The following is an 85,768-nucleotide window of genomic DNA, read 5'->3' on the forward strand; positions in this document are numbered from 1 at the left end:
GCGGCGGGTCAGATCCGCTCGGCCAGCCGGCGGGCGGCGATCTGCAGCGCGTCCCAGACGGTTGCGAAGGGCGGGGCGTAGGAGAGGTCCATGCCCGCCAGGTCGTCGACGTCGAGACCGCCCCACAGGGCGGCCGCGGCGGCGTCGATCCGCTTGGCCGATCCCTCACCTCCGACGATCTGGACGCCGAGGAGCCGGCGGGTCTGCCGGTCCGCGATGACCTTGGTGGCGATGGGCGTCGCCTCGGGCATGTAGCCGCTCGCCGTCGTGCCCTCGGTGACGAGGGAGACGACGTCGTGGCCGTGGGTCGTCGCCTCGGCCGTCGAGAGGCCGGTGCGCGCGATCTCCAGGTGCACGGACCCGGCGACGAAGCGGGTGATCGCCGTGCCCAGCGCGCCGCCGAAGCGGCGGTCGCCACCGAGCAGGTTGTCGCCCACGATGCGGCCCAGCTTGTTGGCGTGGGTGCCGAGAGCGAGGAACGTCGGCCGGCCGCTCATCCGGTGCTCGACCTCGCAGCAGTCACCTGCCGCCCACACGCCGGGGGCGATGCGTCCGCCCGGATCGGGGAGATAGCCGCCGTGCGATCCGACCGCGAGCCCCGCCGCCCGACCGAGGGCGGTCGCGGGCTCGACGCCCAGGGCCGGGACGACCACGTCGGCCGTGAACCGCTCCCCCGCCGCGGTGACGACGGCCTCGACCCGGCCTTCGGTCGTCTCCAGCCGCTCGACGGTGGCACCGGTGCGCAGCTCGACGCCGGCCTCGACCAGCCCGACGCCGATCCGCCCGCCCAGGTCCTCGTCGAGGGAGCCCATCACCCTGCCCCGAGTGATCAGCGTGGTCGAGAAACCGCGCCGCAGCAGGGCTTCGGCCATCTCGATCCCGATGTAGCCGCCACCGACGACGACGGCACGCGGCGCCCGGTCGGTCACGCGGCGCGCGGTCGCGGCGAGCAGGTCGACCCAGAGCGCACCGTCGTCGAGGTTCTTGACCGCGTGGACGCCACCGACCGGTCCGTCGGGGCCGCACGCCCAGTCGGGGGGGATCGGTGACGCTCCGGTGGCGAGCACGAGGTCGTCGTACGACATGGTCGAGGAGACGCCGTCGACCTCATGGGTGACGGTGCGGTCCTCGACGTCGATCGCGGTGGCACGTGCCCCCAGGCGCAGGTCGACGCCGGCCGCGCGATGCTCCTCGGCGGTGCGCGCGACGAGCTCCTCGCCGCTCGCGACGTCGCCCGCGATCCAGTAGGGGATCCCGCAGGCGGAGTACGACGTGTGGTCGGTCGCCTCGATCACCGTCACCGCGACCTCGCGCCCCGCCGACCGTGCGGCCCGCAGCGCCTGGTGGGCGGCGCTCATCCCGGCCGCGTCACCACCGACGACGACGATCCGCTGCGAGACGCCGTCGGTCACGCCGTCGACACCGTCTCGCGGGACGCGCCGGTGTAGACGGGCAGGGCCTCGACGCCATAGACCGCCGACAGCTTGCGGAAGTCGAGCTCGGAGAGGTCCGCGGCCATGGCCAGGTCGGGGAAGCGCTCGGCCAGCATCCGCAGCGCGGTGCGCAGCTCCATCCGCGCGAGCTCGGCGCCGACGCAACGGTGCATGCCCCAGCCGAAGGCGAGGTGGCGCGTCGACGCGCGGGAGGGGTCGAAGACGCCGAGGGCGGCGTCCCCGGTGCCCAGCGCCGGGTCACGGTTGGCGGCGAGCAGCGAGACGCCGACCGCGTCGCCCTCCTTGATCTGCACCCCACCGACGACCACGTCGGTCTTGGCGAAGCGCAGGAAGGCCAGCTGCACGACACAGAGATGACGCAGCAGCTCCTCGACGACCTGGTCGACCTGCGCGGCCTCGCCGGAGCGCAGCATCTCGCCGGCCTTGGGCGTGCTCGCGATCAGGTAGGCCCCCAGCGCCAGCATCGAGGCGGAGGTCTCGTAGCCGCCGAGGAAGACGCCGTCGGCGATGCCGCCGAGGGTCACGTCGTCGAGCTCGTCGCCGTGCTCCTTCAGCAGGGCGCCGATCAGCCCGTCGCCCGGGTTGCCGCGCTGCTCGCGGACCGCGTTGATCAGGAACTCCCGCGTGTGCGCCGCGGCGCCGAACGCACCCGCGCCACCCTCGGTGAGGTCGAAGCGGGCGACACCCAGCTCGAGGAAGCGGCCCCGGTCGTCGACCGGCAGGCCGAGCAGGTCGCAGATCACGTCGAAAGGTACGGCGAAGGCGAACTGCTCGACCATGTCGACCGCCGCCCCGTCGCGACCCGCCTCCGCCATCGCATCCAGGCGCTCGGCCACGATCGCCTCGATGCCCGGCTGCAGCCGGGCGAGGCGGCGCATCGTGAACTCGGGCGTGAGATAGCGCCGCAGCGCCGTGTGCAGCGGCGGGTCGGTCATCCCGAGGCCGCCGATCTGCTCCTCGTCGGAGCGGCCCTCCTGGGAGACGAACTGACCGAGGTCGTTGGACCACACGTCGGCTCCGCCGGCCAGCACCTCCTTCGACTCCTCATAGCCGCTGACCAGCCACACACCCTTGCCGAACATGTCGGCGAGCTTGCGGACCGGCTCCTCGGCCTGGACGCGCATCATCTCCGGCAGCGGGTCGAGACCGTCGCGCTTGAGCGGCAGGGTCACCGAGTCGGGGAGGAAGCGGAGCTTGCGCAGGTCGATGCCGTTGCGCATGGTCCGGTTGAGGAGCCAGACGCCGAGGCGCTGCTTCACCGGGCCGGGCAGGGGGAGACGCATGGCCACATTCCACCAGAATCCGGCGTCATCTCCCCCACAGAGGCGCCACCGGGCCGCCGACGCCTTCGTCACACGGGGTTAACCGGCCGGCTCGGCCAGGCGGGCTAGGGTCGCGTCATGGCTGATGTGCGCGTGGACTGGAGCCGCTGGAAGGCGGTCCTCTTCGATCTCGACGGCGTCGTGACGCCGACGGCCGAGGTGCACATGCACGCCTGGGCCGAGATGTTCAACGCCTTCCTCGACGCCCAGGCCGCAGCCCTCCAGGACGTCGGGAGGGTCGGAGCCCCCGAGGGCGTCGACCTCGCGCCCTACACCGACCAGGACTACTTCGCCTACGTCGACGGCAAGCCGCGCTACGACGGCGTCCGCTCGTTCCTCGCCTCCCGCGGCATCGTGCTGCCGGAGGGGCTGCCCGACGACCCGCCGACCGCGGCGACGGTGTGCGGGCTCGGCAACCGCAAGAACGAGGTGTTCACCGCGATCCTCGGACGCGACGGCGTCGCGCCCTATCCGGGCTCGGTGGCGCTCATCGCCCAGCTGCACGCCGCCGGGACGCCGATGGCGGTCGTGTCGTCGTCGCGCAACGCGCCGGCGGTCGTGCAGGCGGCCGGGCTGGCGTCGTACTTCCCGCTGATCGTGCACGGCGGCCTGGCCGCCGAGCTGGGGCTGCCGGGCAAGCCGGCACCCGACACGTTCTCCTATGCCGCGACCCAGCTGGGCACGACCGACGCCGAGGCGGTGGTCCTCGAGGACGCGGTCAGCGGGGTCGCGGCAGGCCGCGCGGGCGCCTTCGGTCTGGTGGTCGGTGTCGACCGCGGTGCCGGGGCCGAGGCGCTCCTCGCCGCCGGTGCCGACCTCGTGGTCGGCGACCTCGCCGAGCTCGTCGACGCGGCGGGCGGTCACGAGTGAGCGCGCACGACGGGGCGGGACCCTCCCACCAGGCACCGCCCGCGACGGACCCGCTCGACCGGACGCGCTTCCCCGTCGACGAGTGGCGGCTCGTCGAGACCCGCTTCGACGCGGATGACCTCGGCACCACCGAGTCGCTCTTCTCCGTCGGCAACGGCTATCTCGGGCTGCGGGGCAACTACTCGGAGAGTCGCGACGCCCATCTGGACGGGACCTTCGTCAACGGCTTCCACGAGACCTGGCCGATCTCGCACGCCGAGGAGGCCTACGGCTTCGCCCGCATCGGCCAGACCATCGTCAACGTCCCGGACCCGAAGGTGATCCGGCTCTACGTGGACGACGAGCCGCTGCACGTCTCGGTCGCCGACCTGATCGAGTACGAGCGGGCGCTGGACTTCCGCACCGGCGTCCTGAGTCGCGACCTGCTGTGGCGCACACCCGGCGGCAAGCGGGTGCGGGTGCGCAGCAGCCGGATGGTTCCGCTCGCGCAGCGCCACCTGGCGGTGCTCACCTTCGAGGTCGAGCTGCTCGACGAGCGGGCGTCCTTGGCGATCTCCTCCCAGCTCATCAACCGGCAGGACGCTCACAACGAGGGTCCGCAGCAGGAGGCCGGGATCGGCGGTGGCTCGACGGACCCCCGCAAGGCCGAGTCGTTCGACCGCCGGGTGCTGGTCCCGGAGATCCACGACGCGGACGCGGGGTCCGGCCGGATCAAGCTGGGCTATCGCACGACCGAGAGCGGCATGCGGATCGGCGTGGTGGCCGACCACATCCTCGAGACCGACGCGCCCTGCACGACCACCGCGCAGTCCGAGGAGGACCTGGTCAAGGTCATCTACCGGATCGCGGCCGAGCCCGGTCAGCGGATCCGGCTGACCAAGCTGGTGTCCTTCCACACCGCCTCCCAGGTGCCGACGCGCGAGCTGATCGATCGCTGCGAGCGCACCCTCGACCGCACCCGCGAGGAGGGTGTCCACCGCCAGTTCGCCGCCCAGCGCGAGTGGCTCGACGAGTTCTGGCGCCGCTCCGACGTCGAGGTCGCCGGCCAGCCCGCGGTGCAGCAGGCCGTGCGGTGGAACCTCTTCGCGATCCTCCAGGCCTCCGCGCGTGCGGAGGGTCAGGGCATCGCGGCCAAGGGGGTGACCGGCTCAGGCTACGGCGGCCACTACTTCTGGGACACCGAGATCTACGTCCTGCCGTTCCTCACCTACACGCTGCCCTGGGCGGCACGCAACGCGCTGCGCTTCCGCTCGACGCTGCTCGACAACGCCCGTCACCGCGCCCGCGAGCTGTCGCAGAAGGGCGCGCTCTATCCGTGGCGGACGATCAACGGCCACGAGGCCTCCGCCTACTACGCGGCGGGCACGGCGCAGTATCACATCGACGCCGACATCTCCTATGCCCTGAGCCAGTACGTCGGAGCGACCGGCGACGAGGAGTTCCTCGCCCGCGAGGCGGTCGACATCTTCGTCGAGACCGCCCGCATGTGGGCCGATCTGGGCTTCTGGCGCGACGAGTCGCGGCGTACGTTCCACATCCACGGGGTGACCGGGCCCGACGAATACACGACGGTCGTCAACGACAACCTCTACACGAACGTGCTCGCGCGCTTCAACCTCCGTCGCGCCGCGCGCGCCGTGTGGGAGCTCGAGCGCGACGACCCCGAGTCCTACGCCGCCCTGGTGCGGCGGACCGGACTGGCGCCGGAGGAGCCCGACGAGTGGGCCGCGAGCGCACAGGGGATGCACATCCCCTTCGACGACTTCCTCGGCATCCACCCCCAGGACGCGCACTTCCTCGAGCGGGAGATGTGGGACCTGCGCAACACCCCGCTGGAGAAGCGCCCGCTGCTGCTCAACTACCACCCGCTGGTCATCTACCGCTTCCAGGTGCTCAAGCAGGCCGACGTCGTGCTGGCGCTCTATCTCCAGGGCGAGGAGTTCACCGACGAGCAGAAGAAGGCCGACTTCGACTACTACGACCCCATCACCACCGGCGACTCGACGCTGTCCGCGGTCAGCCAGGCCGTGCTCGCCGCCGAGGTCGGCTACCACGAGCTCGCGCTGCGCTACTTCCACGCCGCGCTCTACGTCGACCTCGCCGACCGCCACCACAACACCGCCGAGGGCGTCCACGTCGCCTCCACCGGCGGCGTGTGGAGCGGCCTGGTCGCCGGCTTCGGCGGCTTCCGCGACATCGGCTCGGGCGCCGGTGAGGAGCAGTGGCAGATCGACCCGAGGCTCCCGGCCTCGTGGGAGTCGCTGGTCTATCGGCTCACCCTCCACGGCACCCGGGTGCGGGTCGTCGTACGACAGGACGACCTGGAGCTGGTCATCGAGGACGGCGCCGGCCCGCTCTGCTTCTCGGTCCGCGGCAAGGTCGTCACGGTCACCCCCGACGCCCCCGTGAGCATCCCGCTCACCCACCAGGGCCCGCGCCTGGCCGGCGAACCGCCCTATCCCGCGGGGATCCAGCGCGCCGACGGCACGGTGATCTCCGCGATCGTCCCGAGCGGCGACTAAGCCGCCCCGGTCATCGAGGAGCGAGCGCCAGCGAGCGTCACGAGATGCCTGTAGTCATCTCGACAAGGTGACCACAGCGGTCTCGTGACGCCCGCTCGTCCCTCGCGTCCTCCTCGACCACCGGGCGGGCTATCTCTCGCCCCCGACCGGCACGAGGGCGATCGCGAGGACCGGCGCGAGGGCCGCGAGGGCGTACGTCGCGCCGTATCCCCACGCGGCGATGGCGAGGCCGGCCAGCGGCGGGACGGCCACGGCGGCCAGGTGCTGTGCGGTGTTCTGCAGGCCGAGGGCCCGACCCGACCAGAACGGTCCGGCCCGCTCGGCGACGGCGGTGAACGCGAGGCCGTTGTCGGCGACGGTGACGGCCGAGGCGAGGACGAGGAGCAGGACGGCGGACGCCGCGATCGCGTCCGAGCGGTCGGCCAGCGCGGCGGTGGCGCCGAGGAGTGCCATGGCGAGGGCGGCCAACCACGCCACGGAGCGCATCGGCCGCATCCGGCTCCCCACGCGGTCCGACCACCAGCCGGCCGCGATCCGGGCGCCGGCACCGGCCACCTGCGTGCCGGCGACGACGGCGCCGGCGACGCCGGGTGACCAGCCGAGGTCGGTGACCAGCCAGGTGAGCCCGAAGGTCCACACCAGGAACTGCGGGATCACCAGCAGCACCGAGGAGCCGTGGATGCGGGCGAGGTAGCGGTCGTCCCGGTAAGGGTTGGCGGCCGGCGCGGAGGCGTCGACGGCTGGTCGGGGCGGGTCGATCACGACGAGCGTCACGACGACCAGGCTGATCGCGGTCGCGATCGTCGGCACCCACAGCGCCGGGCCGATGCCGTGGTGGTGGGCGATGACGGCCACGGTGGCGGCCGCGAGCCCGACCCCCAGCGGCTGCCCGGTCTGGCGGATGCCCATCGCCAGGCCCCGGCGCTCGGGAGGGAACCAGCCGACGACCACCCGGCCTGATGCCGAGTTGGTCGCCGCGGAGCCGATGCCGGCCAGCGCCAGCAGCGCCGCCAGCAAGACCGGTGAGTCGGTGGTGGTCGCCAGAGCGCCACCCGCGGTGGCCAGCGCCAGCCCGCCGATCAGCGCGAAGCGCTCGCCGCGACGGTCGACCACCAGCCCCCAGAGCACCAGCGTGGTCATCATCCCGAGCATCGCGCCCGAGGTGACCAGCCCCGCCTCGGCGAGCGTCAGGCCGTGCCCGCCCTCGGCCAGCGGCCGGTGCAACTCGGGGATGAGGAACGACGGCGCCACGACCATCGCCGCCGTCGAGGCCTGGCCGCCGGTGCCGGCGGCCAGCATCGCCCAGCGGCGGGCAGCGCTGATGTGCCCGACCTCCGGCGTCGTTGCAGTCACCGCCCCAGTGAACGCCTCACCGCCCGGCCCGACACGCTGTGTCTCGCCCCGCGGCCTGTGAGAAATCAGTCAGCACCCCGGGTGGTCGAGGAGCCCGCGAGGGACGAGCGGGCGTCACGAGACCGCTGTGGTGACCTCGTCGAGGTCCGCACAGGCATCTCGTGACGCTCGCTGGCGCTCGCTCCTCGATGACCAGGGCTGGCGCTCAGAACGCGTAGTCGACGACCACGGGCGCGTGGTCGCTGAGCCGGACGCCGGCGTGCTCCCGGTCGACGACGGCCGACACCGCCGAGCGGGCCAGCGCGGGGGTGGCGAGGTGGTAGTCGATGCGCCAGCCGGCGTCCTTGGCGTAGGCCTGGCCGAGCCAGCTCCACCATGAATACGGGCCCTCGACGTCCGGGTGCAGACGGCGGACGACGTCGACCAGGGTGCGCGGCGAGAGCTGGGCGTCCAGCCACGCCCGCTCCTCGGGCAGGAAGCCCTCGACCTGGTTGCTGCGCCGCCAGTTGGCGACGTCGAGGCGCGAGTGGGCGACGTTGAGGTCGCCGGTCAGCAGGAACTCCCGGCCCCGCGCGGCCGCGGCCTTCCGTGCCGCGGCGAGGTAGCGGGCGAAGCCCGCCATGAATTCCATCTTGCGCTGGTACCTCGCCCCGCCGTCGGGCGCCTCCCGCATCCGCTTCGGGTCTTGGAGGTGGGCGGGCAGTCCGCCCTTGGGGAGATAGAGGCTCGCCACCGTCAGCGGTACGTCGGCCAGCTCGACCTCGACATAGCGGCCCTCGTCGACGTGGCGGCGCAGCGTCCGCGGCAGCGCCCGGTCGGGGTCCGGCACCGACCAGCTGCGCACGGCCGCCGCCGGCGAGCGGGTGAGCACGGCGACCCCGTTGCGTCCGGCGATGCTGCCGGCGTCGTAGGCGACCTGGTAGTCGCCGAACGCACCCTCGGGCAGCGCGTCCACCGGGCAGCGGACCTCCTGCAGCGTGACCACGTCGCAGCCGCGGGTCGCCAGCCAGTCGCCGAACCCGCGCCGGTGGGCGGCCCGGATGCCGTTGATGTTGGCGGTCGCGATGCGCAGCACCGGGCGAGGCTAGCGAGGCAGGCTCAGAGGAACTGCGTCGGGTCGAAGTCGTCGATCGGGATGATCCGGACCCGCGGCAGCCGCTCGTTGAACGCGAGCACGTCGTACTCCATGTCGAAGAGCTCGAGGCCGCGCGAGGTCAGCGACGTGAAGGCGCTGTTGCGGAACTCGGTGAAGCCGACCAGTCCGACGCGGCGACCGTCGAGGACCTGGTCGACCTGCTCGACGAAGTCGCCGTCGTTGCTGACCAGGACCACGTCGTCGTCGCGGCTCGCCAGCTCGGTGAGCGTGCGCTGGATGGCGATGTCGACGACCTTCTGGTTCGGCCCGCCCGACAGCGGGATCGGCCGGTAGCCGATCGCGATGAGGGCCTGGACGAACGACATCGGCAGCTCGGAGTTGGCCGCCAGGAAGAACAGGCCGTTGGTCGGCTGTCCCCACTGGCGCTCGACGAACTGCAGCAGCCGCTCCCAGCGGGGTCGCTCCTCGGGTCGCGGGCGACGGCCGAGGATCGACGTGCCGAGGGTGGCGTCGATGTTCTCGCCGTCGACGAGGACGTGGGTGGTGCGCGCGGTCTCGCCCATGGAGGCAGGCTACCGCCGTGGGAGGGTGAGGCCATGCGATCGCGGTACGTCGCCCTCGGCACGGTGCTGCTCGCGCTCGCCGGCTGCGGCGGCACGGGGCCGGGAGACCTGCCGCCGGCGCCCTCGGCCTCCCTGGTCACGCCGCCCCCGTCGACGGCCACGCCCATCACCCCGGCGACCACCCCGGCGACCACCCCGGCACCGGCGTCACCGAAGGCGCCCAGCCCTGCGGCGCGGTCCCGACTCGGCATCGACGCGTCCTACCACCAGGGCGACATCGACTGGGCGCAGGTGGCGGAGGCCGGCATCGAGTTCGCCTACCTCAAGGCGACCGAGGGCACCGGCTTCACCGACCCGCGGTTCGCCGAGCACCGCACGGCGGCGACCCGGACCGGCATCGACGTCGCCGGCTATCACTACTTCCAGCTGTGCTCCGACGGTCGCGCGCAGGCCGAGCACTTCCTCTCCGTGCTCGGCGCGGCGGAGCCGGCCATCCCGCCCGCGCTCGACCTCGAGCTGGCCGGCAGCTGCAGCACGCCGCCCCCCGCCGAGGACCTGCTGGCGCAGGTGCGCACCTTCCTCGACACGGTCGACCGCACGACCGGGACCCGCACGGTGGTCTACCTCTACCCGGAGTTCGAGGAGCGCTACGGCTTCGCCGACGACCTCGCCGAGCACCCGCAGTGGGTCCGCCGGCTCGGCGACCGGCCCCCGCGGCGCGCCTGGCAGATCTGGCAGTACGACGACGCCGGCACCGTCCCCGGCATCAACGGCGGTGTCGACCTCAACCGGACAGGCGGGAACAGTCGGACACCGCGGGACGTTCCACCCTCATGAGCACCATCGACCTGTCGGCCGGGAACTTCGAGCAGACCGTCCTCGACAACGAGATCGTCTTCGTCGACTTCTGGGCGTCCTGGTGCGGCCCGTGTCGCAACTTCGCGCCGATCTACGAGGCCGCGGCCGAGGAGCACGGCGACCTCGTCTTCGGCTCGGTCAACACCGAGGAGGAGCAGCAGCTCGCGGCCGCGGCTCAGGTGACCTCGATCCCCACCCTGATGGCCTTCAAGAAGGGCGCGCTCGTCTTCTCCCAGGCCGGTGCCCTGCCCGCGCCCGCGCTGGCGCAGGTGATCGCCGCCGTCCGTGACTTCGACGTCGACGCGGCCCAGGCGGCCGGCACCGACTGAGTCGGGGCTACTTCGGTGGCGCGAAGGACGTCAGCTGCGGCTTGGCGTAGGCCGAGCGCAGCCGCTCGTAGCGATAGCGGTTGTAGGCCATGGGCTCCAGGACGGCCCACTTCGGCAGGAGGCGCCGGGCGCCCCGGATGAGTGCGGTCCAGAGCCGGAACTCCCGCTGCTTGGCAGGCGTCCACTCGATCCCCAGGAGCTCGCGCATCCGCGGGTGGGCGGCCGCCTCGGCGCAGATCCGCGCCGGGCGGGACAGCGCGGGCGTCAGGAGCCGCCACGCCGGCGTGATCAGCAGGTGCAGCCACCGGGGGCCGATGAGCGTCGGCACCGGCATCTCGCCGAAGGACCGGTTGGCCCACTGCAGGAACTCGTTGTCGGCGAGGTGCTCGGCGGCCACCTGCTCGTAGTAGGCCTCCATCTCAGCGACGGTGCGCGGCACGCTGGAGGCATCGCTGGGCAGGTCCATCTCGCTCATCCAGCGAGCCGTGCGATAGACGACCTCGCGCTCCTCGGCGCTCAGGTGGGGGTACGTCGTCACGTAGCCCGTGTAGAAGACCAGCAGGCTGCTCGTGCCGACCCACTTCCACACGGCGGGGTTGAGCGCGCTGAAGCGCTCGCCGTCGAAGTGCCCGCGTCCCTTCCCCTTCACCTGGCCGTGCATCATCTTGAGCCGCTCGATGGTCGCCCGCCGGTCGGCGTCGTCGCCGAACAGCATCAGGGGCCCCCACAAGTAGCTCCTGATGCCGCGGTTGGTGAAGTTCTCCTCGAAACGGCCGGTCGCGTCGACGGCGGCTGCGACCTCCCGGTAGGCGACCTGGTCGAGGGCCAACCGACCGAAGAGTCCGAACGTGATCGGGGCGCCCATCCACCACCGGACGTCGGCGGCGAGCTCGTGGTGCGGCTGCGAGGGGTGCCAGGGGGCCACGGGTGCCACGGGGGCCGGAGCCACCGGGGCCGCCGGGGAGGCGGCCACCTCGTCCTGCAGGGGCGTCGTCGTCACGGGACTCTCCTTCGAGCTCTCAAACAGTCAACACATGTTGACAGATCCATGACACCAATCTGTTCACGGCCGTGTCAAGATGTGTGGGTGAGTTCAGCACCACGCAGGTACGGCGGCGTCAGCGCCGAGGAGCGCATCGCCGAGCGCCGCGGCCGCTTCCTGGAGGCGGGCCTGGAGCTCATGGGCAACCGGGGTGTGGCCGGCACGACCGTCCGCGGCCTCGCCGAGCACACCGGCCTCGCGGCCCGCTACTTCTACGAGAGCTTCGACGGCATCGAGGCGCTGCAGCTCGCCGTGTTCGAGGAGATCGCCGTGGAGGCGCTCACCCGGGCGCTGGCGGCGCTCGACGCCACGACCGGGGGCGCCGACACCGATCTCGCCCGCACCCACGCGGTCATCACCGAGATGGTCGACCTGATGCTCGAGGACCCGCGCAAGGGCCGGATCACCCTCATCGAGTCGGTGTCCTCGCCCGTGCTCGGCCCCCGGGTGCTGCAGGAGAGCCGGCGCTTCGCCGCCCTGCTCGCCACCACCGCCTCCGGCGGCGACCCGTCCGCGGTCGCCGACGAGCTCCCCGCACGACTGCGGGTCACGGCGCAGTTCCTCATCGGCGGTGTCGCGCACGCGCTGGGCGCCGTCCTCCACGGCGACCTGGAGACCGACCGCGAGGAGCTGGTCGACGTGCTCGTCGACCTCTTCCTCACCGTCGACCGCTCGCTCCGCTCACCGCGCGCCTGACGCGGCCGGTCCGGCGTACGGGCTGCGGGGGTCTCGAGACGGCCGTGGCCGGCCTCCTCGACCACCGGGGGCACGAACAGGACAAGGGCGCGCCGCCCGATCCGTGCACGGATCAGGTGACGCGCCCTTGCCTGTGGGTGGGAATCGATCAGGTCAGGCGGGGACGGCGAGCGACGAGGAACGCGCCCATGAGCACGAACCCGACACCGACCGGCAGCAGCCAGCCCAGCGGTCCACCGGTCGCCGGCAGGGCCTCGACGTCGCCGGGCTCACCCGGGTCGGTCGGGTCCGTCGGCTCCGGCTCCTCGAAGCCGCCGACACCGCACACGATGGTGCCCTGGATGTCCTCGGCGGTCTCGCCCTCGGCCGCGTAGCGGATCAGCGTCACCAGGGCGTCACCGAGGGTGAACGTGTGCGGGAAGCTGCCGTCGAAGTCGTTCTCCTCGGCGAACACCAGGTCGACCAGCGACAGGATGCCGTCGATGAAGGTCGGCTCGGCCTTGGCCTTGACCACGACCGGCTGGGCGACGCCGCCGTCGGCCGGGACCGTGCAGGCGACGATGGCGGCCGCCACCGGGCACGGCTCGGTGTTGGTCTCCTCCGGCGCCGGGATCGTGACCTCGGTCAGGTCGCCGGGGAACACGAAGCCGTCGTGGGCCGTCACGGTGACGCTGCCGTCGTCGTTGAGCACGGCGTCGTAGTTGCCCTCGGGCACCTCACCGAACGAGGCGTTGCCCGTGCCGCACAGGTCGTCGACGGGGATCTCGGGCACGTCGATCGGGTCGGGCTCACCCTCGTCGGGCAGGCACTCGGCGATGCTGATGTCCTTGGCCTGCTCGCCGTCCTCCGCGTAGCGGATGGCGACCGAGGAGTGCGCGTCGGCGAAGTACCACGGGAAGGTCACACCGTCCCAGGCGTGGTCGGGCTCGTCGGCAGGAAGCTCGTTGGTGCCGGCACCGATCGCGTTCTCGTTGACGATGATGATGTGGTCCAGCACGCCCGGCGGGGTGCTGACGTACTTGCAGACCACGACCTTGTCCTGGTCGTCGTCGCACTCCTCGGTGTTGGTCTCCTGCCGGGCGGGGAAGACGTAGTTCGGCGCGTCGGGACCCTCGAAGACGAAACCGTCGTTCGGGACGAGCGTGATCGGGCCCAGCGGGCCGTCGGAGTCCACGGTCCACTCGCCCGCGGGGACGTCGCCGTAGGCAGCGTTGCCGACACCACAGTCGTCGGTGAACGGGACGACCGGCGGGTCGATCACGACCGGGTCGGGCTCACCCTGGCCGCCGGTGCACTCGGCGAGCGGCACGTCCTTGGCCTGCTCACCCTGCTCCGCGAAGCGGATCGCGGTGGAGTCCTGGGCGTCGGCGAACTGCCACGGGAAGACCGGGTTGGCCGGGAAGTCCTTGATGGCGTTGACGCTCACGATGATGATGTGGTCGAGCTCGCCGCCCGGGGTGGTCACCCACTTGCAGACGACGACCTTGCTGTTGTCGGGCGCAGCGGCCGCAACGACGTCGGCCACCACCGCAGCGCCCTCGTCGGCACCGTCACCCACGGGGACGACGTCCTCGGGGATCTCCTGCGGCTCGACCGTCTCCTCGACGACGTCCTCGGGCTCCGCGGCCGGAGCGGGAGCCGGGGCGGGCGCGGGGGCCGGCTCGGGCTCGGGCTGCGGGGCCGGGGCGGGTGCCGGCTCGGGTGCGGGGGCCGGCGCGGGTGCCGGCTCAGGTGCGGGCGCGGGCTCGGCGGCCGGCGCGCCGGCGTCGTCCGGAGCGGCGTCGTCCGCGAAGCTCGGTGAAACGAAGGCGGTCAGCGCGAGGAGCGCGGTCGGAATGACCACCGCTGCCCGGGCGCGCGACCCGATGCGGCGCAGACGCCGCTGATTGCTCTGCATGTTGAATCCCCATATCCCACGTGATGGCGGTGGCGGGAGGAGCCACCGACTGTCCCTGCGTCCCGAGATCGCAGTTGTTGACCCCTGGGCCCGGGCACCGTCGGTGCCGCCTCCCAGGTGGTCCTGCGTCGATCGATGCGCGTCCCACACGCACACCGAGTCGTGGGAAATACGCTAGGTCCGATCGGACAGGCCTCATGACCAGATCGCACCGAAATTGGCCATATCCCGACCCTAGAAATCTGGGTCTTGACGTCGAGATACGTGAGTGCTACGTGGCGGCGGAACGGCTCGGGACGGTCTTGGTGCGTTGGTCCAAAAGGGGGTCAGCAGCTCTGTGTGGAGGCACGAGATCCGGGCCCGCGTGACCACGGACACTCGACGCATCGAGCGACACCGATCCGGCCAGGAGGCCCACCATGAGTGACCTGATGACCATGCTCCCCATCTACGCCTTCATGCTGATCCCGGTGTGGATCCCGGTCATCGCGATGACCTGCGGGGCTCTCGCGGACGCGCTGCGCGCCTCCCGCGACACCGCCCGCGGCCTGGCGCACGCCCACCCGACGCGCGTGGTCAGCGCCGGTCGTCCGGTCCCTGCGGGAGGAACTGCTCGGTGAGCTTCGGCCAGGCATGGTCGATGAGCTCCTCCATGTCCAGGTGGAGCGCCCGCTGGACGTAGGGCTTCGACAGCTCGGTGTCGAGCACCTTGAGCAGGAAGCGCCGCAGCTCGCCGTCGAGGCCTGCCATCTTGCGGAAGACCGCCCCACGCCGGGTGTCGGTCGACAGCTCCAGACCGATCTGGTCGACCGTCGGCGTCGTCAGCTCCATCCGCAGGCGCAGCGGCGCCTCGGTGTGCACGGTCAGCACGAGCGGCACCACCACCTCGGCCGTGAAGGTCAGCCGGTCCAGCGGCAGGTCCACGTGGAAGACCACGCTGACGGGGAGGTCGATGGCATAGGCGAGCAGCTCGCCCGGCAGCTCCACACCGGTCGTCGTGCCGAACGTGCCGACGACGCTCACGCTCGCGAAGGTCCGGCCCGGACCCGCCTTGATCGGGCCGAGCACGATCGTCTCGCCCAGCACCTGCTCGACCGTGCGCAGGATCCGGTCACGGTGCAGCACCCGTCGGATCCAGTTGTGGCCGAAGGCGCCGTAGCCGATCGGCTCACCGGCCGGCGGCGACGGCGGGGTCGCCGGCTCGTGCGCCAACGGCAGCCCCGTGACGAGTTGGGTCGCCTCCTCGACGGCCGCCTCGAGATCCGCGTCGTCGTACGACGGCAGCGTGGTCGGATCCACGTCCATCACCTGTCCCCCTCCAGCTGTGGCAGCGAAATCCCCGGCCAGACCGGGGAATTCTCACTCCATCCTCCCCTGTACCCAACCTCCGACCCGGCACCGGTGGGCGCGTGGCGCCGGTCCGACGCGATCGGGGGCCAGCCGCGACCATGCCGAACTCTCGGTCCGTTCGTGCGAGAATCGGGTCTCGCCGACGACAGGAGCTGACCGCATGACCGAGGTCGCCGCTGTCCGCTATCCCGCGCCGACGGTGATCCGCACGGCCGACGTGCTGGCCAAGGGCATGCTCGTCCTGCTGCTCCTGATGGTGGTCATCGATCCCGACGGCAGCAACCTGCGCAACAAGGCCGCCGAGGCCCGCGCCATCGGCTACCCGCTGCTGTCCTTCACGATCCCGATGATCTGGCTGCTGGCCTGGAAGGAGCGCTTCTCCTTCCCGTGGCTGCCGGACCTGATGATCACGGTCACCTGCTTCACCGACATCCTCGGCAACCGGATGGACCTCTATGACTCCATCTCCTGGTTCGACGACCTCATGCACTACGTCAACACCGGGCTGATCGCCGGTGCCGTCATCCTGCTCACCCTCCACCACAGCGCCAGCAGGATCCGGGTCGTCGAGCGGGCGCTCGCGGTCGGCGCGACGGCCGCCATCTCGTGGGAGATCCTCGAGTACGTCGCCTTCATCCACGGTCACGCCGAGCGCCAGTTCGCCTACGTCGACACCCTCAGCGACCTCGGCCTGGGCGTCCTCGGCTCGGTGACGGTGGCCCTCGTGATCCACGCGCTGTGGCAGCGCGGTCAACTGCGGGAGACCGCACCCCAGCTCGAGGGTGCGCTGCTGCGCTGACGCCGGCCGGCTCAGCCCTGCGCGATCTCGCTCTCCGCGATCCCGTCGGGGTCGGCGGTGACGGCGAGTGCGGCGGCCGCGGCGCTGATCGCGCGGGCGAGGTCGACGTCGACCGTCGTCAGCGACGAGGTCGCGTGGGTGGTCAGCCGGAGCTCGACGCGCCCGTAGCGCAGGTTGACGTCGGGGTGGTGGTCGACCGCATCAGCCAGCCGGCCGACCTCGTCGACGAGCCGCACCGCGGTCGCGAAGTCACCGGTGCGATAGAGCGCGAAGGCGGTCGTGCCGCGCACCCGCCAGTCCGCGACGCCGTCGGCGGACTCGAACTGTGCGGCCCCGATCTCCTCGTAGTGACGTCCCATGTCCTCGACCGTACGCCCCGGTGGGAGGATCCGGGCGTGGGCGAAGTGTTCGAGTGCGAGATCCAGGCGCGGCTGCGCGACGTCAACCTCGGCGGGCACGTCGACAACGTGGAGGCGCTGCGGGTGCTGGACGAGGCCCGCCTGCTGTTCCTGCGCTTCGCTCCCATCGCCGGGACCGACCGACCGGGCGTGCTCGGCGGGGTGGCGGCCGGCGTCGCCGAGCTGATGGGATCGCAGCGCGTCGACTACCGGTCCGAGATGCGGTTCGTGGCCTACCAGCCGTTCGTCGTGCGGATCTGGGTGAGCCACGTGGGCCGGTCCTCGTTCGCCGTCTCCTACGAGCTGCGCGTCCACCGTGACGAGCCACCGGCCATCGTCGCGGAGAGCTCGATGGTGCTGTGGGACACCGGGGCGGGCACCGCGTGGCCGATCTCCGAGGAGGTGCGCGACTGCCTGTCGTCGTACGCCGGGGAGCCGGTGGCGCTCAGGGAGCGTCCCGGCCGCTGAGGCCGGCCACCTGGAGGCCCACGGTCAGCTCCTGACCCAGCTCGATGCCGGCGGCCGTGCGCACCGCGACCTTGAGCGGCACCAGGTAGCGCCCGTCCTTGGGGAACAGGGCCGTGGTGAAGCGGGTGTCGCCGACCCGGACTTCGACAGCGACCTGGCCCCAGTACTCCAGGCCCCGGGCCGCCTCCTTGATGTCGTCGCTGACGTCGACGGGCACCTCGAGGAAGTAGAACGGCGCCGGGCCCCGCCACTCGACGACGGCGCCGGTGAAGGTGAAGTCCACCGGCTCACTCTCGCAGGATCCGGACGAGGGCGCGATGGCCCTTGCGCTCGGCGTGCTCCAGCGGGGTCACGCCGTCCGCGTCACCGATGCTCCGGTCCGCGCCCGCAGCGAGCAGGATCCGCACGACCTGCTGGTGGGCCGCGCCTCCGTCGCCGAGGATCACCGCCTCCAGCATCGCGGTCCAGCCGAGGTCGTTGACGTGGTCGAGGTCGACCCCGGTCTGGGCGACGCGGCGGACGTAGTCGACGTGACCACGCTCGCTGGCCGGGATCGGGGAGAGGCCGCCGTAGCGGTTCTCGACGGTCAGGTCGGGCTGCGCGGGCAGCAGCGCCTCCAGCATCGCGATGCTGCCGGTGACGCCGGTGACCAGCCACGGGGTGTCGTGCCGGTCGTCGAGGGCATCGGGGTCGGCGCCCAGGGCGACCAGCAGCCGCGCGACCTCGACGCGGTCGAAGGTGGCCGCCAGCAACAGGGGCGTACGGCGGTGCGCGTCCCGCGCCTCGAGGTCGGCTCCGGCGCGCAGCGCGACGGCGGCGGCATCGGCGTCGCCGCTCTCCGCCGCGTCGAGCAGCGCCCGGTCCGGGTCGGCGGGGTCGGCGCTCCGGTCGGCGGTCACGGTCTCCAGGATCCTCTCCAGCCGGTCGTGGCCGCGGGACCGCGCCATCTCCAGCGGGGTCAGCCCGGCGGACGGCGAGACGCGGTCGAGCTCGACGCCGCCGGCGGCCAGGACCCGCACCGTGTCGGCGTACGACACGGTGTCCTCACCCAGCCAGACGGCCTCGTGGATGGCCTGGTAGCCGATCCGGTTGACGTGGTCCTCGTCGATCCCCGCCCGCAGCAGCTCGCCGACGACCAGCGCGTGGCCGCGCTCGGCGGCGCGGATCAGGCCGGTGCCGTCCCAGCTGTCCTTGTCGTCCACCTTCGCGCCGTGCCGGAGGGTGAGCCGGAGCAGCTCCAGGTGTCCCTCGCTGGTGGCGACGAGGTAGGCCGACTGCTCGGTGTCGTCCTTGGCGTTGACGTCCGCGCCCTGGCCGATCAGCCTCCGGGCCCGCGCGACGTCGTCGGCCCAGGCGGCGTCGCGCAGACGCTGGTCGAGGGTGTCCTGGGGGACCTCGCGTGCCGGGGCGGGCGAGGCCGGGCCGGAGTCGGACGACGCGGGCTGCGACGTGGTCGGCTCGGCATCCGGTGACGGGTCGGAGGCGCCGCCCCCGCACGCGCCCACGAGCAGCGCGAGCGGGAGGGCAGCCACGACCGCGCGGGTCGAGTGCTTCATCGGGTCGGGTCGGTGACGACCTCGTAGGGGCCGGACGCGACGGGCTCGTCGAACTTGCTGTCGACGTAGAGCACCCGCCCACGCAGCACCTTCGCGGTGGTCAGCACGCGGTCGGCGGCGCTCGCCCGCTGGCCCAGCGTCACCAGGCGACGGCCGTCGTCGGACACCCGCAGGGTGGCGATCATCCGGCTGAAGTTGCGGACCACGGTGAGCTGGTTGCCGCGGCGGACCAGGCCGTCGGCGTTGACGAGGTCGGTGTCGGTCGCGATCTCGCTGACGGCGCCGGTACGGGCGTCGAAGCGCCACATCCGGCCGACATTGCCCTGCGCGACGACGAAGGCGCTGCGGTCGGCGGAGAGCACGATGCCGCCGAGGTTGAAGCCCTCGCGTCGCTCGATGGTGGCGGTCGCGTCCGCCCACAGCGTGGCCTGCCAGCCGTCGCGGCCCGGAGCCACGCGGAAGATCTGCGCGTCGTTGGAGTTGGTGAAGTAGGCCGCGCCGTCGCGGCCGATCGCCACGTCGTTGAGGAAGGCGTCGGCGGTGCCCGGCACGCGCAGGGCGGCGAGCAGCTCGCCGTCCTTGTCATAGACCCACAGGTCGGGGCGACCGGTGCCGATGCCGTTGGGACCTCCCGCGACGTAGACGCGGCCCTGCCGGTCCACGGTGATGCCGCGCGCTGTGTAGCGGCCGTCGGTGCCGTCGCCATCGAGCCACACCTCGGTCTGCGCCGTGTGGGCGGAGCCGCGGTGCACCTCGCCGCCGGTGACCTCGCTGACGTAGAACCGGCCGCGCCGCTCGTCGGCGCCGATGCCCTCGAACTTGGAGCCGACCGGGCTGTCGGCGTCGCCCTGGAGGACGTACGTCGCGGGCCGGCCCCACGCGTGAGCGCTCGCGGTCGTGCCGGCGAGGCCGGAGACGGCCGCAGCGGAGGCGGTCGTGGCGATGAGCAGGGAGCTGAGGATGCGGTGGTTGCGCTTCATGGCTCCACCCTGCGCCACGGGTCGGGGCCCGGACGTCGGGCAGCCGGCCAGGCCTCGATAGCCAATTGGATGATGCCGTCACCCGCCTCTCCTCCCTAGGCTGGCCGGGTCATGTCGCACCTCAGCTCGGCCGATCGCCGCCCCGGCGAGCGCGGCATCCTCGCGCCCGCCGCACGCCTGGACCGGTGGCTGCTGGCGGTGCTGGTGGTGCTGCTGGTCACCTGCGCGGTCCGCTACGTCGACCGGCACGGCCTGCACGCCGCCGGGATCGCCGTACTCATGGGCGCCCTGGCGCTGGGCCTGGCCTATGCGACCCGCGGCCTGCTGCGCGGGCGGCCGTGGTGGCCCACGGCCTGGGTGACGGCGATGGTCGTGCTGTGGGGGGCGTTGACCGCGGTCGCCCCGTCCTTCGCCTGGTGCGCCGTCCCGGTCGCCTTCGCGGTGCTGCAGGTGCTGCCCTTCACCTGGGCGGTGGCGACGGTCGTGGCGATGACGGTGCTGCTGACGGCCGCGTGGCAGCGGATCTCGGACGGCTTCGACCCGGTCCAGGTGGCCGGGCCGATCGGCGTCGCGCTGGTGACCGTGCTCGCCTACCGCGCGCTCGACGTGGAGTCCCGGGCCCGGCAGCACGCCCAGGCCGAGGTGGGTGCCCTGGCCGAGCGGACCCGCCTCTCGCGGGAGATCCACGACTCCGTGGGGCAGGGGCTGTCCAGCATCAACCTGCTGCTGCAGGCCGCCGAGCAGTCCTGGGACGCGCAGCCCGCCGCCGCTCGCGACCACGTGCGGACCGCCGCGGCGACAGCGCGCGAGGGCCTCGAGGAGGTCCGGCGCGTGGTGCGCGACCTGGCCCCGGTCGAGCTCTCCGACGACCGCACCGGCGAGGCGCTCGTCCAGGCCCTGCGCAAGGCCGCCGCGGAGGCAGTGCGGGTCTCGCCCGGTCTCGACGTGGCGGTGCGCGTGCACGGTGCCCCGGTCGCCGTACGGCCCGAGGTGGCGGCCGCCCTGGTCCGCACCACCCGCGGCGCCCTGGCCAACGTGAGCGAGCACGCCGCCGCGGCACGCGCCGCCGTCACCCTGACCTATCAGCCCGACGAGGTGACCCTCGACGTCCGTGACGACGGACGAGGCTTCGACCCGTCGGCCGCGGGCCCGTCGGGGACGCGCGGGCGCGGGCTGGCCGGGATCCGCGACCGGGCCGCCGGGCTCGGCGGTCGCACCGAGGTGGAGAGCGCGCCCGGGGAGGGGACGACCGTGTCGGTCTGCTTCCCGGTGCGCGGAGAGGACACGCCGTGATCCGGATCGTGCTGGTCGACGACCACCCCGTCGTCCGCGCCGGGCTGCGCGCGCTCGTCGACGGACAGGAGGACCTGTCGGTCGTGGGCGAGGCCGACGGACTCGACGCCGCGGTCGCCGTGGTGAGCGCCGACCAGCCCGACGTCGTCCTGATGGACCTCTCGCTCGGCGAGGGCAAGGCCGGCGGAGCCGCGGTGACGGCCGCGCTTCGCGACCTGCCCCGGCCGCCCGAGGTGCTGGTGCTGACGACCTACGACACCGAGTCCGACATCCTGCGCGCGCTGGAGGCGGGCGCCCGCGGCTACCTGCTCAAGGACGCGCCCCCGGAGGAGCTGTTCGCCGGCATCCGCGCCACCGCGCGGGGTGAGACCGTGCTGGCGCCCTCGGTCGCGGCGACCCTCGTGCGTCGTACGACGCCAGGGGCGACGACCATCACCGAGCGCGAGGTCGAGGTGCTCGAGCTGCTCTCGCGCGGACTCGGCAACAAGGAGATGGCGCGCGAGCTCTTCGTGTCCGAGGCGACCGTGAAGTCCCACCTGTCGCACATCTACACCAAGCTCGGCGTCGACACCCGTGCCGGCGCGGTCGCCGCCGCCATCGAGCAGCGGATCATCCGCACCTGACCGGCACCTCGACCAACGGCGGGGCTCAGCCCTTCGCCACCGCCGCGAGCACCTGGTCGAGCTTGACCTTGAGGTCGGGCACCTCGTCGAGCAGCACCAGCTTGTCGTTGAGGTCGTTGAGCAGGGTCTGCACCTGGCCGAGCACCTCACGCGTCTCGGCGAGGGTGGTGTCGACCGTGGTCAGCTTCCCGTCGACGTCGACCAGCGTCGTGTCGACGTTGCCGAGCGCGGCCTCGGCGTTCTTGAGCACCTTGTCGGTGCGCTTGAGGATGTCGGCGACGGGGTTGAGGCCCACGGTGTCTCCTGTGGTCGAAGGGACGGACGGACAGCAGCCTGTCAGGAGAGCCGGCCCAGGAGGGGCTCGGACTCGCGGAGACCGTCGTCGCTGGGCTCCTCGCCGCGACCGAAGACCTTGTCGTGCTGCTGCGCACGCCAGGCGAGATGCGCCTCCGCGGGCCGCTCGAAGCCGTAGCGCTCTCGTGCCTGCGCCGGAGTGAGGACCTCCCGGTTGAGCGGGGGTACGCCGGCGAACACCGGCGCCACCACCGGCACGGTGCTCGGCGACAGCTCCGCGAGGATCCGCAGCTGCAGTCGCCTGCTGAGCCCCAGGGCCGCGAACGTCCCGCGCAGGAGCGGCCACACGGCCGCGTCCTTCCACCGTGCCTGCGGCAGCTCGCCCATCTCGCGCATCCAGCCCGGCAACGTCGCGATCACGCCGGCCCGGAACACCGCGCCGACGACGCGCTGCGCCGGCCGCAGCACCCACGGGACGTCGTCGACGAGCTGACTGACGTCCATCAGGTGGTGCATCGCGCGGACGGCGATCGGCGAGCCGGAGAGCACCGGCCGCATCCGCTCGTAGTAGGCGTGCAGCTCCTCGCGGTTGCGCGGCACGTCCGCCGGGTCGCAGGTCTGCAGCTCGGCCGCCACCGCGCACTCGGCCCAGAACTGCTCCTCCTCGGCCACGCTCAGTCGTCCGGGGCCGAACATCTCGTAGGCCTTGAGCACCGAGTGCCAGCCGGTGACGAGGATCCACAGCTGGGAGTCGGGGTCGTTGGCGTCGTACCTCCCGCCGCCGTAGGGCTCGGTGCCGATCGCCTTGCTGTGGACCTTCACCAGCACGTCGGCCGCCTTCGTCGTGGTGCGGCTGTCGCCGAAGGCGACGAGTGCGAAGTAGCGGATGGTCCGGTCATAGCGGGTCTTCGGCCGTCGGTAGATGTCCTGGGTGTGGTCGACGGAGGCGACCAGGTTGGGGTCGAGCTCCTCGACGACGACGGCGCGACTGAAGCCGATGGTGAGGGACGTCGGATGCCCCCAGACCTTCCAGGCCACGGAGTCGGGGCCGAAGAAGCCGTGGTCCTCGTGCGGGGTGATCGCGGTGCGCTGGGCCATGGCACCAGAATGCTACAGTTGTGTAGTAATTGGAAGACCCACGCTTCCCCTCCTCCTCCCTAGGGTGGCGCCATGACCCCCGCGACCGGCAGGACGGCCAAGCGACGGCCGTACGCCGCGCGCGTCCCCCTGGCCCAGCGGCGCGAGCAGCTCCTCGACGCCGCGCTCACCGTCATCGACCGCGACGGCTACGACCGGCTCTCGATCGACGCCATCGCCCGCGAGGCGGGTGTGACCCGACCCGTCGTCTATGGCGCGTACGACGGCCTGGGCCCCCTGCTCGCGGCCCTGCTCGACCGGCAGCAGCAGCGCGCCCTCACCCAGCTCTACGCCGCCCTGCCGACCGGGCTCGGCGACGGCGACCTGGCGACCGTGATCGACGACGCCGCCCCCGCGCTGTGCCGCATGCTGCTCGACGACCCCCCGACCTGGCGCGCCATCATCGCGGCACCGGCCGACGTGCCGGAGACAGTGCGGGCCCGCGTCGAGGGCGACCGCGAAGGCGTGCGGCAGGTGATCGCCGGCCTGGTCGAGGCGAGCCGCCCCGGCGCCGACGCCGAGCTCCTCTCCCACGCGCTGCTCGCGGTGCTGGAGCAGTACGGGCGGCTGGTCCTTGCCGAGCCGGACCGCTTCACCGCCGAGCGGATGGCGGCGGCGATGCGGGCACTGCTCACCTGACGTCCCGCTGGTCGAGGAGCCCCGCGGGGGACGAGCGGGGCAGGCCACCCCCTCTAGGCTCCCGACATGATGATCCGACCGGCCGAGCTCGAGGCCTTCAAGGCCGGGACCATCGACCTGGCGTTCCGGCGCTGGGACCGGTCACGGGTCAAGGTCGGCACCCGGCTGCGCACCGCCGTCGGCGTGCTGGAGGTGCTGGCCGTCGACGAGGTCGCCGTGTCGTCACTGCGGGCCGAGGACGCCCGCCGGGCGGGGGCGGCCTCACTCACGGCGCTCCGGGAGGGGCTCGCCGTCCGCGCCGACCGGCCGGCCTTCCGGGTGCAGCTGCGCTGGGCGGGCGCCGATCCGCGCGAAGAGCTGCGCGCCACCCTGCCGTCCGCCGACGAGCTCGCCACCCTGGTGGCGGGCCTCGACCGGCTCGACGCCGCCTCTCCGATCGGCCCGTGGACCCGCGAGACGCTCCGCACGATCGACCGGCACCCCGAGGTGCGCGCCCCCGAGCTGGCCGACGGTGTGGGCCGGCCGACCGCGGAGTTCAAGCGGGACGTGCGCAAGCTCAAGGAGCGCGGGCTGACCGAGTCGCTCGCGATCGGCTACCGCCTCTCCCCGCGGGGCGAGGCGCTGCTCGACCACCTCGAGGGACCCCGGGAGCGGAGGCCCCGGCGGGAGGGCACGCCCCTGCCCCGCACCATCGGCGCCCCCGCCACCGGCGCCCTGCGCGTCGTCGACGTCCACACCCTCGAGGCCGTGGCCACCTGGCGGCGCAGCGACCTGGCCGCGCTGCACGGCGTCGGCCCCGTCGCGCTGGACCGGCTGGCCGCCGCGATGGCCGATCTCGGAATCGGTTTCGCAGCCGAGTGACCCCTCGGCCACACTGATCCCATGCTGGGCATCACCGACCTGTCGACGTACCTCGTCGGACTGGTGCTGATCATCCTGCTGCCCGGCCCGAACTCGCTCTACGTCCTTTCCGTCGCCGCCCGCCGTGGCACCGGCGACGGCTATCGGGCCGCGGCCGGCGTGTGGACGGGCGACACCGTGCTGATGGTGCTGTCCGCCGCCGGGGTCGCGTCACTGCTCAAGACCAACGACGTCGCCTTCTCCATCGTGAAGTACGCCGGGGCCGGCTATCTCGGCTTCCTGGCGATCACCATGCTGCGGGGCGCGTGGGCGCTGTGGCGCAGCCGGCGGAGCGTCGCGGAGGAGGTCGAGGACGCCGCGTCCGAGCACGGCGTCGCGTCGACACCCGGCGAGCGGCCCTATCGCCGCGCGCTCGTGATCAGCCTGCTCAACCCGAAGGCGATCCTCTTCTTCGTCGCCTTCTTCGTGCAGTTCGTCGACCCGGACTACAGCCGCCCCTGGCTGTCGTTCCTCGTCCTCGGCGTGCTCTGCCAGATCGCCAGCGTCGCCTACCTGAGCGCCCTGATCTTCGGCGGCACCCGCCTCGCCGACGCCTTCCGCCGCCGCAGGGGGCTCTCCGCGGCCGGGACGTCGACGGTCGGCGCGGTCTTCCTCGGCTTCGCGATCAAGCTGTCGCTGACCCAGGCCTGACCCGGCTCGGCGGCCGGTCCCGCATCACCAGGTGACGGCGTCGCAGGCGGCGGAGCGGTGCCCCTCGACCTGGAGGGTGGCGTGCTCGATCGCGTGCTCGTCGCGGAGCACGGCCTGGCCGGCGACGAGGGCAGCATCGGCGTCGGCGCCCTCGGCGAGCACCAGGTGGGCGGTGGCGACGTGCATGCCGGAGGTGAGCGTCCACACGTGCAGGTCGTGCACGTCGCAGACGCCGGGCACCGCGGCGAGCGCGCCGGTGACCGCGTCGATGTCGACCCCGACGGGGACGTGCTGGCCGAGGACCGCGAGCACCTCCCGTCCGAGCATCACCGCCCGCACCGCGACGAAGGCGCCGATGGCGAAGGCGACCGCGGTGTCCCACCAGCCGTCGCCGGTCGTGCTGACGAGGACACCGGCGACCAGGACCCCGACACTGCCCGCCGTGTCGGCGACGACCTCGAGATAGGCGCCCCTGACGTTGAGCGAGTCCTTGGCACCGGCGCGCAGGAGCAGCAGCGCGATCAGGTTGACCACCAGGCCGAGGCCGCCGACCAGCAGCATCGGACCGGCGTCGACGTGCGGCTCGGCCCCGATGCGCCGCACGGCCTCGAGGACGACGTACGCCGAGACACCCAGCATCAACAGGACGGCGAGTCCGGAGGCGAACACCTCGGCGCGATAGGAGCCATACGTACGACGCCCGGTGCTGTCCGCTCGGGTGGCGATCTTGGTGGCGACGAGCGCGGCGCCGAGTGCGACGACGTCGGCGGCCATGTGGCCGGCGTCCGAGATCAGCGCGAGGGAGCCGCTGAGGATGCCGGTGACGAGCTCGACCACGAAGAAGACCGCGATGAGCGCGAACGAGCACGCCAGCCGCCACCGGTGCCGGGCACCGGCGTGTGCCGGGGATGCCCCCTGGTGGCCGTGTCCGTGTCCGACACCCATGTCCGATCCGCCTCTCCGCGGCTTCCGGGCCGTGCCGGCCCGCCGGTCGCCACGCTACCGGCGCCCGGCGGCACCGCGGCGGTGACGATGACAACACCCGCCCGAGCCCCTCAGGGACGGCGTTTCGGTACCGATGAGACTCCGGAGGTGGGATCGTCGTACCTCAGCGGGCGATGCCCGACCGCGACCAGGAGACGAGATGGACCGGAACGCCGGCACGCCGCCGACGCAGCCGACGCGCCTGCACGGGCTCGTGGGGCGTGCCGGACTGCCCGGCTTGGTCGCGGGCACCCTGTCCCTCCTCGTCGTGCTGGCGATGCTGGGCTATCTGGCCCTGATCCTCCAGCCCCGGCTCGCCGATCTCCGGCAGGGCCAGCAGGCGGCCCGCGACAGCAATGTGGCGATGCTCGACCAGGAGACCGGCGTCCGGGGCTACCTCACCACCGGCGAGCAGGAGTTCCTGGAGCCCTATGAGGGCGGTCTGGCCACGGTCAAGGAGGTGGAGGACGACCTCGTCGAGTCGTTGCGCGCCCATCCCGACCTGGTGACCGCGGCGATCCACAGCATCACCACGGCCCACGAGTGGCAGACCCAGTGGGCCGTGCCGGCGGTCGGCACGGGCCCCGGTGGAACCGAGGCCGATCAGGACGGCGACGGCACCCTCGACGCCGCCGAGACTGCGGCGTTCCTGCAGACGGGCAAGGACCTCTTCGACGCCTACCGGGTGGAGGACGAGGCCCTGCGCGAGGACATCAAGGCCGAGATCCGCGACACCGAGGGCAATATCGTGGTGACACTGGTGGTCGGCGGCGGCATCCTGCTGGTCCTCGGGGTCGGCTCGATCGCCGGCCTGGTGCGGAGCCGACGGCGGCTGCAGCAACTCGTCGTCGCGCCCATCGACGACCTCACCGCCACCGTCGACCGGGTCCGTCGCGGCGACCTGACGTCGGCGACGACGCCGAACTCCGGCGTCGTGGAGATCGCCGCGCTGTCCGACGGCGTCTCGGCGATGACCGTGTCGCTGGCCGAGCGGGCCGAAGCGGCCGAGCGCCGCGAGCGGGAGCTGGCTCACCGTGGCGCGCGGCTCGAGCGGGTCCTCGAGCTCAGCCGCGACCTCAACGAGTCGCTGAGCCTGCGCTACACCACGCTGCGCCTGGTCAACGCCGTCCGCGACCTGGCCGGCGCCGCCCGCGCCGAGCTGTGGCTGCAGCGCGACGGCGGGCAGGAGCTGGTCCTCTTCGAGACCTCGGAGGACGCCGGACTGCGGCGCGGACCGCAGGGCGGCGACGGACCCGAGGTGGTCGAGTTCGGCGCCGGCCCGATCGGGCGGGCCGCCCGCTACGGCCGGGCGCTGCCGCTCGACGAGATGAGTACGTCGGACGGGGAGACCTCGAGCGGCGTCGCGATCCCGATGGTGGTGGGTGCCCGGGTCGTGGCGGTGGTCGCCATCGTCGGCAAGGACGAGGAGGCGCTCGACCTGAGCCTGCTGGACGGCCTGCTGCTGCAGGGCGCCTCGGCGATCCAGGCCGCCCAGCTGCACACCGAGGTCGAGGAGATGTCGCGCCGCGACGCCCTCACCGGTCTGGCCAACCGCCGCCAGTTCGACGCCGACCTGCTCAACGAGGTCGAGCGCGCCCACCGCTACGGCCGTCCGCTGGCGCTCGTGATGATCGACCTCGACCACTTCAAGCGGATCAACGACGTCTACGGTCACCGCCGCGGCGACGAGGTGCTCCAGGACGTCGCCGGCCTGATGACGACCGGCCTGCGCGAGATCGACCACTGCTACCGCTACGGCGGCGAGGAGCTGTGCGTCCTGATGCCCGAGTGTTCGGTCGAGGAGGCCCGCGAGGCCGCCGATCGGATCAGGGAGCGGGTCGCGACCAGCTTCCCCTGGGCGATCCAGTCACCGGTCACCCTCTCCGCCGGCGTCGCCGGCCTGCAGGAGGGCGTCGACCCGGCAGCCCTCGTCGGGACCGCCGACCAGGCGCTCTATGCCGCCAAGCACGCCGGCCGCAACCAGGTCCACGTCGCCGGCCCCTGAGCATCGTCCCGTGCGGATCTGTCGTGGATCTCGACCGGCGACGACCGAACTGCACGGGACGACGGGCTAGCTGTACCTAGGAGCGGAGCATCGGGACCAGGTAGCGGCGGGCGATGTCGGCGAGCTGGTCGCCGTCGTCGAGGTCGACGTGCGGGCTCGGCGTCATCAGCAGGGAGCCGGAGATACGGACCATCAGGTCGGCGACGACGTCGACGTCCACGTCGGCACCGACGTGGCCGGCGTCCTGCTCACGGCGCAGCTGACCGGCGAGGAACTGCGACACCATGACCATCGTGCGACCGCCCTCGCCGAGGATCGTCGGGACGACCAGCTGGGGATCGGCCGTCATCAGGCCGCGGATGAGCGGGTTGTTGCGGATGGCTGTCATCGAGCCGACGAACCCGACGGCGACCCGGTCCTCGACGGTGTGCGCGGAGGAGATCGCGGCGAGGAACTGGTTGAAGTAGGCGCGGAACTCGCGGAAGACGACCTGCTCGACCAGCGCCTCCTTGGACTCGAGGCGGCGATAGACCGTGATCCGCGAGAGTCCGGCGGCTCGGGCGACGTCCTCCATCGTGGTGCGGGCAAAGCCCTGGCGGGCGAAGAGGTCGCGGGCGGCGTCGAGCACCTCCGCGTGGGGGTCGTCCTCGGCAGGACCGGCCGCGGCCGTGAAGGCCCGCTCGATGAGCGAGGAGGGATCCTCGGCGGCCGACGTCATGACCCCATCCTCTCGCGTCGGCGGTCACGCCCGTGCACCGCGGGGGGTTGTGACCCGGACCACAGTCATGATACACAGATACACACAACGTATCTGCGTATCATCTGACGACCTAGGGGTCCACGAATGACGTCACTCAGCAGGCGCGGCATGCTCCTCGGGGGCAGTGCCCTGGGCGCGGTCGGAGCGATGGGCGTCGTCGCGCCCGAGGCCTGGAGCTGGTCGCCGACCGGCTCCGTCATCGGCACCGGCACGGGCGCCGACCCGCACTGGGTGTGGGACGCCAAGGCCGACCCGCTCGTCGCCTCGCTCTTCGAGCGCGGCGAGATCGACCGGGTCAACGAGCTCCTCGCCGGCTGGACCCACAACGACCAGCCGCTGCCGGCCGGTCTCCCCGAGGACCTCCGGGTGTTCCTGGAGGAGGAGCGGCAGCTCCCGTCGTGGGCCGACCAGACCAAGCTCAACCGCGTCTTCAGCTTCTATGAGCGCCGTGGGCTCTATCTTGGCGTCCTCTACGGGCTGGGCAGCGGGATGATGAGCACGGTCATCCCGCGCGAGGCCAAGGCGGTCTACTACTCCGCCGGCGGCGCGGACATGAAGGACCGCATCGCCAAGACCGCCAAGCTCGGCTATGACATCGGCGCGCAGAACGCCTTCGGCCCCGGCGGGCAGATGGTCGTGACCTGTCTCAAGACCCGCCTGACCCATGCCGCCGTACGCCACCTCCTGCCGGCATCGGGCCACTGGCGCGCCTCGGCGGAGGAGGAGCTGCCGATCAGCCAGGCCGACATCATGGTCACCTGGCACAGCCTGGCGACCTTCAGCATGAACAAGCTGACCGCGTGGAACGTGCCGATCTCCAGCTCCGACTCGGCCGCCTTCCTGCACCTGTGGCAGATCACGGCGCACATGCTCGGCGTCGACGACGAATACATCCCGGCCACGTGGAGCTCCGCCAACGCCCAGTCGCGGCAGGTGCTCGACCCGATCCTGGCGCCCACGCCCGAGGGCATCGAGCTGGCGCACATCCTGCTCAACCTCGCCAGCGAATACGACGGCGGGCTCACCAAGCCGATGCTGCAGTCGTTCACGCGCTACTGCCTCGGCGACCAGATCGCCAACTGGCTGCAGATCCCCCGGCAACCGACCGACGCGATGGTCAGCACCGGCTGGCCACCCTTCGTCGCGGCTCGCGAGGCCGGTCTGTGGTTCCCGTTCGTGCCGCAGGGCTACTGGTTGTTCGACGAGTTCATCCGTCTCGCCGTGCTGTTCTTCCTCGGCGAGGGCGAGACCGTCAACATCACCATCCCGACGGGCAACAACCCCAACTACGGCTGAGCCGGTCCGGCGTCGGTCAGCGGTCGGCGTCGGATCGCAGCAGTCGCGCCCACCCGAGCGCGAGCGCCGCGAGGGCCCACCCGGCCAGGATCATCCGCGCGTCCGCGGTGGAGTGGCCGGCCGGGCCCTCGCCGACCACGAGCTGGATGGCGCTGGTGCCGGGCAGCACGTCGGCGACCTGCTGGGCCCACGCGAAGGGGAAGTTGCCCAGCAGCAGGGGCAGGACGAGCATCAGCGCCAGGGCGGCGACCACCGCGCCCGCGGTGCTGCGCAGCAGCAGGCCGAGCCCGATCGCGAGGAGTGCACCGGAGGCGTCGACGTAGGCCACCGCCAGCAGGGTGTCTGTCCCCTCGTCGACCGAAAGGGCGAGCTGTCCCGCCATCGCATGGAGCACCACGCCGGCGAGGAGGGCGAGGGCGACGCCGAGCACGGTCGTCGTCACCGCCACCACACCGGTGCGCGCCGTGAGCAGGACGGCGCGGCGCGGCGTCCACTGCAGGGTCGGCACGATCCCTCCCGTGGCGTGATCGGCGGTGGTGCTGACGGCCGCCGTCGCCAACAGCACGAAGAGGCCCAGCAGCGCCATGATCTGCGCGCCCTCCCACACGGTCTCGCCGGGCCGGGTCTGGCCGACGCCGCGGGCGTCGTGGCCCGCCAGCAGGGCCATCGCGGTCGTGCCGAGCAGAGCGGCCGCGGCGAACAGCCACGTCGTGCGCACGGTCCACAGCCGCTGCCACTCCGCGCGCAGCGTCCGCGCCAGGACGGTCGGGCTGGACGGGGTGGTCGGGGTGGACGGGTCGGCAGGCGCGGCGGTGGTGCTCGGGCTGGTCACGAGGCGGCTCCTGCGGTGGCGGTGATGGTCGTGGTGCGGCCGGCGTACTCCGCCGCACCCTCGGTCAGTTGGACGTAGGCGCGCTCGAGCGACTGCTCGACGTCGCTGAGGTGGTGCACGGCGATGCCCAGCGCATGGGCGCGATCGCCGACCGCGGGGGCGGCGAGACCGGTCACCTCGAGCTCGTCGGGCCCCGATCGGGTCACGTCGTCGGCGTCCGCGGCGAGGGCGACGGAGAGCCGGTCGGGGTCGGGGGTGCGGACCCGCACCCGGGCGCCACCCAGGCCGCGCAGCATCTCCGCGACGGAGACGTCGGCGACCAGCCGGCCGCGGCCGATGACCACCACCTGGTCGGCCACCAGCTGCATCTCGCTCATCAGGTGGCTCGAGACCAGGACCGTGCGGCCCTCGTCGGCGAAGCCGCGCAACAGGTCCCTGATCCAGCGCACCCCGTCGACGTCGAGCCCGTTGACCGGCTCGTCGAAGACCAGCACCTCCGGATCGCCGAGGAGCGCCGCGGCGATCCCGAGCCGCTGGCGCATGCCCAGCGAGTAGCCCTTGATCCGCCGCTGCCCGGCAGCAGCCAGGCCGACCCGGTCCAGCACCTCGTCCACCCGGCGCCGGGGCAGCCCGTGGGTGGTGGCCGCGACCCGCAGGTGGCCACGCCCGGTGCGTCCCGGATGCATCGCGTCGGCGTCGAGCAGCGCGCCCACCACGTGCAGCGGCGCGGCCAGGCCCGCGCAGCGACGCCCCGCGACCAGGGCCTCGCCCGAGGTCGGCCGGTCCAGGCCCAGGACCATCCGCAGGGTGGTGGACTTCCCGGCGCCGTTGGGGCCGAGGAAGCCGGTCACCTTGCCCGGCTCGACGGTGAAGCTCAGGTCGTCGACCGCGCGGACGGCGCCGTAGTCCTTGGTCAGGTGGCTCACGGTGATCATCGGATCGCCTCCTCGCGGGGATCGGGGCAGACGACGTCGTCGCTGGCCGGGATGTCGGAGGCGGAGAGGTCGGCGCGGGCGCGCCCGAGGTTCCACTCCAGCCAGTCGTCGTCGGACAGATGGCGACCGAAGAGGGCGCACGCCCGCTCGATGGCCGGCAGGTCGTCGTACTCCGGGACGGCGTCCTCGGACAGCCCCTGCAGGTAGGTCCAGTCGACCTTGCCGTCGCTCTCGTAGCGGTCCAGGTTGTGCCGCGCGATCCAGGCGTCCGGGTTGATCGCCGCGATGCCGAGCACGGCGGCGACGCCGGTGAGGAGGGCGAAGCGGGCCAGCCAGCGGCCGTTGAGCGCGATCCCGCTGACGAGCACGGCGAGGACCAGCAGGCCCAGCCAGCCCTCGAAGACATCGACGAGCAGCCGCAGCCGGGTGAAGCCGTAGGCCTCCTGATAGAGCGCCATCCGGTGCAGCGCCGACGCGACCACGACGAGGGTGAGGACGCACAGCAGGCCGAGCGAGCCACGCAGCCAGGCCCGGTCGGCGGCCGTCTCGCGCGGCGCCTTGCGGGCGGCCGCCCAGATCACGACCAGGGTGAGCGCGGTGGCGACGGTCAGCTGCCCGAAGCCCTGGTGCACGTAGTCGGCATAGGTGAGGCCCGTGGTGCGCCGCAGGTAGTCGTGCCCGCCGAAGACGACGGTGGCCTGCGCGGTCAGGAAGGCGGCGAAGACCGCGATCACCACGCCCACGGGTGCGAGCCACTCATAGCGGCGGGTGACGGCCCGCCGCTCGCCGACGCGGTCGACGGTCGGGGGGTTGAGGGCGACGTACGCCGCCGCGAGCACGGCGCCCGCGACGAACACCGTCACGAAGATCCGCGCCACGAACAGGTCGGCGGTGAGGTCGGGCACGACGGCGTCGACCCACTCGGCGAGCAGGGCGTCGGCCGAGGCGAAGAGCAGGCCGAAGACGACGAGGCCGAGCACTGACCAGACGACCGTGCGCAGCAGCGCGGCGCCGTGACCGAGTCCGACCAGCCCGCTCAGCGTTCGGCCCAGCCAGGGCAGGCCGCGCAGGCCCGCCAGCGGCCAGGCGAGCGCGGACAGGACGAAGCCGGGCAGGGTGCGGCCGCGGGTCACGCCGACCACGCAGACCAGTCCGCCGGCCAGGACGCTGAGCACGGCGATCCACTCCGCGTCGCGCACCGTCGGCACGACGGCGAGCGCGGCGCACAGCGCCGCGCAGGCGAGGGTGAACGGGTCGCGGCGCTGGGGGCTCGCGGTCAGTACGACGGCGCCGCCGGCGAGCAGCACGAGGCTGGTGCCGAGGCCGAAGTCGCGGTCCGGGATGACGATCGCGGCCAGCAGCCCGACCGCGAGCGCACCGGCGAGCAGGCCGATCCGGGCGGGGACGTCGCGGCCGGCCCACAGGGCGTCGAAGACGTCGTCGAGCAGGGAGGGCGTGGACGGCGTGGTCACCGGGCGGGACTCGGCCGGGGCCGGGCTGACCGGGCTGACCGGGCTGGTGGGGGGTGGGGGTGGGGGTGGCACGGGCTCCTCCGAGGGGAGTGTCGAGGGGCGGGGCATCGAGGGGCGGGGGGACGCGAGGGGCAGCTCGACGCGCACGCGCGCGCCGGGGCCGGGGTCGGGGCCGGGGGCTGGGGCGGGGTCGACGAAGCTGATCCGGCCGCCGTGCAGGTCGGTGACCCAGCGGGCGATGGCGAGGCCGAGACCGGTCCCACCGCCGCCCTCGGTGGCCTGGAGGGTCCCGAAGGCCTCGAAGACCCGCTCGCGGTCGACCGGCGACACCCCCGGGCCCTGGTCGCTGACCTCCAGCCGAACGCCGTCGCCGACCCGCTCCGCGACCACGCGGACGACGCCGCCGGCGGGGCTGTGCCGCGAGGCGTTGTCGAGCAGGTTGGCGACCAGCTGGCCGAGTCGACCGGGGTCGGCGGACAGCGTCAGGTCGGAGGGTACGGCGACGTCGTACTCCACGGCGCGGCCGAGGGTCGCGACCTCGGCGACCGCCTCGGCCACCAGTCCGGCGAGCGCCACCGGCTCGGCGCGCAGCGGCGCCTTGCCGGCGTCCACGCGGGCGAGGTCGAGCAGGTCCTCGACCAGGGCGCTCATCCGCTCGGCCTGGCGCAGCACGGTCGCCAACGCGTCGGGGTCGGACGGTGCGACGCCGTCGACGAGGTTGTCGAGCACGGCGATCAGCCCGGCCAACGGGGTGCGCAGCTCGTGGGAGACGTTGGCGACCAGCTCGCGCCGCTGGCGGTCGACGTCGGCGAGGTCGCGGGCCATGGTGTTGAAGGCACGGGCCAGGTCGCCGACCTCGTCACGCGAGGTCTCGTCGACCCGGACGCCGTAGTCGCCGGTCGCCATCCGCCGGGCGGCTGCCGTCATCTGGCGCAGCGGTGAGGTCATCCCCACGGCCAGCAGCTGCGTGACCCCCAGCGCCAGCGCGATGGTGACGGGGATGCTCAGCCACGCGGCGACGCCGGCCGATGAACCAAGGCTGGCGATGCCGGCCGCGACGGCGGCGCTGATCGCGACGAGCAGGCCGAGCTTGACCTTGAGCGAGGTGACGACGGCGAGGGGCTGCGGCGGACCGGCAGGCTGGGTCGGGGTCGGGGTCGGGGGCGGGGTCGGGGTCGGGGTCGGGGTCGGCGGTGTCATCGCACGGCCTCGACGTCGAGGGCGTAGCCGACACCGTGCACGGTGCGGACCAGGTCGGCGCCGATCTTGGCGCGCAGGCCCTTCACGTGGCTGTCGACCGTCCGCGTGCCGGTCGCGCCCGGCCAGCCCCACACCTGCGCCATCAGCCGGTCGCGGCCGACGACGGCGCCGGGCTCGGCGGCCAGGCAGGCGAGCAGGTCGAACTCCGTCGGCGTCAGGTGCAGCTCCTCCCCGGCTCGCCAGACGCGGCGTCCGGCCTGGTCGATGCGCAGCTCGCCGAGCTCCAGCGGCCGCCGGCCCGCGAGCTCTCCGGCCCGCTCGACCCGGCGCAGCAGCGCGGAGATCCGGGCGACCAGCTCGCGCATCCGGAACGGCTTGGTGACGTAGTCGTCCGCGCCGACGCCGAGGCCGACCAGCACGTCGGCCTCCTCGGCCCGCGCGGTCAGCATGATCACCGGCACCGGGCGCTCGGCCTGGATCCGCCGACAGACCTCGTGGCCGTCGTAGCCCGGCAGCATGACGTCGAGCACCACGAGATCGGGCGCCTGCTCGCCGAAGACCGCGACGGCGCCGGGGCCGTCCCACGCCCGGACCACGTCGTAGCCCTCGGCGACGAGACGGTCGGAGAGGGCCTGGTTGATGACCGGGTCGTCCTCGACGACCAGCAGGCGGCGCCGCACGGGCTCAGGGCTCATGCCTCGAGGCTAGGAGGCAGAAGGGTCGGAAGTGGCGTAGGAGATGTGGAGGTTCGGTGGAGATCGCCGGCCCCTGTGCGTCGTCCCGTGCGGTTCTGTCGCCAATTCGACGGCGGGACGACCGAAGCGCACGGGACGACGCTCCGGTCAGGGCAGGGGGTGCTGCTCGCGCGGACGGAGGCCGACGACGGCGGCGAGGATCAGCGCACCGCCGACCAGGGCCGGCGCGGTGAGGCGCTCGTCGAGCAGGGCGGCGGCGAGCAGGGCCGCCGACAGCGGCTCGACCAGGGTGGCGACCGTGGCGGCCGAGCCCGAGGTCGTGCGCAGCCCGGCATAGAGCAGGCCATAGGACAGCGCCATCGTCGCGACTCCGAGATAGACCAGGAGCGTCCACGATCCGATGCCCTCGACCAGCACCGGATCGCCCGCCACGACCGCGACCACCAGGAAGGGCGCGAGCGCGACGGCGCCGACGCTCGTGGCGCAGGTGGTGAGCGCCAGCGGGTCGACACGCTGGGCGAGCGTGTGGCCGACCACCGTCGTCGCGGCGTACGTCGCCCCGGCCGCGACCGCGAGCGCCAGCCCCAGACCGGGTCGGTCGCCGGGGGCACCGGTCCCGTGACCGCCACTCGCGGCGATCAGCACGAGCCCGGCCAGGGCGGCGGCCAGGACGACGACCTCCCGGGCCGCGGGCCGCGTCCGCTCGACGAGGTGCTCCCAGCTGGCCGCGAGCAGCGGCGCCAGGCCAAGGGAGACCACGGTCGCGACGCTGACGCCGACCATCAGGACGGAAACGAAGTAGAGCCCCTGGTAGGCCGCGGTGCCGCAGCCGACGACAACGGCCAGCACCGGGTGCTCGCGCATCGTCGCGACCACCGAGCGCATCCGTCCGGCGACAGCCGCGAGCAGCAGCAACGCCGCCGCGCCCAGCGCCATCCGCCAGGCGCTCGCGGTCATCGCGCCGAGGCCGTCGCGCTCGTGGATCACCGTGACGACCAGGCCACCCGTCCCCCACAGCACGGCGGCCACGCAGACCTGGAGCAGTCCGATCCCGCTGCCGGTGACGCCCGCGCGGGGCATGGCGGGCCGGTCGGTCACCCGGTCACCGTAGCCAGTGCGTCGCGCAGCACCGCCGGCACCCGAGCCGGCGCCAGGCCTTCGACCAGCAGCAGGGCATAGCGCTCCTTGCGGCCACTCGTCGTGCCCCAGAAACGACGCAGCACGTCGACCTCGTCCCGCTCGCGGTGGAACGGCTGGCCGGTCAGGATCTCCCACTTCGGCAGGTCGCCCGCCGCCTCCACCACGGCGAGCGCGCCCCGGACCCCGCCGTGCGCGCGGACCAGCTCGTCCTCCAGGTCGCGGTCGCACGCGAAGCACGGCAGTGCGCGGTCCGGGAAGCGCGCCACCGTCCGCCGGACGTACGACGCCTCGCCGATGTCGTGCAGCAGCGCGACCCGCGCCGCCGGGTCGGTGCGAGGAAGGTGGTGGCCGAGGTTCGTGATCCCGCCCATCGGCCGGATCACGACACCGGTCGCCGCGAGGTCGACCCCGAGCACCGCGGCAGTTGCCTCGAGCGCGACCCGGTCGCTCTCGCCCTCGACGAGGAGCAGCCTCTCGGCGGCGGCGTTCACGTCATCGGCGCCGGCAGCAGGGACAGCTCGTGACCGTCGGGATCGACCAGCCAGGTCCCCTCCCACCGGGCGCCGAGGTCGAGCAGGCGGGCCAGCTCGGCGTCGTACTCCCCGGACGGGGCGTGCAGCTCGAACCGGACCGGGTTGAGGCCGTGCTTCGGGTCGTGGGGCGGGCCGCCCCAGGCGATCTTGGCGCCGCCCTCGGGATGCTGGATCGCGGTCTCCTCGTCCTGGTCCCAGACCAGCGGCCAGTCGAGCGCGGCGGCCCAGAAGAGCCCGCAGTCCCGGCTGCCGTCGCAGGACACCCCGCCGAGGAGGCCGCACCCGGCGAGGAAGCGGTTGCCGGGCGGCAGGACGCACAGCTCGTTGCCCTCGGGGTCGGCGAGGACGGCGTGACCCTCCTCCGGCGTCTGCCCGACATCGATGTGCCGCCCACCCGCCGCCAGTGCCCGCTCGATCGTTGCCGCCATCGCCTCGGCCGACTCGCTGGTCAGGTCGAAGTGCGCCTGGTTGCCGCCCCACTTCTCCTCCCGGCCGGGCAGGAAGCGGATCCGGAAGCGGGCCGGCGGTTCCGGCACCAGCTCGTGCCCCTCCGCGCGCCACCCGAGGACGTCGGCCCAGAAGGCCGTCAGGCGCCCCGGGTCGTGGGCGTCCATCGTGATCGCGTGGAGGGTGGCAGGCATGGTCCCTCGACGCTAGGTCGGTGGCGCGAGACCCGCAACGGGATTGGAAAACGCGCGGGTACCTAGCCGCCGTCGCGGACCCGCACCATTCCCGCCAGCGTGGCGACGAAGGCGGAGCCGTCGGGGGCGAGGGTGACGGCCGCGTAGTTGTTGTTGAAGAGGGTGCCGATGCCGGTGCGGACGGAGAAGGCGTGGCGTCCGGTGCGGGCGTCCATGGCGGTGAGGTACCAGGCGTTGACGCCCCACCAGCTCGACCGCTTCGTGTAGGCGTAGACGAGGCCCGTCGCCAGCGACATCTTCGCCACCGAGGTGGGGCCGGTGACCTCGTTGGTCCAGACGGTCTCGCAGGTCCGGGTCGCGGCGTCGACCTCCACCCGGGCGAAGCCGGTGGAGGTGGAGCGACCGAGGATCGTCGACTGCGGTCCGGCGTACCCGTGGTTGTTCTCGACGACCACGGCGTTGCGGTCGACGAGGACCAGCGAGTTCTCGGTGGCGCTCTCGTCGTCGGCGAACACGGGCGCGGAGCAGACGACGGAGCCGTCGGACTGGCGCAGGAAGACGACGTTCATCCGCGGGTCGGCGTTGTCGGTGATCGCGACCAGGCCGCCGGGCATCAGGGTCGGCGTCGTGCCGCTGCCCTGGCTGAGCTGGCCGGTCTTCACCTCGCTCCCCCGGTCGTACGCCGCCTCCCACACGATCCGCACGTCCCGGCCGACCGCGCGGAGCTTGACCAGTCGCTCCGTGGTGACGACGTAGACGCCGCCGTCGGAGCCGACCGAGATCGAGTTGGCGATCTCCTCACCGAGGTCGATCCCGGCGACCCGTTGGCGGTTGGCGATGCCGACCCGGCCGTCACGGGTGACCCACCAGGTGCCCTTGCCGGTCCAGTCGGCCATCAGCGCGATGAGGCAGTCCTCCTCGGGGATGGCGTCGCTGAGGTCGATCGCGGACTCGGTCAGCAGCGCCGGCTCGCCGTCTCCGTCGCTGGTGCGGACGGTGACGATCCGGCGGTCGGTGGTGGCGACGACGGCGCGGTCGTCGGCGTCGAGGTAGAAGTAGGAGCCGCCGCACAGGTTCTGCCACGGCTTGCGGCCGCGACCGTCGCCGCGCTCGGGGAGCTCGAGGGTCGCGGACAGGTGCATCGAGTCGGGGTCGATGACGTGCATGATCGCGCCGCGCAGGTTGCCGCACAGGGCGATCAGCCGCTCGTGGGAGTCGAAGGCGAGGGTGGCGCACTCCTTGACGCCGTACCACGCGGTGTCGACCTCGGGCTCGTCGCCGAGCGGCCCCGGCCCGGCGTAGGCGTCGCTCGACCAGCCGTCGTCGTGCATCGAGCTGGTCCCGTTGGGCGAGAGTCCGGGGTGCTGCGGGAGGTCGACGTCGACCGGTCGCGCGGTCGCGGGGCTGCCGCGGTAGGACGGGGTGACCAGGGCGCCGCCGCCGGGCGGGATCGGCAGCCAGCCGTCGGGCAGCAGCACCACCAGGCCGGTGAGCGCGAGGACGCTGCCGGCCCAGGCGAGCACGACCCGGCGGGTCGGCCGCAGCCACGACCGCACCTGCGGGAAGCCGAGCGCCACGAGGGCGAGGAGCAGCACCCACGGGCCGATCGCCCAGTAGGCGAGCGCCACGCCGACGAGCGCGGCCGTGCGTTGGAACCTCATCGCATCCTCCGGGTCGTCCGCGCTCAGCCCGGCTCAGGCCGAGCGCGGGGCATACATGATCACGGCGACGCCGACGAGGCAGACCAGCGCGCCGATCACGTCGTACCGGTCCGGGCGGAAGCCGTCCATCGCCATCCCCCACAGCAGGGAGCCGGCGACGAACACCCCGCCGTAGGCGGCGAGGATGCGGCCGAAGTGGGCGTCGGGCTGCAGGGTCGCGACGAACCCGTAGATCCCGAGCGCGATGACCCCGGCGCCGATCCACAGCCAGCCGCGGTGCTCGCGCACGCCCTGCCAGACCAGCCAGGCGCCGCCGATCTCCGCGATCGCGGCGGCGACGAAGAGCGCGATCGAGCGGGCGGTGTCCACGCCGCGCATTGTCGCAAGCCGGGTGGGGTTCGCGTGGCCGAACCCGCGGTGTCACCCTTGGTGATGTGAGTGAGATCGGTGCGCAGCTGGCGCAGTGGCTGGAGGAGCTGGACCTCGGCGGCCAGCTCGCGACGGCCGGGCTGCCCACCTTCCGGCGCGACTGCTCCGGCGTCGCGCGGTGGACCGACCCCGCGACCGGGCTCGCGATGAGCGACGAGCAGCTCGCCGAGCTCGACCGGATGCTGCGCGCCGAGGGCGACGACCCCGCCCACGCCGTACCGCTGCCGCTGGTGCAGCTGCGCCGCAAGGCGCAGGTCCGCGCCGCCCTGCTGGCCAGCGACCACCACACCTACGCCAGCCTCGCCGCGCTGCGCGGCGCCACCGAGAACGCCACCCGCTTCGCCGTGCACAAGGCGGCGGAGCGGCGCGCCCTCCTCGTCGTGCAGTACGACGGCACGACCCTCGTGCCCGCGTTCCAGCTGGACGCGGCCGGTGAGCTGCGGGCCGAGCTGGGTGCGGTGCTCGAGCCGCTGCTGGCTGCCTGTGGCACCGGCGGCACCGGCGGCACCGGCGGCATGGACACGTGGCAGGTGTGGGCGTGGCTGACCCAGCCGGCCGGGCTGCTCGGCGGCGCGGTGCCCGAGGCGGCCGCCCGCGACGACGAGGAGCTGCCGCTGGTGCGGCACGCGGCGGTGCGGCTGGCCGAGCGGGCGGCGGCGAGCGCCGGACCTGCGCCCGGCGTACCGGTGGCCCGGACGTCCCCGACCGAGGCGTTGTAGGCACCCTCCAACGGACCCCCGGCAATCTTGGCGCCTCCGACGCGGCGCCGCGTCGGCGAATTGCGGAACCCTACAAGGGTGACCCGATCGGTGCCTTCCTCCCCGGCCGCAGCCTCCCGCTCCGCCTTCCGGCGGATCGCGATCGTCAACCGCGGCGAGGCCGCGATGCGCCTGATCCACGCGGTGCGCGACCTCAACGCCGAGGGCAACGACGGCGCCGATCTCGTCACCATCGCGCTGCACACCGACGTCGAGCGGACGGCGATGTTCGTCCGCGAGGCCGACGAGACCCACCTGATCGGGCGGGCCGCGGACCGGCCCTACATCGACCTGGAGGTGCTGGAGCGGGCGCTGACCGAGACCCGCGCCGAGGCCGTGTGGGTCGGCTGGGGCTTCGTCGCGGAGGACCCGGCGTTCGCCGACCTGTGCGCCCGGCTCGGGATCACCTTCATCGGACCGAGCGCGGCCGCGATGCGCAAGCTCGGCGACAAGATCGGCTCGAAGCTCATCGCGGAGGAGGTCGGCGTCCCCGTCGCACCGTGGAGCCGCGGCGGCGTCGACACGCTCGACGAGGCGCTCGCGGCGGCCGAGGAGATCGGCTATCCGTTGATGCTCAAGGCGACCGCCGGCGGCGGCGGGCGCGGCATCCGCCGCGTCGACACCGCCGACGACCTCGCCGACGCCTACCAGCGCACCCGCGACGAGGCGGAGCGCGCCTTCGGCAGCGGCGTCGTCTTCCTCGAGCGGTTGGTGACCGGAGCCCGGCACGTCGAGGTTCAGGTCATCGCCGACGGCCAGGGCACGGCGTGGGCCGTGGGGGTCCGCGACTGCTCGGTCCAGCGGCGCAACCAGAAGGTCATCGAGGAGTCGGCCTCCCCGTTGCTCGACGCCGACCAGGTCGACGACCTCAAGGCGTCCGCGGAGCGTCTCGCCCTCGCGGTGGGCTACGCCGGTGCCGGCACCGTCGAGTTCCTCTACCACCCGGGCGAGCGCTCCTTCGCGTTCCTCGAGGTCAACACCCGGCTCCAGGTGGAGCACCCGATCACCGAGGTCACCACCGGACTCGACCTGGTCCGGCTGCAGATCAACGTCGCCCGCGGCGGCCGCCTCGAGGGCGAGCGGCCCGGCGAGATCGGGCACGCCGTCGAGGCGCGGCTCAACGCCGAGGACCCCGACCGCGACTTCGCGCCGTCGCCGGGTCGCATCCAGCGGCTGCGGCTGCCGGCCGGGCCCGGCATCCGGGTCGACACCGGCGTCGGCGAGGGCGACACCATTCCCGCCGACTTCGACTCGATGATCGCCAAGGTCATCGCGTCCGGCCGCACCCGCGACGAGGCGCTGGCCCGTCTGCGTCGCGCCATGGCCGAGACCACCGTCATCATCGAGGGGGGCGTCTCCAACAAGGGCTTCATCCTCGACCTGCTCGACCAGCCCGAAGTCGTCGGGCCGCAGTGGACCGGGGGTCCGGGGGCGGAGCCCCCGGTGGGGGGTACAGGGGGGCGCAGCCCCCATGTGTGGGCCGACACCGGGTGGATCGACCGGGTGCGCGGCGAGGGCCGGCTGGTCGCCCACGAGCACTCGGGCGTCGCGCTGGTCGTCGCGGCCATCGAGGCCTACGAGGAGCAGCAGCGCGTCGAGGTGCAGCGACTGCTCGAGACCGCCCACGGCGGCCGGCCGCAGGTCCAGCACGAGGTCGGCGGCACCATCGACCTCAAGCTCCGCGGCGCCTCCTTCAAGCTGGGCGTGCTGCAGGTCGGGCCGCAGCGCTTCCGGGTCACGCTCACGAGCGCCGGTGCCGCGGACACCGCCCAGACCGTCGACGCGGAGATCGTGCGGATCGACGCCGAGCGCAGCACCCTGCACGTCGGCGGCCGCCGCTTCCGCCTGGTCACCGCCTCCCACGGCCCCGTGCTCCTCGTCGAGGTCGACGGCGTCACCCACCGCGTCTCCCGCGACGAGGGCGGCGTGCTCCGCTCCCCCGCGCCCGCTCTGGTCGTCGCCACCCCGGTCCAGGTCGGTGACGAGGTCGAGGCCGGCGCCCCCGTGCTGGTGCTGGAGTCGATGAAGATGGAGACCGTGCTCGCGGCTCCGTTCGCGGCCCGCGTGCGGGAGCTGATGGTCATCACCGGCAGCCAGGTCGAGACGGGCGCCGCGCTGGTGCGCCTCGACCCGCTCGAGGACGCCGGCGAGGAGCCGGCGGTGCAGGAGGACCAGGCCGGTCCCGGCCTCGAGCTGCCCACGATCCTCGCCCCCGTTGATGCCGCCGATCGCGCGGCCCGCGGCCTGGCGGATCTCTCCGCCGTGCTGCTCGGCTACGACGTCGACGCCCGCGACGGCGGATCGGCCCTGCCGTCGTACGTCGCGGCTCGCGACGAGCTCGCCGCCGGCGGTGCCGCCGCCCGGGCCGCCGTGATCGCGGCCGAGCTCGACATGCTCGACGTGTTCGCCGACATGGCCGAGCTGAGCCGCAACCGTCCCGCGGGCGAGGAGCTGCACACCGGTCTGCGCGTGCACAGCTCGCGCGAGCACTTCCACACCTACCTGCGCAGCCTCGACGTCGAGCGCGACGGCCTGCCGGCCGAGTTCAGCGCCAAGCTGGCGCGGGTGCTGGCGCACTACGGCGTCGACGAGCTCGACCGCACGCCCGCGCTGGAGCAGGCCGTGCACCGGGTCTTCCTCGCCCAGCAGCGCACGGCCCCCGAGACCGAGCTGGTGACCGCGATCCTCGGTCGTTGGGCGGCCGACCTCGCGCCGTCCGAGGAGCTCGCCACGCGGGCGCGCGGTCTGCTGGAGCGGCTGGTCCGCGCGACCCAGCTGCGCTTCCCGGTGGTCGGCGACCTGGCCCGCAGCATCCGCTTCCGCTGGTTCGACCAGCCGGAGGTCGACCGGGAGCGGACCGCGGTCCTCGCCGGTGTGGCCGACGAGATCGCCGCCCTCGCAGCCGCGCCCGACGCTCCCGACCACGCCACCCGCGTCGAGCGTCTCTCGCTGATCCCCGAGACCATGGTGCGCTTCCTGTCCGACCGGCTGGAGCAGGGTGTCACCGATGCCCACGAGCCGATGCTGGAGGTGCTGATCCGCCGGCACTACCACGACTTCGGGCTGCGCGACGTCCGCACGTTCGCGGTCCAGGGACGCCCGGCCGTCGGCGCGACGTACACGCTGGACGAGAAGGACTCGGCGATCGTCAGCACCGTCGGCACCGTCGCCGAGCTGGCCGCCGGGACGCTCGACGAGCTCGTCGCCGGCCACCTGTCGACCCGTCCCGCCGGTCACGACGGCGTCGCCGACCTCTACCTCGCCTGGCCCGACCAGCCGACCTCGGACGACGACACCAGCGCCGAGCTGGCGCGCCTCCTCGGCGGACTGTCGTGGACCCAGGACGTGCGCCGCGTGGCGATCGCGACCTGCCCCGGCGGGGGCCGGCCGGTTGGCTACTTCGAGTTCCGCCCGACCCCGGCCACCGACGGCGGGCCGGCCGGCGTCGTCGAGGACCAGCTGGTCCGCGGCGTGCACCCGATGGTCGGACGTCGCCTCAACCTCTGGCGCCTGCAGGACTTCCACGTCACGCGCCTGCCCGCCACGGACGACGTGCTCCTCTTCGACTGCGTCGCCAGGGACAACCGCACCGACCGGCGCCTGGTCGCCGTCGCGCAGGTGCGCCAGCTGGTCGTCGTCCGTGACGAGGACGGCACCGTCGTCGGCGTCCCGCACGCCGAGCGCGCCATCGAGAACTGCCTGGAGTCGATCCGTCGCGCCCGGACCGCGATGGGCGCCGCCGGCAGCAAGCTGGACATGAACCACGTGTGGGTGCAGGTGTGGCCGGTCGTCGAGGCCGATCCCGCCCAGCTCACCGCGTTGCAGGGCAAGATCACGCCACTGTCCGACGGCGCGGGCATCGAGGAGGTCGTCGCCGGCGGCCGGATCGCCACCCCCGACGGCCCGGTGCCGGTGAGCTTCCGCTTCCACTCCCAGCCGGGCAAGGGCGTCACGGCCGCGGTCGAGTCGCCGCCGACCGAGCCCCTCAAGCCGCTCGACGAGTACGCCGGCAAGGTCGTCCGCTCGCGCCGCCGCGGCATGGTCTATCCCTACGAGCTGGCGGAGATCCTCGCCGGTCCGGGCGGGTCGATGGTGGAGCACGACCTCGACGACTCGGCTGGCCGGGACCGTCTCGTGCCGGTCGAGCGCCCCTACGGTCTCAACAAGGCCGGCATCATCTGCGCGGTCGTCACCACGAGGACCGACCTGCACCCCGAGGGCGTCACCCGTGTGCTCGTCTGCGGCGACCCGACCAAGGCCCTCGGCGCGGTGTCGGAGCAGGAGTGCCGCCGGATCATGGCGGCGATCGACCTCGCCGAGGAGATGGGCGTCCCGGTCGAGTGGTTCGCGATCTCCGCCGGCGCACGGATCTCGATGGACTCCGGCACCGAGAACATGGACTGGGTGGCCGCAGCCCTCAAGCGGATCGTCGAGTTCACCCAGACCGGTGGCGAGATCAACGTCGTGGTCGCGGGCATCAACGTCGGCGCCCAGCCCTACTGGAACGCCGAGGCGACGATGCTGATGCACACCAAGGGCATCCTGGTCATGACGCCCGACAGCGCCATGGTGCTGACCGGCAAGCAGTCGCTGGACTTCTCCGGCGGCGTCTCGGCCGAGGACAACTTCGGCATCGGCGGCTACGACCGGGTGATGGGGCCCAACGGACAGGCGCAGTACTGGGCGCCCGACCTCGCCGGCGCCTTCCAGGTGCTCCTCGCCCACTACGACCACACCTACGTCGTCCCCGGCGAGAAGGCTCCGCGCCGCGCGCCGACCACGGACCCGAGCGACCGCGACATCTCGGTCTTCCCGCACGCCCACCCCGACAGCGAGTTCACCACCGTCGGCCAGATCTTCGACCCGTCGTACAACCGCGACCGCAAGAAGGCCTTCGACATCCGCACGGTGATGCGGGCCATCGCCGACCAGGACCACGCCACCCTCGAGCGGTGGGCCGGCATGGCCGACGCCGACACGGCGGTCGTGCAGGACGCGCACGTCGGCGGCTACCCGGTCTGCCTGCTCGGCATCGAGTCGCGTCCGGTGCGCCGCCACGGCTTCCCGCCCACCGACGGCCCCGACACCTACACCGCGGGCACGCTCTTCCCGCGCTCGTCGAAGAAGGCGGCGCGCGCGATCAACGCCGCCTCCGGCAACCGGCCGCTCGTCATCCTCGCGAACCTGTCGGGCTTCGACGGCTCACCGGACTCGATGCGCAACCTGCAGCTGGAGTACGGCGCCGAGATCGGCCGCGCGATCGTCAACTTCGACGGGCCCATCGTGTTCTGCGTGATCTCGCGCTATCACGGCGGCGCGTTCGTGGTGTTCTCCAAGCGGCTCAACCCGTCGATGACGGTGCTCGCCGTGGAGGGCTCCTTCGCCTCCGTCATCGGCGGCGCCCCCGCCGCCGCGGTGGTCTTCTCGGGCGAGGTCGACAAGCGCACGGCCGCCGACGAGCGCGTGGCCTCGGTCGAGGCGCGCCTGGCGGAGGCGACCGGTCTCGAGCGCGGCAGCCTGGCCGCCGAGCTCGCCGACCTCCGTGCCGCCGTACGCGCCGAGAAGATCAGCGAGGTCGCCGGCGAGTTCGACGGCGTTCACGACATCCACCGCGCCGTCGAGGTCGGCTCCGTCGACGCCGTCGTCAGCAGCGCCGAGCTCCGCCCCCGCATCATCGCTGCGATCGAAGCCCACCTCACCCGCGCCTGACCTTCGCTCGTCGAGTAGCCGCCGAGGGACGAGGCGGCGTATCGAGACGCCTGTGCATGGTGCTGGAACCGGTCCGGTCCGGTGCACCGGCTGCGGTGCGTCTCGATACGCGACTCGCTGGCGCTCGCCTGCTACTCGACGACCGACTGGCGTCGTCGCCGTACGACGGCCAGGACGTCGGGCGCGGCGCGGAACGTGATGGCACGGACCCGGCCGTGCTCGATCGTGAAGTCGAAGACGACCCGGGCCTCGCCCCGGTGGATCCAGGCGGCGGCGGGACGCTCGCCGACGAAGACGGGGAAGGCGGCCTGCGCCGCGCCGTTGAAGAAGGTCGCGACCTCCTCCCGCCCGCTGATGCCGCTGGGCGTACCGGACAGCTTCGCGGCGTCGTCGGCGGAGATCTCCGCGTCGGGGGCGAGCAGCTCCAGGAGCCGGGCGAAGTCGCCGCCGCGGGCCGCGGCCATGAACGCGTCGACGACCTCCCAGTCGGCGAGCGCGTCCTCGGGCGCGGGCTGGGCGATCCGGGCGCGGGCGCGGGAGGCGAGCTTGCGGGCGGCGACGGGGGTGGTGTCGAGGAGGCTGGCGATGGTGTCGAACTCGAAGCCGAAGCTGTCGTGCAGGACGAACGCGACGCGCTCCTTGGGGCTCATCCGGTCGAGCACCACCTGCAGCGCGATCCCGACCGTGTCGGCGAGCGCGACGTCGTCGGCGGGGTCCGGCGCGGTCTCGGTGATCTCCAGGTCCTCGTCGGGCACGGGGGTCCGGGACCGCAGCCGGTCCAGGCACAGCCGGGTGGTGACGGTGGTCAGCCAGCCGGGCAGGTTCTCGATCTCGGTCGCGGTGCCGTGCAGCCGCAGCCAGGCCTGCTGGACCACGTCCTCCGCCTCGGCATGGTCGCCGAGCACGTTCGTCGCGATCCGGGTCAGCCGCGGTCGCTCCGCCTCGAACGTCTCCGTCGCGTCGGAGGCCGGCGTCAGGGATTCGTCGTCCACAGTGGTCACACTTTCATCCGGGGATCCGTCATCACCATGACGAGCACGGGAGCGCCCGTGTGACCGACACGAGAGGATCGACACCATGGCGACCACGAAGACGATGACCTGCGCCGACCTCGGCGGCCCCTGCGACCTCGCCCACACCGGCGAGACCCACGACGAAGTGATCGTGGCCCAGGACAAGCACCTCAAGGAGGTCGTCAAGGCCGGCGACACCGCCCACGTCCCGGCGCGCAACGACATGAAGGGCCGCTGGCGCCACCCCAAGAAGTCGCTGGGTTGGTACAACGACGTGAAGAAGCGCTTCGCCGAGCTCCCCGCCGACTGAGCCTTCGCTCAGCCCCCGCCGATCTCGACCACCACGTCGAGGTGGCCGGCGTGCCGCGCGTACTCCGTGAGGACGTGGAAGCAGATCCACTCCAGCGTGGGCGGGTCGGCGGCGAAGCGGCCGCCGACTCGCGCCCGCTCGGCGAGGGCGTGGTCGGCCACGATCTCCGTCGTACGCCGCCCCACGGCCCGCAGCCGCTCGGCGAGGTCCTCGGCGGTGACTCCCTCCGGCACCCGCCACGCAGGAGCGACCCCGCTCGGGGCCCGGCCCGGGTCCGCGACGTCCCAGTCGCCCCACGGCTCCGCGACGGGCTCGGCGAGGAAGCCCCAGACGAACCACCGCTGCTCCATGTGCAGCAGGTGGTTGAGCAGCTCGAGCGGCGACCAGCCGCTCGGTACGCGAGCGGTCCGCTGCTCCTGGCGCGACAGTCGGAGCACGGCGAGGATGACGTCCTCGCGCAGCCAGTCGAGGTAGGCGGCCCAGCGTCCGGGGCCGGGCTGCCCCGTGGACGTCGGCTCGCTCATGGGTCCTTCGGCGCGGGGAGCAGACAGAACTCGTTGCCGCCCGGGTCGCGGAAGTGACGCCACGGCAGGTCGCCCCAGTCGGGGTGGAACTCCGATCCGCCGCGGGCGGTGATCGCCGCGACGATCGCGGTGACGTCGTCCCCGGGCTCGAGCCGGAGGGCGAGGTGGACGCGGTTCTTGCCGTCCTCGGGAGCCGTCTCGGGCACCAGCCGCAGCAGCGGGCCACGGCCGGTGGGATGGCGCAGGGCGTCGGTGACGGCGGGGTCGTGGTGCCACCCGGTCAGCCAGGTCCAGAACGCCAGCTCGCGCGCGACGTCCGCCACCTCCAGGGCGAGCCCCCGCAGGGGCCCGTCGGCCAGCGCGGCGTCCTCGTCGGCGCGGACGGGGTTGCCCTCCGGGTCGGCGGTCAGCGTCGCGGGGCCGACGACCTCCAGGGTCAGTCGCGACGGTCCGGTGGGCGGCTCACCGACCTGCTGGAAGCAGAGGTCGAGCTCGGGCCCGTCGGGCACGGCGAGCCGGGTCTCGTAGCCCGCCTCCTCGTCGGTCAGCTGCTGCAGACCGAGGAGGTCCTCCCAGAAGCGCCCGACGACTCGGGGCTGGACGGCGTCGAAGACGACGTTCTCCAAGAACATCACGTCACCCTACGGCCCGCTCGCTGGCTGGTCAGGCCCGGTGGTCCTGGTGGGTTTCGGCCTCGACACCGGGTGCCAGACTCACGCGGGACTACTTGATGGAGGGACACGACCGGTGGCTGACGACGACTTCCTCGACGTGATCGCGGCAGAGGTGGCGAACGACCCGCACAACCTCGCGTTGCGGGAGGACTACATCGCCCTGCTCCTGCAGGGCGATCCCGATCGCGCTGCCGAGGAGGTGACCGCCTTCGAGCAGGCCGGCGGCGATCCGGCTCGGGTGCGGCTGCTCCGGGCGCGGCTGATGGCCGCCCGCCTCCGGGGCGGTACGACGCCCGCAGCCCCCGCCGAGCCCGACGCCCTCGTGCCACGTCCCGTCGGCGACCCGGAGGCCGGGCCGGCGCCCACCACCTGGGAGCCGGAGCGACCGGCGGTCACCCTCGACGACGTCGCGGGCCTGGCCGAGGTCAAGCAGCACCTGGAGGCGACCTTCCTCGCCCCGCTGCGCAATCCCGAGCTGGCGGCGGCGTTCGGGCAGACGCCCGGCGGATCGCTGCTGATGTACGGCCCGCCCGGTTGCGGCAAGACCTTCATCGCTCGCGCCATCGCCGGCGACCTGGGTGCGTCCTTCCTCCACGTGACGCTGGCGGACCTGATGGGCAAGTGGTTCGGCGAGACCGAGAAGGCCATCCAGAGCATCTTCCGCGACGCGCGTGCCTCGTCGCCGTGCGTGATCTTCTTCGACGAGTTCGACGCGCTGGGCGGGCGTCGCTCGTCCGGAGGCGGCGGCACCCAGTCGATGCGGATGGTCGTCAGCCAGCTGCTCGAGGAGCTCGACGGGGTCTCCAGCGCCAACGAGGGCGTCTACTTCCTCGCCGCGACCAACCGTCCCTGGGACGTCGACCCCGCGCTCCGCCGCCCGGGCCGCATCGACAAGACCGTGCTCGTGCTGCCGCCGGACCAGGTCGCCCGGGCCGCGATCCTCGCCGGACTGCTGGACGGCAAGCCGACCGAGGGCGTCGACGTCGACGCGGTGGCCGCCGCGACCGACGGCTTCTCCGGTGCGGACATCAGCCACGTCGCCGCGACGGGCCTGCAGCAGGCGATGACCGCGTCGATGGCCGCCGGGGCCGTCGTACCGGTGACGACGGAGTCGCTGCTCGCTGCTGCCGCAAGCGTGACCCCGTCGACGGCGGCCTGGTTCGACCAGGTCGTGCCGGTGCTCGACTACGGCGTCGACGACGGCACGTTCGAGCAGCTGCGTGCCTACCGGGTGAAGCGGGGCCTGCGGTGAGCGACGACGGCTTCGACCCGGTCCAGCGCGACAGCGACCTGGCCTACGAGCTCTATGACGTCCGCCCGGAGCACCCCGAGATCGGGCATCTCGCGCGCCGTGCGCTCGCGGCGGAGCCGTGGCGCAGTGGCCTGCGCGTCCTGCTCGCCAACCACCTGGAGGCGTTGGGCGAGCTCGACGAGTCGCGGGAGATCCTGCTGGCGGTCGTCGGTCAGCGCGACCACGCGTTCGTCGACGCCGCCCGCGACCTGCGCGACCTCGAGCATCGTGTCGGGCGCTACGAGGAGGCCCTGCGGTGGGCCGAGACCGTGCTCGGCGAGGACAGTGAGGGCTGGTCGGACTGGGGGATGTTCGGCGCCATCAAGGGTCAGCTCGGCGAACCGACGCTGACCTGGCAGATCCTCGACGAGGCGGTGGAGAGGTGCGCCACCACGGCGCCGGACGAGCTGACCGACGCCCTCGCCTTCCGGGCCACCGGACTCATCGCGACCTTCGCCCCGTCGGAGCGCTTCATCGCCGCGGCCGAGGAGGCGGTCCGGGCCGATCCTGCCAACGGCTACGTCGCGCTGTGCCTCGTCTGGGCCTACATCCACCAGGGGCGCTTCGACGACGCCGAGGAGCTCGCGCTGCGGATGCTGCGGGAGGACCCGACCGACGAGGGCCCGGCGATCCCGGTCCGGATGCTCCGCACGGTGCGGGGGATCATGGAGCGCGAGGGCATGGACATGGCGGAGCTGCACCGCCACGGCATCCTCGAGCGCATGTGGACCGACCAGCGCGACCGCCTGCTCGGTGTCGACGTGGTGTCGGCCCTCACGGCCCTCGAGCCGCTCCTCCCGCCGGCCGTCCTCGCCACCCTGCATCCGCCCATCCCCGAGGACGGTGACGACACGGGAGCGTGCGAGGAGCTGGTGTCCTGGCACGACGGCCAGGACCCCGGCGCCGGCGACGCGTGGAGGCTGCCGGGCGACTTCCGGCTGATGAGCGCGGCCGAGATCCGGGCGATGGATGCCGCGGTCGAGGCCGACCCGGCGTCGTACCCGCAGTGGGCGGAGGACTCGCTCGACAGCTACTACCAGCAGCTGATGACCGACGACGCCGGTGGCTACCTCATCGTCACGATCACCGGTGAGCTGGCGATCCGGCGGGCCGGCGCAGAGGACGAGGTGGTCTCGGCCAGCATCGCCGACTTCTTCTGGGAGCAGGTGGCGGCACGAGGGGGTCGCAACCCGCGCCCCCGCCCGCAGCCGCGCGCCCAGGAGGTCTAGGTCGCCTGGTCCCCCGCCAACCGGACGGTGAGGCCGGCGATGACGGTGTCGAGGGCGAAGCGGAACTGCCGGTCGGGGTCGCTGGCCGCCTGATAGAGCTCGCCGGCGGCCTGCCCGACGCGGGAGGCCAGCGGGAACTCGCGCCCGCCCATCGCCTCACCCAGCGCCTCGGCGTTGGCCTCCCACCACTCGAGCTCGCTCTGACCCGACTGGCGCTCGGCGGCGACGACGGCATGGCGTGAGCGGGCCGCGGTCGCGCCGATGCCGTCGAGCAGGGCGACGGCCTGGTCCATCGCGATGTCGTCGAGGCCGAGGTCACGGTCGCCGGTCACGACCTGCGGCGCGCGCCTCGTGACGTACGGCGGGTGATCGGCCTCGTGGGCCAGCACCCGGCGCTCGACGAGAAGCTCCACGGCCACGAGAACCTCGTCCTGCTCGGCCGGCTGCACGGGCTCCACCGGGGTCCGGCACTGGCCCGGGCCGACGAGCTGCTGGAGCGCTTCGGCCTCACCGACGCCGCTCACCGGGCGGTGAGCACCTACTCCGGCGGGATGCGGCGACGCCTCGACATCGCCGCCGGCCTCATCCTGCGGCCCCAGCTGCTGTTCCTCGACGAGCCGACCACCGGCCTCGACCCGCGGGCACGGGCCGAGGTGTGGACGATGGTGCGGGAGGTCGTGGACGCCGGGACCACGGTGCTGTTGACGACGCAGTACCTCGACGAGGCGGACCGGCTCGCCGACCGGATCACCGTCATCGGCGCCGGCCGGGTGATCGCCGAGGGCACCGCCACCGAGCTCAAGAGCCGCCTCGGCGGCGACCAGCCGGTCCTCACGCTGCCGCCCGGCAGCGACATCGCGGCGGCCCGGCGCGCCCTGACCGATGCCGGGATCGGCGACGTGTCGGTCGACGTACGACAGCCGAGCCTGGACGACGTCTTCCTCCACCTCACCGACCCGCACCAGCCATCCGCGCTGGGCAACGAAGGAGCCTCCCGATGAACGCCCTCTCAGCCGTCCGCGCCAGCTGGCTGGTCACCGAGCGCGACCTGCGGCACTGGCGCCGCGAGCCGTGGACGCCGGTCTTCGGTGTCCTGTTCTCGATCATGCTGATGCTGGTCTTCGGCTATCTCTTCGGCGGCGCGGTGGCGCTGCCGGGCGGCGGCGACTACCTCGCCTACCTGATGCCGGGGATGCTCGCCATGACGATGATGTTCGGCGTCGAGGCGACGATGTCGGCGATGACCAACGACTCCCGCAAGGGCATCACCGACCGGTTCCGGTCACTGCCGATCAGCGGGGTCGCCGTGCCGCTGGGCCGGGCTGGCGCCGACCTGGCGAACTCCGCGCTGGAGCTGGCCGTGCTGATGGTCGGCGGCCTGCTCATCGGCTGGCGGGCCGGCGGCACCATCGGCGAGACCCTGCTCGCCGTGGGCCTGCTGCTGTGGCTGCGACTGGCGGTGCTGTGGCTCGGGATCTTCCTCGGCCTGACCCTGCGCGGCGAGGGCGCGACGATGGCGGTGCAGGTGCTGGTATGGCCGATCGCCTTCCTGTCCGGGGTGATCGTCCCGTCGGCGACGATGCCGGCGTGGCTGGGCGCGCTCGCCGACCTCAACCCGGTCTCGGCGACCGCGGCCGCCTGTCGGGAGCTGTTCGGCAACCCGACCGGCATCAGCGGGGCCGACGGCCTGCTCGCTGACCACGCGCTGCTCGCCGCGGTCGTCTGGCCGGCGGTGCTGCTGGCGGTGTTCGTGCCCCTCGCGGCCCGCGCCTACCGGAGGCTCGGGGACTGACACCGGTCAGCGGTGCCAGACCAGCACCGAGACGAAGGCGTTGCCCTCGGGGCTGCGGGCCGCGCCGACCGCGGCGATCCGGTAGGCCCGCCTGGTCAGCACCGCGCGGTGCGAGTCCGAGCGCATCCACACCCGCACCGCGGTCGCCGCGCTGTCGAAGCCACCCGCGACGACCTCACCGACCCGGCCTCCGCCGCAGTCGGCGAAGACCGTCGAGGGTGACAGGTGGTGCGCCAGCCTGTTGTTGGCCGCCATGCGCCGTGCGTACGACTCGGCGTAGCGGTTCAGGCAGCCGCCGTCGGCGTGCGCCAGCCGCGGCAGGTCGCGCTTGGCGCGGGCGATGTTGATCCGGTCGTGGATGGCGGATTCGAAGCGGTCCGGCAACGGCACGGTCCGCGCTGGTCGGGTGTCGACGGTGGCCGCCTGCGCGGCCGCCGCGCCGTGGTGGCCCGGCACGAGTGCCGCGAGCAGGAGCAGGGCGAGCATGAGGACGAGTGAGCGGTGACGCGCGATGGGCTGCGGACCGCGTGCTCCGAGACACACGGGATGGCCTTCCGATGGGGGACGGTTTCGCCGATTCGGTCCCCTCCGCCGTACCCCCGCTCGCTGGGGCCAGACGGTCCAGCCCGCCTTCTGGCCAGCAGGCACGCCACTCGTTCATCGCGTGCCACATGCGACCCGTGCACCACGGCCGCACCACGGCACGGAGCCGGGCCCGCTAGTCGCCGAGCAGGCGAGCCTTCGCGGCTCGGAACTCGTCCTCCGTGATGACGCGCGTGTATCGCAGATGGTTGAGGTTCTGGAGCGCTTGGGCGGTGTCGGGGTTGGCGAGCGCGTTGATCTGTGCCACGCGGGCAGCGTCGCTCATCGGTGGACGCACCGGTTCGACGGGCGTGGGCGGCGCGGCAGGGTTGGCGTCCTGTCGAGGCGCCGCGACGGCTCGTCGGTACGCCGCCTGGGCCGAGAGCTCCTGCACGGCCTTCTCGGTCGGTCCGCGACCGCGCAGCAGGTACAGGCCCGCCGCAGCGGAGACGAGTCCGAGCACGAGGGAGAGGAAGGCGATGCCGAGACGTTCGACGAACGTTTCACCGGACTCGGGGTTGAACGGGTGGGTGGGGCTGGTCAGCACACTGAAGACTCCGAAGATCAGCAGCGTGAGGCCCCAGCCCCTGTGGTGGGCCCTGGCCGCATACGGCTGGCGCTCGGGTCGCGACGCGACCCAGTAGTGCCCGTCCCAGTAGCGAGTGCCGCTCTTCGCGGGGTCGGGGTACCAGCCCGGAACCGGTGGACGCTCGACGCTCACTTGCCACTCCTGCTTTCGACGGACCCTCGCATGACAGAGGGCCACGGAGATCGTAACCACCGCGGCTGCCGGCGGCTGGAGAACGCGAGGGGCCGGTCTCAGTGGGACGGAAGCTCTCCGGTGAGGCGTCCGTGGCGCTCGGCGCTGGCCTCGTTGAGACCGACGATCTCGACGGCCTTGCCCCTGCTCTCGTACTTGGTGGTGATGGCGTCGAGCGCCGCCACGGTGGAGGCGTCCCAGATGTGTGAGGCGGACAGGTCGATGACGATGCGGCTGGGGTCGCCGCCGTAGTCGAACTGGGTGTAGAGGTCGTTGCTGGAGGCGAAGAAGAGCTCGCCGGTGACCTGGTAGACCGCCTTCGCACCGTCCCCGTCCTCGACCAGCTCGCGGTCGGTCTCGGTCAGGTGGGCGACTCGCCGCGCAAACAGGGTCATGGCCACCAGGACCCCGACGACGACACCGATCGCCAGGTTGTGGGTGGACACCGTGACCAGCACCGTCGCGACCATCACCGTGGTCTCCGACTTCGGCATCCGGCGCAGCGTCGACGGGCGGACCGAATGCCAGTCGAAGGTGCCGACGGAGACCATGATCATCACCGCCACCAGGGCTGCCATCGGGATGAGGGCGACGACGTCGCCGAGCCCGACGACCAGGACGAGCAGCAGCGTGCCGGCGAGGAACGTGGAGATCCGGGTGCGGGCACGCGAGACCTTCACGTTGATCATCGTCTGGCCGATCATCGCGCAGCCGCCCATGCCGCCGAAGAAGCCGGTGATCACGTTGGCCGCGCCCTGACCGAGGGCCTCGCGGGTCTTGTCGGAATGGGTGTCCGTGATGTCGTCGACCAGCTTGGCGGTGAGCAGCGACTCCAGGATGCCGACCACGGCCATCGCCAGCGCGTAGGGCGCGATGATCTCCAGGGTGTGCAGTTCGAGCGGTACGTCGGGCACGAACCAGGCCGGGAGGCTGTCGGGCAGCTCGCCCTGGTCTCCGACGTCCGGTACGTCGACGGCGGCGATGAGGACGAAGGCGGTCAGCGCGACGATGGCGACCAGGGGCGCCGGCACGATGTCGTTGACCGTCGGGAAGGCCACGATGACCGCGATGCCGACGGCGATCAACGGATAGACCGCCCAGGGCACGTCGACCATGTGGTCGACCTGGGCGCCGAAGATCAGGATCGCGAGGGCGTTGACGAACCCGACCATCACCGAGCGCGGGATGAACCGCATCAGCCGTGCCACCCCCGCGAGCGCCAAGGCGATCTGGATCAACCCGCCGAGCAGCACGGTGGCGATCAGGTAGTCGTAGCCGTGGTCGCGCATGACGGGCGCGATGACCAGGGCGACCGCGCCCGTCGCTGCCGAGATCATCGCCGGGCGTCCGCCCAGGAACGAGATCGCGACCGCCATGGTGAAGGAGGCAAACAGTCCCACGCGCGGGTCGACGCCCGCGATGATGGAGAACGAGATCGCCTCCGGGATCAGCGCCAGCGCGACGACGAGTCCGGCGAGCACCTCGGTGCGCAGCAGCCGCGGCGACCGCAGCGCGGCGCGGACGGTGGGTTCGGGGGCAGACGACACGGCTGTGCTCACGGTGGCTCCGTTGTGCGCACTCGGCGCGAACGACGTGGGTGGGACGGATGCGCGACCATGGGTAGCGCGTGCCGGCGCCATCGCCGGTGGAAGTCTGTCTGTCACCCTAACCTCACGTAACGTGAGGGTTGCAATCCGAGCGACGTGAGAGGGCCCTCCCCGTGACCCGTGAACCCGCGATCCCCTCCGACGCCGACCACTCCACGGTCATGCAGATCGGGGAGGTGGCGGCCCGCACGGAGCTGTCGTTGCGCAGCCTGCGGCACTGGGAGGAGGTCGGGCTGCTGCGACCCTCCGGTCGGACGGAGGGCGGCTTCCGCCTCTACACCGAGGCCGACGTCGAGAGGATCCTCGTGATCCGCCGGATGAAGCCGCTCGGCTTCACCCTCGAGCAGATGAGCGCCGCGATGCGCGACATCGAGGTCCTTCGCGACCTCGACGGCGACCTCGACGGCCACGACGACCGCGCCAGCGCCGCGCGCTCCCGCCTCGAGGCGCTCGTGGGCGATGCGGTCGAGCGTCGCTCGACCCTCGAGCGTCAGCTGGCAATGGCCGACGAGTTCATCGACCAGCTCCACCAGCAGCTGGCCTGAGCATCCCTACGCCGGTCACTCGTTCTGCCGGGGTTGCAGACCGGCCGCCGCTGTGGTCCGTTCGCGGCCCCGCTGCCCTGATCACCTTCGTGGTGACCAGGCTGCGACGGCGATGCGCGTGCGCCTGGCTCGCTAACCTGACGCCATGGGTGCGTGTGGTCCGCAAGGCGGCGCGAGGCAGGCGTGACGCCGTCCACGCCGCGGTTCCACCCGGCGGACCTGGCTTCCGCCGCAGAGTCGGTCGGGCGAGTTGCGTGGCGGTGTTGGTGGGTGTTCCTCGCACTGGGCACGTTGCTGATGGCGCGGGAGGCGAATCACGGTGACGGTCTGGACATGGTGACCTGCGTCCGGGGGCGGTCCGACTGCGCCGTCGACGAGTGGGCCGCCGTCAACCTGGCGCCGACCCTGACGGTCGTGGGGGTTGCAGCCCTGGTCCTGGGCGGGCTGGCTCGCCTCGTCGAGCACTGGATCGTGTCGGTCTTCCATGTCGTCTCAGGGATCGCCGTCGGCGTCTGCGGGGGACTGATGCTGCTGTTCATGGCCTGGGACGATCAACGTTGTCAGGCTTCGGCCGTGTGTTCTTCAGCGCCGCACAGGAAGCTCCCGGACTCGTTCTACGTCTGGAGGTACCTCGGGGATGGCGAGGTCGCCTTCGGCGAGGAGTGGCTCGCCTGGGGCCTCGCCGGCGGTGCGACAGCGACCGCGGTCATCGCCGCGCGGTTCTGGTCCGCCCGGAACTGACGTCTGGGAACGGCCCGCCATGTCGAGCGCCAGCCGCACCTCATCCGGGCCTGGCGCACCGAGGGGTCAAGATTCACTGCATCTCGCCAAACGGGGGCGAGTCAGTGCGCCATGTCCACGAAGCGCGAGTAGTGGCCCTGGAAGGCCACGACGATGTCGCGGGTGGCGCCGTTGCGGTGCTTGGCCACGATGAGGTCGGCCTCGCCGGGGCGCTGGGACTCCTTCTCGTAGACGTCGTCACGGTGGAGCAGGACGACCATGTCGGCGTCCTGTTCTATGGAGTTGTGGAGGGCGATGCCCTCAGCGACGAAGTTGTGGACACCGAGGACCGTTGCGTCGTAGACGGGCTGCTCGCCGATCGGCTCGATCGACTTGATGCTGTCCCAATAGACGTCGTTGGTTGCCATCAGCGCCAGATCGTTGTCACCAAGGATCGCGGCAACATTGAACAATCGCTGACGGCCGGGTGGACGAGTCATGACGGCACCTCGCTCAGCTCCAATGGACGCCAGCTCGACGTCTGCGTGGGGGAGTTTCACCATGGCGGTCCGCACGTCGTCCCAGACCTCAACGGGCACCGTGTCGGCTCCCGGGCGTGGCGTGACTCCTTGCAGGAACTCAGTCAGCTCGAGGGCCGCGTCTTCACGGCCGCCGGAGACTCCGACGTCCGCGAGGAACCTCAGTTGGTTCTCTGCCCCGCTGACGTGGACCTGGAAGCCCTTCCGGTATCCCTGCTTCTGATTGGTTGTCACCCGCGTGAAGACATTGAACCGAAGGAGCAAGCGGGCGACGTCGTCGGCAAGGCGGCGACTGGTGGTGGCGTAGAACACCGTTCCCCTGTCCCTCTTCGACCCCAGGTGCACGCAGCCGTCGGTCGCCCACAAGCTGCGCAGGAACAGCGCCAGCTGATCCTTGGGCAGTGAGAAGACCCAGTCGGGCACGAACTTCTCGTGGGACCGCAGGCCGAACAGGCCCATCCCATCAAGCCACTTCGCGATCGGATTCCGCTTGCCATGGGTCAGGCGGTACGGCGCAGGGAGCCGAAGCGTCGTCACCCGGGCAGCGGGGTACTCGTCCCGCACCGCAGTAATTCCGAACAGCTGACGCGCGGCCCACGCCACGGTCTCGAGGTTGTGCTCGTCAATCGACGCGTAGCGGATGGGCTGACGCTTCACGAACGATCCGTCACCGATCAGGTGTCCCAACAACACGATCTCGTTGGGATCCCGCGGCATGATCTCCAACGGCGGCGGGACATGGCGGATCGCTCCCACCCGGCTGCCGACCTCGAGCTCGGCCAGCGGCATCCAGCCGTCGTAGGTGAGGAACGGGTGGTTGCCCGTCGCCTGCACCCGTCGGCCCGACGCCAGCGTGACCTCGTAGACCGCCTTGGTGCCGCTCGGGAACGCGTGGGTGAGGGTCCGCGGGACCAGCTTGAGCCGGTCGTCGAGGGCCCAGACGGGGACGTCGGTGGCACCGGTCTCCATCAGCTCACCGATCGTGATCTCGGCGTTGGTGTCCGCGCGAAGGAGCCGGGTCTCAGCGGTCACACAGCCCGACTCGCGAAGGTCGCTGACCGCAGGCCGCTTGTCGGAGCGCTGCTCGGGACCACGGTTGAGCTGCGAGAGCGCGATGACCGGGATCTCGAGCTCCTTCGCCAGCAGCTTGATCTGACGGGAGAACTCCGAGACCTCGAGCTGGCGGGACTCGACCTTCTTGCCCGAGCTCATCAGCTGGAGGTAGTCGATCACCATCAGCTTGAGGTCGTGCTTCTGCTTGAGCCGCCGCGCCTTGGCGCGGATCTCGGTCATCGTCATGTTGGGCGAGTCGTCGATGAACATCGGCGCCGCCGACACCTTCGCGACGTGGCGGGCCAGCCGGTCCCACTCCTCAGTGCCCATCTTGCCGTTGCGGATGTGGTTGAGCGGGATCCGCGCCTCGGCCGACAGCAGACGCATGACGATCTCGGCGCGCGTCATCTCGAGGCTGAAGAAGGCGGCGGTGAGGTTGTTGTGGATCGCGGCCGCGCGGCAGAAGTCGAGTGCCAGCGTCGAGTTGTGGGTCGGGATCATCGACCGACCGGCGAGGTAGAGGTGGTCGTCGTTGTCGACCTGGACGCACCGCACGGGGACCGACGCCACGGGGCGGACAGCGACGACGTAGCGGCGACCGACCCGGGAGGTGCTCTTCGGGCGGTGCTCCTTGTGGAGCATGGCCTTGCGATCCAGCAAGAACACGTCGTCGACCGTGGAGAAGTTCAGGTTGTAGGCCATCGAGGACGCCTCCGAGCGCCCCTTGACCGGCTTGCGGGCCACTCCACAGCGATACCCAAGACTCACGACGAGCTCGTGGACGTCGCGAGCCAACTGAGCGCTGGTGGTCGTGAACTGGACGGCACCGGTCTGACGGGACACCGTGCCATCGGTGTCCAGCAGGCCGGCGAGCAGCGCGCGCCGGTCCTCCTCACTCGCACGCAGGTACGGGGTCGGGATGTGCTTGTCTCCGAGCACGCCGGTGGTACGGAGCAACGCTGTGAAGGAGCCGTGGTCGAGATAGCACTCACGACACTGCCACGACTCACCAGAAGCGGGGCGACCGCAGTCCGGGCAGTTCATTCGATCGGGGTGGGCTCCCTTGTTGCGGACACCACACATCCGACCGCAGGTGTACACATTGGGGTGACGAGCCTCGAAGATCGAGCCACACACGTCGCACTCGCGCAGCAACGGCTCGCGCGGCGGCAGCTGCAGGGAATACAGCATCCCCCCGCGCGAGGAGCAGCGGATGCCGAGGCCCTCGATGCGCATGGGAATCTCATCGGTCTCCGAGGTGAGTCGCGCCCCGTCGCTGTGACCGTCGCCCAGCCAGGCGCCGAGCACGTAGGCCGGGATCGGCAGATCACCGCTCAGCCCGTCCAGGGCGCCGGCGTTCAGGACCGCGTGATTGGCGCGCTGGTCGGCGCCGATCCGCACGGACCGCGCCATCTCCTCCGTCGTCACGACGGCTGCGTGGATGCGCTGTGTGCGCGACCGGTTGTACTGACGATCCGCGGCCCACTTCGACTTGCGCGCGGCCCTGGTCTCGGTCAACCACTGGTGCTGGGCGTCCGCGACGATCGTGGAGCCGTCGGAGAACTCGACCTCGAAGCAGGGTCGGTCGACCAGGACCTCGGTCGCAGCGACCACTCGGGTGGGGCGGCCCTCGGCGTCATACAGCAGGTCGCCGACCGCGACGTCGCCCATCGTGGTCCAACCCGACGGCGTGGGCAGCGGGGTGTCGAGGGCCAGCGCCTTGCCCATGGCGGGACGGGCCGCGACGACGATCATCTGGCCCTTGTGGAAGCCGTTGGTCAGCTCGTCGAAGTCGGCGAAGCCGGTCGGGACGCCGTAGATCCCGGCCTCACGGTTCTCGATCGCCTCGATCTCGTCGAGGACCGCGTCCATGATGTCGCTCAGCGGCGCGTAGTCCTCGGACTTCTTGCCGTCGGTGACCTTGTAGATCTCCGCCTGGGCCTCGTTGACGATGCCCTCGACCTCGCCCTCGCCGGCGTAGCTGATCTGCACGATCTTGGTGCCGGCCTCGACCAGGCGGCGCAGGATCGCCTTCTCCCGGACGATCTCGGCGTAGAAGCCGGCGTTGGCGGCGATGGGCACGTTGGCGGCCAGGGTGTGGAGGTACGACGCGCCGCCGATCCGCTGCAGCTCGCCGCGCCGGCCGAGCTCGTCGGCCACGGTCACCATGTCGGCCGGCTCGCCGCGACCGTAGAGGTCGAGGATCGCGTCGTGGATCGCCTCGTGGGCAGGGCGGTAGTAGTCGACGCCGCGGACCGACTCGACGACGTCGGCGATGGCGTCCTTGGAGATCAGCATCGCGCCGAGCACGGACTGCTCGGCCGCCATGTCCTGAGGAGGGGTCCGGCCGCCGGTGGGAGCCTCGCCCGGCGCGTGGGCCGCCGGCCCGTCGCCCCACTCGGACGGCGGCTCGGAGGACCAGGACGGCTGGTCGTCGGTGAGGCTCACGGGCCTGACATCTCCTGACTCGGTCACGGACGGGGCGCCGCCACGGGCGCCGTGGGATCGTCGTACGGTGACCATCTTGTCGACGGGTCCGACCCAATCCCCGTCGTGCAACCTAGGGGCGGGAACGGGTCACTGGAAAGCCGTCGCCGACGGGTTATCCACAGGGCGTGGGGATAAGCAGGGCGAAGACGTGGACGACACGCGGCAACGATGTGCACCGGCTGGGGAGGAAGCTGTGGAACTCGCGGCGAAGGACGCTCTGAAAGTGGCTGTGACCTGCAGTAACGCAGGTGCACAGCTGTGGATCGGAAATTTCTCGGACCGAGTTCCGTTCACTTTGCCGTCATCGTCTCGCCACGCCCGGTCCGCCCGATCCGGTGTCATCCCTCATCCCCGAGGTGAGTGTTTCCACAGGTGAGCCCAGGTTTTCCACCGCTCCGCTCCGGCCTCCCGCAGGACCGCCGGTGAGCAACCGCGCCCTGGACCGCGAGATCGCCCGCCTCGCCGTCCCCGCCTTCCTCGCTCTCGTGGCCGAGCCACTCTTCCTCCTCGGCGACGCGGCCGTCGTCGGCCACCTCGGCACCGCGGAGCTCGCCGGCCTCGGCATCGCCGGCACGGTCGTCTCGACCGTGGTCGGCCTGTGCGTCTTCCTCGCCTACGGCACCACCGCCGGGGTCGCCCGTCAGCTCGGCGCGGGCCGGCAGCGCGACGCGCTCGCCCAGGGCGTCGACGGGCTCTGGCTCGCCCTCCTGATCGGGCTCCCCGTCGGCCTCGCCTGCACCCTGCTCGCCACTCCCCTCGTGGACCTGTTCGGCGCGTCGAACGACGTGGCCGAGGCCGCCACGACGTACCTCCGGATCGCGGCCGCCGGCATCACCCCACTCCTCCTCGTCCTCGCCGCGACCGGCGTGCTGCGCGGCCTGCAGGACACCCGCACCCCCTTGCTCGTCGCCATCGGCGGCAACGTCGCCAACCTCGCCCTCAACGTCCTCCTCGTGTACGGCGGAGGGCCGGTCCCCGCACTCGGGATCGCCGGCTCCGCGCTCGGGTCGGTGGTCGCCCAGCTCGCGATGGCGCTGGTGCTGGTCGTCGTGGTGCTGCGCGCGGCCCGGAGGGAGGGGGCAGGCCTGCGCCCGCACGTGCCCGGCATCCGTGCGGCGGCCCGAGCCGGCGTACCCCTGCTCGTGCGCACCCTGACCCTGCGCGCCTCGCTGCTCGTCACCACCTATGCCGTGGTGCACGCCGCCGGCACCACCCCCCTCGCCACGGGCGCCAGCAACTCCGACGCCACCGCGATCGCCACCCACCAGCTGGCCATGACGCTGTGGATCTTCCTGGCCTTCGTGCTCGATGCGATCGCGGTCGCTGCCCAGGCGATCACCGGACGCCACCTCGGCGCGGGCGACGCCGAGGCGACCCGGGCCGTGACCCGCCGGATGGTGCGGTGGGGGGTGGTCAGTGGCGTCGTCACCGGCCTCGGGCTCGCTGCGACGAGCCCGTGGATCGGCGCGCTGTTCACCCCCGACGAGGTGGTCCGCGACGCCCTGGTGCCGGTGCTGGTGGTCGCGGCCCTCGCCCAGCCCGTGGCGGGCATCGTCTTCGTGCTCGACGGGGTGCTGATCGGCGCGGGCGACGGTCGCTACCTGGCCTGGGCCGGGCTGGTCGTGCTCGGCGGCTACGCTCCGGTCGTGCTGCTGACGAGTGCGCTGGGCGCCGGACTGCCGTGGCTGTGGGCCGTCTTCGGCGTGCTCTTCATGGGCGGGCGGATGGTGACCCTGGTCCGCCGCGCCCGCGACGACGCGTGGCTCGTGACCGGGGCGGGCGCATGAAGCCGCTCTACTGGATCGCGATCGGCCTGATCGTCGTCGTGTTCACCGGCGCCCCCGACGACAAGTGGGACGTCGCGGAGATCGTCGGCAACGCCTTCGTCCTCATCGGCTGGGTGCAGCTGTCGCGCGCCCTGCCGGACCTCCCCCTGCGGCTGACGCTGTCCTACCTCGCGGTCCTCGCCCTCGTCGTCGCCGCCGCGACGAGCCCTCCCGACGCGCGGGCGTGGCTCGACGACGCCGAGCCGGCCGTCGTCTGGGCCTCCTCGCTGCCCGCCCTCGGCTTCCAGGCGGTCCTCTGCCATGCCCTCGCAGGCCGGGCGCAGGCGCGGCGGGTGCGCAGCGGCGTCTGGTGGCGGATCGCCGAGGTCGCGATCGTGCTGGCCCTGGTCGCCAACCCGCTCGCTGACGGCGCGGGCTGGACCTGGCTGAAGGACATCGGGATCGGAGCGGTCGGCCTCGCCGGCGTCCTGCTCGTCATCATCCTCTGCATCGCCCACGGCCCGGCGACCTGGGCGGGCGGCCCACCGCCGCCACCCGAACCCGCCGAACCCGCCGAACCCGAGAAGCAGACCTGACGTCGTCCCGTGCAGATCGGTCGTCGTCACCGCAGGAACACGACCGATCCGCACGGGACGACGCGCGGTCAGCCCTGCAGGTTGGAGAGCACCAGCTGGGCCAGCTGAGCAGCCTGCTGACGCGGGTCGCCCTCGTAGTCGACGCCGTCCTCGTAGTCGAGCTCGACCTCGACGAGCACCTCAGCGGTGCAGGCGCGCAGGTTGCCCGCGAAGTTCGGCGGGTTGCTGACCTTCCACCAGCCCTGGTCCGCACCCGCGACGTCGTCGACGGGCTCGACGACGCCATTGATGTCGGAGGGCATCGGGCAGGTGAAGTCGCCCTTGGTGAAGTCGTCGGGGAAGGTGAGCTTCACACTCACCTCGACGAGGTCCTCGGCCTCGAAGGAGCAGTTGTCGCTCTGCCAGTCCAGGTCGCCCTCCGAGGTGGCCCCGCCGCCCTGCTCGGCCGGCTCGAACGCGACACCCATCGCCTTGGCGACGTCGTCGCCGGTGATCAGCGTGCACGCCGCCGGTACGACGGGCACGGGCTCGGTCTCGACAGGCGTGCTCGCCGACTCCGTCACCGTCGCGCTGGTCGGGTCGGAGGCGGCCGGCGTGCTCGGGGTGGGCGTCGCCGCGGTCTCCTCGGGGTCGTCCTCGCCGCACGCGGCCAGCACGGGCACGAGGAGGAGGGCCGCGACGGGCAGCAGGCGGCGGACAGGGGGGCGTGCGGGCACGGTGAACGGCATGGGGAAGCTCCTGGTCAAAGGGGAAGTTCCCCAAAAATGCCACGTGGCCAGCCCCCGAGGGGGCCGGCCACGCCGAAGGTCTTGATCAGGCAGGGATGACGTTGAGCGTCACCGCGGCCGAGACCTCGTCGTGCAGCTTGACCGAGACCGCGTGGCTGCCCAGCGACTTGATCGGGTTGCCGAGGACGATGGTCCGCTTGTCGATCGCCTCGCCGGCGGCCTCGCCGAGCGCCGACGCGATGTCGGCGGTGGTGACCGCGCCGAACAGACGGCCGCCCTGGCCCGCCTTCACCTTGACGTCGACAGCCTTGCCCTCGAGCTTCGACTTCAGCTCGGCGGCGTGGGCGTCGTCGCGGACGGCACGCGCTGCGCGGGCCGCCTTGATCGAGTCGGCCTGGGCCTGGGCGCCGCGGGTCCAGCGGATCGCGACGCCGCGGGGGATGAGGTAGTTGCGGCCGTAGCCGTCCTTGACCTCCACCACGTCGCCAGCGGCGCCGAGGTTCTCGACCTCCTGGGTCAGGATGATCTTCATGGGTTCAGTTCTCCTGTTCTACCGAGGTGCTCAGCGGCCGCTGGAGGTGTAGGGCAGCAGCGCGACCTCGCGAGCGTTCTTCACCGCCATGGCGATGTCACGCTGGTGCTGGACGCAGTTGCCGGTCACCCGACGGGCGCGGATCTTGCCGCGGTCGGAGATGAACTTCTTCAGAAGGTTGGTGTCCTTGTAGTCGACACCGGTGGCCTTCTCCTTGCAGAACTGGCAAACCTTCTTCTTCGGCTTGCGGACGACTGCCTTCGCCATTGTGGTGCTCCTCCTCAGAGCCCGGCCGCGTCAGTCAACGCTGGCCGGAATGGTTGGGAATGGGTGATGCCAAGCAGATGGATCTCGATACGCGGGTTCCGGCTTCGCGAGCTCAGCCGGACCGCTACTCGATCTCCCCGCCTGTTCCGCTGCTTCGCACGCTCAGCAGCGGGGCGTTGAATCAGAAGGGGGGCTCGTCGCTGCCGACACCCGGGGCACCCCAGGGGTCGTTGGCCTGGCCGCCACCGGAGTTGCCGCCACCGGGGTTGCCGCCGCCGTAGCCGCCGCCTCCCTGGTTGCCGCCACCGGACGCCCACGGGTCGTTGCCCGCAGGCCGGCCGCCACCGCCGCCACCGCCGGAGTTGCCACCGCCGCCGAAGCCTCCGCCGCCGCCCTGGCCGCCGCCGGAGCGGCTGGCGCGGGTGACCTTGGCGGTGGCCCAGGTGAGCGACGGGCCGATCTCGTCGACCTGCAGCTCGTTGACGGTGCGCTTCTGGCCCTCACGGTCCTCGTAGGACCGCGACACCAGTCGACCCTGCACGATGACGCGCATGCCCTTCTGCAGGGACTCCGCGACGTTCTCCGCGGCCTGACGCCACACCGAGCAGCGCAGGAACAGGGTCTCCCCGTCCTTCCACTCGTTGGTCTGCCGGTCGAACTGACGCGGGGTCGACGCCACCGTGAAGTTGGCAACCGCGGCGCCCGACGGAGTGAAGCGCAGCTCCGGGTCGTCGGTCAGGTTGCCGATAACGGTGATGACGGTGTCGCCTGCCATGGGTGTCTCCTGGTGAGGTGGGTGCAGATGCCTGCCCGGCTCAGGACCGGGCGATGGCCCCCATCGTGTCGTGGACCGCCGACGCTGAACAGCGCTGGTCCACAGGCACGGGGATCCTGCTGTGCCGTCTGGGTCGACCGAGGTCGAATCAGACGGTCGGGCGCAGGACCTTGGTCCGCAGCACCGACTCGTTCAGCGTGAGCTGACGGTCGAGCTCGTCGACGGTCGCGGGAGCGGCGGTCAGCTTGATGATCGCGTAGATGCCTTCGGCGTTCTTCTTGATCTCGTAGGCCAGCCGGCGCTTGCCCCAGATGTCGACGTTGTCGACGGTCCCGCCGTCGTTGCGGACGACGTTCAGGTACTTGTCGAGCGACGGCTGAACCGTCCGCTCGTCGAGGCTCGGGTCGAGGATGACCACGACTTCATAGTTGCGCAAAGCGGTCTCCACCTCCTCTGGACTTGGCGGCCACGGACTCTCCGTGGCAGGAGGGCTCTGCATGCTGCCGCCCCTCGGTGGGGAGGCAGACGCGACAGGCTATCAACCGCCGTACGACGCCAACGAATCCGCGAGGCGGGGCCGCGACGCCGCTGCCGACTACTCGAAGACGACCGCGTTCTCGACGACGGCGTCGCCGATCGTCAGGGTCGCGATCAGCCCGCCGGAGACGTCCTCGGGGACGTCCACGGAGACGTTGGCGCAGACCTCGCCCGTGCCCAGGCCCCAGGCGCCGGACGCCTCGCCGACCGAGGCCCCGTCGAAGGTCGTGAACTGGACCTCCAGCGGCGTGCCGTCAGGGATCCCGACACCGAGGAAGTGGGCATAGAGCGTGGCCGGCAGCGCCACGGCCAGCGACTGCGGGGAGTCGGGCGTCGTGGGCGTGGCGCAGTCGCCGGAGCCGTCGGTCGACCAACCGGTGGGCGCGATGCTGGCCTCGCCCTGCGCCGGCTCGGGCTCCGGGTCGCCCTCGAAGTACGGCGAGACGTAGGACGGGTCGCCGCCGTCGCGCGCGATGTCGATGACGTCCTGGAGCAGCTTGACCGGGCGGATGCGACCCGAGCCACCGGAGGTGGGGCCGGCCTGGCCCATCAGGTTGTCGCCGAAGGCCTGGGTGTTGAGGCCGATGAGCTCGCCGTCGATGTTGATCGACGGACCCCCGGAGTTGCCGCCCGCGATGCGGGCGTCGGTGTCGATCCAGGCCCGCGGGTCGTCGATCGCGTCCTCGGTCAGGAAGGTCGACACGACGCCCCGCGTGACCGTCAGCGAGGGGTTGTCGGGGCTGCTGAGGTCGGAGCGGATCGACGCGAGCGCCGGGAAGCCGAGCGCCCGGATCTCGTCGTCCGTCTGGAGCTCGTCGCTGTCGCCGAGCGGGAGCGGCTCGGGCAGGTCGAGGTCGTCCGCGTCGATCTCCTTGCCCTCGAGGTCGCCGGTGATCTGGAGCAGCGCGACGTCCAGGACACCGTCGGAGACCAGCAGCTCGGCCGTGTAGGTCGGCTCGGCCGGGTCGTCGTCGTCGCCGGTCAGGCTGATCACGATGCTGACCGGGTCGTCGGCATAGGGGTCCTGGCCCGGAGCGTTGGGGTCGGCGACGTGCGCGTTGGTGATGACGAGACCGTCGTCGCTGATGATCGCGCCGGAGCCCCAGCCCTGGCCCTGGCCGGACTCGTCGACGTTCCAGACCTGCACCGTCGCGGCCTTGGCGAGCTCGAGCTCCTCCGACGTGAGGGTGTTGGGTCCGCCGGCGGTCGGGGGGTCGTCCTTCTCGGGCTCGTCGTCACCGCCGAGCAGTACGGCGGCCGCGACCCCGCCGCCGACCAGCACCAGCGCCGCCACCGCGGCGCCGACCACGGCGAGCGTGCGCCGGCGCTTCTTGGCGGCCAGCGACTTCTGCGCCTTGCCGGCGTCGACGACGGGAACGACCTCGATCTCGGCACCCGCGGTCGGGTGCCCGAGCATGAGCGTGGTCGGCTCCTCGAGCCGGCGCTGGGTGACCCGGTCCTCGGCGTCGAAGCTGCCGGCGGTCGACCGGTCGACGTACCACCAGCCGTCGGGGCGGCCCTCGACCACGGCGTGCAGACGGGACACCGACGGGTCGTCGACGACGACCTCGTTGCCCGGGTCGCGGCCGATCCGGACGACCGTGCCGGGCGGGAAGCGGTGGGGCTGGCCGCCGACGCGGACGAGGAGGCCGGGGCCACTGACGTAGCCGGGGCCGGCGGGTCCGGTGTGCGGCACGACGGTCTGGGCGAGGCCGGGCGGCGGCAGCGCGCCCGGGCCGGGAGCGGCCGGGCGGTTCTCGGCGCCCTCCGGCAGGGCGACCAGCTCGAGCCCGTCCGCGGAGCCGAAGCGGACGGAGGTGCGCCCGGTGATCCGTATGTCGGTGACCCGCACGCCGTTGAGATAGGTGCCGCTGCTCGAGCCGCGGTCGACGATCACCCACGCCGCGCCGTCGTACCTGATCTCGGCGTGGTGGCGCGACACCGTCGGTCCGTCGAGCACCACGGTGCTCCCGAGGTCACGGCCCACGGTGGCGACCTGTCCCTCCTCGAGGGTCCAGGTCCGGCCGACAGCGTCAATGCGAAGGGTGCCCACGCGGCGAAATTAGTGCCTCCGCCCCTCGGACGCGCGGCGAATCACCCAACGAGCCGGGTGTCGTCGCCGGCTCCTAAGGTGGAACTCATGAGCGAGCTGCGCATCGGTGCCCACGTCGACCAGGCCGACCCGATCGCCGAGGCGGCCGCGCGCAACGCCCCGCTGGTGCAGTTCTTCCTCGGCAACCCGCAGTCCTTCAAGGGACCGGTCGTCGCCTACGAGGGCGGCGCCGACGCGCTGCGGGCCGACGCGGAGGCCGCCGGCGTCGACCTCTACGTGCACGCGCCGTACCTGATCAACGTCGCGACGACCAACAACCGCCAGCGCATCCCCGGCCGCAAGCTGCTCCAGCAGCACATGGACGCCGCCGCCGAGATCGGCGCCAAGGGCCTGATCGTGCACGGCGGCCATGTCCAGGACGACGACGATCCCGCGAAGGGCTTCGACAACTGGCGCAAGGCGGTCGAGGCAACCGACATCAAGATCCCGCTGCTCATCGAGAACACCGCCGGCGGCACCAACGCGATGACCCGCTACCTCGACCGGATCAAGGGCGTGTGGGACGCGATCTCCTCCGCCGAGGGCGCCGACATGGTCGGCTTCTGCCTCGACACCTGCCACGCCCACGCCGGCGGCAACGCGCTGGAGACGATCGTCGACGACGTCCGTGCGATCACCGGCCGGATCGACCTGGTCCACGCCAACGACAGCCGCGACGCCTTCGACTCCGGCGCCGACCGCCACACCAACTTCGGCGAGGGTCAGATCGACCCCGACCTGCTGGCCCAGGTCATCCGCGACGCCGGCGCACCCGTCGTCTGCGAGACGCCCGGCCCCGCCGACCAGCACGTCGCCGACTTCGCCTGGCTGCGCGAGCGCCTCTGAGGCCGCCCGCGCGCACTGCGATGCGCTCCGCTCACGCCACGCGTGAGCAACCAGCATCACTGAGCCGCGGGGGACAGCGCGGGCAGGGGCGGAGGGTCCGCTCCCAGCCGAGCCGCTGCAGGATCGTCGCGATCCACCCCGCGGTGCGGCAGGTCGTCCGGAACACCTGACCGTAGGTGATGCGCAGCGAGGCAACGCCCCCGACCGCGCGCTCGGTGAGCTCGCGGTCGGCGTCGGCGTCATACGCCGCCGGGGTGTCGTGGAACGCACGACCGTGCAGTTCCACGATGAGCCCGAACTCGTCGTAGCGCACATCGATGTCCGTCCGCCGGCCCGTCGGGGACGGCAACCGTGCGCCCCCGCTCCACGGCCACCTCCACGACCTGCGGGCGACGGCCCGGGATCGCCGACTCCCCGCAGAGTGCGGCTGGCCACGCCGCAAGGACCGCCACCCACTCACGCTGCTCGTAGGTGAGCGGACCGGTGTGGTCGACGTAGACCCCGGAATGCACGCGCCGGATCTCCTTGCGTCGTCGCATCCGGGTGATGTCACCCTCCCCGGCGCCCGCAGCGATCAGCTGCGCCCGGCTCAGCACCCCGCACTGCGCTCGCAGGAGCTGGGCGAGTCGCGGGTGCCCGAGATCGATCCGGGTGGCCATCCGGCGACCGTGCCACGGCCCGTGCCCAGCGGCCACGAGCTACCCCGGTGCCTGTGGAGGAGAGCGCGGGTCGCACGCGGCGCGGCGGCTGCGGGGGGCTCGAGACGGTCGCTGGGCGACCTCCTCCGGCGGTGGGGGCTCAGCCGACGAGCACGCTGAGGGGCAGTGAGCCGCAGGGGATGGCCTCGCCGCGCCGCTCCGGCGACACGAGGCGGCCGGTGGGCACGCGGGGGTCGGCGGAGAGCACGACCCGGAAGGACTGGTTGACGACGGTCGCGTCGGCGTCGCGGACGGCGCGGAGCATCAGCGACTCGAAGGTGTCGAGGAGGGTGTCGGCGCCGACGACGCCGACGACGCGACCGCCGACCTCGACCGGAATGGTCGTGGTGAGCATGTATTCATCGCTGCAGACGTAGTCGACGAAGGGGCCCGTCACGTGGGCGCGGCCGGACTCGACGGGCGTGCGATACCACTCCACCCGGCTGTAGTCGACGGGGTCACCGGAGCCGGAGAGGGTCGACTGGGCGAGCAGCTGCTGCTCCTCCCCCTGCCACCAGGCGAGGTAGAGGTGCTGGTCGGCGAGGAAGCCCGGCGCGGCGACGAAGCCGCCGCCGAAGAGCGGGAGACCGGCGAGCAGGTCGCGGGTGAGCGGGTGGGCGGCGGCGATCAGGTCGGCGGCGAGGAGGGACTCCCGCGAGCACACCTCGACGAGCCCGTCGCGGACGACCTCGAGCGCCGTGATGACCCCGGTGAAGTAGGACTCCACGTCGCGGGCGCAGGCGAGGGCGGCCGGCGACGCCGCCCCGCTGGTTCCTTCGATCAGCAGCGACCCCATGGCCACCCTCCTTCCGGGACCCGGCCGGGCCGGTCCCTCACGGCTACCGAACGGCACCGTCGATCGACTGTCAAGGTTGTTGGCAAGGAGGTCGGCCACGGTGACGGCCTCGTCTGCTGGTTCATCGGGCTGGTTCGTCGGCTGGTCATCGGTACGACGCGTGCAGGACGGCGAGCTCGTCGAGCGCCCCCGCCAGCTGTCGTCGTACGGCGTCACGGGCTCCGGCGCCGTCATGGGCCCGCAGCGCGGTGAGCAGGTCGTGGTGGCACGCGCGTGTGAAGGCCTGGAACGCGGGGTCGCCGAGCGGCTGACGCAGCAGGGCGCCGAAGTCGGCCTCGAGGCCGACCACCTGCCGGGTCATCCGCGCCGACTGGCTGAGGGCGGCGAGGGTGAGGTGGAGCTCGGCGTCCGCGTGGCGCCAGTGGCCCGGGTCGACGTCGTCGTCGGCCGGCAGGAGCGAGGCGAGCAGGTCGACGTCGGGGGCGTCGGCGAGCTCGGCGGCCAGCTCGGCGCAGCCGGTGAGGATCACCAGGTGCAGGGTGCCGCGGTCGTGCAGCTCGACGCGGGACATCGCGGCCAGCCGCGCGGCCTGGGCGTCGGGGTCGTGCAGGTTGGCGCGGGTGACGTAGCTGCCGCCGTTGCGCCCGCGGGTGGTGGTGATGAGTCCCTGGGCGCGCAGCGAGACGAGCGCCTCGCGGGCGGTGACGGTGGCGACGCCGAGCATGGCGGCCAGCTCGGACTCGCTGGGCAGCCGCTCGCCGTCGCGCAGGACGCCGGAGCGGATCGCGTCGGCGAGGCGCTGCTCGACCCGGACGGCGCGGCCGACGTCCTCCAGCGGGGCGAAGATCGCGCCCCGGGTGCGGGTGCCGTGGCGCGGGCTCGACGTCGCGGTCATCCATCCCCTCCCGGTGGCGCGGTCACACGAACGTTACAGGCGAGACTCTAGACATATAACCTCTGGACTCATATGTTTTTCGCGTGACCCACGCCACGATGCACTCCGAGATGCACCCCGAGATGCGGCCGGACGGAAGCGACGCCGCCGGCTCGACCGGATCGGGCAAGCCCGCGATCCGCCTGCGCGGACTGGTCAAGCACTTCGGCGACGTCGCCGCCGTCGACGGCGTCGACCTCGACATCGCCGACGGCGAGTTCTTCTCGATGCTCGGCCCCTCCGGGTCCGGCAAGACCACGGTCCTGCGCCTGATCGCCGGCTTCGAGTCGGCCACGGCCGGCACGGTCGAGCTCGGCGGACTCGACGTCACGAAGGCAGCTCCCTTCGAGCGCGACGTCCACACGGTCTTCCAGGACTACGCGCTCTTCCCCCACATGAGCGTCCTCGACAACGTCGCCTACGGCCTGCGGGTGCGGGGGGTCGGCAAGAAGCAGCGCCGCGAGCGCGCCCGGCGGGCCCTCGACACCGTGCAGCTCGGCCACCTCGGCAGCCGCCGGCCGACCCAGCTCTCCGGCGGCCAGCGCCAGCGGGTCGCCCTGGCCCGGGCGATCGTGCTGGAGCCGCGGGTGCTGCTGCTCGACGAGCCGCTCGGCGCGCTCGACCTCAAGCTGCGCGAGCAGATGCAGGTCGAGCTCAAGCAGCTGCAGCGCTCCCTCGGGATCACCTTCGTCTTCGTCACGCACGACCAGGAGGAGGCGCTGACGCTCAGCGACCGGATCGCGGTCTTCGACGCCGGCCGCATCCAGCAGCTCGGCTCGCCGCGTGAGATCTACGAGAACCCCGCCTCGGCCTACGTCGCCGGCTTCGTCGGCACCACCAACCTCTTCGACGCCGACGTCTCCTCCCGCCTGCTCGGCGTCGCGTCCGAGCACGCCGTGCGGCCCGAGCGGCTCCGGCTCTCCGGTGCCGAGGACACCGAGGCCGCCCGCGATGGCGAGATCCGGCTCGACGCCGTCGTCACCGAGACCATCTATCTCGGCGCCGGCAACCGCGTGCACCTGCGCACCGACGACGGCATCGAGCTGGTCGCGCTGGAGCAGTCCACCGGCACCCGCCACGACGCCGACTCCGCCGAGCACCGCGGCGACCACGTCACCGTGCGCTTCTCCCGCGCCGACGTCGTCGCGCTGGCCTAGACCCCCCACCCTCCGAGAATCCCAACCAGAAAGAGACAGTCGATGAAAACTCCCTTCCGGCGCGGCCGCGTGGCCGTGGCCTGTCTGTCCCTGCTGTCGGTCTCCGTGCTGGCCGCCTGCGGCAGCGGCGACGACGACAAGAAGACCGAAGCGGTCGAGGAGCTCGGCGACACCGAGGGTCAGGTGTCGATCCTCGCGTGGCCGGGCTACGTCGAGGACGGCAGCAACGACCCGAACGTCGACTGGGTCTCGGCCTTCGAGGAGAAGACCGGCTGCGAGGTCACGAGCAAGGTCTACGGCACCTCCGACGAGGCGCTCAACCTCGCCAAGTCCGGCGAGTACGACGTCATCGCCGCCTCCGGCGACCTGTCCCTGCGGCTCATCGCCTCCGACGAGGCCCAGGAGATCAACACCGACCTGGTCCCCAACTACGCCAACGTCTACGACTTCCTCAAGGACACCGAGTGGAACTCGGTGGACGGCAAGAACTATGGCGTCCCCCACGGCTACGGCGCCAACCTGCTGATGTACAACACCAAGAATTTCGACTCCCCCCACACCTCGTGGGGCGCCGTCTTCGAGACCTCGGAGCTGGAGAAGAACAAGGGCAAGGTGACGGCGTACGACTCGCCGATCTACATCGCCGACGCCGCGCTCTACCTGATGAAGACCCAGCCCGACCTGGGCATCGAGAACCCCTACGCGCTCGACCAGGACCAGCTGGACGCCGCCGTGGAGCTGCTGAAGACCCAGCGGGAGTACGTCGGGGAGTACTGGTCGGACTACCTCAAGGAGATCCAGGCCTTCGAGACCGGTGACTCCGTGGTCGGCACGACCTGGCAGGTCATCAAGAACAACGTCAAGAACAAGGACGTCGAGGTGACCCTCCCGACCGAGGGCGCCACGGCCTGGAACGACACCTGGATGCTGTCGTCGCAGTCGGAGAACCCCAACTGCGCCTACGCCTGGATGGACTACATCCTCAGCCCCGAGGCCAACGCCCAGGCCACGGAGTACTTCGGTGAGGCCCCCAACAGCCCGCAGGCCTGCGAGCAGACGACCGACCCGAAGCACTGCGACACCTTCCACGCCGGTGACGAGGCCTACGCCGAGCAGCTGTGGTTCTGGCGCACGCCCGTGAAGGAGTGCCTGGACGGCCGCACCGACGTCGAGTGCACCGACTACGCCCAGTGGACCCAGGCCTGGACGGAGATCAAGGGCTGACATGTCCACCACGTCCAGCGTCCCTGACGCCCACGAAGGCGCCCGGAACGACCAGGCCCCGGCCCCCGCACCGCGGGGGCCGGTGGCCCGGCCGGGCTCCCGGCTGCTCCACCGCTGGGTGTGGCTGCGGCTGAGCCTCCTGCTCTCCGCACCGCTGGCCTGGATGGTGCTGATCTACGTCGTCGCGCTGGCGGCGCTGCTGATCACCTCGCTGTGGTCGGTCGACAGCCTCAGCAGCGAGATCGACCGCACCTGGACGCTGGACAACTTCCGCACGCTGATCGAGAACGAGGTCTATCGCAACGTCACGGTCCGCACGGTCGGCGTCGCCCTCGCGGTGACGGTCATCGACGTGGCCATCGCGCTGCCGATCGCGTTCTACATGGCCAAGGTCGCCTCGCCGCGGGCGCGACGGATGCTCGTCGTCGCGGTCCTCACCCCGCTGTGGGCGAGCTACCTGGTCAAGGTCTTCTCCTGGCGCGTGGTCCTCTCCGAGGGCGGTCTCGCCGAGTGGAGCGGACTCGGGTCACCGGGCTACGGCCTCACCGCCGTGGTCATCACCCAGGCCTACATCTGGCTGCCCTACGTGATCCTGCCGATCTTCGCCGCCCTCGAGCGGGTGCCCGACTCGCTGCTGGAGGCGGCCGGCGACCTCGGCGCCCCGACCTCGATGGTGGTGCGCTCGATCGTGATGCCGCTGCTCGTGCCGGGCATCGTCGCCGGCGCCATCTTCAGCTTCTCCCTGACGCTGGGCGACTACATCACCGTCAACATCGTCGGCGGCGCCAACCAGATGCTCGGCAACCTCGTCTTCGTCAATGCCGGCGCAGCCAACAACCTCCCGCTCGCGGCCGCCATCGCGATGATCCCGATCGTGGTGATGCTCGTGCTGCTGACCGCCATCCGCCGTACTGGCGCACTGGAGAACATCTGATGACCCTCAGCTCCACCGCCCGGCGGACTCTCGCCGTCCTCACCGCCGCCGTGCTGGTGCTCATCTACCTGCCACTCCTGGTGGTCGTCCTCAACTCGGTCAACCCCAACCAGTCGATGACCTGGCCCATCGAGGGGGTCACCTTCGAGTGGTGGCGGCGCGCCGCCGACAGCGCCGGGGTCCGCGAAGCCCTGGCGACCAGCCTGCAGGTCGCCGCGATCGCGACTGGGATCGCGCTGGTGCTGGGCACGCTGCTGGCGCTGGCCCTGCAGCGCTACTCGTTCTTCGGCAAGCACTCGGTCAACCTGCTGGTGATCCTGCCGATCGCGCTGCCGGGCGTCGTCACCGGCATCGCGCTCAACAACGGCTTCCGCGGGATCCTCGGGATCGACCTGTCGCTCTGGACGATCGTCATCGCCCACGCGACCTTCTGCATCGTCACCGTCTTCAACAACGTCCAGGCCCGGCTGCGCCGGATGGGCACCAGCCTCGAGGAGGCCTCCGCCGACCTCGGCGCGGGCGTCTTCACGACCTTCCGGCTGGTGACCCTGCCGCAGCTGCGCTCGGCGCTGCTGGCCGGCGGGATGCTCGCCTTCGCCCTCAGCTTCGACGAGATCATCGTGACCACGTTCACGGCCGGGGGTGGCGCCAACACGCTCCCCATCTGGATCCTCAACAACATGTTCCGCCCCAACCAGGCGCCGGTGGTCAACGTGGTCGCCGTCGTCCTGATCCTCTTCTCGATCGTCCCGGTGTGGCTCGCGCAGCGGCTCTCCTCGGACGTCGAGGCCGCCCGCTGACCCCCGCCGATCCCTGCCGATCCCTGCCGAGGAGCCACCCATGACCGAGTCGTCCGCCAGCCTGTACGCCGTCCGCAACCCCGCCACCGGCGAGCTGGTCGAGTCCTTCCCCACCGCCACCGACGCCGAGGTGGCCGCAGCGGTCGACGCGGCGGCGGCTGCCCACGCGAGCTGGGGCCGCGCGTCGGCGGTGGCCGACCGGGCCGCGCTGCTGCACCGCGTCGCCGACCTGCACCGCGAGCGCAGCGCCGAGCTGTCCGCGGCGATGGTGGAGGAGATGGGCAAGCCGCTGGGCGACGCGGAGGGCGAGGTCGACTTCAGCGCGGACATCTACGACTACTACGCCGACAACGCCGAGCGCTTCCTCGCCGACGAGCCGATCGATCTCGGGGGAGGCTCGGCCGGCAGCGCCGTGATCAGGCGTGGATCCGTCGGAGTCCTGCTCGGGATCATGCCGTGGAACTTCCCCGCCTACCAGGTCGCCCGGTTCGTCGCCCCCAACCTCGCGACCGGCAACACGATCGTGCTCAAGCACGCCCCGCAGTGCCCGCGCTCGGCCGCGCTGCTGCAACAGCTGTTCCTCGACGCCGGCTTCCCCGAGGGCGCCTACGTCAACGTCTATGCGACCAACGAGCAGATCGCCGACGTCATCGCGGATCCGCGCGTGCAGGGCGTGTCGCTGACCGGGTCCGAGCGGGCCGGTGCGGCCGTGGCCGAGATCGCCGGGCGCAACCTGAAGAAGGTCGTCCTCGAGCTCGGCGGCTCCGACCCGTTCATCGTGCTCGGCAGCGACGACCTCGACGCCACCGTCGAGGCCGCGGTCGGCGCGCGGATGGAGAACACCGGCCAGGCCTGCAACGCGGGCAAGCGGTTCATCATCGTCGACGAGCTCCACGACGACTTCGTCTCCCGGTTCACCGACGCCCTGCTCGCCGCCACCCCCGGCTCCCCCCTGTCCTCGCTCGCCGCAGCCGAGAACCTCGCCCGGCAGGTCGAGGAGGCCGTCGCCGGCGGCGCGAGCCTCGCCAGCGCCGGCGAGCGGGACGGGGCCTTCCACCCCAGTGGGGTGCTGTCCGGCATGACGACCGACAACCCGGCCTACCGCCAGGAGCTCTTCGGTCCCGTCGCCATGGTGCTGCGGGCCGCCGACGAGGACGACGCGATCCGGATCGCCAACGACACCCCCTACGGCCTCGGCTCCTACGTCTTCACCCCCGACGCCGCGCAGGCGCAGCGGGTGGCCGACCAGATCGACGCCGGGATGGTCTTCGTCAACGGCGTCGGCCTCGACGCGGCCGAGCTGCCCTTCGGCGGCGTGAAGCGCTCCGGCTTCGGCCGCGAGCTCGGCCGCTACGGCATGGAGGAGTTCGTCAACAAGAAACTCATCCGCACGGTCTGACCCGCGCCCCGACCAGCACCCACCCCACGCGTTTCCCTCGCACCACCAGGAGATCCCCCGTGCCCGACCTGACTCCCCCCGCCCCGCCGCAGGAGCGGCGCCTGGTCACCGCCATCCCCGGCCCGCGCTCGCTGGAGCTGCTGGCCCGCAAGGAGGCGGCCGTCAGTGGCGGCGTCGGCGTGATGCTGCCCGTCTTCGCCGTCGCGGCCGGCGGCGGCGTGCTCGTCGACGTCGACGGCAACTCGCTCATCGACCTCGGATCCGGGATCGCGGTCACCACCGTCGGCAACGCGCACCCGCGGGTGGCGGCTGCGGTCGCGGAGCAGGCCCACGCCTTCACCCACACCTGCTTCATGGTCACGCCCTACGACGGCTACGTCGAGGTCTGCGAGGCGCTCAACCGGCTCACCCCCGGCGACCACGACAAGCGGACCGCGCTCTTCAACTCCGGCGCGGAGGCGGTCGAGAACGCCGTCAAGATCGCCCGCCACGCGACCGGTCGGGACGCGGTCGTCGTCTTCGACCACGCCTACCACGGGCGCACCAACCTGACGATGGCGATGACGGCGAAGAACATGCCCTACAAGCACGGCTTCGGTCCCTTCGCCGCCGAGGTCTACCGAGCCCCGATGTCCTACCCCTACCGCGACGGGCTCGACGGCGCCACCGCCGCCGCGCGGGCGATCGACGTGATCGACAAGCAGGTCGGCGCCACCAACCTCGCGGCCGTCGTCATCGAGCCGGTCCAGGGCGAGGGCGGCTTCGTCGCGCCCGCCCCCGGCTTCCTCCCGGCGCTGGCGCAGTGGTGCCGCGACAACGGCGTCGTCTTCGTCGCGGACGAGGTGCAGACCGGCTTCGCCCGCACCGGCGACCTCTTCGCGTGCGACCACGAGGGCGTCGTACCGGACCTGATCGTGACGGCCAAGGGCATCGCCGGCGGCCTGCCGCTCGCGGCCGTGACCGGTCGCGCGGAGATCATGGACGCCCCGCACGCGGGCGGCCTCGGCGGCACCTACGGCGGCAACCCCATCGCCTGCGCGGCGGCGCTGGCCGTCATCGAGGCCATCGAGACCGACGGCCTGGTCGCGCGTGCCGCCGAGATCGGCGAGCGGCTGACCAAACGACTCAGCGCCCTGCAGGCCCGCGACCCGCGCATCGGCGACGTCCGGGGCCGCGGCGCGATGATCGCCGTCGAGCTGGTGGGCGCCGGCACGACCGCGCCCGACGCCGACCTCACCCGGCGGGTGGCGACAGCCGCGCACGCGCAGGGGCTGATCGTGCTGAGCTGCGGCACGTGGGGCAACGTGCTGCGCTTCCTGCCGCCGCTGAGCATCTCCGACGCACTGCTCGACGAGGCCTTCGACCTGCTCGAGGCGATCTTCGAGGAGACCCGGTGACCCTCGCCGCCGACCAGCGGACCAGCGCTGCCAGCACTGACAGCGCTGTCAGCACCGTCTTCGTCGTCGACGACCCGGCCACCGGGGCCGTCCTTGCCGAGCTCCCCGACGCCGGCCCGGCCGAGGCGACTGCCGCGGTCGACGCGGCTGCCGCCGCCCTCGCCGGGTGGTCGGCGACCAGTCCCCGCGAGCGGGCGGAGGTCCTCCGTCGGTCCTACGACGCCATGGTGGCCGCCTCCGCCGAGCTGACCGCGCTGATCGCCGCCGAGAACGGCAAGTCCCAGGCCGACGCCCGGGCCGAGGTGGCCTACGCGGCGGAGTTCTTCCGCTGGTACTCCGAGGAGGCCGTCCGCAGCGACGGCGACTACTCCCTCGCCCCGTCCGGCGCTGCCCGCACCCTCGTCACGCAGAAACCGGTCGGCGTCGCGGCGCTCGTCACGCCGTGGAACTTCCCGGCCGCGATGGCGACCCGCAAGATCGCGCCCGCGCTGGCGGCCGGCTGCACGGTCGTGCTCAAACCGGCGGCGGAGACCCCGCTGACGGCGCTCGAGATCGCCCGCCTGCTCGGCGCGGCCGGGGTGCCGGAGGGCGTGGTGTCCGTCGTACCCACCACCCGGGCCGCCGACGTGGTCGGCACCTGGCTCGCCGACGACCGGGTCCGCAAGGTGTCCTTCACCGGCTCGACCGGCGTCGGCAAGGTGCTGCTGCACCAGGCCGCCGACCGGGTGCTCAACGCGAGCATGGAGCTCGGCGGCAACGCGCCCTTCGTGGTGACCGCCGACGCCGACATCGAGGCGGCCGTCGCGGGCGCGATGATCGCGAAATTCCGCAACGGCGGCCAGGCCTGCACGGCCGCCAACCGCTTCCACGTCCACGCCGACGTCGCCGAGGCCTTCTGCCGTCGCTTCGGCGAGGAGATCGCCGCGCTGCGGGTGGGGCCGTCGTCCGACCCCGACAACCAGATCGGCCCGATGATCACGGCCGCCGCGGCGGCCAAGGTCGCCGGCCTGGTCGCGGCCGCCTGCGCCGAGGGCGCCACCGTGGCCGCGGTCGCCGACCTTCCGGACGCGGCCGGCGACGCCTTCTACCCGCCGACGCTGCTCACCCGGGTGGCGCCGGACGCCGCGATCCTCACCGAGGAGATCTTCGGACCGGTCGCGCCCGTGGTGACCTGGACCGACACCGAGGAGCTGCTCGCCCAGGTCAACGGCTCCGAGTACGGCCTCGCCGCCTACGTCTACGCCGGCCGCCTCCAGGACGCCCTCACGCTGGCCGAGCGGATCGACGCCGGCATGGTCGGCATCAACCGCGGCATCGTCTCGGACCCCTCCGCCCCCTTCGGCGGGGTGAAGCAGAGCGGCCTGGGGCGCGAGGGCGCCCGCGACGGCATCCGGGAGTTCCAGGAGACGCAGTACTACTCCGTCGACCTCGGCTGACGCGGGCGCGACGCCCCTTCGTTCGTCGAGTAGCAGGCGAGCGCCAGCGAGCCGCGTATCGAGACGCCCCGCAGCCCGCACACCGGACCGGGCCAGACCCAGCACCACGGCCAGACGTCTCGATACGCCCGCTCGTCCCTCGCGGCCTACTCGACGACCGACGGGCGCGAGGACGCCCGACCACCGCCCGATAGCCTGACCCGCATGCCCAGCGTGCGCCCGATCAGCCTGACCGAGCACCGCGACCACCTCGCGACGCTGCCGTCCGCGAGCTTCCTGCAGACCCCCGGGTGGGCGCAGGTGAAGGGCGAGTGGCGCAGCGAGTCGATCGGCTGGTTCGACGACTCCGGGCAGCAGGTCGGCGTCGCGCTGGTGCTCTATCGCCAGCTGCCGAAGGTCAAGCGCTACCTGGCCTATCTCCCCGAGGGTCCGGTCATCGACTGGTCGAGCGAGGACCTCGGCGCGTGGCTGGACCCGCTCGTGAAGCACCTCAGGAAGCAGGGCGCGTTCGCCGTACGGATCGGGCCCCCGGTCGTCACCCACCGCTGGAGCACCGCCCAGGTCAAGGAGGGCATCGCCGACCCCGAGGTCCGGCTGCTCTCCCAGATCCCGCCGGAGGTCCGCTGCCCCGAGGGCGCGCGGGTGCTCACCCAGCTGACCGAGCTCGGCTGGCAGCACCAGGGCGTCGAGGGCGGCTTCGCGGCCGGGCAGCCGCAGTTCGTCTTCCAGGTCCCGCTGCGGATCTCGACGGGCTCGACCACCGGGGACGGGCGTCAGCGCACCGAGGACGAGGTCCTCAAGGGCATGAACCAGCTGTGGCGCCGCAACATCAAGAAGGCGGCGAAGGAGGGCGTCGAGGTCACGGTCGGCACCCGCGACGACCTGGCTGCCTTCCACGAGCTCTATGTCCACACCGCCCAGCGCGACCACTTCACCCCGCGTCCGCTGCGCTACTTCGAGACCATGCACGACGCGCTCACCGCCGATGCGCCCGAGACGCCCGACCGCTTCCGGCTGTGGCTGGCCCGCCACGACGGCGACCTGGTCGCCTCGACGATCTCGATCCGGGTCGGCGAGCACGCGTGGTACTCCTACGGCGCCTCGTCCACAGAGAAGCGCGAGGTCCGCGGATCCAACGCCGTGCAGTGGGCGATGATCCGCGACGCGATCGCCGCCGGCGCGGCGGTCTATGACCTGCGCGGCATCACCGAGACCCTCGACGCCGAGGACAGCCACGTCGGGCTCATCCAGTTCAAGGTCGGCACCGGCGGCGAGGCCGTGGAGTACGCCGGCGAGTGGGACCTGCCGATCAACCGCCTGCTCTACAAGGCGTTCGACACCTACATGAAGCGGCGGGGGTGAGGCGCCGATGCTGAGGCTCACCGTCGACGGTCCGCGCTGGCGGGCCCACCTCGAGCAGGTCGCGAGCACCCACCCGGGCCTGGTGCCCGTGGCGAAGGGCAACGGCTACGGCTTCACGCTGGGTCGCCTGGCGCGCAAGGCGCAGTGGCTCGCCGACCGCGGCCACGACGTGCGGACCCTGGCCGTCGGCACCCACGACGAGGTCCCGGAGGTCGCGCAGCGCTGGTCGGGCGAGATCCTGGTCCTCACCCCGTGGCGGCCCTGGGTCGCCCTGCCCGAGCCCGCGGTCGCCCGCCGGCTCGTGCACACGGTCAGCAGGCTCGACGACCTGCGGGAGCTGCTCCACCGCGACCCCACCGCCCGGATCGTGCTCGAGCGGATGACCTCGATGCGCCGTCACGGCATGACCGCGCGCGAGCTGTGGGAGGCCGGCGACCTGCTCCGCAAGCACCCCGGCGCCCACGTCGAGGGTCTGGCCCTGCACCTGCCGCTCGGCCAGGGCACCCACCTCGGCGAGGTCACCCGCCTGATGAACGACTTCGTCGGCGGGGACGTGCCGCACCGCGGCCTGCCGCAGGTCTGGGTCAGCCACCTCACCGACGCCGAGCTGGCGACGCTGCGCGAGCAGTACGCCGACTTCACCTTCCGCCCGCGCATCGGCACCGGCCTGTGGCTCGGTGACCGGGGCGCCCTGCGGGTGACGGCCACCGTGCTCGACGTGCACGCCGTCGAGCGGGGCGACGCGTTCGGCTACCGCGGCCGCACCGCCCCCAAGGACGGGCACGTGCTCGTCGTCAGCGGCGGCACCGCCCACGGCATCGGGCTGGAGGCACCCACCGGGGAGCAGTCGATCAAGGCCCGCGCGGCGACCCTGGCCCGCGGCGGTCTCGACGCGGTCGGCTTCGTGCGCTCGCCGTACTCCATCGACGGCAAGCTGCGCCTCTTCGCCGAGCCCCCGCACATGCAGGCCTCGATGCTCTTCCTGCCCCACGGCAGCCGGGTGCCCGAGGTGGGCGAGGACGTCGAGGTGCGGGTCCGCTACACCGCGACCGACGTCGACGAGGTCGTCGTCACCGGCTGAGCTCCCCATCGGTCGTCGAGTAGCCCGCGAGGTACGAGCGGGCGTATCGAGACGTGGTGCGATGCTGCCGGGACTGGCCCGGTCCAGCACACCGGCTGCGGTCGTCTCGATACGCGGCTCGCTGGCGCTCGCCTGCTACTCGACGAGCGAAGGGACACGCTCCTCGACCACCACCGGGTCGTGGTCGGGGCGATACATGTCCCGCACGATGACGACGGCGAGGTAGAGCTCGCCGGCCACGCGCACGGCGATGCCGAGCCAGTAGAAGCTGGCGTCCCCGCCGCCCGTCGGGTTGAGGTAGCCGCCGAGGTACCACCAGATCGTGCAGAAGTAGACGACCTCGCTGGCCTGCCAGATCAGCTGGTCGCGCCAGCGCGGCCGGGCCAGCACGGCGAGCGGCAGCAGCCACAGCACGTACTGCGGTGAATAGACCTTGTTGACGATCAGGAAGCCGACGACGATCAGGTAGCCGAGCTGGGCCAGGCGGGGAACGGTGGCGTGATCGCCCCAGCGGCGGCCGCGCCCGGCCGTCATCCCGATCGCGAACACCCCGACGCACCACGCGCCGAAGAGGATCCAGGACCAGGTGTTGATGGTGTGCGCCTCGATGGCCGCGTCGGTGGCCTGGTCGACGAGCATCCACACCGAGCCCAGGTCGGCGGTGCGGTCGGAGTTGAAGCTCCAGAAGACCTGCCACTGCTCCTTGCCGGAGAAGTACGCCGGAGCGTTGGCCGCCGCCCACACGACGACCGAGGTGAGCGTGGCCGTGACGAAGGCGCCGATCTCGCGACGGCGCAGGCAGATCACGAGGATCGCCCCGAGCAGGAAGAGCGGATAGAGCTTGACCGCGGTGCCGAGCCCGATCATCACGCCGGTCAGGACCGGCCGGTCGCGCGACCACGCCCACAGGGCGCCGGCGACGAGCACGACCGCGAGCAGGTCCCAGTTGATCAGCCCGGTCAGCAGCAGGGCCGGTGAGATGGCGAAGGCGGCGGCGTCCCAGGGCCGCCGTGGATGAGCCCCCGCCAGCAGCCACACCGCGAGCAGGGCGCACAGCCCGAAGCCGACGGCGTTGACGAGCAGGAAGATGTTCTGCTCGTCGGCGACCTCCGGGTCGCCGTACAGCGCGGCGACGGGTTGTCGATAGCGGTCCTCGAGGTCCGGCGACCCGTTGAGCCAGTGGGTGACCCACGCGGTGCCCCACGCCCAGTAGGAGATCCCGACGGGGTATTCCATCACCTCGTAGCGGGACCGCGTCTGCTCGTCGTCGGAGTAGGGCCAGGCGTGCTCGACCATCCCCCGCGGCACGTAGAGCGGCCGCAGGTCGGTGTAGCACATGTGGGAGTAGACCCAGTTCTGGTCCTTGCCGTCGACCAGCGAGCAGGGGGCCTTCTGCACCATGCCGAGGCAGAAGGTGAACGCCGTGAGCAGCAGCAGCACCCGCACCGGCGTCCACCAGCGGTGGCCGGCGGCGTGCTCGCCCATCGGACCGCCCACGACCTCGCTGACGGCGGTGACGACCGCGTCGTCGCGGGTCGGGTGGACGTGCCCGGGCTCGGTCATGGTCGGTGCGGACCCGGTCTACGCCGCCGCGCGCGGCCGGTCGCGCCGCCGGCCCCGACTGGTCGGCGTCTGCCGTCCGTTGCCGTGCGGGGTCGCGGTGGCGTCGCCGGGCACCAGCGGGTTGTTCGGCTCGGGGTCGGTCCCGTCCGGGGTGCCGTCGCCGTCGGAGTCGGGGTTGGTCGGGTTGGTGCCGTTGGCGAGCTCGTCCTCGTCGGAGATGCCGTCACCGTCGGTGTCGACCGGTGCCGTCGCGGTGTCCTCGGTGCTGGGCTCCTGGGTCGGCTCCGTGGTCGGCGGCTCCTCGGTGGTCTCGGTCTCCCGCGGCTCCCTGGTCCTGCTCGGCTTCGGCGGCGGAGCCTGCTCGTGGCCCTCCTCCGGCGCCTCACCCTTCACGTAGGCCGCGGGCGGCAGCTCCTCGACGTCCTCGCCCTCGAGGGCGCGGGTCATCACGGCCGTCCAGGTCTCGGCGGGATAGTCGCCACCGAAGTACGACGGCAGCCAGTCCTTGAGCTGCTCGTTGCCGATGCCGCGCACATACATGACGGCGGTCGCGAGCTGCGGGGTGTAGCCGACGAACCAGGCCGAGGAGACCTCGCCCAGGCCGTTGGTGGCGGTGCCCGTCTTGCCGGCGGCCGGCCGATCGAGGGCGAGGGCGGCGCTGCCGGAGCCGGCCTTGACGACCTGCTGCAGGGCATAGCCGACATCGTCGGAGACGCCCTCGCGGATCGCGCGGTGGTCGGTGACCTTGTGGTTGTACTTCACGACGCCCTCGGCGTCGACGACCTTCTCGATGATGTAGGCGTCGGCGGCGACCCCCCGGTTGGCGATCGTCGCGTAGCCGTTGGCCATGTTGATCGGGCTGACGGTCTGCGAGCCCAGGGACACATTGGTGCCGGGCTGGAGGCCGGGGCTCGACGTCGGGAAGCCGTAGGGGTCGTTGGCCTCCTCCGCGGGCGGGATGCCCATCTGGTTGGCGGTCCGGATGATCTTCTGCGGGCCGTCCGGGATGCCGAGCGTCAGGTCGATGTAGGCGGTGTTGATCGAGTCCTGCGTGGCCTTGATGAGGTCGACCTGGCCGTAGGACCGGTCGCCCTGGTTCTCCACGGGACGCCCGCCGCCGGGCAGCTCGTAGGGGCTGTCGCCGTCGAAGCGGTCCTTGAGCTCATAGCCGGACTCGATGCCCGTCGCGAGCGCGAACGGCTTGAACGTCGATCCGGCCTGCCCGCCCTCGACGGCCCAGTTGAGCTGGGACTCGAGGAAGTCCTGGCCGCCGTAGAAGCCGCGCAACGCGCCGGTGCCGGGCTCGACGGAGGCGACGCCGACGTGCAGCTGCTTGCCGAAGCCCTCGGGCTTGACCTCGAGCACGCCCTCGCGCGCTGCGTTCATCGCCTTCTGGGTGAAGGTCGTGGTGACCTTGAGACCGCCGCCGTTGATCTGGTCCTCGCTGAAGCCCAGGCGCAGCAGCTCCTTGCGGACCATCGTGAGCACGTGGCCGCGCTGGCCGCCGTACTGCTCGTCCTGCTTGATCCTCGGGAAGGACGGCAGGCCGCGCTCGAGCGCCGCCTCGGCCTCGTCGGGG

81 protein-coding genes are annotated in these 85,768 nt (G+C 72.3%); 36 read left to right on the top strand and 45 right to left on the bottom strand.

Features of this window, described 5'->3' with window-relative positions; translation table 11 throughout:
• Window positions 1-8 precede the first annotated feature (8 nt).
• Together E9934_RS14570 and E9934_RS14575 are read right to left on the bottom strand one after the other, a co-directional pair.
• Complete coding sequence (locus tag E9934_RS14570; protein WP_202977325.1) at window positions 9-1,412, bottom strand: FAD-dependent oxidoreductase; 1,404 nt, start codon at window positions 1,410-1,412, stop codon at window positions 9-11.
• Window positions 1,409-2,737, bottom strand: a complete 1,329-nt coding sequence (locus tag E9934_RS14575) for a cytochrome P450 (protein WP_136563632.1) — start codon at window positions 2,735-2,737, stop codon at window positions 1,409-1,411. Before E9934_RS14575 ends, E9934_RS14570 begins: the two co-directional genes overlap by 4 nt.
• Window positions 2,738-2,854: 117 nt before the next feature.
• On the opposite strand from E9934_RS14575, the gene E9934_RS14580 reads away from it, so the two are divergent.
• Both E9934_RS14580 and E9934_RS14585 read left to right on the top strand, forming a co-directional pair.
• Window positions 2,855-3,646, top strand: a complete 792-nt coding sequence (locus tag E9934_RS14580; RefSeq protein WP_136563633.1) for an HAD family hydrolase — start codon at window positions 2,855-2,857, stop codon at window positions 3,644-3,646.
• Window positions 3,643-6,168 (top strand): glycoside hydrolase family 65 protein, encoded by a 2,526-nt coding sequence (locus E9934_RS14585; RefSeq protein WP_136563634.1) that lies wholly within the window; start codon window positions 3,643-3,645, stop codon window positions 6,166-6,168. Before E9934_RS14580 ends, E9934_RS14585 begins: the two co-directional genes overlap by 4 nt.
• A 129-nt stretch (window positions 6,169-6,297) precedes the next feature.
• On the opposite strand, the gene E9934_RS14590 is transcribed toward E9934_RS14585, so the two are convergent.
• The 3 genes from E9934_RS14590 to E9934_RS14600 all read right to left on the bottom strand — a co-directional run bounded on the left by E9934_RS14590 (window position 6,298) and on the right by E9934_RS14600 (window position 9,180).
• On the bottom strand, window positions 6,298-7,521 hold the full coding sequence (locus tag E9934_RS14590) for an MFS transporter (RefSeq protein WP_136563635.1): 1,224 nt from the start codon (window positions 7,519-7,521) through the stop codon (window positions 6,298-6,300).
• Window positions 7,522-7,726: 205 nt separating this feature from the next.
• On the bottom strand, window positions 7,727-8,593 hold the full coding sequence (locus E9934_RS14595; protein ID WP_202977331.1) for an exodeoxyribonuclease III: 867 nt from the start codon (window positions 8,591-8,593) through the stop codon (window positions 7,727-7,729).
• Window positions 8,594-8,619: 26 nt separating this feature from the next.
• Window positions 8,620-9,180: an NYN domain-containing protein gene (locus E9934_RS14600; RefSeq protein WP_136563637.1), complete on the bottom strand. Its 561-nt coding sequence runs from the start codon at window positions 9,178-9,180 to the stop codon at window positions 8,620-8,622.
• Window positions 9,181-9,213: 33 nt separating this feature from the next.
• On the opposite strand from E9934_RS14600, the gene E9934_RS14605 reads away from it, so the two are divergent.
• Window positions 9,214-10,017 carry a glycoside hydrolase family 25 protein gene (locus tag E9934_RS14605; RefSeq protein WP_136563638.1) on the top strand — a complete coding sequence of 268 codons (804 nt, stop codon included), beginning with the start codon at window positions 9,214-9,216 and terminating at the stop codon, window positions 10,015-10,017.
• On the top strand, window positions 10,014-10,367 hold the full coding sequence (trxA, locus tag E9934_RS14610; protein ID WP_136563639.1) for a thioredoxin: 354 nt from the start codon (window positions 10,014-10,016) through the stop codon (window positions 10,365-10,367). The genes E9934_RS14605 and trxA overlap by 4 nt, the downstream gene beginning before the upstream one ends.
• A 7-nt stretch (window positions 10,368-10,374) precedes the next feature.
• Here trxA and E9934_RS14615 read toward each other — a convergent pair whose 3' ends face one another.
• Entirely contained in the window at window positions 10,375-11,367 is a 993-nt protein-coding gene (locus tag E9934_RS14615) for an oxygenase MpaB family protein (RefSeq protein WP_202977326.1), read from the bottom strand.
• Window positions 11,368-11,454: 87 nt separating this feature from the next.
• Between E9934_RS14615 and E9934_RS14620 the strand changes: the two genes are divergently transcribed.
• On the top strand, window positions 11,455-12,105 hold the full coding sequence (locus E9934_RS14620) for a TetR/AcrR family transcriptional regulator (protein ID WP_238694973.1): 651 nt from the start codon (window positions 11,455-11,457) through the stop codon (window positions 12,103-12,105).
• Between the two features lie 148 nt (window positions 12,106-12,253).
• Here E9934_RS14620 and E9934_RS14625 read toward each other — a convergent pair whose 3' ends face one another.
• On the bottom strand, window positions 12,254-14,002 hold the full coding sequence (locus E9934_RS14625; RefSeq protein WP_136563641.1) for a hypothetical protein: 1,749 nt from the start codon (window positions 14,000-14,002) through the stop codon (window positions 12,254-12,256).
• Window positions 14,003-14,421: 419 nt separating this feature from the next.
• Here E9934_RS14625 and E9934_RS14630 point away from each other — a divergent pair, with 419 nt between their 5' ends.
• Window positions 14,422-14,622 carry a hypothetical protein gene (locus tag E9934_RS14630; protein WP_136563642.1) on the top strand — a complete coding sequence of 67 codons (201 nt, stop codon included), beginning with the start codon at window positions 14,422-14,424 and terminating at the stop codon, window positions 14,620-14,622.
• On the opposite strand, the gene E9934_RS14635 is transcribed toward E9934_RS14630, so the two are convergent.
• Complete coding sequence (locus E9934_RS14635) at window positions 14,579-15,301, bottom strand: hypothetical protein (RefSeq protein ID WP_136563643.1); 723 nt, start codon at window positions 15,299-15,301, stop codon at window positions 14,579-14,581. The two genes, E9934_RS14630 and E9934_RS14635, sit on opposite strands and share 44 nt — an antisense overlap.
• Window positions 15,302-15,512: 211 nt before the next feature.
• Between E9934_RS14635 and E9934_RS14640 the strand changes: the two genes are divergently transcribed.
• Window positions 15,513-16,151 (top strand): DUF2238 domain-containing protein, encoded by a 639-nt coding sequence (locus tag E9934_RS14640; RefSeq protein ID WP_136563644.1) that lies wholly within the window; start codon window positions 15,513-15,515, stop codon window positions 16,149-16,151.
• An 11-nt stretch (window positions 16,152-16,162) separates the two neighbouring features.
• Here E9934_RS14640 and E9934_RS14645 read toward each other — a convergent pair whose 3' ends face one another.
• Complete coding sequence (locus E9934_RS14645; protein WP_136563645.1) at window positions 16,163-16,510, bottom strand: 4a-hydroxytetrahydrobiopterin dehydratase; 348 nt, start codon at window positions 16,508-16,510, stop codon at window positions 16,163-16,165.
• A gap of 36 nt (window positions 16,511-16,546) precedes the next feature.
• Here E9934_RS14645 and E9934_RS14650 point away from each other — a divergent pair, with 36 nt between their 5' ends.
• On the top strand, window positions 16,547-17,017 hold the full coding sequence (locus tag E9934_RS14650) for an acyl-CoA thioesterase (protein WP_158295014.1): 471 nt from the start codon (window positions 16,547-16,549) through the stop codon (window positions 17,015-17,017).
• On the opposite strand, the gene E9934_RS14655 is transcribed toward E9934_RS14650, so the two are convergent.
• Genes E9934_RS14655 through E9934_RS14665 form a run of 3 tightly spaced genes read right to left on the bottom strand, consistent with a single transcriptional unit; the run spans window position 16,995 to window position 19,553 of the window.
• Entirely contained in the window at window positions 16,995-17,300 is a 306-nt protein-coding gene (locus E9934_RS14655) for a DUF1905 domain-containing protein (protein ID WP_136563647.1), read from the bottom strand. The two genes, E9934_RS14650 and E9934_RS14655, sit on opposite strands and share 23 nt — an antisense overlap.
• A 4-nt stretch (window positions 17,301-17,304) precedes the next feature.
• Complete coding sequence (locus tag E9934_RS14660; RefSeq protein WP_136563648.1) at window positions 17,305-18,573, bottom strand: ankyrin repeat domain-containing protein; 1,269 nt, start codon at window positions 18,571-18,573, stop codon at window positions 17,305-17,307.
• Complete coding sequence (locus E9934_RS14665) at window positions 18,570-19,553, bottom strand: SMP-30/gluconolactonase/LRE family protein (protein ID WP_136563649.1); 984 nt, start codon at window positions 19,551-19,553, stop codon at window positions 18,570-18,572. Before E9934_RS14665 ends, E9934_RS14660 begins: the two co-directional genes overlap by 4 nt.
• Before the next feature lie 111 nt (window positions 19,554-19,664).
• Between E9934_RS14665 and E9934_RS14670 the strand changes: the two genes are divergently transcribed.
• Complete coding sequence (locus E9934_RS14670) at window positions 19,665-20,846, top strand: sensor histidine kinase (RefSeq protein WP_136563650.1); 1,182 nt, start codon at window positions 19,665-19,667, stop codon at window positions 20,844-20,846.
• Complete coding sequence (locus E9934_RS14675; RefSeq protein WP_136563651.1) at window positions 20,843-21,469, top strand: response regulator; 627 nt, start codon at window positions 20,843-20,845, stop codon at window positions 21,467-21,469. The genes E9934_RS14670 and E9934_RS14675 overlap by 4 nt, the downstream gene beginning before the upstream one ends.
• A gap of 25 nt (window positions 21,470-21,494) precedes the next feature.
• Here the strand turns inward: E9934_RS14675 and E9934_RS14680 are convergent, their stop codons facing one another.
• Window positions 21,495-21,764: a hypothetical protein gene (locus tag E9934_RS14680; RefSeq protein ID WP_136563652.1), complete on the bottom strand. Its 270-nt coding sequence runs from the start codon at window positions 21,762-21,764 to the stop codon at window positions 21,495-21,497.
• A 41-nt stretch (window positions 21,765-21,805) separates the two neighbouring features.
• The gene (locus E9934_RS14685; protein WP_136563653.1) at window positions 21,806-22,861 is read right to left on the bottom strand and encodes an oxygenase MpaB family protein; all 1,056 of its coding nucleotides are present in this window, start codon (window positions 22,859-22,861) and stop codon (window positions 21,806-21,808) included.
• Between the two features lie 72 nt (window positions 22,862-22,933).
• On the opposite strand from E9934_RS14685, the gene E9934_RS14690 reads away from it, so the two are divergent.
• From E9934_RS14690 to leuE, 3 genes are all read left to right on the top strand, one after another.
• Window positions 22,934-23,539 carry a TetR/AcrR family transcriptional regulator gene (locus tag E9934_RS14690; RefSeq protein WP_136563654.1) on the top strand — a complete coding sequence of 202 codons (606 nt, stop codon included), beginning with the start codon at window positions 22,934-22,936 and terminating at the stop codon, window positions 23,537-23,539.
• A 66-nt stretch (window positions 23,540-23,605) separates the two neighbouring features.
• Window positions 23,606-24,400 carry a hypothetical protein gene (locus tag E9934_RS14695; RefSeq protein ID WP_162851557.1) on the top strand — a complete coding sequence of 265 codons (795 nt, stop codon included), beginning with the start codon at window positions 23,606-23,608 and terminating at the stop codon, window positions 24,398-24,400.
• A 21-nt stretch (window positions 24,401-24,421) separates the two neighbouring features.
• Complete coding sequence (gene leuE / locus E9934_RS14700) at window positions 24,422-25,090, top strand: leucine efflux protein LeuE (protein WP_136563655.1); 669 nt, start codon at window positions 24,422-24,424, stop codon at window positions 25,088-25,090.
• Window positions 25,091-25,114: 24 nt separating this feature from the next.
• Here the strand turns inward: leuE and E9934_RS14705 are convergent, their stop codons facing one another.
• Entirely contained in the window at window positions 25,115-26,035 is a 921-nt protein-coding gene (locus E9934_RS14705) for a cation diffusion facilitator family transporter (protein WP_136563656.1), read from the bottom strand.
• Between the two features lie 199 nt (window positions 26,036-26,234).
• On the opposite strand from E9934_RS14705, the gene E9934_RS14710 reads away from it, so the two are divergent.
• Window positions 26,235-28,079 (top strand): sensor domain-containing diguanylate cyclase, encoded by a 1,845-nt coding sequence (locus E9934_RS14710; protein ID WP_158295015.1) that lies wholly within the window; start codon window positions 26,235-26,237, stop codon window positions 28,077-28,079.
• Window positions 28,080-28,155: 76 nt separating this feature from the next.
• Here E9934_RS14710 and E9934_RS14715 read toward each other — a convergent pair whose 3' ends face one another.
• Complete coding sequence (locus E9934_RS14715) at window positions 28,156-28,797, bottom strand: TetR/AcrR family transcriptional regulator (RefSeq protein ID WP_136563658.1); 642 nt, start codon at window positions 28,795-28,797, stop codon at window positions 28,156-28,158.
• A gap of 126 nt (window positions 28,798-28,923) precedes the next feature.
• Between E9934_RS14715 and E9934_RS14720 the strand changes: the two genes are divergently transcribed.
• On the top strand, window positions 28,924-30,135 hold the full coding sequence (locus tag E9934_RS14720; protein WP_136563659.1) for an oxygenase MpaB family protein: 1,212 nt from the start codon (window positions 28,924-28,926) through the stop codon (window positions 30,133-30,135).
• Window positions 30,136-30,151: 16 nt separating this feature from the next.
• Here E9934_RS14720 and E9934_RS14725 read toward each other — a convergent pair whose 3' ends face one another.
• From E9934_RS14725 to E9934_RS14765, 9 genes are all read right to left on the bottom strand, one after another.
• Entirely contained in the window at window positions 30,152-30,967 is an 816-nt protein-coding gene (locus E9934_RS14725; protein ID WP_136563660.1) for an ABC transporter permease subunit, read from the bottom strand.
• A complete protein-coding gene (locus E9934_RS14730; RefSeq protein WP_136563661.1) occupies window positions 30,964-31,902 on the bottom strand; it encodes an ABC transporter ATP-binding protein in 939 nt (312 codons plus the stop codon). Before E9934_RS14730 ends, E9934_RS14725 begins: the two co-directional genes overlap by 4 nt.
• The gene (locus E9934_RS14735; RefSeq protein ID WP_136563662.1) at window positions 31,899-34,574 is read right to left on the bottom strand and encodes a DUF4153 domain-containing protein; all 2,676 of its coding nucleotides are present in this window, start codon (window positions 34,572-34,574) and stop codon (window positions 31,899-31,901) included. The genes E9934_RS14730 and E9934_RS14735 overlap by 4 nt, the downstream gene beginning before the upstream one ends.
• Window positions 34,571-35,269, bottom strand: coding sequence for a response regulator transcription factor (locus E9934_RS14740; RefSeq protein ID WP_136563663.1), 699 nt, complete (start codon window positions 35,267-35,269; stop codon window positions 34,571-34,573). The genes E9934_RS14735 and E9934_RS14740 overlap by 4 nt, the downstream gene beginning before the upstream one ends.
• A gap of 147 nt (window positions 35,270-35,416) precedes the next feature.
• On the bottom strand, window positions 35,417-36,367 hold the full coding sequence (locus E9934_RS14745) for a DMT family transporter (protein WP_238694974.1): 951 nt from the start codon (window positions 36,365-36,367) through the stop codon (window positions 35,417-35,419).
• Window positions 36,364-36,900: a TOPRIM nucleotidyl transferase/hydrolase domain-containing protein gene (locus tag E9934_RS14750; RefSeq protein WP_136563664.1), complete on the bottom strand. Its 537-nt coding sequence runs from the start codon at window positions 36,898-36,900 to the stop codon at window positions 36,364-36,366. The genes E9934_RS14745 and E9934_RS14750 overlap by 4 nt, the downstream gene beginning before the upstream one ends.
• Window positions 36,897-37,583, bottom strand: a complete 687-nt coding sequence (locus E9934_RS14755) for a VOC family protein (RefSeq protein ID WP_136563665.1) — start codon at window positions 37,581-37,583, stop codon at window positions 36,897-36,899. The genes E9934_RS14750 and E9934_RS14755 overlap by 4 nt, the downstream gene beginning before the upstream one ends.
• Window positions 37,584-37,645: 62 nt before the next feature.
• Window positions 37,646-39,244: a hypothetical protein gene (locus E9934_RS14760; protein ID WP_136563666.1), complete on the bottom strand. Its 1,599-nt coding sequence runs from the start codon at window positions 39,242-39,244 to the stop codon at window positions 37,646-37,648.
• Window positions 39,245-39,277: 33 nt separating this feature from the next.
• A complete protein-coding gene (locus E9934_RS14765) occupies window positions 39,278-39,613 on the bottom strand; it encodes a YnfA family protein (protein ID WP_136563667.1) in 336 nt (111 codons plus the stop codon).
• Between the two features lie 65 nt (window positions 39,614-39,678).
• On the opposite strand from E9934_RS14765, the gene E9934_RS14770 reads away from it, so the two are divergent.
• Window positions 39,679-40,392 carry a hypothetical protein gene (locus E9934_RS14770; RefSeq protein ID WP_136563668.1) on the top strand — a complete coding sequence of 238 codons (714 nt, stop codon included), beginning with the start codon at window positions 39,679-39,681 and terminating at the stop codon, window positions 40,390-40,392.
• Between the two features lie 90 nt (window positions 40,393-40,482).
• The gene (locus tag E9934_RS14775; protein ID WP_238694975.1) at window positions 40,483-46,140 is read left to right on the top strand and encodes an ATP-binding protein; all 5,658 of its coding nucleotides are present in this window, start codon (window positions 40,483-40,485) and stop codon (window positions 46,138-46,140) included.
• Between the two features lie 131 nt (window positions 46,141-46,271).
• Here the strand turns inward: E9934_RS14775 and E9934_RS14780 are convergent, their stop codons facing one another.
• Window positions 46,272-47,132 (bottom strand): sigma-70 family RNA polymerase sigma factor, encoded by an 861-nt coding sequence (locus E9934_RS14780; protein WP_238694976.1) that lies wholly within the window; start codon window positions 47,130-47,132, stop codon window positions 46,272-46,274.
• An 85-nt stretch (window positions 47,133-47,217) separates the two neighbouring features.
• Between E9934_RS14780 and E9934_RS14785 the strand changes: the two genes are divergently transcribed.
• Entirely contained in the window at window positions 47,218-47,463 is a 246-nt protein-coding gene (locus E9934_RS14785) for a hypothetical protein (RefSeq protein WP_136563670.1), read from the top strand.
• 8 nt (window positions 47,464-47,471) lie between these two features.
• Here E9934_RS14785 and E9934_RS14790 read toward each other — a convergent pair whose 3' ends face one another.
• Together E9934_RS14790 and E9934_RS14795 are read right to left on the bottom strand one after the other, a co-directional pair.
• On the bottom strand, window positions 47,472-47,987 hold the full coding sequence (locus tag E9934_RS14790; RefSeq protein ID WP_136563671.1) for a mycothiol transferase: 516 nt from the start codon (window positions 47,985-47,987) through the stop codon (window positions 47,472-47,474).
• Entirely contained in the window at window positions 47,984-48,619 is a 636-nt protein-coding gene (locus E9934_RS14795; RefSeq protein ID WP_136563672.1) for a VOC family protein, read from the bottom strand. The genes E9934_RS14790 and E9934_RS14795 overlap by 4 nt, the downstream gene beginning before the upstream one ends.
• Window positions 48,620-48,734: 115 nt before the next feature.
• Here E9934_RS14795 and E9934_RS14800 point away from each other — a divergent pair, with 115 nt between their 5' ends.
• Both E9934_RS14800 and E9934_RS14805 read left to right on the top strand, forming a co-directional pair.
• The gene (locus E9934_RS14800; protein WP_136563673.1) at window positions 48,735-49,913 is read left to right on the top strand and encodes an ATP-binding protein; all 1,179 of its coding nucleotides are present in this window, start codon (window positions 48,735-48,737) and stop codon (window positions 49,911-49,913) included.
• The gene (locus E9934_RS14805; RefSeq protein WP_136563674.1) at window positions 49,910-51,181 is read left to right on the top strand and encodes a tetratricopeptide repeat protein; all 1,272 of its coding nucleotides are present in this window, start codon (window positions 49,910-49,912) and stop codon (window positions 51,179-51,181) included. Before E9934_RS14800 ends, E9934_RS14805 begins: the two co-directional genes overlap by 4 nt.
• Here the strand turns inward: E9934_RS14805 and E9934_RS20315 are convergent.
• Window positions 51,178-51,594 (bottom strand): TetR/AcrR family transcriptional regulator C-terminal domain-containing protein, encoded by a 417-nt coding sequence (locus tag E9934_RS20315; RefSeq protein ID WP_136563675.1) that lies wholly within the window; start codon window positions 51,592-51,594, stop codon window positions 51,178-51,180. The genes E9934_RS14805 and E9934_RS20315 overlap by 4 nt on opposite strands.
• On the opposite strand from E9934_RS20315, the gene E9934_RS14815 reads away from it, so the two are divergent.
• Together E9934_RS14815 and E9934_RS14820 are read left to right on the top strand one after the other, a co-directional pair.
• Entirely contained in the window at window positions 51,547-52,182 is a 636-nt protein-coding gene (locus E9934_RS14815; RefSeq protein WP_238694977.1) for an ATP-binding cassette domain-containing protein, read from the top strand. The genes E9934_RS20315 and E9934_RS14815 overlap by 48 nt on opposite strands.
• Entirely contained in the window at window positions 52,179-52,973 is a 795-nt protein-coding gene (locus E9934_RS14820; protein WP_136563677.1) for an ABC transporter permease, read from the top strand. The genes E9934_RS14815 and E9934_RS14820 overlap by 4 nt, the downstream gene beginning before the upstream one ends.
• 6 nt (window positions 52,974-52,979) lie before the next feature.
• Here E9934_RS14820 and E9934_RS14825 read toward each other — a convergent pair whose 3' ends face one another.
• From E9934_RS14825 to E9934_RS14835, 3 genes are all read right to left on the bottom strand, one after another.
• Window positions 52,980-53,459 (bottom strand): CAP domain-containing protein, encoded by a 480-nt coding sequence (locus tag E9934_RS14825; RefSeq protein ID WP_136563678.1) that lies wholly within the window; start codon window positions 53,457-53,459, stop codon window positions 52,980-52,982.
• Window positions 53,460-53,691: 232 nt separating this feature from the next.
• Window positions 53,692-54,276: a DUF2510 domain-containing protein gene (locus E9934_RS14830; RefSeq protein WP_158295016.1), complete on the bottom strand. Its 585-nt coding sequence runs from the start codon at window positions 54,274-54,276 to the stop codon at window positions 53,692-53,694.
• A 98-nt stretch (window positions 54,277-54,374) separates the two neighbouring features.
• Window positions 54,375-55,874 carry a SulP family inorganic anion transporter gene (locus E9934_RS14835; RefSeq protein ID WP_238694978.1) on the bottom strand — a complete coding sequence of 500 codons (1,500 nt, stop codon included), beginning with the start codon at window positions 55,872-55,874 and terminating at the stop codon, window positions 54,375-54,377.
• 161 nt (window positions 55,875-56,035) lie between these two features.
• Here E9934_RS14835 and E9934_RS14840 point away from each other — a divergent pair, with 161 nt between their 5' ends.
• Together E9934_RS14840 and E9934_RS14845 are read left to right on the top strand one after the other, a co-directional pair.
• On the top strand, window positions 56,036-56,467 hold the full coding sequence (locus tag E9934_RS14840; RefSeq protein WP_202977327.1) for a MerR family transcriptional regulator: 432 nt from the start codon (window positions 56,036-56,038) through the stop codon (window positions 56,465-56,467).
• 270 nt (window positions 56,468-56,737) lie between these two features.
• The gene (locus E9934_RS14845) at window positions 56,738-57,208 is read left to right on the top strand and encodes a hypothetical protein (protein ID WP_136563681.1); all 471 of its coding nucleotides are present in this window, start codon (window positions 56,738-56,740) and stop codon (window positions 57,206-57,208) included.
• A gap of 101 nt (window positions 57,209-57,309) precedes the next feature.
• Here the strand turns inward: E9934_RS14845 and E9934_RS14850 are convergent, their stop codons facing one another.
• Window positions 57,310-61,302: a replicative DNA helicase gene (locus tag E9934_RS14850; RefSeq protein ID WP_136563682.1), complete on the bottom strand. Its 3,993-nt coding sequence runs from the start codon at window positions 61,300-61,302 to the stop codon at window positions 57,310-57,312.
• Between the two features lie 389 nt (window positions 61,303-61,691).
• Between E9934_RS14850 and E9934_RS14855 the strand changes: the two genes are divergently transcribed.
• Together E9934_RS14855 and E9934_RS14860 are read left to right on the top strand one after the other, a co-directional pair.
• Window positions 61,692-63,056: an MATE family efflux transporter gene (locus tag E9934_RS14855; RefSeq protein WP_136563683.1), complete on the top strand. Its 1,365-nt coding sequence runs from the start codon at window positions 61,692-61,694 to the stop codon at window positions 63,054-63,056.
• Window positions 63,053-63,631, top strand: coding sequence for a hypothetical protein (locus tag E9934_RS14860; protein WP_136563684.1), 579 nt, complete (start codon window positions 63,053-63,055; stop codon window positions 63,629-63,631). Before E9934_RS14855 ends, E9934_RS14860 begins: the two co-directional genes overlap by 4 nt.
• 68 nt (window positions 63,632-63,699) lie before the next feature.
• On the opposite strand, the gene E9934_RS14865 is transcribed toward E9934_RS14860, so the two are convergent.
• The 6 genes from E9934_RS14865 to E9934_RS14890 all read right to left on the bottom strand — a co-directional run bounded on the left by E9934_RS14865 (window position 63,700) and on the right by E9934_RS14890 (window position 68,523).
• Complete coding sequence (locus tag E9934_RS14865) at window positions 63,700-64,359, bottom strand: hypothetical protein (RefSeq protein WP_136563685.1); 660 nt, start codon at window positions 64,357-64,359, stop codon at window positions 63,700-63,702.
• A gap of 85 nt (window positions 64,360-64,444) precedes the next feature.
• Window positions 64,445-64,891 (bottom strand): 50S ribosomal protein L9, encoded by a 447-nt coding sequence (gene rplI / locus E9934_RS14870; protein WP_136563686.1) that lies wholly within the window; start codon window positions 64,889-64,891, stop codon window positions 64,445-64,447.
• Between the two features lie 30 nt (window positions 64,892-64,921).
• Window positions 64,922-65,158 carry a 30S ribosomal protein S18 gene (gene rpsR / locus E9934_RS14875; RefSeq protein ID WP_136563687.1) on the bottom strand — a complete coding sequence of 79 codons (237 nt, stop codon included), beginning with the start codon at window positions 65,156-65,158 and terminating at the stop codon, window positions 64,922-64,924.
• A gap of 181 nt (window positions 65,159-65,339) precedes the next feature.
• On the bottom strand, window positions 65,340-65,933 hold the full coding sequence (locus E9934_RS14880) for a single-stranded DNA-binding protein (protein WP_136563688.1): 594 nt from the start codon (window positions 65,931-65,933) through the stop codon (window positions 65,340-65,342).
• A gap of 148 nt (window positions 65,934-66,081) precedes the next feature.
• A complete protein-coding gene (gene rpsF, locus E9934_RS14885) occupies window positions 66,082-66,369 on the bottom strand; it encodes a 30S ribosomal protein S6 (protein ID WP_136563689.1) in 288 nt (95 codons plus the stop codon).
• Between the two features lie 159 nt (window positions 66,370-66,528).
• Complete coding sequence (locus tag E9934_RS14890; RefSeq protein WP_136563690.1) at window positions 66,529-68,523, bottom strand: FHA domain-containing protein; 1,995 nt, start codon at window positions 68,521-68,523, stop codon at window positions 66,529-66,531.
• 87 nt (window positions 68,524-68,610) lie between these two features.
• On the opposite strand from E9934_RS14890, the gene E9934_RS14895 reads away from it, so the two are divergent.
• Window positions 68,611-69,408, top strand: a complete 798-nt coding sequence (locus E9934_RS14895) for a deoxyribonuclease IV (RefSeq protein WP_136563691.1) — start codon at window positions 68,611-68,613, stop codon at window positions 69,406-69,408.
• A gap of 31 nt (window positions 69,409-69,439) precedes the next feature.
• Here the strand turns inward: E9934_RS14895 and E9934_RS20060 are convergent, their stop codons facing one another.
• The 4 genes from E9934_RS20060 to E9934_RS14910 all read right to left on the bottom strand — a co-directional run bounded on the left by E9934_RS20060 (window position 69,440) and on the right by E9934_RS14910 (window position 71,797).
• On the bottom strand, window positions 69,440-69,721 hold the full coding sequence (locus E9934_RS20060) for a hypothetical protein (RefSeq protein WP_202977335.1): 282 nt from the start codon (window positions 69,719-69,721) through the stop codon (window positions 69,440-69,442).
• The gene (locus E9934_RS20585; protein ID WP_202977328.1) at window positions 69,648-70,067 is read right to left on the bottom strand and encodes a type IV toxin-antitoxin system AbiEi family antitoxin domain-containing protein; all 420 of its coding nucleotides are present in this window, start codon (window positions 70,065-70,067) and stop codon (window positions 69,648-69,650) included. The genes E9934_RS20060 and E9934_RS20585 overlap by 74 nt, the downstream gene beginning before the upstream one ends.
• A gap of 139 nt (window positions 70,068-70,206) precedes the next feature.
• On the bottom strand, window positions 70,207-70,902 hold the full coding sequence (locus E9934_RS14905; RefSeq protein ID WP_136563692.1) for a PDC sensor domain-containing protein: 696 nt from the start codon (window positions 70,900-70,902) through the stop codon (window positions 70,207-70,209).
• Between the two features lie 145 nt (window positions 70,903-71,047).
• A complete protein-coding gene (locus E9934_RS14910; RefSeq protein ID WP_136563693.1) occupies window positions 71,048-71,797 on the bottom strand; it encodes a FadR/GntR family transcriptional regulator in 750 nt (249 codons plus the stop codon).
• Window positions 71,798-71,880: 83 nt separating this feature from the next.
• On the opposite strand from E9934_RS14910, the gene E9934_RS14915 reads away from it, so the two are divergent.
• From E9934_RS14915 to E9934_RS14955, 9 genes are all read left to right on the top strand, one after another.
• Entirely contained in the window at window positions 71,881-72,993 is a 1,113-nt protein-coding gene (locus tag E9934_RS14915; protein WP_238694979.1) for an ABC transporter ATP-binding protein, read from the top strand.
• A 42-nt stretch (window positions 72,994-73,035) separates the two neighbouring features.
• Window positions 73,036-74,217: an extracellular solute-binding protein gene (locus E9934_RS14920; RefSeq protein ID WP_136563694.1), complete on the top strand. Its 1,182-nt coding sequence runs from the start codon at window positions 73,036-73,038 to the stop codon at window positions 74,215-74,217.
• 1 nt (window position 74,218) lies between these two features.
• Window positions 74,219-75,151 (top strand): ABC transporter permease, encoded by a 933-nt coding sequence (locus E9934_RS14925; protein ID WP_136563695.1) that lies wholly within the window; start codon window positions 74,219-74,221, stop codon window positions 75,149-75,151.
• Window positions 75,151-75,951, top strand: coding sequence for an ABC transporter permease (locus tag E9934_RS14930; RefSeq protein ID WP_136563696.1), 801 nt, complete (start codon window positions 75,151-75,153; stop codon window positions 75,949-75,951). Before E9934_RS14925 ends, E9934_RS14930 begins: the two co-directional genes overlap by 1 nt.
• Window positions 75,952-75,991: 40 nt before the next feature.
• The gene (locus tag E9934_RS14935; protein WP_136563697.1) at window positions 75,992-77,350 is read left to right on the top strand and encodes an NAD-dependent succinate-semialdehyde dehydrogenase; all 1,359 of its coding nucleotides are present in this window, start codon (window positions 75,992-75,994) and stop codon (window positions 77,348-77,350) included.
• A gap of 59 nt (window positions 77,351-77,409) precedes the next feature.
• The gene (gene gabT, locus E9934_RS14940; RefSeq protein ID WP_136563698.1) at window positions 77,410-78,747 is read left to right on the top strand and encodes a 4-aminobutyrate--2-oxoglutarate transaminase; all 1,338 of its coding nucleotides are present in this window, start codon (window positions 77,410-77,412) and stop codon (window positions 78,745-78,747) included.
• A complete protein-coding gene (locus E9934_RS14945; protein ID WP_136563699.1) occupies window positions 78,744-80,183 on the top strand; it encodes an NAD-dependent succinate-semialdehyde dehydrogenase in 1,440 nt (479 codons plus the stop codon). The genes gabT and E9934_RS14945 overlap by 4 nt, the downstream gene beginning before the upstream one ends.
• 204 nt (window positions 80,184-80,387) lie before the next feature.
• On the top strand, window positions 80,388-81,545 hold the full coding sequence (locus tag E9934_RS14950; RefSeq protein ID WP_136563700.1) for a lipid II:glycine glycyltransferase FemX: 1,158 nt from the start codon (window positions 80,388-80,390) through the stop codon (window positions 81,543-81,545).
• A gap of 7 nt (window positions 81,546-81,552) precedes the next feature.
• Entirely contained in the window at window positions 81,553-82,626 is a 1,074-nt protein-coding gene (locus tag E9934_RS14955) for an alanine racemase (RefSeq protein WP_136563701.1), read from the top strand.
• A 135-nt stretch (window positions 82,627-82,761) separates the two neighbouring features.
• On the opposite strand, the gene E9934_RS14960 is transcribed toward E9934_RS14955, so the two are convergent.
• Both E9934_RS14960 and E9934_RS14965 read right to left on the bottom strand, forming a co-directional pair.
• Complete coding sequence (locus E9934_RS14960) at window positions 82,762-84,189, bottom strand: glycosyltransferase family 87 protein (RefSeq protein WP_136563702.1); 1,428 nt, start codon at window positions 84,187-84,189, stop codon at window positions 82,762-82,764.
• A gap of 18 nt (window positions 84,190-84,207) precedes the next feature.
• On the bottom strand, window positions 84,208-85,768 hold a 1,561-nt coding region (locus tag E9934_RS14965; RefSeq protein ID WP_275106636.1), incomplete at its 5' end, for a transglycosylase domain-containing protein.

It is taken from the genome of Nocardioides caeni, assembly GCF_004912195.1.
In the GTDB taxonomy this organism is placed as follows: Bacteria; Actinomycetota; Actinomycetes; order Propionibacteriales; family Nocardioidaceae; genus Nocardioides; species Nocardioides caeni.

Coding starts and splice junctions, on each gene's coding strand:
- E9934_RS20585 (WP_202977328.1), bottom strand. CDS start 70,067: ATGGCCACCCGGATCGATCTCGGGCACCCGCGACTCGCCCAGCTCCTG.
- E9934_RS14960 (WP_136563702.1), bottom strand. CDS start 84,189: ATGACCGAGCCCGGGCACGTCCACCCGACCCGCGACGACGCGGTCGTC.
- E9934_RS14735 (WP_136563662.1), bottom strand. CDS start 34,574: ATGACACCGCCGACCCCGACCCCGACCCCGACCCCGCCCCCGACCCCG.
- E9934_RS14950 (WP_136563700.1), top strand. CDS start 80,388: ATGCCCAGCGTGCGCCCGATCAGCCTGACCGAGCACCGCGACCACCTC.
- E9934_RS14955 (WP_136563701.1), top strand. CDS start 81,553: ATGCTGAGGCTCACCGTCGACGGTCCGCGCTGGCGGGCCCACCTCGAG.
- E9934_RS14820 (WP_136563677.1), top strand. CDS start 52,179: ATGAACGCCCTCTCAGCCGTCCGCGCCAGCTGGCTGGTCACCGAGCGC.
- rpsR (WP_136563687.1), bottom strand. CDS start 65,158: ATGGCGAAGGCAGTCGTCCGCAAGCCGAAGAAGAAGGTTTGCCAGTTC.
- E9934_RS14690 (WP_136563654.1), top strand. CDS start 22,934: ATGACCCCCGCGACCGGCAGGACGGCCAAGCGACGGCCGTACGCCGCG.
- E9934_RS14670 (WP_136563650.1), top strand. CDS start 19,665: ATGTCGCACCTCAGCTCGGCCGATCGCCGCCCCGGCGAGCGCGGCATC.
- E9934_RS14580 (WP_136563633.1), top strand. CDS start 2,855: ATGGCTGATGTGCGCGTGGACTGGAGCCGCTGGAAGGCGGTCCTCTTC.
- E9934_RS14640 (WP_136563644.1), top strand. CDS start 15,513: ATGACCGAGGTCGCCGCTGTCCGCTATCCCGCGCCGACGGTGATCCGC.
- E9934_RS14645 (WP_136563645.1), bottom strand. CDS start 16,510: ATGGGACGTCACTACGAGGAGATCGGGGCCGCACAGTTCGAGTCCGCC.
- E9934_RS14860 (WP_136563684.1), top strand. CDS start 63,053: ATGAAGCCGCTCTACTGGATCGCGATCGGCCTGATCGTCGTCGTGTTC.
- trxA (WP_136563639.1), top strand. CDS start 10,014: ATGAGCACCATCGACCTGTCGGCCGGGAACTTCGAGCAGACCGTCCTC.
- E9934_RS14720 (WP_136563659.1), top strand. CDS start 28,924: ATGACGTCACTCAGCAGGCGCGGCATGCTCCTCGGGGGCAGTGCCCTG.
- E9934_RS14895 (WP_136563691.1), top strand. CDS start 68,611: ATGAGCGAGCTGCGCATCGGTGCCCACGTCGACCAGGCCGACCCGATC.
- E9934_RS14600 (WP_136563637.1), bottom strand. CDS start 9,180: ATGGGCGAGACCGCGCGCACCACCCACGTCCTCGTCGACGGCGAGAAC.
- E9934_RS14740 (WP_136563663.1), bottom strand. CDS start 35,269: ATGAGCCCTGAGCCCGTGCGGCGCCGCCTGCTGGTCGTCGAGGACGAC.
- E9934_RS14665 (WP_136563649.1), bottom strand. CDS start 19,553: ATGAAGCGCAACCACCGCATCCTCAGCTCCCTGCTCATCGCCACGACC.
- E9934_RS14755 (WP_136563665.1), bottom strand. CDS start 37,583: ATGCCTGCCACCCTCCACGCGATCACGATGGACGCCCACGACCCGGGG.
- E9934_RS14705 (WP_136563656.1), bottom strand. CDS start 26,035: ATGGGTGTCGGACACGGACACGGCCACCAGGGGGCATCCCCGGCACAC.
- E9934_RS14695 (WP_162851557.1), top strand. CDS start 23,606: ATGATGATCCGACCGGCCGAGCTCGAGGCCTTCAAGGCCGGGACCATC.
- E9934_RS14685 (WP_136563653.1), bottom strand. CDS start 22,861: ATGGCCCAGCGCACCGCGATCACCCCGCACGAGGACCACGGCTTCTTC.
- E9934_RS14660 (WP_136563648.1), bottom strand. CDS start 18,573: ATGAAGCACTCGACCCGCGCGGTCGTGGCTGCCCTCCCGCTCGCGCTG.
- E9934_RS14825 (WP_136563678.1), bottom strand. CDS start 53,459: ATGCTCGCCCTGCTCCTGCTCGCGGCACTCGTGCCGGGCCACCACGGC.
- E9934_RS14850 (WP_136563682.1), bottom strand. CDS start 61,302: ATGGTCACCGTACGACGATCCCACGGCGCCCGTGGCGGCGCCCCGTCC.
- E9934_RS14630 (WP_136563642.1), top strand. CDS start 14,422: ATGAGTGACCTGATGACCATGCTCCCCATCTACGCCTTCATGCTGATC.
- E9934_RS14865 (WP_136563685.1), bottom strand. CDS start 64,359: ATGCCGTTCACCGTGCCCGCACGCCCCCCTGTCCGCCGCCTGCTGCCC.
- E9934_RS14715 (WP_136563658.1), bottom strand. CDS start 28,797: ATGACGTCGGCCGCCGAGGATCCCTCCTCGCTCATCGAGCGGGCCTTC.
- E9934_RS14785 (WP_136563670.1), top strand. CDS start 47,218: ATGGCGACCACGAAGACGATGACCTGCGCCGACCTCGGCGGCCCCTGC.
- E9934_RS14795 (WP_136563672.1), bottom strand. CDS start 48,619: ATGTTCTTGGAGAACGTCGTCTTCGACGCCGTCCAGCCCCGAGTCGTC.
- E9934_RS14930 (WP_136563696.1), top strand. CDS start 75,151: ATGACCCTCAGCTCCACCGCCCGGCGGACTCTCGCCGTCCTCACCGCC.
- rplI (WP_136563686.1), bottom strand. CDS start 64,891: ATGAAGATCATCCTGACCCAGGAGGTCGAGAACCTCGGCGCCGCTGGC.
- E9934_RS14575 (WP_136563632.1), bottom strand. CDS start 2,737: ATGCGTCTCCCCCTGCCCGGCCCGGTGAAGCAGCGCCTCGGCGTCTGG.
- E9934_RS14920 (WP_136563694.1), top strand. CDS start 73,036: ATGAAAACTCCCTTCCGGCGCGGCCGCGTGGCCGTGGCCTGTCTGTCC.
- E9934_RS14760 (WP_136563666.1), bottom strand. CDS start 39,244: ATGAGGTTCCAACGCACGGCCGCGCTCGTCGGCGTGGCGCTCGCCTAC.
- E9934_RS14790 (WP_136563671.1), bottom strand. CDS start 47,987: ATGAGCGAGCCGACGTCCACGGGGCAGCCCGGCCCCGGACGCTGGGCC.
- leuE (WP_136563655.1), top strand. CDS start 24,422: ATGCTGGGCATCACCGACCTGTCGACGTACCTCGTCGGACTGGTGCTG.
- E9934_RS14935 (WP_136563697.1), top strand. CDS start 75,992: ATGACCGAGTCGTCCGCCAGCCTGTACGCCGTCCGCAACCCCGCCACC.
- E9934_RS14625 (WP_136563641.1), bottom strand. CDS start 14,002: ATGCAGAGCAATCAGCGGCGTCTGCGCCGCATCGGGTCGCGCGCCCGG.
- E9934_RS14910 (WP_136563693.1), bottom strand. CDS start 71,797: ATGACCGCGACGTCGAGCCCGCGCCACGGCACCCGCACCCGGGGCGCG.
- E9934_RS14730 (WP_136563661.1), bottom strand. CDS start 31,902: ATGATCACCGTGAGCCACCTGACCAAGGACTACGGCGCCGTCCGCGCG.
- E9934_RS14710 (WP_158295015.1), top strand. CDS start 26,235: ATGGACCGGAACGCCGGCACGCCGCCGACGCAGCCGACGCGCCTGCAC.
- E9934_RS14925 (WP_136563695.1), top strand. CDS start 74,219: ATGTCCACCACGTCCAGCGTCCCTGACGCCCACGAAGGCGCCCGGAAC.
- E9934_RS14905 (WP_136563692.1), bottom strand. CDS start 70,902: ATGGGGTCGCTGCTGATCGAAGGAACCAGCGGGGCGGCGTCGCCGGCC.
- E9934_RS14880 (WP_136563688.1), bottom strand. CDS start 65,933: ATGGCAGGCGACACCGTCATCACCGTTATCGGCAACCTGACCGACGAC.
- E9934_RS14605 (WP_136563638.1), top strand. CDS start 9,214: ATGCGATCGCGGTACGTCGCCCTCGGCACGGTGCTGCTCGCGCTCGCC.